Origin of the sequence: Flavobacterium maritimum (assembly GCF_040049085.1) — a bacterium.
In the GTDB taxonomy this organism is placed as follows: Bacteria; Bacteroidota; Bacteroidia; order Flavobacteriales; family Flavobacteriaceae; genus Flavobacterium; species Flavobacterium maritimum.
Genome location: NZ_JBDLZY010000009.1, coordinates 1 through 84,232, shown reverse-complemented (window position 1 = coordinate 84,232; position 84,232 = coordinate 1). Strand labels below are relative to the sequence as shown.

Sequence of the window (84,232 nt, the reverse complement as noted above, 5' to 3'; positions counted from 1 at the left end):
CCCGGAGGCAAACCTTTTTCGATATCCGGTAATTTTTCCTTAATTCTTTCTATTACATCTTTTGCATTTTCTCCGTACCGCATCACTACAATTCCACCTACTTTTTCTCCTTCACCATTCTCGTCAATGATGCCTAGTCTTAATTCTCCACCCATTTGGACAGCAGCTACGTCCTTTATTCTGACGGGAACCGAGTTAATAGTTTTAAGCGGAATATTTTCAATTTCTTTTATGTTTTTGATATATCCAGATCCTTTAATGATATACCCGATGTCTGATTGCTCAAATTTTCTGCCGCCTACATCATTATTGTTTTTTTTAATTTTTTCAGCCACCTCCATTAATGGAATGTTATGATAACGAAGTTTATTAGGGTCAATTATCACTTGGTATTGTCGTTGGAAACCACCAAAAGAAGCCACTTCACTGACACCATCAACGGTCTGTAAAGCAAAACGCACGTACCAATCCTGTAAGGCGCGAAGTTCTCCCAAATCATAGCCGGGAGCATCTAAAGTGTACCAATAAACATGACCCAAACCTGTCCCGTCTGGGCCTAGTGTAGGTATAATGCCTTCTGGCAAAAGTCGTTGGGCATAATTTAATCGTTCTAAAACTCTTGTTCTTGCCCAGTAAATATCTGTATCATCGTCAAAAATCACGAAGACAAAGCTCATCCCGAACATACTATTTGCCCGTATATTTTTTACTTTGGGAATCCCCTGTAAATTGCTCACTAGAGGATAGGTAATCTGATCTTCGATGATTTGCGGATTCCGTCCCATCCATTCGGTAAAAATGATGACTTGATTCTCTGACAAATCTGGAATAGCATCAACGGGTGTGTTTTTTACAGCATAAATGCCGTAAGCAGTAACTCCTGCTGCAGTGAGCAAAACAATTATGCGGTTTTTAAGTGCCCAGGTGATGAAATAATTTATCATATTGATTACCGTTTTTAACAGATATAATGGCAATTACTTTCTGTGTTTTAGAACATTCAATCTGCTGTTTTGACAACTCTAAATATTAAATAGGATTACTATCAATTAGCCAAATACTTAATTATTTGAATTGACATAAAAAGCAAATGATTTTAAGTATAAATTTTTCTTATTTTGAATAACGATGGCTGTCAAAATCGAGATTTAGCCTGTTTTTGGTATAATCCAAATAGAATTGAAACCAGAAGAAAAGAAGGTTTCTAAGTGATGAAATTTCAGTTTTTCTAGAGAAAAACTGAAATTATTATTATGAAAATTAATGTCAATAGCATTGATTATGCTAAAATGAGTTGATGAATTAGTTGTAGAGGTAGAATGCCCGAATTTATCATGACATTCTTTTTTACAAACACTGCTCAGATGGGAACAATATTTTTTTTCTATTTCAAGACGGATTTCTTTTTTGCAACAGGATTCCTCCGTTTTAATTTTATTTTCTATGCATGCAAAACCATTACCATACATTTGAAAAATGCTGAAAGAAATGAGTAATAACATGAGAAAATTTTTCATTTTCACTCTTGATTTAATGATTAAAGTTAGTTAAATTATTACTTATATATCTCTAAATGTTTGAAAAAAAGGTTTGTAGCCTTCATTTTATTATTGATTTTATTTCAATGTAAAGAGAAGTATCCTGAATAGATGTATAGCGATGAAGAGGAGCATGAAGAAGTTAGTATTAGGGGAATAGTGTTTATTCCTAAAACAACAGAAATGGGTTGTAAAGAAGTGAAATTTATTGAGTAAATTGCTGTGATGTAAAAATAGTTGCCAAAGGTCTATTTTGCCTCTTAACAGTTATATGATGGGGACAAAGATCCCATAACTTAATTTATGAATATTAAAGAGTTAAAAATGAATAAAATATTAAAATCAATTGTCCTGTTAATAGCTATGTTTTTTATTTCAAATATTGCTTCAGCGCAAAAGACGAATCAAAAAGCAGTAATCAAAACGGTTTTAAATTGCGACCATTGTTCAGCATGCGAAACCTGTGGTTTGAAGTTTAAAACTGAAATGTTGAAAATAAGAGGTGTGAAAATGTACACCCTTGACGAAAAGGAAATGACATTTACAGTGTATTACAATCCTGTAAAAACCGATTTACAAACTATAAAAGTAGCTATTTCAAAACTGGGTTATGACGCTGATGAAGTCAAGGCAGATCAAGTAAGTTTTGAAAAGTTAGACGATTGCTGTAAAGTATAGACAGTTATGAAACATCAACATAAATATGATGAAAACGGCAAGCAACTCTGTTGCACTTTGGAGGAAAAAATAAATACGTCAGAAAGTCATTTAGACGAGGATGAGCACGATCATGATCATAATCACTCTGAAGAAAATGGTAATCTGATTAAAATGTTTGTTCCTGCAATTATCTCATTGGTTGTATTATTGTTTGCCATTGCTTTTGATAATTATTTCCCTCAAGCTTGGTTTACAGGTTGGTTAAGAATTTGTTGGTATACAATCGCTTATATACCAGTAGGTTTTCCTGTAATTAAAGAAGCGTTCGAAAGTATTAAAAAGGGTGAAATTTTTTCTGAGTTTTTATTGATGAGTATTGCCACAATTGGCGCATTTGCAGTTGGCGAATATCCCGAAGGCGTTGCAGTGATGTTGTTTTACGCGGTTGGTGAAGTATTTCAAACTTTGGCTGTAAAAAGGGCTAAAGCCAATATTAAAACTTTACTCGACCAAAGACCTGACCAAGTGACAATTTTAGAAAATAATGAGACCAAAATAGTCAAAGCTGAAGAAGTGAAAATTGGTGCAGTTATCCAATTAAGGCCTGGAGAGAAATTAGGTTTAGATGGCGAACTACTGTCAGGGACGGCTTCATTCAATACCGCAGCACTCACAGGCGAAAGTAAACCAGATACTAAAGTTAAAGGAGAAGTCATTTTAGCAGGTATGATAAATCTGAATACTGTAGCTCAGGTAAAAGTGACCACCGCATACACAGATAGTAAGCTGTCAAAAATTTTAGAATTGGTACAAAATGCCACTACTCAAAAGGCACCAACCGAGTTATTCATTAGAAAGTTTGCTAAAATATATACGCCTATTGTAGTCTTATTGGCAGTCGTTATTTGTTTTGTGCCTTATTTCTTTGTAGCCGATTATATCTTTAATCAATGGTTGTACAGAGCGTTAATATTCCTAGTTGTTTCTTGCCCCTGCGCCTTAGTTATCAGCATACCGCTAGGCTATTTTGGTGGAATTGGAGCAGCCAGTAGAAACGGTATTTTGTTCAAAGGGAGTAATTTTTTGGATAGCATTGCTGATATTCAAAATGTAGTCATGGATAAAACCGGAACAATGACTGAGGGTGTTTTTAAAGTACAGGAAGTAACAATTAATCCCGATTTTGAAACTTCGGAAATTTTGCAAATGGTCAATGCTTTAGAAAGCAAAAGTACACATCCGGTTGCAACCGCTATTCATGATTATGTGGGGAAAATTGATTCTTCAATAGAATTAAAAAATGTAGAAGAAATTTCAGGACAAGGCCTAAAAGCCAATGTGAAAAACAAAGAATTACTGGTAGGGAATTTTAAATTGATGGATCAGTTCGGAATTTCCTATGGTATAAACCCTGCTTCTATTGTGTACACGCTGATTGCGATTGCTTACGACAAAAAGTTTGTGGGTTATATAACTATTGCAGACAGCATTAAAGAAGATGCACAATCCACAATCGATAAACTAAAAATATTAGGGGTAAAAATAACCATGTTAAGTGGCGATAAAATAAATGTTGTCCAATTTGTTGCACAGAAATTGGGAATAGCAAATGCCTTTGGCGATTTACTTCCCGAAGACAAAGTAAAACTTGTAAACGAAATCAGGGCCAAGAATGAGACTGTTTGTTTTGTGGGCGATGGTGTAAACGATGCGCCAGTAATAGCTTTAAGTGATGTGGGAATTGCGATGGGCGGTTTAGGAAGCGATGCTACGATAGAAACTGCCGATGTTGTCATACAGGATGATAAGCCTAGTAAAATTCCAATAGCTATAAACATTGGTAAACAAACCAAGAAAATAGTCTGGCAAAATATTACAATGGCGTTTTTAGTAAAAGGAATTGTTTTAGTTCTTGGTGCTGGAGGACTCGCTACGATGTGGGAAGCCGTTTTTGCAGATGTTGGTGTCGCTTTGTTAGCGATTTTGAATGCCGTTAGAATACAAAGAATGAAGTTCTGATGAAATAGGTAACAACAATTTCTGTCTTCATCTTAAATATTCATTTTCTGGCTGGTCTTTCGATATTGTAATCTGGAGTTGTTCGTCCGTTCGATCTTTATTATGAAGTTTTATTCAAAAAATATTTTGCGTTCCCATTCTTTTAAAATCCCTCAAATACTCCTAATCCAAACAAAGCAAAATCATATTTGACAGGATCGTTCGGGTCTAATTCACGGAGTTTTGCGTCTAATTCGGCCAAAGCTTTTCCGTCATTTTGTTTTCGGGTTAGCAAGTCTAATTTTCTGGCCACATTTCCGGAATGAACATCCAATGGGCAAGATAAAGAAGCAGGGCTGATGTTTTTCCAAATTCCCAAATCAACTCCTTTATTATCTTGACGACACATCCATCTCAGGTACATGTTGATGCGTTTTGCTGCCGAACCATTCAATGGATCAGAAATATGTTTTTGGGTTCTGTTTTGATGTTCGATTTCGAAAAACAGTTTCTTGAATTCATGGATGCTTCCTTGTAAACTATTGTTTTTCTGATGTTTTGTAAAGACAGCTTCCAGTCCGTTATGGTTTTTGTAGATGTGTTGCAAGCTTTGTATAAAACTGGCGAAATCTTGTCCGTTAAAGGTTCTGTGCACAAAAGATTCTAATCGTTCTAAATCATTTTCCTGATGTGACATCACAAAATCATAAGGAGCGTTTCCCATCAAATCCATCATACGATGGGCGTTTTTGATAATCATTTTACGATTTCCCCAAGCAATCGTGGCGCTTAGAAAACCGGCTATTTCAATGTCTTCTTTTTGTGAAAATAAATGCGGAATTTGTACCGGATCACTTCCAATAAAATTCGGATTGTTGTATAATTCGACTTTCTCGTCTAGAAAATCTTTGAGTTCTGATTGATTCATAAAGTTGCAGCTGTTCTGCTATCTGATTGCTGAAAAGTACCACTAATTTGCCCATCTACCATCACTAATTTTCTATCGGCCATATTGGCTAATTCTTCATTATGGGTGACAATTACAAAGGTTTGTCCAAATTCATCTCGAAGTTGAAAGAATAATTGGTGCAAATTCTCTGCTGAATGGGTGTCTAAGTTTCCGGAAGGTTCATCGGCAAAAATAACATCAGGTTTGTTAATTAAAGCCCTCGCTACTGCAACACGTTGTTGTTCACCACCGGAAAGTTCGTTAGGTTTGTGGTTGATGCGGTGTGATAGTCCCAAATACGTTAACAATCGCTTAGCTTCAGTTTCAGTTTCTGAAGGTTTCTTTCCGGCGATATAAGCAGGAATACAAACATTTTCTAAAGCTGTAAATTCAGGTAAGAGCTGATGAAATTGAAATATAAATCCCAAATTAAGGTTTCTGAATTTAGACAGGGACTTATCATTCATTTTTAAAATATCTTGACCATTTATCAATAAGGTAGTATCTGTTGTTATTGAAGGCTTATCAAGTGTTCCTAAAATTTGTAAAAGAGTTGTTTTTCCTGCTCCCGAAGCACCTACTATCGAAACAATTTCGCCTTTCATAATATGTAAATCAACGCCTTTTAATACTTCAAGTTGATCGTAAAATTTATGTATGTTTTTTGCCTGTATCATTTGAAACTGTTTTTACAAAGAAACAAAGATTCTATCGATAATAAAATGGATAATCTTAGAATTTTGATAAAACTGGAATGAAATAGAATAACCAAATAAATTTTGGATAACTTTGAAATATTGAAATTCTGATACAGATGAATGCTGGTTTCTTTTGGTAAGGAATAAAAAAAAATAATATAATTAATATAAAATGGAAGCAAAACAAGAATTAGAAAAGGCAACTTTGGCTGGAGGTTGTTTTTGGTGTACTGAAGCCATTTTTTTAGAATTGGAAGGGGTAAAGTCTGTGGTTTCCGGGTATACAGGAGGACTGACTTTAAATCCAACATATAAGGAAATTTGTAATGGCGATACAGGACATGCTGAAGCGATTGAAATTACTTTTGACCCCAATGTGATTTCTTTTGGGGATTTACTGGAAATCTTTTTTGCAACACATGATCCAACAACTCTAAATCGTCAAGGGAATGATGTTGGAACACAATACAGAAGCGAGATTTTTTATCATGACGAAAATCAGAAAGCTATTGCTTTGGATTATATTGCTCTACTGAATGAACAGAACACCTTTGGAAAGCCTGTTGTGACCAAGGTTTCTCCGGCGACTGTATTCTATCCGGCAGAGACGTATCATCATAATTATTATAATTTGAATAGTGAACAATCGTATTGCAGTTATGTTATTACACCTAAGATTGCCAAATTGAAAAAAGTGTATGCTGATAAACTAAAAAAATAATGGCATTGGTTTTGTAAGCTAAACTTAAATTTTTTAAATGTTTTCGATGAAAGAGTCAGTGCAAATAGAATCAGTAGCTGAAAAAAAGGAAGATAAAACCCGAAAGCTAATTCTGGGAATTATTTTTGATGCTATTGGAATGGTTTCCTTTACGGTTCCCATGATCGGTGAGTTTTCGGATGTCATTTGGGCGCCCTTAGCTGGATTTCTGATGACTTGGATGTATAAAGGAACAGTAGGGAAAGTTGGAGGAGTGATAGCCTTCTTGGAAGAGATTATACCGTTCACGGATTTTATACCAACGTTTACACTGACTTGGATTTATAATTATATCATTAAAAACAAAAACGCTCCGGAATAAGGGCGTTTTTTTATTCCTTGAACAGAAAACCCATTCCCATTTTTTTTAGCATCTTCTTTTCGAATGCCCAAAAGAATTTGAATTGTCCAAAAATAAATCCATTTAAGACTAACAATACTTGATATAAAGGGAAAATTAACAGTAATCGAAAAGGGGTAAACCAAAAACCCAGATCGGACTTTGTAATTCCTAACCAATAACAAACAGGTGTTGACACCCAAGCCGAAGCAGAGCCGGTAATCGCAAAAACTATAAATATGATTGTGAGTTGAAAGTTAGACTCAATTCCCCAACGCTTTTTTAATTTTTCCATCTTCATTTATGATGAATGCAAAATTAAGAATATTATCTCAGAGGAACATGGCCATAAAGTTTTTGTTTGTAGGTATTTTGAAAATAAATCATGTAGTTGTAGATTAAATAATTTACTTCATATCCGTAATTAATGGTAGGGTTATAATCAATGGTCATTTCGTAAAGAAGCGGATCATATCTTTGAGGTTGATGTACACGATTATTCCATTCGCTAATATAAAATTGGTTTTTAGTTTCTAAATAAGATTGGGAATAGTATCCTCTTGGCAGTGCTATTGAATTAAGCCAAGTGTTAAAGCCAGGGTCTATTATTATAACTTCATACTCCAAAGAATCATTAGCAATCCGTATCGTATCACTTGCCGACGTTGCCACCGGTTTAGCGGTACTGGGAACAGTCGATTTTTTAGTGGTACAAGCAATGATAGTAAAGAGTATTAATAATATGTAAATGCTATTTTTCATGGTTCAAAAATTGAATAATAAATTTACGAAATTAAATGGTTGTTTTTCAGTATTTTAACATAAAAAAAGCCATTTAAATGAATAAATGGCTTATGAAAAATGGTACTATTTAAATTATTTTCCAAAAAGTTTTCCCAAAAGTCCGCCAATGCCACTTTTGTTTTTTGTTGCAGCCATTGCATCGTTTATATCGACTTTTCCATCTGCATTTTGATCTAAACCAAACTGACCACCATATTTAGAAATCGCGTCCATAATTCCGGAGGCCTGCCCGCTATTGCCTGAAATAGCGGTAACCATATCTGAAATTTCGAAACTTTTATCATTCGGGTCATTTGCTTTGTTTACAAGGCTTCCCAAAATTTGAGGAATCATGTTTCCTGCTACATCTGAGGCTGTTTCCTTACTTAAACCGAATTTTGTACCCAAATTTCCGGTTAATTGTTCCGTTAATTGCTTTACTGCTGGATTGCTAGTGTTTTGAGCATTATTCCCTTGAAATAACCCGGCCAATTGTTCTATGCCTCCCTCTGATGCAATTTTTTGTAAACCATTTAGAACGGATTGACCTGCTTCGTTCATTACACCTTCATTATGCTCATTTGGAATAGCATTGTTTTTTACAACCGCATCATTACCAAATTGTTGTACTAATTGTGTTAACTGTTCAAACATGGGATGAAAATTTAGATTAGATATCAAATTTAGTAAAAAAAAAAGGGAAATAATAATTTCTTACTATTTCCCTTTTGTATTATTTATGTAAAATAACTAGCCTAATAAACCGATGATTTGTTGTGCTAATTCAGTACCAATTCTATCTTGAGCTTCTGCAGTTGCAGCTCCGATATGTGGAGTCAATGAAATTTTTGAATGCATCAAAATTGCCATTTCTGGAGTTGGTTCGTTTTCAAAAACGTCTAAACCGGCAAATAATACTTTTCCGCTATCTAAAGCTTTTACTAATGCCACCTCGTCAATTACACCGCCACGAGCACAGTTAACGATACCTACACCGTCTTTCATAATAGCCAATTCTTTCTCACTGATAATGTAACCATCTTGAGCAGGAACGTGCAATGTGATGAAATCAGCTTCTTTAAACAAAGATTCCAATGATTGAGAAACGATAGTAGTTGTAATAGATTGTCCGTCAAAGAATTCCACTTTAACGTCAACTTGTGGGATAAACATATCCGCTGCAATAACTTTCATTCCTAAACCTAGAGCCATTTTTGCTGTAGCCTGACCGATACGACCAATACCTACAACTCCTAGAGTTTTTCCTCTTAATTCGATTCCGTTTGCATACGCTTTTTTCAAACCTTCAAAGTTCGTATCTCCTTCAAGAGGCATGTTTCTGTTTGAATCATGTAAAAAACGAACACCTGAAAACAAATGAGCAAAAACTAATTCTGCCACAGATTCTGATGATGAAGCTGGAGTGTTGATTACATGAATTCCTTTGCTTTTTGCATAGTCAACATCAATATTATCCATTCCTACACCACCACGACCGATGATTTTAAGTCCTGGACAAGCGTCAATGATATCTTTACGAACTTTGGTCGCACTACGTACCAAAACCACGCTTACATTATTTTCGTTTACAAAATTAGCTACTTGTTCTTGAGCTACTTTTGTAGTTATAACTTCAAATCCACCTTTTTCTAAAGCTAGAATTCCACTTTTAGAAATTCCGTCGTTTGCTAATACTTTCATTTTATGTTTATTTGTTGATTTGTTTATTCATTTACTTGTTGATTCGATATACAAATCAACAAATAAACGATTAAACTATATTTTATTTTTTAGGAGCTATTTCCCGCTTTCCACTGCAATCTTTTATGTTTTTAAAGAAAAAACATAAAAGGATTTCCATTTCAATCGGGGCTAGGTGTCCAGAATTCTATTTTGTGAAACTGAAAAGTGCGACTGAAAACTAAACTTTAGCTTCCAATGCTTTCATTACATCTACCAATACTTGAACGCTTTCCAATGGTAATGCGTTGTACATAGAGGCTCTGTAACCACCTACAGAACGATGTCCAGGTAATCCTGAGATTCCTGCTTCTTTCCACATTGCGTCAAAAATTGGAGCGTGGGCTTCGTCGTTTAACAAGAAAGTAGCGTTCATGTTTGAACGGTCTTCAATAACAGCAGCTCCTTTGAATAATGGGTTTCTGTCTATTTCTGCGTAAAGCAAGGCTGCCTTTGCATTGTTTATTTTTTCGATTGCAGGAATTCCGCCTAGATTTTTCAACCACTGTAATGTCAATAAAGAAGCGTACACTGGGAAAACAGGTGGCGTATTGTACATACTTTCTGCTTTAATATGTTTAGAGTAATCTAACATACTAGGAATAACACGTCCGTTTTTACCAAGAATTTCTTCTTTTACAACGACCAAAGTTGTTCCTGCAGGTCCCATATTTTTTTGTGCTCCTGCATAGATGATGTCAAATTTTGAGAAATCCAATTGACGTGAAAAGATATCTGAACTCATATCACATACCACTGGAACGTCAACTGAAGGAAATTCTTTCATTTGAGTACCAAAAATAGTATTGTTGCTTGTACAATGGAAATAATCAGCGTCTGAAGGTACAGTGTATCCTTTTGGTACGTGATTGTAGTTTTGATCTTTAGAAGAAGCAACTATAACAGTTTCTCCAAAGTATTTTGACTCTTTTATAGCAGCAGATGCCCAAGTTCCTGAATCTAGATAAGCGGCTTTCCCGTTTTCTTTCATCAAGTTGTAAGGAACCATTAAAAATTCTAAACTAGCTCCGCCGGCTAGGAAAAGTGCTTGATATCCTTTGCCTTCTAATCCTAATAATTCAATAACTAATGCTCTCGCTTCGTCCATAACTGCAACAAAGTCTTTACTTCGGTGAGATATTTCCAAAATCGATAAGCCGGAATTATTGAAATTCAATATAGCTTGAGCTGATTTTTCAAAAACTTCTTGTGGTAAAATACAAGGTCCTGCGCTGTAGTTGTGTTTTTTCATGGTGTAGTTTATGTCCAAAATTTAAAGATGCAAATTTCGGTAATAGGACTTTAAAAAGCGTTAAATTATTCGAAATAATTAAACATTTTTATACTTTGTTGTTAACAAAAACGAAATAGTATCCACGTTATCTGCATAATTCCATAATTTAGGACTTTGTGTTTGTCCAAATTCGATGCTATTTTCAACCAGATTATTACTCACAATGCATTGAATTTGCTCGCTTTCTGATTGTAATCGTTTCTGTAAATCAGTAAGATCATCGTAAAATTCGTAAAAAACGCTTGAAATAGGAGAGGCGTGACTGCTGTCTTCTTTTATAGTTAGAAAGCCATTGTCCAATAATTTGAAATTACTCATTAAGAAAACCGCTTTATTATAATCATAGTTGTTGGCGTACTTCTCATAATGAATCACGTCCTGATATTCGAAAATAGCCTCAAAAAAAGCATCAAAAGAATAGCCTTTTGGAACAAAAAGTTTGGAAACATTGCGGCATCCTAAACCAAAGTACCTGAAAATATCCTCGCCAAGCGCCACTAATTGCTCTTTGGTTTCTTGTCCGTTTAATACAGCAATCGAATTTCTGCTTTTTCGGATGATAGAAGGTTTGTCTTTAAAATAATATTCAAAATAACGGGCAGTGTTGTTACTTCCTGTGGCAATTACAGCATCAAAATTTTCTAATTTTCCTTCTACGAAAGTAATTCTATCAGTAAATTCAGGTTCAATTGCTGTAATGTATTTTGCCAAAAAAGGTAATAAATGTTGGTCATTTGAAGATGTTTTTACCAACACCTTATTGTCGCTGATCAGGACAGATAAAAAATCATGAAAACCTACCAGCGGAATATTTCCGGCTAAAATTAGGGCGACGTTTTTTGGTTCATTTACAGTAAAGTCATAAGCTGAAAGCCATTGATTCAGGTTTTCTTCTGTCAGGGCTTCTGCCCAGGATTTAACAGCAAAATACACCTGCTCAGGAGTATACCATCCATTATGGGATTGTGATAATTGTATTAACGCGACAAAATCATCAAAAAATAAATCGTTATATAAAACGGCAGAATTCTTAATAGTATTGCCTTCAGAAAACTGACTTAAGAATTTTCCTAATTCAACAAAAACACTTTTTTTTGTTTCTAATGTCATAATGTTTGCTTATGAATAGTTTTGATTGTAATTTTGCACAAAAATAAGCTATAATAAGTTATAAGTCAAAGGAGAAAATAGTATTAACGATTTTTGCCTGTAACGCATAACTTCCTAACTCGTAATCAATAAAAAGATGGCAATAATTATAACAGATGAATGTATCAATTGTGGAGCTTGTGAACCAGAGTGTCCAAATACTGCAATATATGAAGGAGCTGATGACTGGAGATATAAAGATGGAACAAAATTAACTGGGAAAGTAATTTTGCCTGATGGTACTGAAGTGGATGCTGATGCAGCACAAACACCAATTTCAGACGAGATTTATTATATTGTACCAGGTAAATGTACAGAGTGTAAAGGGTTTCATGATGAGCCACAATGTGCCGCTGTATGTCCTGTTGACTGTTGTATCCCTGATGATAATCACGTAGAAAGCGAAGAAACCTTGTTGAATAGACAAGCTTTTTTACATAACGAATAAAAGGTCTTCTTTAAATTAATCAAAAATCTCTTCAGTTTGAAGGGATTTTTTTTTGATCTTTTTATTATTATACAGTCACTTATTTTTTGTATTCATGTTTTTGTTAGTTTTGCTCGAAAACCTACACATACATGAGAAAGTTCCTTGTATTCCTTTTTTTTATTTTTATTTCTGCTATTTCAGCTCAAAATATTGAGAAATCAATTATACTGAAAGATATTGATAGCAATCTTCCAATTGAAGATGCCACTGTTTTGATTTTAAAAACAAAGCAAGTTTTGATAAGTAATTCGGAAGGAACTGTAACTTATGTTTTAAAAGGTGGATCAAACATTCAAGTTTCTCATTCGTCTTATTTGGGTGTAGTTGTAAGGGCTGCAACATTAAAAGATAATCCAACTGTTATTTATTTAAAGAGTAGCTTGCGTAATCTTGACGAAATTATAGTATCACGACAACATCCTCAAAAAATTCTTAAATCCTTAGTTGAAAATTCTAAAAAAAAATTAACGGTTCCTGCTCGTCTAAAAGTATATTCAAGAGAGTTTTTTAAGCTTAATGGTGTCTACAGCTATTATAATGATGGATTGTTGAATTTTTTAATAGACAATAAAACAAAAATATTTAAAACCAATATATTAGTAGAGCAAAATCGAAGTTATGGTTTGGTGAATGCAGAAAATAGTTCAGATCTTTTAGGTTATAATTTGAATAATATAATGGAAAACTATTATAATTTCAAGTACCTAAATTCTCTTTTAACACCCGAAGCAAAAAAGAAATATGATTTTTTAATCAAAGCCTATTCGGTTAATGAACAATATTATGCGATGACCATCAGTCCTATTGAAGATGGAACTGATTTAAAAGATGATTTTACCATAATTTATGATAAAAGTAAAAAAATAATCATTGAAGTAAGTTCGGTTGTGTCCCCAAGCACGTTTGCAAGAACCAAAGAGAAAATTGCGGTAGGTTCCAAAAATATTAACAAGTCGTTATTTAAGGCAATTTACAGGTCTGATGAGGCTGGTTATTATTTAGTTAGTTCAAGAGAAGAAATTGGTTTTGAAAGAATTGATAAAAATAAATCAACTGAAATAGAAGTGAGAAATTACTTTGTTACAACAAACTTTAATAAACAAAGTTTTAGTTATAAGGATTATGAACTCTTTAAAGACAAAACACTTATTAATAAAAAAAATAGCATACTCACAAATTATTGGGATTTATCCGGTTTAACAACAACTCAGGAAGAAGAAGAAATAATTAATAAAATTGAAGTAACTAACTGATGTTCAACGTGCTGGCAAAAAACGGTGTTTAGAGAACTCTTTTTAAAATAAAATAGCAATCGTCAGCTAAAAATGATAACAAACAAAAAATCCTGAGCATTAACTCAGGATTTTTTGTTTTGTACTATATGGATTAGAAATTAAATCCTAGCCTTGCATAGTAGTATGCTCCGCCGAATCCCATTTGAACAGCATCCCAATATCCACCGGCTTCAACCCAGTCATCCTGTTGGTCAGGATAAATATTGAAAATGTTATTTCCTCCAACGCTTAGTTTAAGCGATTTTGAAAGTTTGAATCCTAAAGTCAAATCAGTTACCATTTTAGAACTGTAAGTATCAGTCGCTGCTGTAATTTGGTCAGCAAAACTTCCGTAATCAGCTACATCTTCATACATTTGGTAGTCTAGTAATTTTACTTCACTGAAATGTGTGAATGATAAACCTGCATTAAACCATTTTCTGTCATAAGTCAGGTTTAAACCAAATTTACTTTCAGGGGCAGAAGCTAATAAGAAAGCTTTTTCTCTTTCTCCAAAGAAAATTTCTTTGTCCAAATCACCATTTTTTACTTCTGCTATTTCCATGTTATTGATGTTACCTACTAAGGTAGCACTGAATGAATTGTCATCAAATTTCTTTTTCCAAGACAAAACAACATCAAGACCTGTAGTTTCTGTATCTACGCCATTTACGAAAAATTGCGCTTCATCTACTCCTAAATTAAATGAGGATGCGTCAAAATAACCGGTTAATACAATTCTGTCTTTAACATTAATCATGTATCCGTCAATTGTAGCGGTAAAATCGCCAAAAGTAGCAGTCATACCTAATGATCCATTTACTGCTTTTTCTTCATTCAATTGTTCTATTCCGAACGCTTGAGTTACAGGGCTGTTGTTTGGAGATAGTAAAATTTCAGATGCTCCGCTTGATGAGAAATTGGTAAATCTTAAATTGTAATAGATTTGTGCCAATGAAGGAGCTCTAAATCCAGTACTTACAGAACCTCTGAAGTTGATGTTTTTAGTAGCTTTCAATCTTGCAGATAATTTTCCGTTAAGAGTACTTCCAAAATCGCTATAATTTTCAAAACGGGCAGCAGCACTTACTAAGAAGCTATCTGTGATGTCAAATTCAGCATCAGTATATAAAGACAAGTTTGAACGACTTTGGTCTACTTCATTAGCTGGGCTATATCCAGGGAAACCTTGAGATCCTCCAGGGCGAGCCTCTCCTGAAATTGGGTCGATAGGGGCAAATTGAGTTGTTGGGTCTGTAATAGGTCTTCCGTTTGTGTCGTAAGTAGCGTAAGAACCTATTTCACCAGCAAAAATATTGAATTTTTCAGTTCTGAATTCCGCTCCAAAAGCTAAGTTCATTCCACTTAAGACTGAGCTATAATTTTTTGAAAAATCAAAATTAGTTGTGTTTTGGCTTAAGCTATGTCCTCCTGCATCAAACTCTTTAGGAGATGCTTCTTCCAATGAGGCGTTGATAGTTCCTTTGGTATAATAATGGAAAAGGTTTTTTCCAAATGTATTACTGATATCAATTTTCCAACCACTGGCAGTTTCAGTTCTAAAACCTGCCGCAAGAGAGTTGTCAATGATATTTGAAGTAATTCTTGGAGTGTATCCTCCAGGGTAAACAGACTCAACTACTCTTTCTCCGTCGTTTCTTGTAAAAGCGTAGGCATCAGTGTCTCTATAGTTTCTTCCTCCAAAAGCATAAAACTCTGTTTTGTCAGATACAGGAACTGCCATGTTTCCAAAGAAGTTGAAACCTTCTATTTCAGCTTCTCCAAATCCTTTTCTGAAATCAAATCCAGGACGTAGGGTTTTGTTTTTGCTTAAATACTCGGTAGTGAAATTAGCATATCCGCCTTTCTCTCCAATACCTACACCATAGTTAGCAGCTATTTTTACAGAACCACCATCAAAATCCTGATCTTTTCCATAAGTATTTCCGTTGCCATTTTGATCTAATCTGAAACCATCTGTATTAGCAGTTCCGAGAGGAAAATCTCCTTTTGCGTTTGTGTTATAAGCACCATAAGTGATAGAACCGTTTAGTTCATCTATATTGTCATTTAATGCAATGTTGATAACACCTGCGATTGCATCTGAACCATATTGTGCAGCGGCACCATCTCTCAAAATTTCAATTCTCTTAATAGAAGAAGCAGGGATAGCATTTAAATCTGTACCTGTATTTCCTCTACCTCTGGTTCCAAAAAGGTTAATAAGGGAGGATTGATGTCTTCTTTTTCCATTGATTAAAACAAGGGTCTGGTCTGGTCCTAAACCTCTTAAAGAGGCTGGGTCGACGTGATCAGCACCATCCGAACCAGATTGTTTGTTCGCATTAAATGAAGGGGCAACGTATTGCAGCAGTTCATTAATTTCTAATTTACCACTTTGTGTTGTTACATCTTTTACGCTAATAATATCAATTGGAACAGCCGAATTAACAACAGTTCTTTTAGTGTTTCTTGAACCAACGATTTGTACTTCTTGTAATACTTGTTCTCCTTCTGCAGATAATTGAATATCAATTTTGGCTTCAGTAGCTGCCTTTGATACAGATTTGTAGCCAATATAGCTAAAAACCAAAGTTGCTCCTTCTTTGACGCTAATTTTATACGTCCCATCAATGTCTGTTGAAACGCCGTTGTTCGTTCCTTTTTCGATAACATTTACACCGGGTAGGCTTGCACCGGTATTATCTTTTACTACTCCAGTGATTTCTTTTTGAGCAAAAAGAAAACTGACATTTAGTAAAAAAAATAGTAATGTGATTTTTTTCATAATGAGTTTGTTTTTGGTTTGTGTTTGTTATTCGGTCAAATATAATATTTATTTGGTATATTTATATATTATTTGTTTTTATTTTATTAAAATAAAGTCAAAAATGCATTTTAGGAAAAGTTGAAACATATTTTTAGAGTATTTGTTTTTATTTTAATGGAATAAAGTCAAAAATGCATTTAAGGAAAAGTTTGAACGTATTTATAGGACATTTGTTTAATCAACATGTATTAAATCTTATATTTGCAAAATTTTAAAGTAAATACCAGTAAATTTTAGCGGGAAACTGCTATCGGTAAACAAAAACATCGTGAAATTGCCCTGATTCCATTATCAAGAGAATTAAAAGGAATGGCAGTCTCAAAATTATAAAATAAATAGCTACACATGAAAGCAGGAATTGTAGGGTTACCAAATGTTGGAAAATCAACATTATTCAATTGTTTATCTAATGCGAAAGCGCAAAGTGCTAACTTTCCTTTTTGTACCATCGAACCTAATATAGGAGTGGTAAATGTACCGGATCCGAGAATTGAAAAATTAGAGCAATTGGTAAAACCGGAACGTGTGCAAATGGCAACTGTTGATATAGTTGACATCGCGGGATTGGTAAAAGGCGCCAGTAAAGGGGAAGGTTTAGGAAATCAATTCCTTGGAAACATTAGAGAGTGTAATGCTATTATTCACGTTTTACGTTGTTTTGAGAATGATAATATTGTTCACGTTGATGGTAATGTAAACCCAATTCGTGACAAAGAAACCATTGATATTGAATTACAATTGAAAGATCTTGAAAACGTTGAAAAACGTTTAGAAAAGGTGAATCGTGCTGCCAAAACAGGAAATAAAGAAGCACAAACTGAAAAGGCGCTTTTGGATAGAATCAGAGAAACACTTTTACAGGCCAAATCGGCCAGAACAGTTGTTCCGCAAAGCAATGACGAAGAAGTATTGATGGAAGGTTTTCAATTGATTACGGCTAAACCGGTATTGTATGTTTGTAATGTAGATGAGAATTCAGCTGTTAGCGGAAATAAATATGTGGATGAGGTTCGTGAGTTAGTAAAAGATGAAGATGCAGAAGTAATTATACTTTCTGTTGGTGCTGAGGCTGATATCACAGAATTGGAAAGCTACGAAGAGCGTCAGGTTTTCTTAGAAGATATGGGATTAACTGAGCCAGGAGCTTCTGTTTTAATTCGTGCTGCCTACAAATTATTGAAACAACAAACGTATTTTACAGCAGGTGTTAAAGAAGTTCGTGCCTGGACCATCAATATTGGAGCGACAGCACCTCAAGCTGCTGGAGTTATTCATACTGATTTTGAAAAAGGATTCATCCGTGCTGAAGTAATTTCGTTTGAAGATTTCGTTCAGTATGGTTCTGAAGCAAAATGTAAAGAAGCTGGAAAATTCAAAGTGGAAGGAAAAGAATATATCGTTAAAGATGGTGATGTAATGCACTTTAGATTTAATGTATAAATAAGTTAATAGAAAAGAGACTTATAAAGTTTGAAAACCTGCAAGAGTAATTTTGCAGGTTTTTTTGTTTAGAGATTTTTAGTTTTTATCTGAAGTCTTTGCAAATTACCTATTTATGCGATAAAGTTGAGGTTACCATTGATTCCTCTTTAAAAACTGGACAGTCTTTTTTCTTGGATGAGTTGTTTTAGATTCGTTTCTTTAAGTGCAGTTCTATTTCGAATGCAATAGTCCGTGTGATAAAAATGTGCTTGAAGAAATTTAATTTGCATATCATTCCATTCTTCCAAGTGAAGATTTGGGCTATAATGTTTAAGTTCCTGATATAGTTTATTGGTAACATGTTCAAAATTAGTAGTTCCCAGATAGTCAAGATCAGCATCAGCAACGATGCACTCCAATTTAGTTTTTGGTTGTTGAGGATAAATGGTAGCTCTTATCATGCCAGAAATTATTTCGATATCGTTTTGGCTATAACCAAATTTTGGTAATTTTTTTTCTGCTATCCGGATGCCTTCTTCTTCATGACCCTCATTAATTTTATTGATGAATCCGATATCATGAAGCAATGCGGCTGTTTTAATAAGCAGAATTTCCTTTTCAGTTAAATTCTCTTGACGAGCAATATATTCAGACATTTCTAATACGTGCTGGGTGTGTTTCCAATTATGATAGATAAGAAAAGGAGATAATCTTGTTTTAAGGCAATCCATAACATTTGTATATAATAAATCCCAGTTTTTCATATATTAATGTTTGTTTAAATTTCTTAAAATTCCACCATTGGCTTCTTTAATATATTGTGTAAACATAAATGCCTTTGGATCTAGTTTATTAATTTCGTCTTTGATTCTGAGTAATTCCAGTCGGGTTACTATAGTTACGATAATGTCACAGTCTGATTTTACTTCGAAAGTTTGGGGTAAATATCCCCTTTCTCCTTTAATTACAGTGATTCCTTTACCAAATTTTTTTACAATCAATGATTTAATCAATTCACTTTTGGAAGAAATAATATGCAAGGAAGTGTATTGTTCTAATCCATGCGTAATGTAGTCGAGCGATTTAATAGCCGAAAAATAAGTGACTATAGAATACATTGCCGTACCAATGCCAAAGGACCAGGCCGCAGTTAGAAATAAAAGGGTGTTTATCCCAAAAATAACTTCTGATACTTTGAGTCCGATTTTACGCGTAGTTAAGAGGGCAAGTATTTCAATACCGTCAGCTGCAGAGCCGCTCCGGATGCACATTCCCATTCCGATACCAATAAGGCAACCGCCAAACAAAGCAATTAAAAGCGGATCTGAGGTAACGGCATCTATGTGAAAAAAAGTCATGAGGGCAGCGATTAATAAAAAAGTCAAGAGGCTTTGTAAAGCAAACGTTTTACCGAGTAAATATTTTCCTAAGAATAGGAAAGGGATGTTTAAGACTAATACTAAAATGCCAAAGGGCCAATGGGTGATTTCATGAACTAGTATCGAAATTCCAATAATACCACCGTCCAGAAATTTATTTGGTATCATAAAGCCCTTTAGTGCCAAAGTAATTAAGGCTACTCCAAATAAATTTAAAATGAAATTTTTTAGATGAAATATTTCTTTCCAGTTGATTGAATTGTGGTCCGTATTCATAAGGAAATATTTTATTTACTATTCTTCAGTGTGTGTTAAGAATCTACTAATTTAGTGAATAAACTTTAATTAATTACTTGATTAGTAGTTGCTTATATTGATAAAATTACTTTTTGTTATCTTTTACTGCTTTTTTTGTGTTAAAAAAATATTTGCAGCTAGTTAAAAATTCTTTTTCTCATAGGAATTTTATTTCATTTCATCGTTCTGGGCCTGAAAATTGTTTTTCAAGCGCAATTTATCTTAAAATAACGATTTATAATGTACTTAAAAAACACTATATTTGATATATTAATTTGTTATTTACTTCAATATCAATACTTTGGTGGCCCCTGCCGAATTAAATTAATGGTCTTTATAAATAAGAATTTATTAACCTTTAAATACAGTAATCATGGGCAAAAAAGTAGAAATCACATTAAATGTTCAGGCTAGTAGTCTTTACGCTATGAATAATCCATCGCAAAGTGATGTCGATGGAAAATGTTCGTTATCCGATGATAATTCCGGAAGATCTTCAAACGGGACTCTTGAGGATTTTTTATCCAACGTATACATCAACCAAGATGTAAAGTGGAAGGGTCTTACAGTCGATCAAGGATATTCAGTAGCAATCGACAGTATTGTTTACGAGCGTCAATCGAATGATGTGAATTTTTTTGATACCACAACTATTGGTGGTACCGGTGGAAGGTCAGGGAATGTAACAGCTAAAGTCAAAAATGACCCCGGTCTGGTCAATCAGATTGATAATTATACCATTAATTTTAGTGTTTATGACGATGGAAATTCATCTAAGTCTTTTAGTATCGATCCAAAATTAGCGGCAAATCCATGATGGTATTGAGGGTTTTTGAATATTTAGGAAAAGTCTCTTTTTTTTTATTTTTTACATACTCAACTACTTTTGCGCAAGATCAAAAAGTGGCAGACAGTCTTGTGAAAATTTATCAGAAAGGTAATTTTAGAAATTCTGAAAAACTAGAATTACTTAGGAATTTATCTTTTAATGAAACAAATAACCTTCAATTGTCATTAAAATATGCTGAGCAGCTCATTGCGCTGGCGAAGTCAGAAAAAAACTATTTATACCTTCATAGAGGCTATTATCAAAAAGGTAATAAATACAGAGTTATTGGGGATTTGAATAAGTCTTTAGAGGCCTTTTTCAAGAGTGGGGAAGCTGCTGTTAAGGCAAAATTTATCTCAGGGGAAGGGGCCTCTTATATGTCTGTTGCTGATGTATATTCTGTAATGGGCAACGCCAATAATGCCGAAATTTATTATAATAAAGCAATCAAGTTATTGAGGAAGAGTGATGATTCTGTTTCGTTAGCGAGTGCTTTATTAAATGCAGGTGATGAATATTCAAAAAATAAGAAATTCGATTCTGCCTTAAGATATTTTGAAGAGGCAGGTGTTATTTTCAAGAAGGTCAATTATTTGATTGGTACTGCGTATACCTTGGGTAATATTGGGATGGTATATGCTGAACAGGGGAAAAATGAGTTGGCAAAAGAGCAAATAAGTGACGCCATAAAAATTCTGGAAGAGTTGAAAGATTATTATGCCATTTCAGAATACCTGACCTATATGTCAGATATTTATCTGAAACAGAATGATTGGAATCGGTCACTCAGCTATGCAAAACGAAGCCTTGAACTGGCACAAAAATACGGATTGAAGGATCAGGTAAGCAATTCGAATCTTAAACTTTCAGAGCTGTATCAAAAAGCTGGAAATCTCGGGGAATCCCTTAAGTATTATAAAAATCACATTGTTTATAGGGATAGTGTCACCAATCTTAAATCGGTTCAGCAAATGGCCGATTTGAGAACAAATTATGAAGTTTCCCAAAAACAAATAGAAGTGGATCTGCTCGAGAAAGATTCGGAAATTCAGAAATTAAAAGAAAAAAGGCAAAAAAATATCATTTACGCCACAGTAATCAGCTTGTTTCTTATTTTTCTACTGGCGTTAGGATTGTACAGGCGGTATCAATTTATCAAGAAAACGAATCGTATTATTGAAGAAGAGAAAAATCGGTCTGATAGCTTACTGCTAAATATTCTTCCGGAGGAAACAGCGCATGAATTAAAACAAAGCGGTAAGGTTCAGGCTAAGAAATTTGAATCAGTGACCGTATTGTTTACCGATTTTGAAGGATTTACGCAATATGCTGAAAAATTATCCCCGGAAAAATTAGTGGAAAGTGTGGATTTCTATTTTTCGAAATTCGATGCAATTATTGAAAAGTATGGCTTAGAAAAAATAAAAACGGTTGGCGATGCTTACATGTGTGCCGGTGGTTTACCTTTCCCTACAAGTGATCATGCGAACAAAATGGTACTCGCGGCCTTTGAAATTGTAGAATTTGTTACGGAATCTAAAAAATGGAATGCGCATAATCAAACTCGCTTCGAAATTCGTATCGGGATTAGTACAGGTCCTGTTGTGGCCGGAGTCGTTGGAACTAAGAAATTTGCTTATGACATCTGGGGCGATACGGTCAATATTGCTTCACGGATGGAATCGAATTCGGTACCGGGAAAAATTAATATATCTGAGTCAACTTATGATATTGTTAAAGGTTTCTTTGCTTGTGAATATAGAGGTGAAATTGAAGTTAAAAATAAAGGCATGATGAAAATGTATTTTGTTAATAATGGGGTCAGTTAGTTTTTTTTCTTCCATTCATTTTTGATTCTTTTTCTTTTGTCATTAGCAGGAAGCTTGAATTTCTTCATCGCAAATCAGTTTGTTGGTGTTCTAAATTTTACTACTTTAGTCAAAGTAAAAATAAAATATCATGAAAATCATAGCCTTTGGCGGAAGCCCCAGTAAAAATTCCATCAATAAAAAATTAGCAACTTATGCCGCAAGTTTATTTGAAAATGCCGAAGTTGAGGTGTTGGATTTGAATGATTTTCAAATGCCTTTGTTTAGTGTTGATATTGAAAAAGAAATAGGGCAACATCCTTTAGCACAAGCCTTTTTAGACAAAATTGCCTCTGCTGATCTTTTGGTCGTTTCGCTGGCTGAAAATAACGCAAATTATTCAGCGGCATTCAAAAATGTTTTTGACTGGTGTTCCAGAATTAATGGCAAAGTTTTTCAAGATAAAACAATGCTTCTGATGGCAACTTCGCCAGGAGGAAGAGGTGGAGCAAACGTATTGGAGATAGCAAAAAATGCATTGCCACGTTACGGAGCCAATATAAAAGCAACTTTTTCCCTGCCTAGTTTTGATGCTAATTTTGATGTTGTAAATGGTAAAATTTCCAATCCGGAATTAGATAAACAATTGAAAGATATTGTTAAGACTTTTTAATTCTTACAATCTCTGAATCTTTGAATCTTTCAATATTCATTGTCGATATCATTTTTAATAACTTTGATTTCCTTCTCTTTTAAATTTTGTCAAATTACACTACATTAGCACAAAATCCACAAAATTTAAAATGTCCGATCAAAATCAATACAACGAAGATAATATTCGTTCGCTCGACTGGAAAGAACACATCCGTATGCGTCCCGGCATGTATATTGGGAAATTAGGCGATGGTTCTTCACCGGATGATGGTATTTATATTCTGCTAAAAGAGGTGCTCGATAACTGTATCGACGAGTTTGTTATGGGTGCCGGAAAAACCATTGAGGTAACTATCAAAGACAAAACAGTTTCGGTACGCGATTACGGTCGTGGAATTCCCCTTGGTAAACTGATTGATGTGGTTTCTAAAATGAATACGGGAGGGAAATATGACTCTCTTGCATTTAAGAAATCGGTGGGTTTGAATGGTGTGGGTACAAAAGCAGTAAACGCATTGTCGAATTATTTCCGTGTGGAATCCGTTCGTGACGAAAAACAAAAAGCAGCGGAATTTTCGGGTGGAAATTTGGTTCTTGAAGAAGATATCATAGAAACGACCAAACGTAAAGGAACCAAAGTAACTTTTACACCAGATGAAGCCATTTTTAAAAATTATAAATTCAGAAATGAATATATAATCAAAATGCTCAAGAATTATTGTTACCTGAACACAGGTTTAACCATAATTTACAATGGCGAAAAATTTTATTCAGATAATGGATTAAAAGATTTATTGGATGAAAACATTTCTGAAGAAGATATGGTTTATCCAATTATCCACCTCAAAGGAGATGATATTGAGGTGGCAATGACACACAGTAAATCGCAATACAGCGAGGAATATCATTCTTTTGTAAATGGACAAAATACCACTCAGGGAGGAACACATTTAGTTGCTTTCCGTGAGGCGGTTGTAAGAACCATTCGTGAATTTTACAATAAAGGTTTTGATCCTTCCGATATTCGAAAATCGATTGTAAGTGCCGTCAGTATTAAGGTGATGGAACCCGTTTTTGAATCGCAGACCAAAACCAAATTAGGTTCTACCGACATGGGCTCTGAACCGGGAATGCCATCCGTGAGAACTTTTGTCAATGATTTTGTCAAAAATAAATTAGACAACTATTTACATAAAAATCCGGAAGCAGCTGATTTGTTGCTTCGAAAAATACTTCAGGCAGAGAGAGAACGAAAAGAGCTTTCCGGAATTCGAAAATTAGCCAAAGACAGAGCTAAGAAATCCAGTCTGCACAATAAAAAATTACGTGATTGCAGGGTTCATTTACCGGACATTAAAAATCCACGTTATTTAGAAAGTACCCTTTTTATTACCGAGGGAGATTCGGCTTCCGGTTCTATTACCAAATCCCGCGATGTGAATACCCAAGCGGTTTTCAGTTTGCGTGGTAAGCCTTTGAACTCCTACGGAATGAGCAAAAAGATTGTGTATGAAAATGAGGAATTCAATTTGCTGCAAGCGGCTTTGAATATCGAAGAAGACATGGGGGATTTGCGTTACAACAATATTGTAATTGCAACCGATGCCGATGTCGACGGAATGCACATCCGATTATTATTGATTACGTTTTTCCTTCAGTTTTTCCCGGAGCTAATCAAAGAAGGCCATTTGTATATTTTGCAAACACCACTTTTCAGGGTCAGAAACAAGAAAGAAACCATTTACTGTTATTCAGAAGAAGAACGAAAAGCGGCGATAGAGAAATTAAAGCCCAAACCGGAAATCACCCGATTTAAAGGATTAGGAGAGATTTCTCCGGATGAGTTTAAAAATTTCATTGGAGAAACAATTCGTTTGGATCCTATTATGATGGACAAAAATACTTCTATTGAGCAATTATTGTCATTCTACATGGGAAAAAATACACCAGACCGACAAGATTTCATTATTAAGAATCTGAAGGTGGAATTGGATGTTTTGGAAGAAGCGAAATAAGAATTAATTATAAAATCGAATTTTAATTTCGGAATTAAAATAAATGAAAGACGAAGAAGACGACAACATAATTCCAGCAAACGAAGACAATAATTCGGAAGATCATTCTGCGGATGAAAATCAAGATGAAAATCAAGATGAAAATGATTCCGATGACATTATTGAAGTAGATGCCAAATCTTTTGAAGGCCAGCATTTTTACGATAATCAGGAAGAAGACAGTCATGATACCATTACCAAAGTTACTGGAATGTACAAAGATTGGTTCTTGGATTATGCATCTTATGTAATTCTGGAGCGTGCCGTTCCTGCCATTGAGGACGGGTTTAAACCGGTACAACGCCGAATTATGCATTCCCTAAAGGAATTGGATGACGGCCGATACAATAAAGTAGCCAATGTGGTAGGACACACTATGCAATATCATCCGCACGGAGATCAGAGTATTGGTGATGCCATGGTACAGATTGGGCAGAAAGAATTGCTTATTGACTGTCAAGGGAACTGGGGGAATATCCTGACTGGTGACGGTGCCGCGGCTTCCCGTTACATTGAAGCCCGTTTGTCTAAATTTGCTTTGGAAGTTTTATACAGTCCAAAAATTACAGATTGGGGTGTTTCTTATGATGGAAGAAGAGCAGAACCGAATAATCTTCCGGTAAAATTCCCATTGCTTTTGGCACAAGGAGCCGAAGGTATTGCGGTTGGACTTTCCACGAAAGTGTTGCCTCATAATTTCAATGAGTTAATCGACTCTTCCATAAAAATATTAAAAGGAAAACCGTTTACGATTTATCCTGATTTCATGACGCAGGGAATTGCGGATGTATCCAATTATAATGATGGGATGCGTGGCGGTCGTGTACGTGTACGTGCAAAAATTTCGCAGTTGGATAAGAATACCTTGGTGATTACCCAAATTCCGTTTTCTACCAATACCTCAAGTCTGATTGACAGTATTTTGAAAGCCAATGAAAAAGGTAAAATCAAAATCAAGAAAATTGAGGACAATACTGCTGCTGAGGTTGAAATTCTGATTCACCTTTTCCCGGGCGTTTCACCAGATAAAACTATTGATGCTTTATTTGCTTTTACTGCTTGCGAAACTTCTGTGGCGCCGTTAGGCTGTGTAATTGAGGATAACAAACCTTTGTTTATTGGTGTTTCGGATATGTTGAAAATTTCGACCAACAGAACCGTGAGCTTGCTGAAAAGCGAACTCGAAATTCAGTTGGCCGAGTTGGAAGAACAATGGCATTTCCTTTCTTTGGAACGTATTTTCATTGAAAATAAAATCTATCGTGATATTGAAGAAGAAACCAGTAGAGAAGGTGTAATTAATGCTGTTGATGAAGGTTTGAAACCGCATATTACCCATTTGAAACGTGCTGTTACTGAAGAAGATATTTTGAGGCTATTGGATATTCGAATTATGCGTATTTCGAAATTCGACAGTAATAAAGCACAAGATAAAATCGAAGCACTGGAAGGCGATATTGAAAAAGTAAAATACGATTTGGAACACCTTATCGATTTTGCGATTGCCTATTTTACCAAACTAAAAGAGAAATACGGAAAAGGGCGTGAGCGTCAAACAGAACTCCGCATATTTGATGATATTGAAGCGACTAAAGTTGTACTTCGAAACACCAAATTATACGTAAACCGAGAAGAAGGTTTCGTAGGGACCAGTTTGAAAAAAGACGAATACGTTACCGATTGTTCCGATATTGATGATGTTATTGTTTTTCTGCGTGATGGAAAAATGATGATTACCAAAGTAGATGCGAAAACCTTTGTAGGGAAAGACATTATTCATGTTGCTATTTTTGACAAGAGTGATAAACGTACGATTTACAACATGATTTATCGTGATGGAAAATCGGGACCTTCTTATATCAAGCGTTTTAATGTTTCGGGGGTTACACGTGATAAAGCCTATGATTTGACCAATGAAACTGCGGGTTCACAAGTACTATATTTCTCTTGTAATCCAAATGGGGAAGCGGAGGTTATTACTATAATTTTACGTCAGGTAGGTAGTGTCAAAAAACTGAAATTTGATATTGATTTTGCTAATTTGGCGATAAAAGGCCGTGCTTCCAAAGGAAACTTGGTGACCAAATACCCAATCAAGAAAATCGAGCTGAAAGAAAAAGGAATTTCGACTTTATTACCAAGAAAAGTTTGGTACGATGAAACCGTTCAGAGATTAAATGTTGATGCAAGAGGAGAATTGTTGGGCGAATTCAGACCAAGTGATAAAATTCTGGTTATCTGCCAATCGGGAAAAGCAAAAGTAATTACTCCAGAATTATCGACGCATTTTGATGAAGACATGGTGGTGTTAGAGAAATGGATTCCTAAAAAACCGATTTCAGCTATTTATTTTGATGGTGAAAAAGAGCGGTATTATATTAAGCGCTTTTTGGTGGAAACCGAAAATAAAGAAGAGAGTTTTATTACCGAAAACCCTAAATCCCAACTGGAAATAGTGTCAACGGATTATCGTCCTGTTGCCGAGTTGGTTTTTGCGAAAGTAAAAGGCGTTCAAAAAGAAAATATGGTGGTTGATATTGAGTCATTTATTGCCGTAAAAGGTTTTAAAGCACTCGGAAATCAATTAACTGCAGACAAGTTGAAACAAGTCAATTTATTGGAACCCTTGCCTTTTGAAGCTCCAGAGGAAGTTATTCCGGAAGAACTGGAAGTTCAAGGTGAAACAGATGTCGATGAGGCCGACGTTCAATTAGAGGATGATGGCCAGATAACCTTAAGTTTAGAATAATAAAAAGCTCCTCAAAAGGGAGCTTTTTTTATGAAGTTTTACAAGAAGATTTCTATTAACGATTTTGTATTCCCCCTTTATTTGAATAACTGTTTTAGGGTAATTTCTTTTTCTTCTTTCAATTTGCTCAAAATTTTCAAAAAAGCAATTGCTGTAATATAGGCATCACCGATTGCTGTATGTCGGTCTTTTTTAGAGATATCAAATTTATCGGCAAGTTCATCTAAACTATAAGTGTCTTTGCGTTCCAGTAAATTCGATTTTATGAGTGTTTTTTTATATAATACCGCAGTATCCAAAGTCTTGTTTTTTAATTTGGGCAATTCGTTTCTCTCCAAAGCATTATTAATCATCGTGATATCAAAGATCGTGTGGTGGGCAATGATGATAGAATCACCTAAAAATACCAGAAATTGCTGTAAGGCTTCTAATTCAGAGGGACGACGTACGACCCATTCTTTCAAAATTCCATGAATTTTTGCAGTTGTTTTATCGTAATGGTCTTGTTCTATAAAAACTTCAAAACTTTCATGGACTGGAATCGTATTATTTTGGAGGACAATGGCTCCTATACAAAGGATACGGTCATTTGTATAATCAAAACCTGTGGTCTCCGTATCCAAAACAACAAAACGGACATTGTCAATGTCATCTTGAAGACTTTCATCTTCTGATTCTTCGGTTTTGCCCAAAAAATTAAATACAAAGGTTTTAATTCTATTTAAGAAGTTAGTCATTATAATATGTTTGAAATATTAAATCGGATTGTAATAAGGTCCTGAAGTTCTTTAATGGTTTTGAAAGTTCGCTTCAGCTTTATTTTTTCTAATTTTGAAAGATCCTTTAGGGTAATAAACTGTCCTGAATCATTATGTAAAAGACCTTGTTTGGTTCTAAATTTTAGTAATGCTTTATAGGAATAGGAACAGGCTAAATACAGTTCTCTATTGTTGGGTTCTAATTCTGCTAATTTTTCAAAACGTTCTGGAGTATTACTGATTGATTTGACAGAATGAGAGATAATTAATACTCTGGCGGCATCTGCCAATGGCATCAGCGCCCGTCTTTTGATATCGAAGAAATCTTTATGGGCACCGTCCTGTTCTAATAAAAACTGCCTGAAAAATCCGGTGGGAGATGGGCTTTTTAGTGCCCCACTTACTAGGTGTACATAAAATATCGGATTGGCTTTTACATTTTCAAAAATAAAATCAGATAAATTGTTTACAAGATCACGATCTCCATAAGACAGGCTGTAATCAAAAAATATAAAGGACAATAATACGCCATCTTTCCCTGGATTAGTAATCCAGCCATAGACTGTATTTTTCCATTCTGAAAGACTCAGACACCATTTTGGATTGGAAGCCATCATTTCGGCAGGACAATAATCATATCCAATTTCGAAAAGACCTCTATTGGCATAAGTAGATAATTCTATGAAATATTTCTTGGTCTCTGCTTTTAGTTCTTCCGGAACATCTTCATAAACTAAGGCATTGTCTTGATCGGTATGCAGTAACTGTTCGCTTCTTCCCTGACTTCCTAAAGCCAGCCAGGCAAATTTTACTGGTGGCGGCGTTTTCATCTTTTTTAGCGCTATTTCTATGACTTGTTGAATACAGGCATCATTTAATTCTGTAATTATTTTAGATGTCAGGGTCATAGGGATATTTTGATCTAAATATCCTTGTAATAAGTGCATGATACTGGTTCGTATCGGTTTTATATTTTTGAATTTTTTAGCTCTTTTTATCGCTTTAATCAAGACAGCTGGATTATTACCCAGTGAAACCATCACATCATGTTTGGAAAGAATTCCGACAGCTTTTGTATTTGTCGTGCCATCCTTAGTAAGGCATAAATGACTGATGTTACTTTTCATCATTGCCATTTGTGCCTGAGTGACGGTCATTTTCTTCGGATAAGTAACAACAGGAGTAGTCATGATTGTGCCTGCGGTTGTGGTGATTGGAAATTTTCCCGTCACTATTTTGTTCCTCAAGTCTTTATCGGTAATAATACCAATCGGGAGTGTGTTTTCTACAACCAGAATAGCACCCACGTTTTTCTTGGTCATGATTTCAGCAACAGTTTTTACTGTTGTTTCAGAAGAACAGGTGATCAGTTTTTTAGAATATTTTACAGGCTGTAAATCCAATAACTTTTTGTCAGTGTCTATGAGAACGTCGCTTCCTATTGTTTCACCATACAATTTTCCTCTGTGACTTTTGGAGTAGGGATTACGTGTATTAGAGGCAAAGCTTTCTATTAAAAAGTTTCCTACCGCTTTATTCTCTAAAGCATACGGTTTAAAAACGGCTATCGGAATCGCATAAAGAATACTCTCTTCATGGGTTCTTGCTTCCATTTTATAGTTTTCATTAGCTATAAGTGGTCTCAGCCCAAAAATATCTCCTTCATCACACATATCCAAGATATCGTTTTTCATTCCTTTTCTGAGCGCTACAGCTCCTTTATGAACCACATAAAAGGAGGAATGGGTTTCTTCGTTCTCGGCAAAGACAACACTGTCCTTTTCTTTATAAATAATAGATATCTGTTCCGAAAGGGTTTCTATATCTTTTTGCTGTAAGAAGTTAAAAGGAGGGAAGTTTTTTAAAAAGTCCGCTACTCTATGGGAGATCGTATTTTTCATGAGGCTTATTTGCACCTAAGTTAATTTATAAAACAATATATAAAAAAAACACAGTTACTTTTTGGGTAACTGTGTTTTGTATTTTAAGCTTTTTCAAATGATTTGGATGCTATTGTCGAAGAATATAATGACACACAGAACGGAGTGACGTAGGTCAAAATAATCTTGATGACATTTCTGACGGTGAAATTACCTTCCCAAATGACATCATAACTGTTGATTGTGTTTAGTAAACTTCCAACCAAAGCGGCTATAACAAGAGCATTTTTTATATTTTTTGAAAGCATATTTATTAGTTATGTTTTTTCTTTCTCATTTTCATATTGATGAATTCAACCGCCAAAGAGAACGTGATGGCAAAATACAAATACGCTTTTGGTACAGCACCAACTTCTTTTCCTACCAACATCGCTTCAGATAAGTGCATACTCTCTGTAATCAACATAAAGCCAATCAGAATTAAGAAAGCCAGACCTAGAATTTGGATCGATGGATTGGCGTTTACAAAGTTTCCAACCGGAACTGCAAACAGCATCATAACCCCCACAGAAATTATTACCGCAGTAACCATAATGTATAAAGCGCCTTCAAGTCCGTTAGTCATACCAACTGCTGTAAGAATACTGTCTACAGAGAAAATAAGGTCAATTAACAGAATTTGAAAAATAACATTTCCAAAAGTTTTTGCCGCTGACGTTTTTAATTCTTTTTCTTCTTCTCCTTTATGGTCTACCTTTTCATTGATTTCTTTGGTGCTTTTATAAATTAAGAAGATGCCCCCAGCCAACAATATTAATGCCTGACCGTTGAAATGAGCAGTAAACCAGCCCCAATCAATACTGAACAAAGGCTCTTTCATTCTAATTAACAATGTAATTCCAAACAATAAAGCAATACGCATGAACATAGCTAAAAACAAACCTACCTGAGTTGCTTTTTTACGTTTTTCAGCAGGCAATTTTCCAGTAACAATAGAGATAAAAATAATATTATCGATACCCAGAATAATTTCCAAAAAAGTTAATGTTAACAAGGCAATCCAAGCATCGGGGTTTAAAAATACTTCCATTTTTATTTAATTATTTAGGTTTAAATTATTAATTGTCTGAAATCTTTATTACTGTTCCTCTTTGCTTTGTGTCCGATCCGACCATTCCAAATTCAAAGGTATAGGAATTTTTTGAGGTTGTCAAAATTTTCATGCCAATAGGTGCTTTCTCAGCCATGTTTTTTGGATGTAATTTCTGCAAAACGTATTCGCAATCGCTGATCCATCGTACGGATGCGGTATCGGTCTTACCTTCAAAAGTTTCAATTTCTAAACTGTCTGTTCGTTCAAAAAGGGTTGTTTTCTTAACACCATCGACTTCAAATTCAAATTTGAATTTCCCTGTTTTAAAATCTTTACAATTGTGTTCTACATTATAACATGACATTAGTAGCAGAAGTGGGAGGACGAGAATTATTTTTTTCATAGTTTTTTAGGAGCTGTATCCTGCTTTTCGCTGTATCTTTTTTACTTGTTCTCGGTACTCGCTTTGCAAGCGAACTCGAACTGACGTAAAAAAGGATGCCGCTGCAATCAGGGCTAGGGATTAGTTTGTTAAATACGGTTTTTGATTATTCAATGACTACTGGATTTTTATATCATATTTATCCAAAAGTCCTGCGATTCCCTGTATAGAAAATTTTGCTTTTTTCATTGGATTGAATTCAGGATCAATTTTATAATTGTAAGCCGTTGTAAAATCAACTCCCGCAAGTTGACAGTCATTAAAAATTGCATTATCCAAATTGCAATTTTCAAAAGCCGAACCGGTTAAATTAGTTCCAATAAAAGTGGTTTCTTTCATAGAACAGGAATTGAATTTTGTTTTAGGCATTTTTTTATTAGAAAAAGTAGCGTAATCCAAGATGCAATCCTGAAAATGGACACTAAACATAAAATCAGCGCAAGCATTGAAAGGAATTCCCAGTAATTTACAATTCTTAAAACCAACCGTTTTTAGACTGGTTCCGGATACATCCATCATGGATAAATTACAATCAATGAACTCGCAATCCATAAACGTATTGTTCGTGAAATCACTGTTGGAGAAATCGCAGTTTTTGAAAACGCAATCTTCAAATTCTCTATGATTGATTTTTTTGTTGGCGTAAACAACTTTTTCAAATGTTTTTTGAATGTGAATTAGGTTTTCCATTAGTCGTTAAATAAGCTTTTCATCATTATTTTTAAACCACGAAAAGCAAGATACACAGCAACGAGACAAATGCTAATCCCTATTGCCAAAACGAGATAATGCCATACATTTTGTTTGTTCATGAACGCATTATGAATTACTGCCGGACCAATAAAAAGCAAAGGCAATGCGCCCGTTAAATATTTGATGCCTTTGGCCAATAGTTCTTTGTTGGTTGCCATTATTTTGCTTAAAGTTTAAGGTTTAAAGTTTCTCGATATTCTGAAAAAAAAATCTGCAATCTGTTTACTGCGACTGATTACTGTGCTTTATAATTATCAACGGCCTTTCTTACGCTACCGTGTTTTTTCAATAACTCAGATGCTTCATCATAGGAAACCGGAATTTCTGCCATGATCATTTTTACACCACGATCCACCAGTTTGCTGTTGCTCAATTGCATATCGACCATTTTGTTACCTTTTACTTTTCCCAACTGAATCATGGCTGCAGTAGAGATCATGTTGAGCACTAATTTTTGGGCGGTTCCGGCTTTCATTCGGGAGCTTCCCGTTACGAATTCTGGACCAACGACAACATCAACAGGTAATTTTGCGGTTTGCGAAAGCGGACTTCCGGCGTTACAGGAAATACTTCCCGTAGTAATATTGTTTTCATTGCAAGCTTTCAATCCACCAATGACATAAGGCGTTGTTCCCGAAGCTGCAATTCCTATAACCACATCATTTTCGCTAATGTTTTGCTCTTGTAAATCGATCCAGGCTTGAGCTGCATCGTCTTCTGCATTTTCTACGGCTCGTCGTATGGCGGTGTCACCACCGGCAATGATTCCGTTCACTAAATCAAAAGAAACACCAAAAGTTGGCGGACATTCTGAGGCGTCAACCACTCCCAGACGCCCTGAAGTTCCTGCGCCAATGTAAAATAAGCGACCGCCCAATTTCATTTTGGCAACAACAACATCAACAAGGGTTTCTATTTGCGGCAAGGCTTTTTCTACTGCAAAAGGCACTGTTTTGTCTTCCTGATTGATATTGGAAAGCAAATCATGAACTGACATTTTTTCTAAATGCTCGTATTTTGACGATTGTTCGGTGGTTTTGATAAAGTTCATTTTTCTTTAGATTCAAATTTTTAGATAAAGGGACAACTTGCACGTTGTTATTAAAAAGTAGGGAAAACTCGTGAGTTGTCACTACTGCCAATTATAAATTATATAAAATACGCCAAGGCTATTCCAAGAATAATCATCGAAACTTTGGCGATATTGAATTTATGTCCTTCAGTGGTTTCAAAAATAATTGTGGATGAAATATGGAATAATATTCCAATAACCACAGCTGTAATTTCAGTATGATACGTGCTCAATATTGGCAAATAATCAGACAAAAGAGTTCCCAACGGTGTCATAACCGCAAAGGTAATCATGAAGAAAAAAATGGCCTTTTTGTTCAGACTGGCATTGATGAAAAAAGTAGTCAATATGATTGCAATAGGTAAATGATGTATTGCGATTCCTATGGCTAAATCATGATGGTGACTTACCGGAAATCCTTCTAAAAACGCATGAATACAAAGACTGATGAAAAGTAACCAAGGAATATGGCTTATTATTTCGTGCCCGTGAACGTGTCCGTGTTCAGCGCCTTTTGAGAAAAACTCCAATATGATTTGAAACAAGATTCCGATCATGATGAAGATTCCAATGTTGTGGTCATGACTTTCATACACTTCCGGCAATAAGTGCATCACCGTTAAGGAAAGTAAAAAAGAACCACTAAAGGCTAAGAGTAATTTTAGGTTGGTCTTTTTTTTCGGTTTGATGACCAAAGCTAAAATATATCCTATGAGTACGGAAAGTAAAGGTAAAAGGTAATTCATGTTTTTTACTGAATCGTTTGTTTAGTAGTTTAACTGTTTAATCGTTTAACTGTTTAATTGTTTTTTCGATTAACCGATTTAACAAAATACTTTATTTAAAAATCATTATTAATCGTTCACTTTCTGTTTTATGGAATTTTTTCAATTTGTAATCACCAAAAACATCCAATAGGAAAATCCCTGCTTCTTCCATCAATGCTTCAAAATCTTTTAGCGTGAGGGCTTTTACTTTTTCGGTGAAATGGAATTTTTGACCTTTGTCTTCAAAGTCTATTTCTTTGAAAATATGACCGTCTTTTACGTATCTTTTAATATGAAAATCGATTCCGTCCACCGTTTTTGTTTCATCAGGTACCAAAGTGTCGATCACTTGGGTAACATTCATGAAATCAATCACTGCGAACCCGTATTCGGTTAAACTGGCTTTGATGGCTTTCAAGGTGGTTAAATTGTCTTCGTCATTTTCGAAATAACCAAAACTGGTGAACAAATTAAAAATTGCATCAAACTTGTCTTCAAAAACTTCGCGCATGTCATGAACCTGAAAATGCAGGGTTTCATTACTGTTTTTGCTGGCTTCTGCAATGCTGTTTTCGGATAAATCTGCACCAATAACATTAAAGCCTAATTGGTTCAAATAGATAGAATGACGCCCTTTTCCACAAGCTAAATCCAACACCTTTGCTTTTTCAGGAAGATTCAGATAATGAGTCAAATTGTCCATGAAAATCTGGGCTTCCCTGTAATTTCGTTCTTTATAAAGGATGTGATAATAGGGGGTGTCAAACCAAGAAGAGAACCAAGTATTAGTATCTGCTTTGGGGTTTTCGATTTCGTGTTTTTCGGAATTCGGCATTTATTCGTTTTCAATTAATTCAAGTACCGCAAATTTAGTGTATTTTTGCATCGAATACTTGATTTTACAATGGAAAATAATTATAAAATGATTGCCAAAACCTTTTTTGGTTTTGAGGAAATACTAGCAAAAGAATTGCAGATGTTGGGCGCACAAGAGGTGGAGCAAGGCGTGAGAATGGTGAGTTTTAAAGGGGACAAAGGATTTATGTATAAAGCTAATTTGGCTTTGCGTTCGGCTTTGAAAATCTTAAAACCCATTTATGCTTTTAGAGCCAACAATGAAAAGGCTTTGTACAAAGGAGTTTCTGGTGTGAACTGGTCTAAATACATTAATGCCAATCAGACTTTTGTGATAGATGCCACCGTGCATTCAGAGTATTTTAATCATTCGGAATTTGTTTCCCAAAAATGTAAAGATGCCATTGTTGACCAATTCAGGGAAAGAACGGGCCAACGTCCAAGTATTGATAAGGTTCATCCTGATTTGAGAATCAATGTGCATATAGACAAAGACCAGGTTTCGATTGCCCTAGACACTTCCGGTAATTCACTGAACCAAAGAGGGTACAGAACAGCGACCAATATAGCTCCGATAAACGAGGTGCTTGCAGCAGGAATTTTATTGCTTTCCGGTTGGGAAGGACAAGGTGATTTCTTGGATCCTATGTGCGGTTCCGGAACATTTCTAGCCGAAGCAGCGATGATTGCCTGCAACATTCCGGCAAACATCAACAGAAAAGAATTTGCTTTCGAAAAATGGAATGATTGGGATAATGATTTATTTGACCAGATTGTAAACAGTTTGATGAAAAAAGTAAAAGAGTTTCATTACACTATAAAAGGCTATGACAAAGCACCGAGTGCGGTTCAAAAAGCCAAAGACAATATCAGAAATGCTAACCTTGATGATTATGTTACAATCGAGGAAAAGAACTTTTTTGATACCGAAAAAACTTCTCAAGGAAAATTACACATGGTTTTCAATCCGCCGTATGATGAGCGATTGGATATTCACATGGAAGAATTCTACAAAAATATCGGTGATACCCTAAAGAAAAACTATCCAGGAACTAATGCCTGGTTTATCACGGCTAACTTAGATGCTTTGAAGTTTGTGGGACTAAAACCTTCCCGAAAAATAAAACTTTTCAATGCCGGTCTTGAAGCGAGATTAGTGAAATACGAAATGTACGAAGGCAGTAAGAGAACTAAATTTCAGGCTGTGAGCGGAGATCAGGATCAGTAGGGATATTAAATAAAAAAAACATTATTCATAACACAAAACTCATAATTTATTATGACTAAATTACAAGTACGCGCATTTTTATATCAATTGGGATGCTTTTCGATTTTATTTCTTTCTTTTCGTTATTTGGTAGCCAGTTACACTAATTTGACTGGATTTTATATTCCTTTAACTGCTTTTGTGGTAGGAACTCTTTTGTCACCAAAATTTCAGGCCGTAAAAACCAAAGACGGTGAAAAACTATTTATGAAATGGATTTTCGTTAAGGGAATCAAGGAGATAGGGTAGATTTATCGAATTAGAAATTACGAATTACGAATTGAGAATTACGAATTTGTAATTACGACAAGTGATGAGTAATAAAACCCGGCTTTTATGAAAGAGAATGTTATCCAAATTAAAAGCTATGCTTTTGCAGTTCGAATTGTAAAAGTATATCAATATTTGTGCGAGGAAAAAAAGGAGTATGTTTTGAGTAAACAATTATTACGCTCAGGAACTTCGATAGGTGCCAACATTGAAGAAGCTATTGGTGGACAAAGTGATAAAGATTTTTTCGCTAAACTGACCATAGCCTACAAAGAAGCCAGAGAAACTCATTATTGGATTCGATTATTGACAGATACCAATTACATCTCCAAAAAAGAAAATGAAAGTTTACTTTATGATATAAACGAGTTGCTGAGAATTATTGGTTCCATTCAGAAAACGTTACGTTCCAAAAATCAATAACACATAATTACAAATTCGTAATTCTCAATTCGTAATTTCTAATTATTTTTCCTCAGCAGCAACAACTTTTTTCTTGTAAAGAGGAATGAAATAGGAGACCGTGTAATTAAAACCTGCTCCAAAATCTCCATCGTAGGTTCTGTTGAATCCCGGGATGTAAAGATTATCGAACGTTTCCGGTTTTTTATTGGTGACCAACATCTTTAATTGTAGGCTGAATCCCATAAATACATTTGGAAGGACTTGCGCTTTTACTCCTGCAATTACTTCTGCCCAACTGGCTGTTAATCCGCTGAATTTTTCATTGGCAGTAATTTCCGGAACTTCTCCCCAATACGGATTTGGATTGTAAATTTTATAACTGTTTAATTCCTGGCTAAAGGTACTTGCCCCATAACGCATTCCTATGGTAATTAAATTTTCCATGTCCAACCAGTTTTCATAGATGTTATAATCGAAACCGGCTTTTATATAAGAACCTTTGGCTGTTGAATTTAAACGGTCGTCATCGGTGGTTTTATCTTCGCTTCCTATTTCGGCAGCCAGATAATATTTTTTACTCAAGCGGAAATCCCCCGTCACTTCGATTCCTTTGTAATCGTCGTCATATAAACCTCGTGTCAATTTATATAGATCAACACCCACACGCAACCCATATCGGTCTTTTTTTACTGCGGTAGTATCGGTTTTTTTTGCTTCAAGAGTTTTTTTAGTGGCTGGTTTTGGAGCTTTAGGAATAGTTTCCTCTACGGGAGCGGTTTTATTAACTTGAGGCTTTGTTGCAGTTGTTTCTTGCGCTTGTCCTAAAAACAACGACAATAGAAGGCAAAAACTAAAAGAATATTTTAAGGTGTGTTTCATTTTCGTTTTCTATGTTAGTTTTTTCAACCGATATATATTGCATCCATGTTTCAGCAGTGCTTGGCTCAGCAGTATGTACTATTGCATCCGTCGGGCTTAAAGTAAAAAGGGTCTTGTAGCCACAGGCTCTGGATACATAAACTTCATTATGGGAATAATTAATGGTGACCTTGTCCACAAAGATCAATGCCGGATTTGCATTTCCTGAATTGTATATGAAACTATAGGTGGTTGTATTGGCGTCTGTTTTTAACGGAATAGAAACCGTATTTCCGCTTGTCAGATATTGTGCCTCGCCGGTTGCATCCGGATTAAAAACAATACCTTCTTCCATTCCTTCACCTACGACTTTTAATTTGTTTACGTTTTGTAAAACACTCGGATTGTTGATGTCATAAAAACTTAAGACCAATCGAGGGGTAGTAGGTGTATTGGCATCACAAATATCATCCTTCTCACAACTCGAGAAAGAAAAGGCAACCGCCAATAATAATAAGACTATTTTTTTCATGTATTATTTATTTTGTAATTCCGGGCAACTTTTGGGATTAATGTCTTTCAATATCAATGACAATTTCAATTTTTTAATCTGATTACTGTCACTGAACACTGAAATCTGCGACTAATCACTGAACCCTATCTTCTCTCCAAAAGTACTACATTTTCCACATGATGCGTTTGCGGAAACATATCCACCGGACGTACACGGGTTACTTTGTATTTTTCGTCCATTAAAGCCAAATCACGTGCTTGTGTAGCCGAATTACAACTTACATAAACCACTTTTTCAGGAGCAATTTTCATGATTTGTTCAATCACGTCTTTGTGCATTCCGTCTCTTGGCGGATCGGTGATGATGACATCAGGATGACCGTGTTGTGCAATGAAACTATCGTTAAAAACGACTTTCATGTCACCTACAAAGAACTCACAGTTTGTGATTTCATTGCGTTCAGCATTCAGTTTAGCATCTTTAATCGCTTCAGGAACACTTTCTACACCAATCACTTTTTTGGCATTTTTCGAAACAAACTGCGCAATTGTACCTGTTCCGGTGTATAAATCGTATACGGTTTCATTTCCGGTCAATCCGGCGAAATCGCGTGTGATTTTGTATAATTCATAAGCTTGATCCGAATTCGTCTGATAAAACGATTTGGCATTAATGCTAAATTTCAAACCTTCCATTTCTTCCAAAATGTAATCGCGGCCTTTGTATAATTTAATATCAGTATCGTATAAAGTATCGTTGGCTTTATTGTTTACCACATATTGCAAAGATGTAATTTGAGGGAAAGTAGCATACACATGATCCAAAAGCAATTCTCTGCTGGTTTTGTCATTTTCGAAAAACTGAACCAAAACCATAATTTCTCCGGTTGAAGCGGTACGAATCATCAGGGTTCTAAGCAATCCTTCATGAGCCCTCGGATTAAAGAAAGACAGATTATTTGCGTTGGCAAAAGCACGAATTTCATTTCGGATCGCATTTGATGGGTCTTCCTGTAAGTGACATTTGTTGATGTCCAGGATTTTGTCCCACATTTTAGGGATATGAAAACCAAGCGCATTTCTATTGCCCAAATCTTCGGTACTGCTAATTTCGTCATCGGTTAACCAACGGCTGTTCGAAAACGAAAATTCCATTTTGTTTCTGTAAAAAAACTGTTTTTCGGAACCTAGAATTGGTTCAAACTCGGGAAGTTCTATTTTTCCTATGCGTTGCAAATGATTTTTAACCTCATTTTGTTTGTAGTACAATTGTTGGCTGTATTTCATATTCTGCCATTTACAACCGCCACAAACACCAAAATGTTCGCAAATAGGTTCTACTCGGTGTTCTGAGAATTCATGGAATTTCACTGCTTTTCCTTCATAATATGCTTTACGCTTTTTGAAGGTTTGTACATCAACCACATCACCCGGAACCACATTCGGTATAAACACTACTTTACCATCCGGAGCTTTTGCTACCGATACGCCTTTTGCACCTGCATCAAGGACTTTTATTTGATGAAAGACAACTTTGTCTGTATTTTTCTTTGCCATAGCGCAAAAATAAGTGTTTGAATGGTTTTATAAATTCAATTTGGGAAATATTTTATGAAATATGTTGAATTTATAAATTTAATATAAACTAAAAAAACTAATTTCATTACTCCTGCATCTGTATTACGCTGTATTTATTAGAATTGGCCACCAACAATACGTATTTATGAAGTTATATAGACAATTATCCCAAATACGTTTTCTTAAAAGCAGTTATGCATTCAAATTCCTTTTTGTTGCCTTTGTCGGAATCCATATCCCATTAATAGGGACGTTGTTTTATGTTTTATATGGCAACCAATCAGGTAGGACGTGGGATTCATTCAAATTGGTAGCCGGTTAAATGATTAAGATTTTTAATCGCAGACATACTTTGTGATTGTGCCTCAATAAAACCTTAAAACCAAGATCTAATTGTATACGAATAACAAATTTCAATACGGTCAATTGCCTTTCTTTTTAATATTCGATTAAGAGTAGATTGTTGCATGCTTTGATAAATTTTGCGAAACATTGCCGAACAGCTTGTTAATTCATGTTTTTTGTAACTAATTGATAATTAATAAAGTATTCTGTTTTTTGTTTAGTAATTTTGAATTAATGTAAATTGGCAAGATATGTTTAGCGATATTTCTTTATCGATCCACATGAGTTATCTAAGTATTTTTATTTGGTTTCTCATTCTGGACCAACTAACCCCTATTCCTGAAGAAGTAACTTTGTTATCTATCGGATATATTTCAGGGCATCATTTGATTAATCCCTATTTTGCTGGTTTGGCTGCATTTTTTGGACTCACCATTATTGATTCTGTTTATTATTGGTTGGCATTTTCGGGGAATAAATTAGTCAATCATTTAAAAAATAATATTAGCGAAAAGTTGATGGAAAAATACCTGAAAGGTCTCAAAGAGCATAGAATCAGGACATTATTACTGTTGAGTTTTATACCTAAGATTCGGTTTTTTAGTCCTGTTTTTGCAGGAGTTTTTCGGGTCAAATGGCGTTCTTTTTTTTTAGTAAACGGAATAGGAACCATTATTTTTATCATAATTTATATAGGGATGGGAATGTTATTTCACAATAGTCTCGAATACTTGTTAAAGGAAATTGAAACAGTTAGACACTCCGTTTTTATTGGATTTATGATAGTGACAACGGTTTGGATGTTTTTTAAATTTAAAAGAAAAGCAAAAGAATAAAATACAGCTTTTAAGCTAATTTGAGTATTAAGTATAGATAGGGTATCTTCTAATTCCTGAACTATTGTCTGATTTTTTTCTCTTTGCGATTCGTAAAATCATTATTTTCTAATTTTCAAATTTCCCAGATTCCTGGAGATTTTTTTCAAAAGTAAATCACAAGTAAAATATGTTTGATAGAATCAAAGTAATTTATTTAACAATATGCGTTAACAGATTCGAAAAGTAATGCAGAGTTTTTCAAGATATTTTTTTAAAATACAGTTTTATTAAAATATTTGAAAGCGTATTTTTATAAAAAAGACCTAAATTTGAGTAAACTAAAAAACACAATTATGAAAAGAAATGCTACTGCAGTCTGGACTGGTTCACTTAAAGAAGGAGCCGGGGTATTAACAACCCAAAGTAAAACATTAGATAATGTTCAATATTCTTTCAAATCCCGTTTTGATGAAGGAATAGGAACCAATCCTGAGGAACTCGTTGCTGCGGCACATTCCGGCTGTTTTACCATGCAGCTGTCCGCCTATGTTACTGAAGCGGGTTTTGAAATAGAAAGTATCGAAACTAAAGGCGTTATTGATTTAGTCGAAGGAACAATCCTTAGTTCCCAATTGACCGTGAGTGCCAAAATAAAAGGAATTCCTAATGAAACCTTTCAGGAATTAGTAACCAAAGCAAAGAACAATTGCCCGATTTCTAAATTGCTAAACGCAGAAATTACCGCAGTAGCCAGCTTAGTGTAAATATATAAGCGGGTAGTCAACATAAAAAAATGCAACTGTTTTATAAGGCAGTTGCATTTTTTATTTTCATTAAAAAGGTTTCTCTTTATAGACTACGATTGTCTTTTCTTAATCAACTCGTAGTTGACGATGGCCAGAAAATAGAAAAAAGAATCGGCTGTGATTTTTCCTAATATGATTCCGGCAAAATAATTTCCGGTTAGTATCGGCATCCAATACATACAAAACGGACGAATGACAACGAAATCTAAAATAGCAGGATAACCAAATTCCAATATTAAATTTCTAACCAAAAGTCCGATTTCATTTAGAGGCGTTTTTCTGTTTAACTGCTGATTTTTTTCAACAATCTTTTTATACGCAATAAATAAAATGACGCCGTAAAAGGCGATATATTCAGTGAAAGTGATTAAATAGGCAGTCGTAACTCCATCAAAGATTCTGCTGAATTGCGAACCGGACAAGGCAGCACAGGTTGCAGATAATTCGGCATATTTATACCGATCAAACCATTCTTTAAAATTAGCTTTATTAAACATGTACAGTTTTTAATTTTTTTGCAAAAGTATTCTTTTAAATACGATTTAAAAAATTAATCAAAAATATAAAATACCGTTACTCAATCGAATACCAAAGTGGCCTTCCCTTCAACGCAACTTACACCTGTCGGAGGAATTGCCATTTCACAGGTCGAAGGGATTCCCCATTTGATGTTAAATTCTTTTTGGGCTTTGGTGTAATTTTCTACTTTTTTAAGAAATGCAGCAGTGTCTATTTTCAAAGAATAAGCAATATAACCGGTTGGCCCGCCACAGGATTTGTGACCAATAGCTGTAAAAGCCCAGTCATCTGAATTGGTACAGCTTTCAGTTGTGACTAATGAAAGAGCGATAATCTCCTGATACATTTGATCAAGGTTCTGGGATTCCTGTTCCTTTGTTTCGTCATTGTCTTTACTGCAACCCATAACCGTAAAGACAATTACCATAAATAGTACGGATATTCTTTTCATATATCTAAAATTTATTTGTCAGCAGTCATACAGCGTATGCGCCGCCAGTTCCGGTCGCCTTTTTATTTACTAGCAAACTTGTTGTTAAAAGGTGATTTCTTAATAAATGGTTTATTTATCAGATGAGACTATTGCAAAAGGGTTGCGTTGAAAATACTGTGTCTACGAGTAGAGACTACCATAATTGATGTACTTCCGGTTTGATGTATCGCTCATAAATAGCATTCATGGCGGCAATTTTTTCAGGTGTCAATTGGGGTAAATCATAAACCGATAAATTAGACAATACATGACTTTCTTTTGAAGCTCCTGGAATAATACAACTGATTTCGTTGAAGCTCAAAATCCATTGCAGGGCAAGAGGTGCCAGGTTTGTGGCTTCTGGGAACAAAGCTTTCAATTCGGCTACTGCTTTTAATCCCAATTCATAATTGATTCCGGAGAAGGTTTCGCCTTTATCAAAAGCAGCTCCGTCACGGTTAAAGTTTCTATGATCTTCTTTTCCAAAAGTTGTTTCGGCATTGAATAAACCCGTTAGCAATCCACTGGCCAAAGGAACTCTCGCGATGATTCCGATATCTTTTTTCTTAGCTTCTTTGAAAAACAATTCAGATGGTCGTTGACGGAAAAGGTTGAAAATAATCTGAACAGTAGTTACATTTGAATATTCAATCGCTTTTAAACCTTCTTCCACTTTTTCTACGCTAACGCCGAGATTAAGAATTTTTCCCTGTTCTTTTAAACGGTCAAACAATTCAAAGATTTCCGGACGGTAGTAGACTTCGGTCGGCGGGCAATGCAATTGTATTAAATCCAATGCTTCCAAACCGGTTCTTCGAAGACTGTCTTCAACAAATTTTTGTAATACTTTAGGCTGGTAACCTTCATTCACATGCGGATTAATTTGTCGTCCACATTTGGTTGCCACATAAATGCGTTCAGAACGGGAACGAACCACACGACCTACGGCAGTTTCACTCAGACCGTTTTCGTAAACATCGGCAGTATCAATAAAATTAACACCCTTATCAATAGCAGTATTGATTAATTCATCAGCAGTTTTATTATTAAAAGGAGAGCCCCATTTTCCGCCTACTTGCCAAGTGCCAAGTGATATTTCGGAGATATTAAATCCTGTTTTTCCTAGTTTACGATAGTTCATTTTATATGTTTTTAGAAAGATGATTTATTTTTTTGACAAAACTTGATTGATTGCCTTTTCAACCAGAGGTCCCATGACTTGGTATCCCAATTGATTTGGATGTACTCCGTCATCGGAATAGGCCGACTGTAATCCTTTTTGTTCATTTACCATGGCCGAATAATAATCTACATATGCAATGTTATTAGCATTAGCATAGGCTTTTATTATTTTGTTTAAGGCTGCCATTTTCTCAGCCGGATTTTGGTTGGGATTCCATGGGAAATCAGCAGCTGGTAAAACCGAACAAAGAATCACTTCCATCTGATTTGCTTTGGCCAGTTCCGCCATCGAAATAATATTATTGATAATCATTTCCAATGTTGCCTGTCCGGTATTACCGGCAATATCATTCCCGCCGGCTAAAATGACTACCACAGCCGGTTGTAAAGCAATAACGTCAGCTCTGAAACGAACCAACATTTGCGGTGTCGTTTGTCCGCTGATTCCTCTATTAATATAAGGTTTCCCCGAAAAAAAATCAGGATCATTGGTTGACCAGAATTCGGTTATGGAATCTCCCATGAACACAATTCTCTTTTGGCCAAGTTCCGGAGCATCCAATTTTGCGTTTTCGTTTTTGTACTTATTTAAATAGGGCCAATCCTGAGCTTTTAATTTTTCTGCCATATTTTTGCGTCACAGATTTAGTTACAATTGGTGTAAATCCGTTTCAGCGGACTCATCTTTGTACCAATTTTATTTACTGAAAGTCTTTTAAAAGACAGCAGCTTAAATAGGCTTCTTTTTTAATCAAACAAATCCGAAGATAAATAACGATCGCCTCGGTCACAGATAATCGCCACAATTACACCGGATTCCAGTTGATCGGCAATTTTTAAAGCTGCAGCAACAGAACCTCCGCTGCTCATTCCGGCAAAAACACCTTCTTCCAGAGCCAGTCTTTTGGTCATGATACGGGCTTCTTCTTCGCTTACTTCGATAACGGTATCTACTTTTGAGGCATCAAAAATTTTAGGCAAATACTCTTGAGGCCATTTTCTGATTCCCGGAATTTGAGAACCGTCACTTGGTTGTGCACCTACAATTTGTATGTTTGGATTTTGTTCTTTCAAATAGGAAGAAGTCCCAATGATTGTTCCGGTAGTTCCCATGGCAGACACAAAGTGTGTTACGGTTCCTTCGGTATCATTCCATATTTCAGGACCTGTGGTTTTGTAATGGGCTTTCCAGTTGTCGTCATTCGCAAATTGATTGAGCATGATGTAACCACCTTCAGCCACTTTTTTATCGGCATAATCTCTGGAACCAATAATTCCGGTACTGGCAGGTGTCAGAATTACCGTTGCGCCATAAGCACGCATAGTTTGGGTACGTTCAGCAGTCGAATCTTCGGGGAGTATCAGCTCAATTTCAATATTGAATAATTGGGCAATCATAGCCAAAGCGATTCCGGTGTTACCACTGGTGGCTTCAATCAATTTATCTCCTTTTTTGATATCTCCTCTTTCTAATGCTGATGCAATCATATTGTAAGCAGCACGGTCTTTTACACTACCTCCGGGATTATTCCCTTCCAGTTTTAATAAAAGTTTTACGTTTGGATTTTTAATTAAATTGGTGGTTTCAACTAATGGAGTATTCCCGATTAATTCTAGTAATTTTTTGGGTTTCATGCTATCTTAACTCTTTTACTTTTACTTCTGTAGTGGTCGTGTTGGTTACAATTGAATTTTCAGGAATGGATTTGGTAACCCATGAATTCCCACCAACAATACTGTTTCTTCCAATGGTGGTTGTTCCACCCAAAATAGTGGCATTGGCATAAAGGCACACATTTTCTTCAACTGTAGGATGCCTTTTAGAATTTTTCATATCCTTGGTAATACTCAACGCACCCAAAGTAACTCCTTGGTAAATTTTTACGTATTTTTTGATTACAGTAGTTTCTCCAATTACAATTCCGGTGGCATGGTCAATAAAGAAAGGTGAAGCAATAGAGGCACCCGCATGAATATCTGTACCTGTAATGCGATGTGCGTATTCGCTCATTAATCGGGAAAAAAGTAATTGATCCAGTAAATATAATTCATGACTCAATCGGTAAATGGCAATGGCGTAAAAACCAGGATAAGCAAGATATACTTCTTCGAGACTATTTGAAGCAGGGTCATTTGCTAAAAAATAGTCCGCATCATCATTAAGGTTTTCGAGAACGGATGGCAGTTTTTCAAGGAATTGATGCCAAACAGAATCACAGGAGGCATACGTTTTTTCACAGGTTATTGAAATAATCTCTTTAAAAAGTATTTCAAGTTCATCGATATTTTCGTTCAAAGGAGCGTTAGCATCGAAGAGCATGTAGAATAATTTTTCAGTAAAATCCTCCGTTTTGGTTTTAATACTGTAATTGATAGAGAAATGTTTCTTTAAAGAATCAATATTCTTGATAATCTGATCTTTCATCATGATTATGGATTGAATTAATACTAAATGCAAGCAGTAAAAGTAAGGTGTTTTTAAACAAAGGACAAACGCAGGAATGAAAAATAGTTGCTTTTTGCCCAGTATTGGATGAATTAAACAAATTCTATTTAATCTTTTAAAAAAATGCGTATGGATTAATTTTTCAATTTTATTTATGAGTCTAATTTACTCATTTATAGGTAATTTAACAAAAATATGGTTGAAATTTTTTACATGCCGTTAATTGGTTATTCTCATTTTTAAAATGCGTAAATTAGCCTTGTAAATTGGTTTTATGTGAAAACTTATGCGACTTTTAGGACTGTCATTGCAGATCGTGCATTTGTGACAAGTTGAAGATTTCCCGAACATCTTAAAAACGCTGTTAAAGCTTTATAATATATTTAAACATTGGTAAATTAACTTAAAATCAGAATGTTATGAAAAAATTGAAATTATTTACAGTAGTAGGATTAGGAATGGTTGTGTTGTTTTTCAGTTGTGGAAAAGCATCAAAAGAACACGCTGATGAGGCTGCAGAAAAAATAAAAGAAGCCGGTACAGAAATTAAAGAGGCAGCAAAAGAGGCTTCAGAAGAAGTAAAAACAAAAGCAACAGCAGACTGGAAAAAATTCAAAGAAGAATCCGAAAAAGAGATTGCCAAATTAGAACAGCAAGCGAAAGAATTAAAGCTTAAAATTGAAAAACAAAGTGGTAAAGAGAAAACAAAATTAAATGAAGAATATAAAGACCTAAACGAGGAAATTATTGAGCAAAAAGAAAAACTGGCTCAAGAAAGTATAAAATTTGAATCAGAAATTTCAAAAATGAATGACACTATTGCCGCTAAAAATGAAGAATTTAAACGTGAATTTAAACACGATACAGAAGAACTTTCAAATTCCATAAGCAATTTTTTTAAGGATAATGTAAAAGACTAAATTTTTACGAGTTACTATTTTAAATACCTAAATTAGTAGTTACAGCAGGTTGGATAATAAAAGAAAAATAACAGTCTTTTTTGATTTATTAATAGAAAAAAATTGGGATGAGCACTAATGTAAAAATTAAAAATAAGTTTAACCGATTTTGGAAACTTCTTGGTCCAGGACTCATAACTGGCGCAAGTGATGATGATCCATCAGGAATTGCCACCTACTCTCAGGCCGGAGCTTCTTTTGGTCTTTCCACTTTATGGACTGCTCTTATTGCATTTCCTCTGATGGCTTCTATTCAGCAAATGTGTGCTAAGATTGGTTTGGTTACCTCAATGGGTTTGACAGGAACACTGAAAAAAAATTATCCCAGACCTGTTTTATATGTCATGTTGTTATTTAGTTTCCCCGCTATAATTATGAATATCGGGGCAGATATTGCCGGTATGGGTGCAGTGGGAAATTTATTGTTTCCGTCTATTGATGCTACTTATTTTAGCGTAGTTTTTACAATAGTGCTTTTAGGGTTGATCATTTATTTGCCTTATCAAAAAATTGCAGCTTCTTTAAAATACCTCTGTGTTGTACTTTTGGTTTATTTGGTGGTGCCTTTTTTATACAATCAGGATTGGCTAGCTGTATTGAAAGCTACTGTTATTCCGACTATTGAGTTGAATAAGGAATTCATAAGCATAATTGTCGGGATTCTCGGAACCACCATTTCGCCCTATCTTTTCTTTTGGCAGGCAACAATGGAGGTGGAAGAAATGAAACACAAGAAAACACATTTGTTGGTCAACGGAAAAATAATTAACGAAATGAAGCAAGATGTCGATTTTGGTATGTCCTTTTCGGGACTTGTGATGTATTTTATTATTCTTACCACAGGTACTGTTTTATTTAGTGGAGGAATCCATCAGATCGATACTGTCGAGCAAGCGGCTATGGCATTAAAACCTTTAGCAGGGAATTTAGCGTATTTGCTTTTTGCAATTGGAGTTATTGGTACAGGACTATTAGCGATTCCTGTTCTTAGTGGCGCTCTTTCTTACATTATTACAGAGACTTTTGGATGGGAGCAGGGTCTTGATAAAAAATTCCATGAAGCAAAAGCATTTTATTCCGTCATTGCGGTTTCATTAATTCTCGGTCTGTCTTTAAATTATATTGGTATTTCTCCTATCAAAGCTTTGATATATACGGCAATTCTTTATGGTTTGACCGCCCCTGTGTTGATTGGTATCATTCTTCATATTTGCAATAATAAAAAAGTGATGGGAAGTTTTACCAATAGTTGGAAATCGAATCTTATGGGTTTTTTGGCATTAATCATCATGTCAGCAGCAGCAATAATTTTGATTTTTCTGCAATTTACGGGAGATTAAATTTTAATCGATCAGAAGTGTTTGTAATAATAGCCTCCCACCATAAAAAGTCCGTTGAGTATAGTCATACCAATTAATAGTTTTCGGTAATTTCTACTTTTGTCGAAAAAATGTAAGCCTATAGTTCCGAAAAATAAAAGACAGGTGTAAATAGCCGGATACATTTGAAATGCCATTGCAAAGTTGCCTTTAAGAAGCAGGAGCAAGGACCGCTGAAAGCCACATCCTAAACACTCTATTCCAAAGAGTGTTTTGCTTAAGCAGGGAATCATGTATTTTTCTAAATCCAATGGTTTTTGTTTTTACAATTTTACAAAAAAATAAGAAACGGTTGAGATAATAAATAAAGGCTGTTTTAAATTCCTTACTTTTGAAAACTGAAATAGAATGAAATGAAAAAGTTTATAATTCCAATAATGGTTATTGCCATATTAGTTGCCTTTTATGAGCAAAAAAGTGAAGAAAAGAATGTCTATGTAATGGTAATTGCAATTGCCGTTTTTATGTATGGAATGATGCGATTGAGTGCCAAAACACCAAGTAAAAATCAAGATAAAGAAGAAGACGATGTTTAACAAAGGAGATAAGGTTTCAGTTCTTGATGAGGCCGTAAATGGAGTGGTGTTATCTGTGAAAGACCAACAGATAACCATAGAAACAGAAGATGGGTTTACCATGAATTTTTCTGCGAATGAGTTAATTAAGTTGGGTGATTCCAATAATTTAATGGATTCAATCAGAAGGATTAATGTGGATGAAATCAGCAAAGAAAAAGAAATTCCAAAACCAAGAAGTTTTGTCAAAGAACGTAAAGATAAAAACGAAGTTGCTGCGCCGGAGTTTGATTTGCATATTGAAAAATTAGTTCCTAATAAACGCGGGATGTCGAATTACGATATCTTGACTTTACAATCTGAAACAGCCAAAAGACACATCGAATTTGCGATTCGCAATCGCATTCCGAAGATTGTTTTTATTCATGGAGTTGGCGAAGGAATCCTCAAAGCAGAACTCGATTTTTTATTGGGCCGTTATGATAATATTGATTTTCAAGATGCGAATTATCAAAAATACGGATTGGGAGCCACAGAGGTTTATTTTAAACAAAACACGAAATAGTATTTTTTTTCTTTCGATTGAGATCAAAAAAAACGTCAGTAATTATACTGACGTTTTTTTTTTATGGTTGTAAAAAGGATTAGTTTGTAGTGGTTAAATCTCCATAAATATAGCTGTCACCTAAGGTGAAGTTACTGTTCCCCTTAACGAAAGTTACTTTTTTAAGTACAATGTGATGGGTGTAAGTGTCCAATACATTGGTGGTGGTCACTTCGATAATTCCGCTCACATCAGTTACGCCTTCCTCGGCAATCCACTCTTCATCTATGGAAGGAAGAACTGGAATTTCTGTATTACAAAAATACTCAGGAGTCAATACTCCATTCGAAAACAAACGATAGACAAGCTTGTTTACAGAAGTTCCTATTAGTCCTGTTCTAGGGGTATTTAATGGTGTGATCTCGTTTTTAATCAAATTAGGATCGATACCATCCAATGTCAGCGATTCGCTGCTGGTATAATTATAGATTTGTTTTGAAGTACTACATTGTTGCACCACTTCATCAAAACCGAAAGGTAAATTATTTGCAGTAGTTACATAATCTCCAAAAGCAAATGTTTCATATACTTGGGTACCATTTTGTTTCTGAAAAGTAATATTCTTAAAAATGATATTATGGTTATACCCAGTGATTTTTGTTCTGCCCGTTGTGGCATCTGTTGTTTTTACAGTAGTGGTGATAATTTGGATTTGACCATCTGTAGCCGTCCATTGATCAGTTACAGCAGGTAGAGCGGGAGGAATCGTTTCACAGATATTGTCAGTGCTAACTGTTCCGTTATAAAAACGGTATACCACACGATTCGCATCGTTAATGTCTAGGATAATTGGTTCGCCCTCTGGAGTTGGTTCACTGGGAAAGGTAAAGGTGCTTTCAGTGATTTCAAGAAGTAAGGATTCCTTATCTTTCAGTTTAAAGATGACTTTGTTTGTACCGCAACTTTGTGCTGTTACATCTTCAAAATTAATATCTTCTTGGATTAAATCACCGTCATCACAACCGTTTAACAATAGTAATAAAACCAACAGGCTCGCAACTCTTTTCATTTTTCTAAAATTTGAAACAAAAATAGAATTTTTAATTTGTTCCAAATACATTCCGATTCAAAAACATCGAATTTAATACCGAATTTGTTTCCGTCACTTTTAGCAAAGATTTAGGGAAAGCTAAAAACTTACGCATAATGGAAGTTCCGAGTTTAATTCAAAGCCAATAGAAATCCTTATCTTTGCCGGAATTTAATACTGGACATGAGACTTAACAAATACTACCTCTCTGCATTTTTGGCTTTTTTTATCTGGGGATTTTTTAGTTTAGCATTAAAACCGTTACACAATTATCCTTCTTTAGACATTTTATTTTATCGCGTTTTTTTCAGTGTTATTTTAATGGTGTTTATTAATCTCGCTTTTCGACGAAATGTATTGCGACAAAATTGGGATCATTTCAAGAAGATGAGCCCAAAACAGAAACAAAGTGTTGTCAGGCTGACTTTAGGTGGTGGCATATTTTTAGCTTCAAACTGGTTTGTTTTTATCTATGTGATGAATCATGTTAGTGTCAAAGCAGCTTCTTTGGCTTATTTAGTATGCCCTATTCTGACCACCGTTTTTGCCTTTTTTTTATTGAAAGAAAAACTGAGCCAATGGCAATGGATTGCAGTCGTAATAAGCGTATTTAGCTGTGTTTTATTATCACTGAATCATTTTGAAGATATTTTTTACAGCCTTATTACGGCGGCGACTTATGCGATATATTTAGTAAGTCAGCGAAAGAATAGCGAATTAGATAAATTCATAGTGTTAGCTATACAATTGTTGTTTACCGCCATAATTTTACTTCCATTTTATCCAAAGTATAGTGGAGCAATCCCAACGGAGCCTTTGTTTTACGGATGTTTATTAGTCATTGTGGTATTTTTTACTATTATTCCGTTGTTTTTAAATTTGTATGCACTTAAGGGAATAAATTCTTCTGCAGTAGGAATTATGATCTATATCAATCCGATTATTAATTTTTTATTGGCGATTTTCTATTACAAAGAAGCCGTGAGTACTTTACAGTTGTTTTCTTATTTTCTTATTTTGGTTTCAATAATTGTTTTTAATGAGAAACTGCTCTTTTCAGGTAAAATGAAAGTAGTGCCATCAAAAAACTAAGTTTTAAAATAATTTTTAAAAGATGAAAAAAATATATCTCGATAATGCTTCTACAACAGCCATTCGTCCGGAAGTTATTCAGGAAATGACCAAGGTATTGGCAGAAGATTATGGAAATCCTTCGTCAACACACAGTTTTGGGCGAAATGCAAAAAGTGTATTAGAGCTTTCGAGAAAATCCATTGCAAAGCATTTGAATGCGGCAGCGCAAGAGATTATTTTTACTTCTTGTGGTACTGAGGCCAACAATTGGATACTTCGTTCTGCCGTTAAAGATTTGAAGGTAAAACGAATTGTCACAAGTAAAATTGAGCATCATGCAGTTTTATATACTGTATTGGCCTTGCAAGAAGAATATGGTATTCAGGTAGATTATGTGGCAATTAAGCCCAATGGGGAAATTGATACAACTGATTTAGTAGAATTGCTTTCGCAGGAGACTAAAACATTGGTCAGCCTGATGCATGTTAATAACGAAATCGGAACTATTTTAAATTTAGATCGAATAGGTATTATATGTAAACAGCATAACGCACTATTCCATTCGGATACAGTTCAATCTGTTGGAAAAACAGAAATCGATTTACAAAAATTGTCGGTTGATTTTATTGTAGCCAGTGCCCATAAATTTCACGGTCCAAAAGGTGTCGGTTTTGCTTTTGTTCGAAAAAACTCAGGATTACAACCCTTGTTTTTTGGAGGAGAACAAGAAAAAGGATTGCGCGCCGGTACCGAAGCTGTTCACCAAATTGCCGGAATGGCAAAGGCTTTGGAACTTTCCTATGCTAATTTGGAATCAGAAAAAATATATATTTCTGAACTGAAAAGTTATTTAATCCACCAGCTTGAAATCGAATTTCCCACTTTTTCGATTAATGGGAACCCGGAAGGATTTTATAATATTTTGAATGTTTTATTACCTCTTTCGGAAGATAAAACCGCTATGATTTTATTCCATTTAGACATGAAAGGGATTGCTGTTTCCCGCGGAAGTGCCTGTCAAAGCGGAAGTATAAAAGCATCACATGTTTTAGCCGAATTTCTCTCATCTGAAGATTTGAAAAAACCAAGTTTGAGAATTTCGATAAGCCATTACAATACAAAAGAAGATATTGATGTATTGGTTCAGGCGCTGAAAACTATTTAAACCTAAGTTGAATAATAAGGGAGCAGGATGAAGGATAACTTTAGAAGTCGGTTGCATAAAGAAATTATGTTTCTGTTTGAATTAAAAAAAACAGAGAGGCTTTGGCATATTCCGGTTTTGGCATCCTTATGCGTTGGTCTGCCCTTGTTGATTGGTTATTATTTTGATAAGCTTGATTATGGGATTTTGTCCTGTATGGCAGGATTGGTGATTCTGTATTTGCCATCGACGACATTAGCCCGCCGAATGATTACTTTATTGGCCTGTTCTTTTGGTTTTATGATTTCCTTTGCTATTGGAATTTCCTTTAGTTTTAATCCCATTTTCTCTTCAATAGTACTGGGCTTATTTGCAGGAGCTGTGTATTTGGTTGTCAATTACTTTGGAATGAAACCGCCCGGAAGTTTCTTTTTTATCATGATTGCTTCTATTGCCAGTTGCATGCCTTTTGACTTAATGACCATTCCAACGCGTGTGGGATTAATTGGAATGGGAGCGATGTTAGCCTGTTTTTTAGCGTTTTTTTATAGTTTGTATATAACTAAAAAGAGTCCCCAAAAAAGCGAATTGATTGTGGTCAAAAGAAAATATTATGCCACTTTATTTGAAGCGCTGATTGTTGGTTTTTTTATCTTTTTGTCACTGCTTGCAGGACATTTACTTCAGTTAGAAAATCCGTATTGGTTGCCGATATCCTGTGCCGCCGTCATGCAGGGAGCGAGTTTTCAGCATATATGGCAAAGGAGTTTTCAACGGATTTTAGGAACTTTTATAGGTTTGGGACTTGCTTGGTTGTTGTTATTGCTAAAAATGACTCCTTTAACAATCTGTATCAGTATTATGGTGCTGCAGTTTATAATTGAAATGCTGATTGGGAGACATTATGGGCTGGCGGTCATTTTTATTACCCCATTAACTTTGTTTTTAGCCGAAGCTGGCAGCGCTATGACTGTTGATCCTACGACTTTAATTTCGGTTCGTTTTATGGATATTCTTTTGGGAAGTGTTATAGGAGCTATAGGAGGATGGTTTTTGCATCACGAACAATTTCGCCATAAAGCCGAAAGACAAATTCGTAAAACCAGAGTGCATGTTTTAAGAAAGTAAAGTCAAAAATTAGCTCTTTCCGGAGGTTTCTTATCTTAGACTTGGACTCATTGGATACCGATAAAACACCATCATTTTTGGCCATATTTTTCCATGAGTAATCGTGCTTTAAAGAAACACAAGGTAGATTCAGCTCCTTGATTAATGTTAATTTGTTTGTCTTCAAGGCCGTCGTAAGAGGCGCCGTTTTCAGGATTATACATGATTTGTTTGAGATGATTATTTCCCAGAAACCAAATAAAAGCCATTCTGAGTTGGTCTTTGTATTTCCTGTTTTTAGTGACTTCGTAAAAAAGATCAAGAGCGATAATTGTTGTCGCTACCTCGATGGGTTGTTCTCCGTAAAATTTTCTTTCGTTTTCTTTTTTGAACCAACCTCTGTTTGAAATAACTTTTAGTTGTCCTTTCATAAAATAATGGGACAACAGGAAGTCAAAAGTGGTTATCGCAATTTTTTTGTATTTCAGTTTTCCCGTGGCCAAATAACTGCACATCAATGCCTCAGGTAAAATATTATTGGCGTAAGTCATGTAGTCTTCATACCAGCACCAGTTTTCGTCAGAATTGATATGATAATGATGTAAAAGTTTATCAGCGAGTCGTTCTATCGTTTTTTTGATAGTGTCTTCCTGATGAGCGGAATAATAACTATAAAGCCCTTTCAGACAGTAAGCGATAGCTCTTGGGGAAACAATGTCATCTACTCTTGTGAATGCTTTATCCCAACATTTCTGTGCCCGATTTACAAAATCTTCAGGCAGGGAATCTTTATAGCCAATTACAGTACCCAAACTCCATAATGCCCTTCCGTTCGCATCTTCAAGATTTACTTCCTCATTTTGCGCTGTCAATTGGTGCTCAAAATTTTTATAATTATTAAACCAACCGTTGTCGAGTTGAATCCCTTCAACGTACGTCAAATAGATGTCTGCGAGTTTCAGAACGGAGTCATCAGGTCTAAATTTGTTATACAATACCATGTTTATTAATGCCCTTGCATTATCGTCTAAAGTATAACCTGATTCGGGATCCGGTTCGCTGAATTTAGAAAACTGCAGTATCCCAAAGTCGGTAGTCAGTTTTTTAATGTGATCCAGTTTTATAGGAGGAAAATTGAATTTCAAATCTTCCTCTCGATTGGTCAGCTGATCGAAAAGTAATCGGTATTGGATCGCAATATTTTCCCAGTTTGTTGCTTGCGCCAATGAGAAAGCATTTTTTCCCATTGCAGTTCGCTGTTCTTTATTTTCGATGAGCTGAAGAATGGCTTTTTGAAATTCTTTGGAATTGCCAAACTCTTTTAATAGTATTCCGTTGCCATCATTAAGAGATTCAATTGCATGGGGGATAGGGGTAGAAATCACGGCACAGCCGCAACTCATGGCGTAAGAAAAGGTACCACTGACTGCTTGGTTGGGATCCTTGGAAGAAAACAAATAAATTTCTGAGACAGTCAAATATTCCAGTAGTTCTTTTAATTCGAGATATTCATCAATAAAAATAACATTGTTTTCCAGCTGAAGTTCCTGTACGATGTCTATAAGTTTGTTACGGTATCTTTCTCCTTCATTTTTGACGACTTCGGGATGAGTTTTTCCAATTACCAGATAAATTACTTCGGGGTGTTTAGTAACAATTTCGGGTAATGCCTGCAATATTGTTTCGATGTTTTTGTTTTCGCTTATTAAGCCAAAAGTAGTCATCACTATTTTATTCGATAAATCATATTTGTTTTTTAAATTTTCTTTTAGCCCCCAAAGGATGGTATGTGTGCCATGTGGAATTAATATTGTTTTTGATTCCTCACAATCATAATAATTTGTCAAAAGTGTTCTTGAATTTTTGGTCAGAACGATAATGCGATCAGAAAGATCAACAATAGCATGAACCACTTTTTTTCTCTTTTCATCAGGATTTGGCAATACTGTATGAAAGGCAGTTACAATTGGTTTATTTAAGGCCAGTATAAAAGAAAGAATATAATCACCGTATTCTCCACCAAAAAGCCCAAATTCATGTTGGATACAAACCAAACCAATATCTTTTCGTTCATTTATTTTCTCGGCAACCAGCCGATAATCATCTAAAGAAGATGCCAATAAGGTATATTTTACTTCATCACCATAAGTGAATTGATCTTTACTGTTTTCTAATGCGCAGACTTCAACAGGAAGAGTTTCGCCAAATACCTTATTAGCTGCATTGACAATGTCATTTGAAAAAGTCGCTATTCCGCATGCTCGAGGCGGATAAGAACTAACAATTAGCATTTTTATTCCCTTTTCAAAAACCATGACAGTGTATTTTAGGGTTGTTTTCTCAGTTCCAAAAGCAATTCGTTGATATCTAATTTGGCGACGGCAATGTGTTTATCTGCAACGCCATAATAGATGTATAGGTCAGTTCCAAACAATGCATGTCCCGTTGGAAACACAACATCGCTTACTTCGCCTTCTTTTTCCCACTGTTTAACAGGAGAGAATAAAGGATAAGGCAATCGTGCTAATTCGATATGAGGTTTGTCTAGTTGTAATAATGCAGCTCCAGCGTGATATATTTTTCCTGTTGTAGTTTCCTCTACACCATGATATATCAGTAGCCAACCAAATTCAGTTTCAATCGGAGGACCACCGGATCCAATGTATTTTACTTCGAATAGATTTCTAGGATCCATTACAATATGGTTGACAAGTTCTTTAAGATATTCTTTCCAGAAAGACTGTGTTAAATCTTTCCAGTCATCGAATTGAACAATTTGGATTCCTGGCCAGATACGATGTAAGAGAACAAATTTTCCGTTTATTTTTCTTGGAAACAGGACGACATCTTTATCCCGCAGTAAACGGGTTTCGTCTCCAGCCAGTCCTATTTGTTCAAATAAGTTGTAATATTGATGGTATTTTGGATTTAGGTTTTCACCTTCATTATCTGTCACATAATTTTCATATTCCTGATAGTTTACCTGAGGGGTGATGATCCCATGCTTTTCAAAATGAATCAAATCCTTTGAAGTAGCAAGCGCACCCATTGCATTGACACCATCATAGACAGTATAGGTTATATAAAAAGTATCTTCAATTTTTACAATTCTTGGATCTTCCACACCGTGTTTTTCGTAATCGAAATCACGGCTAATTAAGGGCTGTTCTTTTCTTTCTATTACTTTGAGCGGTCCTTCTGTTTTCGCGTACCCAATGGAGGAATAATTTCCGTTCTCTACCGCGCGATACAAGATATGGATCGTATTGCCTTCCTGATAAATTCCAGGGTTAAATACTCCCGTACTTTCAAAATTTTTGTCAGTGGGACTTAGGATTATGCCAAGCTTCTCTATTGCGACCATGATGTGATATTCTTATGACTCAGTACATTTCTTCTTTCTCTTTCTTTTTTTGTTCTTTCTTTTTGGCTTTCTCCTGTTTTTTAAAATATCCTTTCAATAAAAAGCTATGTTTCATAGCTTCCAAATCTTCATTCAAAAGGATGGTGGCTTTATTAATATTAGTGACAGTAGAGTCTATTTTTATGACTAAATTAGGATCGTTTGAAAGATAATTGATAGCTCCTTTGCCTTCTTTTATATTCAAAACAGTTTCGTTGAGGTTCTTAACTACTTTGTTTATTTCTTCAGTCGACTGATCTAAATTCTGAACTATCATTTTGATATTATTGGCTACAGCCGGATCTTTCAAAGCACCAATTACATTGTCTTTGTTATCAAGCGAAGCAATAAGTTTATTGAGTCTTTCTACCGATTCTGAGGTTCCTTTTGTGGTTATTTTCAAATAATGCATGGTTTCTGATAAATCTTTTGCCATAATAGTATCTTTGAGTAGCTTGCCCACAGTTCCTTTTCCCCGATTGATTTCATTGGTGATTTTAAGTAACTCTTCTGTAAGTTGAGCAGCATTTTTATTAGTTACACCCAGCGTATTAAGCATGTCATCTGTCCTTATACGATTTAGGGAATGAATCTCATCTCCCGGTTCAACAAAACCTTGAGTTCCTTTTCCCGGTAAAATATTTATAATCATATTACCTACCAGTCCATCTGAACTGATGGTGGCAACAGCATCTTTTTTGATATGGGCAAAAATAGTTTTATCAATAATCATATCTACCTGTATGACACTGTCGTTGATCATTTCAATTCCTCGGACAGTTCCCACGTTTATTCCGGAATAGCGAACATTGTTGCCTAATTGCAATCCGTTCACGTTATTAAAAACGGCAAAAAGATGATTTGTTTTTCCAAACATTTTTTGTTTATCGCCAATAAAATATACGGCCACAACAAACACCATTAAACCGATTAATACAAATAGTCCAAGTTGTATTTTTTGTGATGCAGTTTTTTCCATAGCTATATTTATTTAAAGAAAGCTTGTATTTTTGGGTCTGTTGAAGTAGATAAATCTTCGAATGTACCTTCGGCATAATTGAGGCCATCTACTAATAAAATCATTCTGTTTGAAATCATTCTGGCACAATCCACATCATGTGTAATAATAATGGCAGAAGTATTGTATTTTTTTTGAATCGAGATCATTAACAGCAAAATTTCCTTTGCAGTTATTGGGTCTAATCCAGTTGTAGGTTCGTCGTAAAGAATAATACGGGGCTGCAGAATTAATGTTCTGGCTAAGGCGACTCTTCGTTTCATTCCGCCGGAAAGTTCCTCTGGCATCAGATTAATAGTATGTGCCAAGCCAACATTTTCTAGGGCTTCCATAACCAAGGGAGTAGTGTCTTCAATCTCCCCAAATTTTTTTGTGTGGCGTCGTAATGGGAATTCCAAATTTTCGCGAACCGTCATGGAATCATAAAGGGCACTTCCCTGAAATAAAAAACCAACTTCGGTCCGAAGCTCGTCTAATTCATCGCGATTCAATTTACTGATATCTTTTCCCATTACTATAATGGATCCACTATCCGGTTCTTCCAATCCAATCAGACACTTTATCATTACTGATTTTCCGGAACCTGATTTTCCCATGATAACTAAATTTTCCCCTTCATTTAAAACCATATTAAAACCGGCCAATACATGATTGTCGCCATAACTTTTTTTTAAGTCGGTGATTTCTATAATGGGTTTTTTATTAGGTGTACTGGTATTCATAATTATTTTTATAAATCATAAAAAATGTCTGTGACAAAAACGGCAACAAAGTCAATAATGAAAAGTAGCATCGAGGTATAAACGACCGCAGAATTTGCTGCTAATCCTACACCGGCAGTTCCCTTTTTGCAATAATATCCCTTAAAGCAGCCCACTAGTCCAATGGCAAATCCAAAAAAGAATGTTTTTATGGTAGAGGGAATCAAGTCGCCAAACTCCAAAGCGTCAAAGACCTGATTAAAATATAATAAAAAGGATACATTTCCTTTTAAATTTTCTACCAGAAAAGAACCAAAAAGCGCAATAGCATCTCCAAATAACACTAAGATAGGGAGCATAAAGGTTGTTGCCATTATACGGGTAACCACTAGGTATTTAAAAGGGTTGGTGCCCGAGACTTCCATAGCATCTATTTGTTCTGTCACGCGCATAGAGCCTAATTCCGCACCAATTCCGGAGCCAATCCTACCTGCGCAAATCAAAGCGGTAATAATGGGGCCTATTTCTCGAATAATGGATATGCTTACCATGGAAGGCATCCAGGAAACGGCACCAAATTCCTGAAGTGTGGGACGTGATTGTAAATCAAAAACCAGCCCGATTATAAAACCCGTAACCGCTACAAGAAGTAAAGAGCGGTTTCCCATGTAATAACATTGACGAATAAATTCTTTAAATTCATAAGGAGGCTTAAACGACTCTTTAAAAAATCGACCTGCAAAATAGGATAATTCACCTATTTCCAGTAAGAATTTTTTTAGTATTTCGATTATTTTAAAAATATTATCCATATCGACAATGAATTAATTTCAGTATAAAAGCCTTCTCAAATATAGTGATATTGTAGTGATTTTCAGATGTTTTGCTTGAGTTTTTTAATATTTCCCAATGAGGTAACTGTTTAATAAATTTAGTTAAATACTGCTTGATGTAGAAATTTTTTTATGCTTTTTCTGCAACGTCAAAGTATTTAGAAATGACTTTGATTATTTGTTTAGGTTTTTAATCCATTTTTCAATTTCGACTGCCCAAAATACAATACTCGACAGGGCTATGGTTGCTGTCAATTCGTATAAATTTAGCGGTTGTGTTTTGAAAATTTGGTTAAAAAATGGAGTGTAAACAATCATCAATTGTAATCCTATGGTAATGAATAGGGCTAATAGCATCGGTTTATTCGAAAAAACACCAATTTTGAATATGGATTCACAGTCCGATCGAATGGCCATAACATGTCCCAATTGGCTGAAACAGAGCACGGTGAAAGCCATTGTCTGCCAATGTGAGTTTAGGGAATGTATCGCCCATGCCTGGACCGCAAGGGTTACTGCCCCCATCAGAAAACCCACCCATAAAATGTGATAGGCCATCCCGTCTGCAAAAATATTTTTTTTAGGTTCTCTGGGTGGTCGTTTCATTATACCACTTTCTGCAGGTTCTGAGGCGAGTGCCAATCCGGGTAAACCATCCGTTATTAAGTTGATCCAGAGAATATGTATGGCCAAAAGCGGGATTGGTAAACCAAAAAAAGGAGCTAGAAAAATCACCCATATTTCACCTGAATTTCCAGTCATGATGTACTTGATGAATTTCAGGATATTGTCGAATATTTTTCTGCCGTGTTTGACGGCAACAACGATCGTGGCAAAATTATCATCTAGTAAAATCATGTGTGAGGCTTCTTTGGATACTTCTGTTCCGTTAATTCCCATGGCGATGCCAATGTCAGCATTTTTCAATGCGGGAGCGTCATTAACACCGTCACCAGTCATGGCTACAAAATGATTTTTAGATTGTAATGCGGTAATGATTTTTAATTTTTGCTCTGGATTTACACGGGCATAGACCCGCACTTTGTCTACAATTTCTGTAAATTCATCTTGCGTTAATTTGGCAAGTTCATAACCTGTCAAAACGAGGTCTTCCTTGTTGGAAATTATTCCCAATTCTTTTGCAATTGCCTGACCGGTAAGTTTATGATCTCCTGTAATCATGATAGGAACAATTCCGGCTTGCTTACATTCCAAAACCGCCTGTTTGGCTTCTTCTCTGGGCGGATCAATCATTCCGGCAAAACCTATCAATGTTAATTCGGTCTCGATTTCAGTGGGGTTTATTTGTGCCGGCAGTTCAGTAAGCGTTCGTATCGCATAACCCAATACCCGATATCCTTTTTCTGACATTTGGTTTACCGCGATTTCAAATTCCGGAATCAGTGATTGTTGACTTTCTGTCAATTTATTCAATAATACATCCACAGCACCTTTGGTAATCATAACGATACCTCTTTCAGATTGATGAAAGGTGGTCATGAATTTTCTATCGGAATCAAAAGGTAATTCGGCGATTCTTGGGTATAAAATTTCTAAATCATCTTTGTGAATGTTTTTGGTCGAAGCATATTGGAATAATGCTATTTCTGTTGAACTTCCTAAATGTTTACCGTCTTTATCTTTTGAAACATCATTACTTAACGCCATCGCATGAAGCAATGTGTTGTTATCGTTGAATATAAGATTAGCTGTTTGATCTGAAGTTTCATAAATGGCTTCCACGGTCATTTTATTCAAAGTAAGCGTGCCGGTTTTATCTGTGCATATATGGGTTACCGATCCCAGCGTCTCTACTGCAGGTAGTTTGCGGATGAGTACATTGTTTTTTACTAGTCGCTTGGCGCCAAAGGCTAATGCAATTGTTACCATCGCCGGTAAGGCTTCGGGTATGGCAGCGACCGCCAGTGAAATAGCCGTGATCAACATGGTGAGCGCTGATTCGCCGCGCACTAAGCCAATTAAAAAAATCGCCGCGCAAATAAAAAGGATTACAACAGACAACCGTTTTCCGAAAGCACTTAATCTCTTTTGTAAAGGGGTTATGGTTTCATTGGTTTGAATCATTTTAGCGATGTGTCCCAACTCAGTATTCATTCCTGTGGAGACTACATAGGCAAGCGCCCGACCCGCAGTTATAAAGGTTCCTTTAAATCCCATATTGGTTAGGTCGCCAATAGAATATGCTGCTTCAGGAAGCGTTTCTGTATTTTTTTCGACATTGTATGATTCTCCTGTTAAGGCTGATTCATCCACCCTTAATTGATGGGTTTCAAAAAAACGAACATCAGCAGGAATGCTTTTTCCTCCTTCGAGCATCACAACATCGCCTGGTACTAAATTTGAAGCTGGGATATCAATTATTTTCCCTTCACGTATAACACGGGCGTATTGAGCTACCATACTCTTTAAAGCTTCCATCGCTTTTTCGGTACGGTATTCTTGTATGACACCAACCATGGCGTTAATAACAACAATAGTAAGAATAACTACGGAATCAGTGATATCTCCCAGTAAGCTGGAAATAATGGCAGCAATAATAAGAATGAGAATCATAAAATCAGCTAACTGATGCAGTAGCATCTGCAAAACAGTTTTCTTTTTTTTATCCTCAATTTGGTTTTTTCCGCATTCTTCAAGGAGCTTTGAGGCAGTTACAGAATCAATGCCGGATGGTGTTGTATTCAACAACTGGGCTATTTCCGAAATAGGGATTAAATGCCAGTTCATGTTGTTGTTTTTTACTTTTTATACTATGGCAGAGCGGTATTATGATGGTCTGATTTTAACTTTCATACAAACGCAATCTGTTTTTTACTGCAGTCAATTCGTTTTGTAAGTCCTCTATTTTTTCCAATAGATTTAAGACAACATCTATTCCTTCGATATTAACCTCTAGTTCTTGGTGCATCCGTATCATTTTTTCAATTTCATAGATAGCATCAGGATGGATATATTGGGTGTCTTCGATGATTTGAATTTCTATCAGTCCCATTTCATTGAGATGGCCAAAGAATGGCATTTCCACTTTGTAATGGGCAGATAATGTAGCTACAGGGATGAGGTTCTCTATATTCATGAGGTTCTTAACTTAGCAAGTTCTTCAAATAATTCTTTTTCTTTTTCAGTAAGCTGTTTTGGGATTTCTACCTGATAGGTAATGTATAAATCGCCAAATTCCCCTTCTTTTTTATAAACAGGAAAACCTTTTCCTTTTAATTTTACTTTGGTGCCGTTTTGGGTTCCCGGTGCTACTTTTAGTTTTACTTTTCCGTCAAAAGTTTCCACCATTACTTCTCCGCCCAGAATAGCACTATATAAATCAATATTCGCGGTGCTGTATAAATTGCTTTTATCTCTTTTAAAATGGGTATGATTTTCAATGGTGAAGGTAATGTATAAATCTCCTTTTGGGCCACCATTTATTCCTTCGCTACCCTGTCCGCTGATTTTTATCTGTTGACCATTTTCAACTCCTGCCGGAATTGTGAGGCGAATGTTTTTGCCATTTACGTTTAAAGTGCGTTTGTGGGTAGTGTACACGTCTTTTAGATCAAGATGTAATTCGGCATTAAAATCTTCTCCCTTGTACGCGGCAGTGCGACGACCGCCACCTCTGGATGCCCGACCTCCAAACATAGATTCAAAAAAATCCGAATAATCTCCGCCGCCACTGAAACCACCACCGCCAAAACCACCAAAATCGGCACCTTGACCACTTCTTTGGTATTGCTGTTGTTGCTGTTTGGCTTTTTCATATTGTTCCGCATGCTGCCAGTTTTCACCATATTCATCGTATTTTTTTCGATTTTCGGCATGGCTCAATACTTCATTCGCCTCATTGATTTCCTTGAATTTTTTTTCAGCTTCCTTGTCATTTGGATTCAAATCGGGATGGTACTTTCTGGCCAGTTTACGGTACGCTTTTTTTATCTCGGCTTCAGTTGCGTTTTTATTTACTTCCAATATTTTGTAATAGTCTATAAATGCCATTTTTATATTGTTTTTCTGATTTCTGTCGGTAACATTTTTATTAATTCAAGAAATCCATTGAAACCATTGTAGTATAAAATTACACGCAATGAATTTATTAGGATTGATATTATTGTTTCTGAATTTTTAGAAAGCACTTTGCTTTTCGTTTAAAGCTTCCTTGACCAGAAAAATTTCTAGTTTTAAATCGGTACCATTAGAAAAATATTATTGCTTTATAAATTCGCAATCGGCTTTAATCATTACTTCATCGCTGATCATAGGGGCGGGAAATTTGGGTCCGATATTAAAATCGGATCGTTTTAAAACTGCAGTAAATTGAAATCCAGACGTAATTGCTTTGTTTTGTGGGTTTTCTATTGTGCCTCTATACCACATTTTTACCGTTACGGGCTTTGTAATTCCATGGAGAGTGAGTTGGCCCATAAGATTGTATTTATTTTCCCCTGTTTTTTGTATCGATGTACTTTCGAAAGTCATTTTTGGATACTGTTTTACATCAAAGAATTCATCGCTTCGCAAATGATTGTCACGCATTTCTACTTCAGTATCGATGGAGGTTACCTCTGTTGACAGCTTAAAGGTTGCATCGCTGAAATCAGATTGCTTGCTTGTGGCGGTGATTTCAAAAATTTTGAATAATCCTGCGATATCAGAGATACCCTGATGGACTGTGCTAAACGTTAATTTTGAATGCATCGGGTCAGCCTTCCATGTTGTTTGTGCCAATAGTAAGTTGGTGAATAATAGTGCCGTAATAAGTATTGCTGTTTTTTTCATGATATAAAATTTAAAAATTAACGGATGAAATCTAAATTTTTTCTTTTCCTTCTTGTTTGCTTTTATTATAAAAATACCGAAGTGCACCAGAAGGACATTTCATAACTTGTTCTATTATTTTTTCTGACGGAGCACCATTTGCGTCAATCCATTTTTTTATTTTAGGATTAAAAACTTCTGGAAGTTGCGTCCAGCATCTTAAAGAATGTTGACAAAATTCCGGTTTCCATACGACTGTAATTTCGTCATTACTATAATTTATTTTTTTTGTTTCAGTGTCTTTAAAAACAAAAGTTCGGACTTTAATATTGTTTTCCAAGAGTCTCGAAATGGGACAGTGTTTTGCAATTTCCTGTAATTTAATTTTTTGCTGCTCATCAACAGAATTGGGAAATACTAAATCGCAGTCGATTATAGTTGCTATGGCTCCGTCTTTTGTTTCCTGATATAAATTGGCATTTACCGAAATTTCAGGAATATTCCAACCCTTGCGGTCAATATACATTCGCAAGGTTATCAATGTACAAGATGTTAATGAGGATAGCAATAAAGTGAATGGGTCAGGTCCTGAATCATTGCCATTTGAACTCACAGGTTCGTCAGCAATAAATTCTCCGTTCCGCCACTTAATAGTGCATTGGTATTTAGCCGTACCTATAAGGCCTTGTATAGGTTTGTCAAATTTGTATTGCATGTCTTTATACTTTTATTTTATTGAATCAAACCGATTTGTTTCATAATTACCAGATTATCTAGAGAGAACTATCGACAGCGGATAAACAGTGTGAACTATTTTTTTAGTATTATCATTTACAGGTTATTTGTAAAGATTGAAAAGTACTTTTTTGATGGTAGCATCTATCTGAATGAATAGGATTCTCTAGTACAAATGATGATGATTAATCAGTTTTTTATCTATCAAATTTAATGATTTTTTAATTTAGATTATTATATAAGATGTTTTATTTCAGTGTTTTATGAATGTTAAAAAAGCTCCTGTAAGGAGCTTTTAAGGAGTGGTATTTTCTAAGGATTAATATAAATCGTTGTTTTTGATATTAATATGGAGTCCGGTTTTTTTAATTTCAAATCCAGTTTCTTTTTTAGTTCGATGAGATAGGATTTGTATTCTATAAATTCAGTGTCTTTTGGGTTTATTTGTAGTACAAAATTTATTCTGCCCAGTAAGTGCTGCAAGTAATTGGCCTGATTAATTTCCTTATACTCACGATGCTCATCGATACCAAATTTTTTGATGTAATACATAGCCTGTCTTAAAGCATTTCGTTTATGAAATACTACCTGAGGTCTTTCATTCACTACAATACCAGTAACAACTTGCCGAGTGTTGGGCGTCATGAGTCTTGTTTTTTCGGTATTAATTTTAAAATGTAGTTTCTCAATAGTTTCGGTTACTTTATCTAGTAGTTCTTTTTCGTTGAAATCGCCGGAAAAGCTTAAATCATCGGCATAACGTGTATATCTTATTTTTCGCTCTCTGCAAAAATTAGCAATTAATTCATCGGAGGCTTTAAACAAGAGATTAGAAAGATAGGGACTTGTAGGTGCCCCTTGCGGTAAAGCCCCGTCCCGAGTGCATAATCTGGAAAGCATTTTTGAGACTAATCTGGAATAGCCTAATTCCGTAAAAATTTTTTCAATCGCATTTATTTTAATGGATGGAAAGAAATTCTCCAAATCAACCGTGAGTACTTTAGGTTGTTTTTTGTGAAATTTTAGATTTTCTATTAGTCGCGTATTTGGCTTGTACGCTTTCGCAAAAGGGCTTACAGGTACTTTATAAAGAATGTTTTTGAGTATCCAAAGCTGGATTTCCTTCAAACTGGGAAGCGGTTCTGAAATCAGCCTTTTTTTACCATTGCTCTTTTGGATTTCAAAATCACGATAAAATTTTTGAGTATAAAGCGTCGCTTTCTTGATATATTCTTTTTTATATCCTAGAAGAGCGGATAAATGCGAAGGATTGTAAATGACAGGAAGGTCTTTTGAAAACAAAACTTCGGCATAATCCAAACAGTGTTGTATATTCTGTTTTGAATATCCTAATTTTGGTGCTTCCTTGCTGAAACTTTCTTTGTATTGTGCAAAATCCATAGCTGAAAATCATTAATGGAGTAGGGACTCTTATGTCCCTCCCTCCAATTAAGAAAGCGGGTTTAAAAGGTCGGAGCTCTGCGTAGATCTTTTAAATCCCGTGCTTGAAAAAGTGTTCAAATACAGAGCAGTGACTCACGGCTCCGTTGTTAGTCGAAACTAACATTTCTTCAGGGAATGAACTAAAAGTACAATTCTTTCAGACTTGGAATAAAAAGTGTTTTTTTATTCAATTTTGGAATCTTACTTTTTAAATCCTTTTGAATCCATTCCTCTTTTTTTTTATGACTTACTTTATTAGGTCCCATTTTAGTTACAATTTAGAACTATTAAAATAATTATGATTTTGCTTATAATGTGTTTGTATTCAAATAAATAACTACATAAAGTTACAAAAAAATATTTAACACTATTATGATATATTTAATTATTTATGAACAATTGTGATTATTTAAAAATTAATTAACCTTATTTTTGACTTTTTATAATAATAAAATTTATTTTTATTCTGAAATGAACGATTCATCGATTAAACAAATGCTTTCACCGATGTTCTGTTTAAAAAAATCTATTTTTGTATTTCAAAATAAAAAAGGATTCCTATTGTTTCTGAATTAACTCCACCTTATTTTTTTTATATCCAATATTTACAGAAAACATACAGTGAACTGCAATATCCTTTTTCAGAAAAACAACACTACGTCAAAAAATGAAAAACGTTATAAATTTATTTGATTTCAAGCAAAAAGTCAATTACAGAACAGAAATCTTAGCTGGCTTTACCGTTGCGATGACCATGATTCCCGAATCACTTTCTTTTGCGATATTAGCGGGTTTTCCGCCATTAACCGGTTTGTATGCGGCCTTTATTATGGGGTTGGTGACTGCAATTTTTGGAGGAAGACCTGGCCTGGTGTCAGGAGGAGCTGGTGCAACAGTGATTGTGTTAATTGCTTTAATGAAATCGAATGGTTTAGAATATGTGTTCGCGGCTGTTGCTTTAGCTGGCGTCTTGCAAATTTTGGTCGGCGTCTTTAAACTAGGAAAATTTATCCGCTTAGTACCGCAGCCCGTAATGTTTGGTTTTGTAAACGGATTGGCCATAGTTATTTTTATGTCGCAAATAGAACAGTTTAAAACAATAGTGAATGGTCAGAGTGTTTGGCTTTCTGGAAATCCGCTGTTTATCATGTTGGGTTTGGTCGCTTTAACCATTGCAATAGTGATTCTTTTTCCTAGAATATCCAAAGCGGTTCCGGCTTCTTTAGTCGCCATTATTATTGTTTTTGCTGTGGTTTTAGGTTTTAACATCCAAACGAAGACAGTTATGGATATTGCATCCATCAGTGGTGGTTTTCCTCCGTTTCATGTTCCTGATATACCACTGAATTGGGAAACGTTCCAATTGATTTTTCCGTACGCTTTGATTATGGCTTCAGTTGGTTTAACGGAAGGCTTATTGACTTTAAACTTAGTGGATGAAATTACAGCGACCAAAGGTAATGGTAACAGGGAGTCAATCGCGCAGGGGAGTGCCAATATTCTTAATGGGTTTTTCTATGGGATGGGTGGTTGTCCTATGATTGCTCAAACCTTAGTCAATCTTTCCGCAGGCTCTAGGGCTCGTTTGTCAGGTATTGTTGCGGCATTGACAATTCTATTGATTATTTTATTCGGTGGACCTGTAATTCAGAAGTTGCCTATTGCGGCTTTGGTGGGGGTTATGATTATGGTTGCTATCGGAACTTTTGAATGGGCGAGTTTCCGAATAATTAATAAAATGCCCAAACATGATATTTTTGTTTTGGTAACTGTGGCTTTAATTACGGTTGTACTTCACAATTTGGCATTGGCAGTTTTAATTGGGGTGGTTATTTCAGCCTTGGTATTTGCTTGGGAAAGTGCGAAACGCATTCGTGCCAAAAAATATACAGACGAAAAAGGTGTCAAGCATTACGAAATTTACGGGCCTCTTTTCTTTGCTTCTACCACTGCATTTGCTGAAAAGTTTGATGTTTTAAATGATCCTGCGGAAGTGATAATTGATTTTAAAGAAAGTAAAATAGTGGATATGAGTGCTATTGACGCTGTCAATAAAATTACAGAGCGCTATGCTAAAATCAATAAAAGAGTGCATTTGCGTCATTTGAGTGCTGATTGCCGACAATTGCTTCAAAACGCAGATCAGCTTATAGATGTAAATATTTTGGAAGACCCAACTTATAAAGTAGCAATAGAGTAGTGGAACACATGGTTCGTTATTATTCGAGACATCAAATCGTTTTGTGGAAATTATATATGACTGATTTGATTGTAATTCTTTTTTATAATTAATTATTAAATCGCTTATAAGGAAGATACGTCATTATTATTTCGATGGCTCTTGTCATGTAATAAGATAGACCGTTTACCGTTTTTGAAAACATTGTATCTCTTATTTTTAAGGATTCAGGAGTTATTTTTTGACATTGCAAAATAATCTGGTTGAGATGTTCCTGATACATTTTCGAAAAACCCGCCGAATTGATGCCTACGTTCATTTCGACACTTCCATACGAACTTAAATTATTCAGGTTAAAAGATCCAATGGTGGTCCACAGGTTATCGACTACTGCAGCTTTTCCGTGTAAAACAGATTGGTTCCATTCATACAGTTCAATATTGTAACTAAGAAGTTTCGAATAAAAATAACAGGCAGCGCGTCTGGTCATCGGGAGATCCGAAACTCCAGATAAAATTAATCGGATCCGCACTTTGTTTTTGGATGCTTTTTTGAGGGCGCGGGCTAACTTTCGGCCAGGCAGAAAATAACTTCCTACAATAGTTATTTGATTATTGGCGCTGCTAATGGATTTTATATAGGCATTCGAAATTTCACTTTTACGATTCAACCAGTCATTTTGAAGAATACGTACCATTGCATCTCTTTTAGATTGGTAAACCGGATTTATTTTTTTTCTTTGAATTTCTTTGTTCTTAAAATAAATTGCTTCGCAAAGTTCTGCCAGAGGTTCTGCAATTTTACCATTTACCAGAACAGCATAGTCAAGCCAAGGTGCTTCGGTTTCGGTTCCGTGGTATTTATCTGCAATATTGATTCCTCCGATTAATGCCGTTTTAGCATCAACAACAACTACTTTTTGATGCAATCTTCTACCGAGATAAAACGAGTTTTTAGAAAATAATGGGGAAAAGTATCGAAAGTTAATTCCGTTTTGTTTCAGCTCATTTATAATTTCTGTAGGGAAAGTTAGGGAACCAAAACCATCCAGCAAAATATAGATTTTTACTTGGCGACTGGCGGCTTTTTTCAACACCTTGATAATTCTTCCTCCTGTCACATCATTTTCAAAAATATACATCTGAAGATGTATTTCAAATTGTGCCTTGCTTATCATGCTTTCCAAGCGAGAAAAATAATCTTCACCACTATGAACAAGTTCAATGTTTTCAGTAGTAGAAACAGGATTTTCAGTGATTGGCATACGTTTTTTTGGTTTTAACTTCTTTTATCAAAATAAACTCCAGAATATTTTCAGTATCTAAAGTTCCAATGACTTGATCGTTTTTCGTAACAAGTACTAAGGTTAATTTATTTTGATAAATCTGTTCAAACACATTTTCTAAAAGAGTGTCAACATCAAGATAAATCAAATTTTTGTTCATGATGGTACTAATAGTAGGGTTTTCTTCTTTTTTAGAAAGTGCCAAAATGATTTCATCCCGATTCAAGGTTCCTACTACTTTGCTGTTTTCGGTTACCACAAAACTTTTATTTTGACTATCAAGCAACAAGGCAACGGCAATTTCTAAGGTATCATTGGCATCGATGGTTTGGTATTGTGTCATTAATACATCCCTTACTTTAAAGTCTTTAAGCAGGAATTGAGCCTCAGTATGTTCCGTTTCGATTTGAGCACCAAACATAACAAACAGTCCTATAGCGATCAAAAAGGGATTTGAAAAAAAACCTAAAAGGATAAAACCCAAAGCCAGAAATTGTCCTATACGGGCCGCTATTTTGGTTGCCACATGTCTTTCAAACTTGAAAGCCAGCAAGGCTCGCAGTACTCTTCCTCCATCCATAGGAAAAGCTGGAATGAGGTTGAAAAGAGCCAGCCAAATATTGACCATGAAGAAATTTAGGAAAAAGTTATCCGCATTAACACCATTCGAAATAATGATGCTAAATTCTTCTGGAGTTTGCGGTAAAGAAATAAAAAGACCAGTTAATAATGCTAAAGCAATATTTACCATGGGTCCGGCAAAAGCAACTAATAATTCTTCAATAGGTTTTTCGGGTAGTCTTTCTAAGCGCGCTAAACCGCCTATAGGCAAAAGTGTAATGTCTTTGGTTTGGATGTTGTATTTTTTAGCCATCAGTGCATGTCCCAATTCATGTAATAGAACCGTAACAAAAACACTCAGAATAAACATGACAGACCATGCGGTTTGCAGGGCATTGTAACCGGTTCTGTAGTTCATAAATATAATGAAAATTATAAGTATCGAGAAGGTCCAATGGATGTATATTCCGATGCCTGCAATTTTTCCGAGTTTTAAAGAGCCTTTCATTACGTTTACTTTTTAATAAAGTTAATCGGTTTGTATGGTAATTCTGGGAAGCAGATGTATTGAACCTTCAATTTTATTTATAAGCAGGCTCATACATTTTACTTTTTATAAATGCTTTGATATCAGCAGGTCTTTCTACACGGGCTAATCCCGAATCAAAAATCTGTTTCGTCACTTTTATGGCAACATTTAAGGACACTTCTAAAATAGAATCTATGTTTGGGTAAATCAATCCATTCTCAAAATCTTCTTCACTGATCTGTTCGGCTACCGCTTCTGCTGCAGTGATAAACATCTCATCAGTCACTCGTGTTGCTTCGGTGGCGAAAACAGCCAGTCCCATTGCGGGAAATATGTAAACATTATTTCCTTGTCCGGGAGTAAATGTTTTTCCTTCGTAAGTGACAGGTGCAAAAGGACTTCCACTGGCAAAAATAGCTTTTCCTTTGCTCCAGTTATAAGCATTTTCAGCGGAACATTCTGAATGAGAGGTTGGATTGGAGTACGGAAAAATAATTGGTCTTTCGTTTACCAAACTCATGTTTTCAATGATCTGTTGATTGAAAGCCCCTCCAATGGTACTTACACCAATTATGGCAGTTGGTTTGATTTTTAGTATCGATTCGGCAAAGTCAGTAGATAATTCTCCTTCGTGTGCGAATGTTTTTTGATAATCGGCTAAGTCAGTTCTAGCATTGACAAGCAACCCATTAACATCAAACATCCAAATTTGGTTCAGTGCTTCCTCTTTGCTTAATCCGTCTTTTTGAAATTTATGGACCAACATATCAGCGATACCAAAAGCGGCTGCTCCTGCACCCAGAAAAAGGAATCGTTGTTCTTTAAAAGGTTTTTTTAACAGACGGCTGATGGCGATAAAACCTGCTGTGGCTATAGCTGCAGTTCCTTGCATGTCATCATTGAAAGTACTGATTTTGTCTTGATATTTATTTAAAATTCGAATCGCATCAACACCTGCAAAGTCTTCCCATTGAATGCAAATTTTAGGGAATACTTCATTTATTGCCACTACAAAAGCATCGATAAAATCATCAAATTCTTTTCCTTTGATTCTTTTTTGTTTCAAACCGGGATAAAGTGGATCATCCAAAAAATCTTCGTTGTTGGTTCCGGCATCTAAAATTATGGGCAAGGTGTGCTCAGGAGGAACACCTGCGCAACTGGTGTATAAAATCAATTTACCAATAGGTATACCCATCCCGTTTATTCCTAAATCCCCTAGACCCAGAATACGTTCACCATCAGTAACTACTGTGAAGCGGATATCATCTACAGGCCAGTTTCGGAGTATTTCTTTGATATTGTCTTTTTGATTAATGGAAATGTAAAGTCCTCTCGGGCGTCTGGCTAAATGTCCTAGTTTTTCACAGGCTTCCCCAACAGTTGGAGTGTAGACCAATGGTAAAAATTTCGAAGGTTTGCTGCTAATTGTTTTGAAAAACAGGGTCTCGTTTGTTTCCAATAAATTCATTAGATAAATGTACTTATTTATTGGACGTTGAAAATTATCAAGCTGCTCATTGACGCGTAAAATCTGGGTTTCTAATGTCTCGACTACATCGGGCAATAATCCCATTAATCCATATTTCTTTCTTTCTTCCAGAGTAAATGCACCTCCTTTATTGGTACGGGCGTTACGCATAATTGAATAACCTATATGTTCTTTCATCTTAGATTTTTTTGATATAGTTGAAAAAAGTAGTGACCAGTCTAGATTTTAATTTGCTATGAGCATCATAAGGGTAATGTGTATTGAATACGTATTAATTAAAATAGATTAAAAAGAATGAGAGTTTATTGATAAAATTTGATAATTAGAACAATAGAGATGTTTCCTTTTTTGAAGTCAATCAACTGACATTGTATCAAATATAATTAAAATATTTTGGAAAATGAAAAATTTACCTCCTGTTTTTGTCAGTAATTTCGATAGCGATGAAGGGATGCAGCGAATGTGTTTTGAAAGATAATTGCCATCGTGATTTCAGTTTTCTGTTACATGTTTTTCGATTTCATTTTATCTTGGATATAGGAAACCAAGTTTTGTAAGTTTGTCGTTTTTCCATAATCCTGTTCCGGAATTTCGATTCCTAATTTTTTGTCTAATGCTACAAGGAATTGAAGTGCATCGAAAGAATCAATATTAAGAGTCTCCTTAATATTTTCTTCGGGTTTTAATTCTGAAGGCTCTGTGTCCGGTGCAATATGTTTCAATAATTGAAAAATGGTTTGCTTAATAGTTTCTTCGGTCATAATGATTCGGGATTTTGTAAATTTTTATTTAGAACATTCAAAAACCGGCTGCCAGTCAGTCCATCCGTGGCACGATGATCACCAGCCAAAGTAACTGTTACTACAGAACGGATACCCAGCATTCCTGCTTCCGCAAAAGGCTGCTCCGAAATACTTCCAAATCCCACTATAGCTACTTGGGGAGGATAAATCACACCAAAAACCAAATCCGCACCACCATCTCCCATACTGGTAATCGTAATAGTGGAATCACTCAGCTCAGAACTTCTTAATTTCAAGGCCCTTGCTCTTGGAATAATGTCGTTTAATGCTTCCATGATTTCGTCAATGCTTTTTAAATCAGCCTGATGAATAGCAGGAACGATAATTCCACCGTTTCGCAATGATATGACAAAACCAATATTGATATCTTTTTTTTGTTGCAAACCGTTATCCCAAGTCGCATTCAAATCCGGAAATCCCTTCAGTGATTTTGCGGTTGCTTTTATAAACAAAACGACAGGAAGTAGACGAGATGCTATTTTTCGAAGGCTGTTGGCTTCCTGCAACCATTTCAATGCTTTGGTGAGGTCTATTTTTTTCTCCAGATAGTAATGCGGAATCTCCCTGTTCGATTTACTCATTGCGGCAGCAACTGCAGAACGAATCAGTACGGCGGGCTCTGTTGTTTTTTCTTTTTCAAAAGAAGTCCCTTGCGCTAGGGCATGCTCCACATCTTCTTTGGTAATAGCACCTTCGGGTCCGGTTCCTTTTATTTGCTGAAGGTCAATATGATTTTCTGCCGCTATTCTTTTCGCTAAAGGTGATGCCTTGATATGTTTGGCTTCTATTTTCTCTCGAACAATTGGTTGGGCTATTTTTTCTTCTATGGGTTGTAATGTGATTGGTTCTTCTTTTTTAGTTTCTAATGCAACAGCAGTTGGACTAATCAAAGCCATTACAGTGCCAACTGGTACTTTAGTGCCTTCCTGAATCAGCAGTTCAGCTATGGTTCCTTCGTCAAAAACTTCGATTTCAATGAGTCCTTTTTGTGTTTCTACTTCAGCAATAATATCCCCACGTTTCACCGGATCGCCTGGCTTTTTTTTCCACTCGATCAAGGTTCCGTCTTCCATATCAGCGCCTAAACTTGGCATTAGAAATTCAATCATGAGAAATCATTTTTTTTGCAGCATTTACAATGTCCTTTTTTTGAGGAACGGATGCCTCTTCTAAATGGGCAGGGTAGGGAATAGGTACTTCAACACCGCACAATCGTTCAACTGGGGCATCCAAATCATAAAATGCTTTTTCCATAATACGGGCGCTTACTTCCGAAGAAATACTGACCGAACGCCAGGCGTCTTCCACAATAAGGGCCCGATGTGTTTTGGCAACCGAATTCAGAAAAGTAGTTTCGTCCAGAGGCCTCAAAACCCGCAAGTCTATGACTTCGACATTAATGCCAATAGATGCTAATTCATCGGCTGCTTCCAAACTTTTATACACCGCTGTTCCATAAGTGATAATCGAAAGAGCTGTTCCCTCTCTTAGAACTTTTGCTTTAGTGATGTCAACTGTTTCAGGATTGGCGTTGATTTCTTTTTCTAAATTGAGCATTGAGGTATATTCGAACAATAACACAGGATCTGGACTTTGCAAAGCAGTCCGTAACATAGACCGGGCATCTTCATGAGTTCCCACTGATAAAACGATCAGTCCGGGAATATGTGCATAAAACGGTTCCCAACTATGGGAATGTTGAGCTCCCAATTGACGACCAATTCCAGAGCTCATTCGTATGACCAGAGGAACCTGCAATTGTCCGCCCGTCATGTGTTGCAATGTGGCCGCATTATTCACAATTTGATCCATCGCCAGCAAACTGAAGTTAACAGTCATAACTTCAACAATGGGTTTCATGCCAGTTATGGCAGCCCCAATTCCGGCGCCCACAAAACCGGCTTCCGAAAGCGGAACGTCCATAATTCGCTCTTCGCCAAATTCCTGTAACAATCCTTTGCTTACCGCAAAAGCGCCTCCGTACCGTCCCACATCTTCCCCCATTAGAAAAACCCGTTCATCATTTTGCAATGCTTCGCGAAGGCCCTGTTTCAAAGCATCACGATAGGTACTGTTTGTTTTTTCGATAGTGTTTTCCATGAGGTAAATACATTTGTGTTTTTAGCTTTTCCAACGTTTTAAGGCAGGCAGAATATTAATGGCTTTTTGAATGGCATAGTCATGAAGTTCCAATTTTTTCATTTGGTTTTTGACATTGTTTTGCATTTCTTCCAAGCTCATTTTTGGGTGTTTGAATTCCCCATTTTCATAACAGTACTTACAATATTCTTTGCTTTTTAAACCATTTTTTTTGGTTCCTTTTACGGCTTCTGAGTCAAGCGGCATTCCGCAACTTTGACAGATTTCTTTATTTTCCATGATGTATTTTTTGATGGTTAATAATTTAGCTATTTCTTGTCATGTGCTTCCTTAATCCATCTGATCAATTCGTTATTAATTTCATCTTCCGTAACAATATCAATATAGAACAAGTAGCGATTTGATGATAGTTGAATATATTGTTTAATTCTTTCGTTTTTTATTTCATGACTTAGAGCAAAATCAACTCTTATTTTGTTTTTGAAAATTTTTACAGCCGCAAATGTGAATGTGCTGACAAAGTGAATGCAACATTCCAGAGATTCAATTTTAAGAGAGCCAAGCATCCTTCTGACTGCCACTTCAAGTTTATCGTATAATAATTTTCCCTTGTCTTTATTCTTAAAATGTTGTTCTATAGGGAATAATTTACAGGAATGACTTTGATTTTTTTTCTCAAATTGACGTCCACATGTAGGACAAGTCCATAAATTGATTGTTTTAGGTTTTGTTTTCACTGTAAACAAATTTGGTTAAGTAGTCTATTGGTTCCCAATTTCCTGCTTCCGCAAAATCGACAGCAATCTGGATTTTATGCTGTATTTTTTCCTCCATTATCGCCAATTCATTTTCTGTAATCCATTGTTTTTGCAAAAGATATTGTTGGAATTGCGGAATAGGATCTCGTTTTTTCCATTCATCCACTTCTTTTTTGTCCCGGTATAATTCGGCATCAAACATCGAGTGGGCCCTGAAACGATAGGTATTACAAACCAATAAATAAGGATTTCCGCTAGTTCTCACTTTTTGGACAGCCATATTGGCCGCATCCATTACAGCCAGTAAATCCATTCCGTCTACGGCAACAGATTCTATTCCGTAAGCAGCACCTTTTTTTTCCAGTTCAGTCACAGCATGCGAGTATCGTATAGCGGTTCCCATGGCATACAGATTGTTTTCGCAAACAAATAAAAGGGGAACTTTCCATAGCGCTGCCAGATTCATAGCTTCATGGAATTCGCCCTCAGCAGCGGCTCCTTCACCAAAAAACACGCAGGTGATGTTAGCTTTCTTTTGTTTTTTGGATGCCAATGCCATTCCTACCGCTACAGGAAGATGGCCACATACGATAGCATTTCCTCCATAAAACTTTTTTGAGACATCAAACAAATGCATCGAACCGCCACGGCCTCGGCTGCAGCCTTCCATTTTGCCATACATTTCAGCCATGATCCTATCAGCATCAATTCCACGAGCCAATGCATGACCGTGTTCTCGATACGTGCTAAGAATATTATCATCCTCATTCAATGCCTGATTTACTCCTACAGCGACAGCTTCTTCTCCAATGTACAAATGCAGAAATCCGCGGATTTTGGCTTTGGTGTATTGTTCAGCGGCTTTCTCTTCAAACCTTCGAATGAGCAGCATTTGATACAAAAGTAAAAGTCCTTTTTTTTCGTCCATCGGTGCGGGTAATGATCCAGCGTGTAACATGATGTTTTATTTTAATTAAAAAATATATTGATAATCCAGAAATCTTCTGTAAAAAAAAATAAGTCACTGATGCAAAATCTTTGAAAATAGTGTAACAGGCTAAATCCGATTGGTATTCCTCATTTGAGTGCCGTTTTTTTACATTCCAAATGCATAATAATAAAAAGTAGAATCACCAGCGTATTTTCCTTGTAACATGATGCCGCCTTTTTGCGCTCCTACCGCCTCAATAAATGAGTTTACAGATGTTACCGGTTTATTGTTGACTGACGTAATCACAAAGCCTTCCCGTATATCTGTGTATTGTTTCAGTTTTCCTTCCGATATTTTTGTGACTTTTAGTCCGGCTTTTAATTTGTATTTTTTCTGATCTTCAGCAGTAATAGGAACTAATTGAACTCCCAAATCTTTAAGTATACTAGAGCTTGCAGTTTTAATTATAGTAGTACTTTGTTCTTGTTTTTTGAGTGTGGCAATAAGTTCTTTTTTTTCGCTTCCATTTCGGATTAGGGTGATTTTTACTTTTTCGCCCGGGCGTTTCCGCATAATAATTTCCTGTAATTTAGATGAGGTTTTTGTTTCAATATTATCAATACTGATAATAACATCTTTCGCTTTGACCCCTGCTAACTGTGCCGCACCATTTACTGATACGCTGTCGACATAAACCCCATTAGCACGGTCGCTGTTGATTTCTTTTGCAATGGTACTGTTCATATCACGGATAACAATGCCAAGAACGCCTCGCTGAACAGTTCCAAAATTCATCAGATCGTTTGCTACTTTTTTAACTATATCTACAGGGATGGCGAAAGCATAACCTGCATACACCCCCGTTGGTGTCGCTATGGCTGTATTGATTCCGATGAGTTTTCCTTCAAGTGTTACCAATGCTCCGCCGCTGTTGCCGGGATTGACTGCCGCATCAGTTTGTATGAAGGATTCGATAGCTCCCTGATCACTTAGTATATTGATATTTCGGGCTTTGGCACTGACGATTCCTGCCGTAACGGTAGAGGCCAGATTAAACGGATTTCCTACTGCAACTACCCATTCCCCAACTTCTATAGTATCACTGTCGCCATACATAATGAAGGAAAGATCCTTTTCGTTGATCTTAAGAAGAGCCAAATCTGTTTGCGGATCAGTACCAATAATTTTAGCTGGATACGAGCGTCCGTCAAACAAAGTGACATTAATTTCATCAGCATTTTTGACAACATGGTTATTGGTAATTATGTAGCCGTCGGGTGTCAGGATAACGCCGGAGGCACTCCCTACTATCGGTTGGGAATCTTGTTGTTCTGACTCGGGATTTTGGAATTCAAATTGTCTGAAAAAAGGATCGTTTTTAAAAAAATCTTTTAAGGCATCTGGAATGTCATGAAAATTATTGTCGCCATTTCCATATTGTTGTGCCTGTGATTTGAAAGTAGATTTGATGTTGACGACACCTGGAGTTGCTGTTTTGGCAGCCAATCTGAAATCGACATTACCAGTATAAAAAGTTTTATCTGGACTGGAAGCAGCACTTTTCTGAATGGCTTCAATATCCTTTTCATTTTTCTTGTCCTGTGCTTGGCATCCTTGAATTAATAAGAGGAAAATAAACCAATATATTCCCGTACTTTTCCAATTTCTTTCTTTATGTGTTATCATGACTGTGGTTGATTTTAGTGAACATTAGTTTGGATATGCTAGCATTATTTTAGGATTGTTCCAATGTGGAGAGATCTCCTTCCGGTAATCCCAGTTCTCGTGCTTTTAATAATCGGCGTAAAATTTTTCCGCTCCGGGTTTTGGGAATACTCGCGATGAATTCAATTTCTTTAGGTGCTACAGCTGGTCCCATTTCTTTTCGGGCGAAACCCATAATATCCATTTTAGTTTCTTCATTGGGCGGTTCACCAGTTTTCAATACTACAAATGCTTTTACCAATTCGCCAATGGTCGGTTCCGGTTTTCCAATCACTGCTGCTTCTGCCACGGCGGGATGTCGCATCAGGGTACTTTCTACTTCAAAAGGTCCAACCATATGCCCCGAAGTTTTGATAATATCATCAGCCCGACCAATAAACCAGTAATAGCCGTCGGCATCTTTTTTGGCCAAATCCCCGCTGAGGTACCATTTGCCTATAAAGCATTTTTTGTAACGTTCTTCTTCATGCAGATAGCCGCGAAAAAGAGATGGAAAACCCTTTTTTAGAACCAAATGCCCTTGGATATTGGGTTCTGTAATCAATTTTAACTGTTTGTCATTCACTTCGGCAATTGCAATTTCAATTCCGGGTAACGGTTTTCCCATTGAACCGGGTTTTACTTTCATAGAGGGGTAGTTGGCAATCATAATTCCTCCGGTTTCGGTTTGCCACCAATTGTCCAGAATTGGAATACCAAAATTATCCTGACCCCAAATCACAGCTTCGGCATGAAGAGGTTCCCCCACACTCAAAATCAATCTTAGATTTTCGAGATGATACGAAAGTCTTGGTTTTATATCCATTCGCATCAACCGCCTGATAGCAGTGGGAGCGGTGTACCAGATTGAAATTTTATGTTCCTCGAGAATCGAATACCATCTTGCGGCCTCAAAATCTTCTTCATCAATTATACTGGTTATTCCATGAAGTAAAGGGGCAATAATCCCATAGGAAGTTCCTGTTACCCATCCTGGATCTGCCGTGCACCAATATCTATCTCCTGCATGGAAATCCAGAACATATTTACCGGTTATGTAATGGGTAAGCACAGCCTGATGTACATGAAGGACTCCTTTTGGCATTCCGGTCGTTCCACTGGTAAAATGAAGTAGAGCCGGATCTTCAGGACTGGTTTTCGGGATAATAAAATCGGTTATGGCATCTTCCATCAGTTTAGAAAAAGACAATACTTTTTCTGAAATGTGTTCGCTTGCATCAGTGAGAATAATGTAACGAAGTACTGGAAGCCTTTCGATTAAAAGTTTTATCTTTTTTTCAAATAAAATAGAAGTGGTCACTAAAACGGTGGCATCTCCTCTGCTAAGTCTTTGGAAAACTGGCTCGGGGCCAAATACAGAAAACAGTGGACAAAAAACGGCAGTGTATTTCAAAGTGCCCAAGGCAGTAATGTATAATTCAGGAATTCGTCCGGCAAAAGAGAAAACGCGTTCTCCTTTTTGAATACCTAAATTCTGAAGAACATTGGCAAATTGCGAAGTCTGTTTTTGTAGTTCCCCATAAGTCAGATCGTGAAAGCTTCTGTCTTTTCGAATAAAACGGAAAGCGATTGTGTTTTTTATACGATCAGTATGACGTTCTATAGCTTCATAGGCAATGTTCAAACCTTTTTTATCTGGGAGACCACTTAATTCAAGGGCAATGTTTTCCCATGAAAAAGAGGTGTATGCTTTTTCATAATCAAAAGGAGGTTGCGCCGTTGTATTTTTGATCGTTATCATACTATTGTGATTAAGTAGTGCAATTCAGTTGAATCATGCTTTTAATAACTATATGGATTATTCGAATAAGTGTCCGAATCAGAATGGCTCCCCAAGGGGAATAATACTGTGCTCAGTGAATATTTCGGGTTCGAATCGGATAGGAACTTTTACAGCATTGGAAATCAGACAGGATCTTTCACTCATTTCCAAAACATGTTTTGCCCTGTCTGGTTTTTGGGAAAAGGGAATAACGATTTTGGGTTTCAGAATGATTTCGGTGACCGTGTATTTACCATTAACCAAATCCACTATGCAAGTAGATTTACTTTCAAAGCTTACAAATTCAAGTTTAGAATTTTCGGCAATGGTCAAAAAAGTGCTCAGAAGACAACCATTTATAGCCGCAATAAATAAGTGCTCCGGCGACCAGATTCCTTCCATTCCTTTTGGGAAGTCTGGCGGTGTGGCAACTTCTATACTTTGCGGTAAAACGGGAGAACTTAAAACTCCTTTTCTTTTACCTGTCCATTTTAGGTTTACTTCGTATGTCTGCATTTTTTATGAATTTAATTGTTTCTCTATTTTTTCAATTCGTACAGAAGTAATCTTATATTCTGGTGTTTGCACATATTTATCCCTGAATGGTCCTGTAATTTTGTTTGTAAATACTTCACTGTTGCTGAATGTTGTAAAACATTCTCCTTTTCGAATGTTGTTATCAGTTTTTACCTGTAAAACGGTAATGCCATATTTGCTTATAATTTTCGCCTGTTCTCCATTTTTTAGTTTTATCAGAACTGCATCATCTGGATGAATATGCAGGAAATCGGAAGAAATAATGTTTTTATTAGCAGTTCTGTAGGTCATAGTACCAGAATTAAAATGATACAATTCCCTTCCGGTAGTCAAAATAAAAGGAAACAATTCAGTGGCTTGCTCAGGTGTCGGCGTATAATCTATTTGAAAAAGATTGGCTTTATCACCAATGGGAAATTTTTTTTCGTGAAGGATTTCGGTGCCGGGATGGTTTTCGTCTGGGCAGGGCCATTGAATACCGTTTTTCTCCAGACGTTGGTAGGTAATCCCAAAAACCGTTTTCCATGCTTCCCTGATTTCATTCCAGATGTCTTCGGTTGACGAATAATTAAATAACATTTTTTTATCCATTTTTTCTGCCATGGCACATATAATTTCCGAATCGCTTTTTACTGTATCGGGAGGAGGAATCACTTTTCTTATTTTTTGAATTCTTCGTTCCGAGTTCATGAAAGTTCCTTCTTTTTCAAATGAGGAAGCAACGGGAAGAAACACATTTGCAAATCGTTTAGCCGTTTCAGTAAGAAACATATCTTGAACGATAAGTAAATCAAGGTTTTGGAATGCTTTTTCCGTATGACTCGAATCAGGCATGGTAAAATAGACATCATAACCAACAATCCACAGAGATTTGAGTTTACCCAATGCTGCAGCGTCAATCATTTCAAGTAGGTTTAGCCCTTTTTTATCTGGTAAATTGGCGTTCCAGAGTTTCTCAAACCGCGCCCTGTCTTTTTTTACAGAAGCTAGGCCGGTGTATGATCCAGGCTCGCAGCCCATTACTGCTGCACCCTGAACGTTGTTTTGTCCTCGTAAAGGGTTAATTCCGCTTCCCGGTTTACCTATATTACCTGTAATCAGTGCAAGGTTTACGAGAGCCATCACAGACTCTGTTCCTTGTGTGTGTTCGGTTAATCCAAGACCATGAAAGCACATAGAAGGAGAGGCCGTAGCATACAATCGGGCAGCCTCGCGTATCAGTTGTGCATCAATCTGACAAATATCAGCAGCTCGCTCGGGAGTCCATTCGCTGATAAATTTTTTAAATACTTCCCAACCTTCAACACGTTTGTCTAAAAATTTAGGGTCAAATAATTGTTCTTCCACAATAACATTGGCCATGGCATTAAAAAGCGGAATATTGGTACCAGCCTTTAATTGTAAATGATATTTGGCATATTTTGTAAGTTCAATTTTTCGAGGGTCAATTACAATCAGATTTGTTCCTTTCAACACTGTTTGTTTGATTCTTGCTCCAACGATAGGGTGATTTTGAGTGGCATTGGATCCGGAAATGAGAATTGTTTTTGCTTTTTCGATATCATCAAAAGAATTGGTTGCCGCTCCGGTTCCCATCATCATGCTCATGGCTTTGGCAGTTGGTTGATGGCATACCCTTGCACAATTTTCAATATTATTTGTTCCAATAACTGCTCTTGCAAATTTTTGTATCAGGTAATTTTCCTCATTTGTCGCTCGGGCAGAAGCGATGATTCCAATGCTATCCGGGCCATACTGAGCAGAAATGGATTTTAGTTTTTCAGAACAAAAATGAAGTGCTTCTTCCCAAGAAACATTTATCCATTTCCCATTTTTGCGAATCATGGGATGCTTTATCCGGTCGTCGGCATAATTATAATTCCAGGCGTAGCGCCCTTTCACGCAAAGATGCCCTTTGCTTACCGGAGATTCTATCACAGGATGAATCCCGACTATTTTGTCATTTTTGGTACCGACATTTATTTATAAGGGGTATAACCAAAAGTATATAAATACATAATATAAAAAAGGTCGAAAAAGCCAATAAAATAAAGGGATTAC

General features: G+C 35.8%; 85 protein-coding genes. 26 read left to right on the top strand and 59 right to left on the bottom strand.

Annotated features, from left to right (window positions below; translation table 11 throughout):
- Both ABEB23_RS17515 and ABEB23_RS17510 read right to left on the bottom strand, forming a co-directional pair.
- A partial coding sequence (locus ABEB23_RS17515; RefSeq protein ID WP_348814004.1) for an efflux RND transporter permease subunit occupies nucleotides 1-944 on the bottom strand: 944 nt, incomplete at its 3' end.
- Nucleotides 945-1,148: 204 nt separating this feature from the next.
- Nucleotides 1,149-1,517 (bottom strand): hypothetical protein, encoded by a 369-nt coding sequence (locus ABEB23_RS17510; protein ID WP_348814003.1) that lies wholly within the window; start codon nucleotides 1,515-1,517, stop codon nucleotides 1,149-1,151.
- Between the two features lie 345 nt (nucleotides 1,518-1,862).
- On the opposite strand from ABEB23_RS17510, the gene ABEB23_RS17505 reads away from it, so the two are divergent.
- Both ABEB23_RS17505 and ABEB23_RS17500 read left to right on the top strand, forming a co-directional pair.
- Complete coding sequence (locus ABEB23_RS17505; protein WP_348814002.1) at nucleotides 1,863-2,216, top strand: cation transporter; 354 nt, start codon at nucleotides 1,863-1,865, stop codon at nucleotides 2,214-2,216.
- Nucleotides 2,217-2,222: 6 nt separating this feature from the next.
- Entirely contained in the window at nucleotides 2,223-4,217 is a 1,995-nt protein-coding gene (locus ABEB23_RS17500) for a heavy metal translocating P-type ATPase (RefSeq protein WP_348814001.1), read from the top strand.
- 142 nt (nucleotides 4,218-4,359) lie between these two features.
- Here ABEB23_RS17500 and ABEB23_RS17495 read toward each other — a convergent pair whose 3' ends face one another.
- Together ABEB23_RS17495 and ABEB23_RS17490 are read right to left on the bottom strand one after the other, a co-directional pair.
- A complete protein-coding gene (locus ABEB23_RS17495) occupies nucleotides 4,360-5,124 on the bottom strand; it encodes a TIGR02757 family protein (RefSeq protein WP_348814000.1) in 765 nt (254 codons plus the stop codon).
- On the bottom strand, nucleotides 5,121-5,822 hold the full coding sequence (locus ABEB23_RS17490; protein WP_348813999.1) for an ABC transporter ATP-binding protein: 702 nt from the start codon (nucleotides 5,820-5,822) through the stop codon (nucleotides 5,121-5,123). The genes ABEB23_RS17495 and ABEB23_RS17490 overlap by 4 nt, the downstream gene beginning before the upstream one ends.
- Before the next feature lie 193 nt (nucleotides 5,823-6,015).
- Between ABEB23_RS17490 and msrA the strand changes: the two genes are divergently transcribed.
- Nucleotides 6,016-6,564 carry a peptide-methionine (S)-S-oxide reductase MsrA gene (gene msrA, locus ABEB23_RS17485; RefSeq protein WP_348813998.1) on the top strand — a complete coding sequence of 183 codons (549 nt, stop codon included), beginning with the start codon at nucleotides 6,016-6,018 and terminating at the stop codon, nucleotides 6,562-6,564.
- A gap of 46 nt (nucleotides 6,565-6,610) precedes the next feature.
- Nucleotides 6,611-6,925, top strand: coding sequence for a hypothetical protein (locus tag ABEB23_RS17480; protein WP_348813997.1), 315 nt, complete (start codon nucleotides 6,611-6,613; stop codon nucleotides 6,923-6,925).
- 10 nt (nucleotides 6,926-6,935) lie between these two features.
- Here ABEB23_RS17480 and ABEB23_RS17475 read toward each other — a convergent pair whose 3' ends face one another.
- The 6 genes from ABEB23_RS17475 to ABEB23_RS17450 all read right to left on the bottom strand — a co-directional run bounded on the left by ABEB23_RS17475 (nucleotide 6,936) and on the right by ABEB23_RS17450 (nucleotide 11,870).
- Nucleotides 6,936-7,238 (bottom strand): DUF6787 family protein, encoded by a 303-nt coding sequence (locus tag ABEB23_RS17475; RefSeq protein WP_348813996.1) that lies wholly within the window; start codon nucleotides 7,236-7,238, stop codon nucleotides 6,936-6,938.
- A gap of 32 nt (nucleotides 7,239-7,270) precedes the next feature.
- Nucleotides 7,271-7,705 (bottom strand): DUF6146 family protein, encoded by a 435-nt coding sequence (locus ABEB23_RS17470; protein ID WP_348813995.1) that lies wholly within the window; start codon nucleotides 7,703-7,705, stop codon nucleotides 7,271-7,273.
- Between the two features lie 114 nt (nucleotides 7,706-7,819).
- Complete coding sequence (locus ABEB23_RS17465; RefSeq protein ID WP_348813994.1) at nucleotides 7,820-8,380, bottom strand: hypothetical protein; 561 nt, start codon at nucleotides 8,378-8,380, stop codon at nucleotides 7,820-7,822.
- Nucleotides 8,381-8,476: 96 nt separating this feature from the next.
- The gene (locus ABEB23_RS17460) at nucleotides 8,477-9,427 is read right to left on the bottom strand and encodes a D-2-hydroxyacid dehydrogenase (RefSeq protein WP_348813993.1); all 951 of its coding nucleotides are present in this window, start codon (nucleotides 9,425-9,427) and stop codon (nucleotides 8,477-8,479) included.
- A 220-nt stretch (nucleotides 9,428-9,647) separates the two neighbouring features.
- Nucleotides 9,648-10,718 (bottom strand): 3-phosphoserine/phosphohydroxythreonine transaminase, encoded by a 1,071-nt coding sequence (serC, locus tag ABEB23_RS17455; protein WP_348813992.1) that lies wholly within the window; start codon nucleotides 10,716-10,718, stop codon nucleotides 9,648-9,650.
- Between the two features lie 78 nt (nucleotides 10,719-10,796).
- Nucleotides 10,797-11,870 carry an acyl-CoA reductase gene (locus tag ABEB23_RS17450; protein WP_348813991.1) on the bottom strand — a complete coding sequence of 358 codons (1,074 nt, stop codon included), beginning with the start codon at nucleotides 11,868-11,870 and terminating at the stop codon, nucleotides 10,797-10,799.
- 136 nt (nucleotides 11,871-12,006) lie between these two features.
- Here ABEB23_RS17450 and ABEB23_RS17445 point away from each other — a divergent pair, with 136 nt between their 5' ends.
- Both ABEB23_RS17445 and ABEB23_RS17440 read left to right on the top strand, forming a co-directional pair.
- Complete coding sequence (locus ABEB23_RS17445) at nucleotides 12,007-12,357, top strand: 4Fe-4S dicluster domain-containing protein (protein WP_348813990.1); 351 nt, start codon at nucleotides 12,007-12,009, stop codon at nucleotides 12,355-12,357.
- Nucleotides 12,358-12,488: 131 nt separating this feature from the next.
- Nucleotides 12,489-13,652, top strand: a complete 1,164-nt coding sequence (locus tag ABEB23_RS17440) for a hypothetical protein (protein WP_348813988.1) — start codon at nucleotides 12,489-12,491, stop codon at nucleotides 13,650-13,652.
- A 133-nt stretch (nucleotides 13,653-13,785) separates the two neighbouring features.
- On the opposite strand, the gene ABEB23_RS17435 is transcribed toward ABEB23_RS17440, so the two are convergent.
- Nucleotides 13,786-16,461 carry a TonB-dependent receptor gene (locus ABEB23_RS17435; RefSeq protein WP_348813987.1) on the bottom strand — a complete coding sequence of 892 codons (2,676 nt, stop codon included), beginning with the start codon at nucleotides 16,459-16,461 and terminating at the stop codon, nucleotides 13,786-13,788.
- Nucleotides 16,462-16,848: 387 nt separating this feature from the next.
- Between ABEB23_RS17435 and ychF the strand changes: the two genes are divergently transcribed.
- Nucleotides 16,849-17,943 (top strand): redox-regulated ATPase YchF, encoded by a 1,095-nt coding sequence (gene ychF, locus ABEB23_RS17430; RefSeq protein ID WP_348813985.1) that lies wholly within the window; start codon nucleotides 16,849-16,851, stop codon nucleotides 17,941-17,943.
- A gap of 149 nt (nucleotides 17,944-18,092) precedes the next feature.
- Here ychF and ABEB23_RS17425 read toward each other — a convergent pair whose 3' ends face one another.
- Together ABEB23_RS17425 and ABEB23_RS17420 are read right to left on the bottom strand one after the other, a co-directional pair.
- Nucleotides 18,093-18,689: an HD domain-containing protein gene (locus ABEB23_RS17425; protein ID WP_348813983.1), complete on the bottom strand. Its 597-nt coding sequence runs from the start codon at nucleotides 18,687-18,689 to the stop codon at nucleotides 18,093-18,095.
- 3 nt (nucleotides 18,690-18,692) lie between these two features.
- Nucleotides 18,693-19,580, bottom strand: coding sequence for a YitT family protein (locus ABEB23_RS17420; RefSeq protein WP_348813981.1), 888 nt, complete (start codon nucleotides 19,578-19,580; stop codon nucleotides 18,693-18,695).
- 394 nt (nucleotides 19,581-19,974) lie between these two features.
- Between ABEB23_RS17420 and ABEB23_RS17415 the strand changes: the two genes are divergently transcribed.
- The 5 genes from ABEB23_RS17415 to ABEB23_RS17395 all read left to right on the top strand — a co-directional run bounded on the left by ABEB23_RS17415 (nucleotide 19,975) and on the right by ABEB23_RS17395 (nucleotide 27,695).
- Nucleotides 19,975-20,418 (top strand): hypothetical protein, encoded by a 444-nt coding sequence (locus tag ABEB23_RS17415; RefSeq protein WP_348813980.1) that lies wholly within the window; start codon nucleotides 19,975-19,977, stop codon nucleotides 20,416-20,418.
- 86 nt (nucleotides 20,419-20,504) lie between these two features.
- Entirely contained in the window at nucleotides 20,505-22,259 is a 1,755-nt protein-coding gene (locus ABEB23_RS17410) for an adenylate/guanylate cyclase domain-containing protein (protein WP_348813978.1), read from the top strand.
- A 130-nt stretch (nucleotides 22,260-22,389) separates the two neighbouring features.
- The gene (locus ABEB23_RS17405) at nucleotides 22,390-22,911 is read left to right on the top strand and encodes an NADPH-dependent FMN reductase (protein WP_348813977.1); all 522 of its coding nucleotides are present in this window, start codon (nucleotides 22,390-22,392) and stop codon (nucleotides 22,909-22,911) included.
- A gap of 130 nt (nucleotides 22,912-23,041) precedes the next feature.
- Nucleotides 23,042-24,907: a DNA topoisomerase IV subunit B gene (locus ABEB23_RS17400; protein WP_348813976.1), complete on the top strand. Its 1,866-nt coding sequence runs from the start codon at nucleotides 23,042-23,044 to the stop codon at nucleotides 24,905-24,907.
- 43 nt (nucleotides 24,908-24,950) lie between these two features.
- Nucleotides 24,951-27,695, top strand: a complete 2,745-nt coding sequence (locus tag ABEB23_RS17395; protein ID WP_348813975.1) for a DNA gyrase/topoisomerase IV subunit A — start codon at nucleotides 24,951-24,953, stop codon at nucleotides 27,693-27,695.
- A 77-nt stretch (nucleotides 27,696-27,772) separates the two neighbouring features.
- On the opposite strand, the gene ABEB23_RS17390 is transcribed toward ABEB23_RS17395, so the two are convergent.
- The 10 genes from ABEB23_RS17390 to ABEB23_RS17345 all read right to left on the bottom strand — a co-directional run bounded on the left by ABEB23_RS17390 (nucleotide 27,773) and on the right by ABEB23_RS17345 (nucleotide 35,295).
- Entirely contained in the window at nucleotides 27,773-28,432 is a 660-nt protein-coding gene (locus ABEB23_RS17390) for a 3'-5' exonuclease (RefSeq protein ID WP_348813973.1), read from the bottom strand.
- A complete protein-coding gene (locus ABEB23_RS17385; RefSeq protein ID WP_348813971.1) occupies nucleotides 28,432-30,354 on the bottom strand; it encodes a DUF294 nucleotidyltransferase-like domain-containing protein in 1,923 nt (640 codons plus the stop codon). Before ABEB23_RS17385 ends, ABEB23_RS17390 begins: the two co-directional genes overlap by 1 nt.
- 83 nt (nucleotides 30,355-30,437) lie before the next feature.
- Nucleotides 30,438-30,641: a nitrate/nitrite transporter NrtS gene (nrtS, locus tag ABEB23_RS17380; protein ID WP_348813969.1), complete on the bottom strand. Its 204-nt coding sequence runs from the start codon at nucleotides 30,639-30,641 to the stop codon at nucleotides 30,438-30,440.
- Between the two features lie 5 nt (nucleotides 30,642-30,646).
- Entirely contained in the window at nucleotides 30,647-31,423 is a 777-nt protein-coding gene (locus tag ABEB23_RS17375; protein ID WP_348813967.1) for a TerC family protein, read from the bottom strand.
- Nucleotides 31,424-31,451: 28 nt separating this feature from the next.
- Nucleotides 31,452-31,829 (bottom strand): DNA topoisomerase IV, encoded by a 378-nt coding sequence (locus tag ABEB23_RS17370; RefSeq protein ID WP_348813965.1) that lies wholly within the window; start codon nucleotides 31,827-31,829, stop codon nucleotides 31,452-31,454.
- A gap of 156 nt (nucleotides 31,830-31,985) precedes the next feature.
- Entirely contained in the window at nucleotides 31,986-32,558 is a 573-nt protein-coding gene (locus ABEB23_RS17365) for a pentapeptide repeat-containing protein (protein ID WP_348813963.1), read from the bottom strand.
- On the bottom strand, nucleotides 32,558-32,779 hold the full coding sequence (locus tag ABEB23_RS17360; RefSeq protein WP_348813962.1) for a DUF6095 family protein: 222 nt from the start codon (nucleotides 32,777-32,779) through the stop codon (nucleotides 32,558-32,560). The genes ABEB23_RS17365 and ABEB23_RS17360 overlap by 1 nt, the downstream gene beginning before the upstream one ends.
- Nucleotides 32,780-32,856: 77 nt before the next feature.
- Nucleotides 32,857-33,672 (bottom strand): N-acetylmuramic acid 6-phosphate etherase, encoded by an 816-nt coding sequence (gene murQ / locus ABEB23_RS17355; protein WP_348813961.1) that lies wholly within the window; start codon nucleotides 33,670-33,672, stop codon nucleotides 32,857-32,859.
- Between the two features lie 98 nt (nucleotides 33,673-33,770).
- Nucleotides 33,771-34,439, bottom strand: coding sequence for a ZIP family metal transporter (locus tag ABEB23_RS17350; protein ID WP_348813959.1), 669 nt, complete (start codon nucleotides 34,437-34,439; stop codon nucleotides 33,771-33,773).
- Nucleotides 34,440-34,530: 91 nt separating this feature from the next.
- Nucleotides 34,531-35,295 (bottom strand): class I SAM-dependent methyltransferase, encoded by a 765-nt coding sequence (locus ABEB23_RS17345; protein WP_348813958.1) that lies wholly within the window; start codon nucleotides 35,293-35,295, stop codon nucleotides 34,531-34,533.
- Nucleotides 35,296-35,364: 69 nt separating this feature from the next.
- On the opposite strand from ABEB23_RS17345, the gene ABEB23_RS17340 reads away from it, so the two are divergent.
- From ABEB23_RS17340 to ABEB23_RS17330, 3 genes are all read left to right on the top strand, one after another.
- Nucleotides 35,365-36,543: a THUMP domain-containing class I SAM-dependent RNA methyltransferase gene (locus tag ABEB23_RS17340; RefSeq protein WP_348813957.1), complete on the top strand. Its 1,179-nt coding sequence runs from the start codon at nucleotides 35,365-35,367 to the stop codon at nucleotides 36,541-36,543.
- A gap of 51 nt (nucleotides 36,544-36,594) precedes the next feature.
- Complete coding sequence (locus ABEB23_RS17335; RefSeq protein ID WP_348813955.1) at nucleotides 36,595-36,831, top strand: hypothetical protein; 237 nt, start codon at nucleotides 36,595-36,597, stop codon at nucleotides 36,829-36,831.
- 87 nt (nucleotides 36,832-36,918) lie between these two features.
- Nucleotides 36,919-37,275, top strand: a complete 357-nt coding sequence (locus tag ABEB23_RS17330) for a four helix bundle protein (protein ID WP_348813953.1) — start codon at nucleotides 36,919-36,921, stop codon at nucleotides 37,273-37,275.
- Between the two features lie 42 nt (nucleotides 37,276-37,317).
- Here the strand turns inward: ABEB23_RS17330 and ABEB23_RS17325 are convergent, their stop codons facing one another.
- From ABEB23_RS17325 to rlmD, 3 genes are all read right to left on the bottom strand, one after another.
- The gene (locus ABEB23_RS17325) at nucleotides 37,318-38,136 is read right to left on the bottom strand and encodes a DUF6048 family protein (RefSeq protein ID WP_348813952.1); all 819 of its coding nucleotides are present in this window, start codon (nucleotides 38,134-38,136) and stop codon (nucleotides 37,318-37,320) included.
- On the bottom strand, nucleotides 38,108-38,647 hold the full coding sequence (locus tag ABEB23_RS17320; protein WP_348813951.1) for a DUF6452 family protein: 540 nt from the start codon (nucleotides 38,645-38,647) through the stop codon (nucleotides 38,108-38,110). Before ABEB23_RS17320 ends, ABEB23_RS17325 begins: the two co-directional genes overlap by 29 nt.
- Nucleotides 38,648-38,772: 125 nt before the next feature.
- Nucleotides 38,773-40,185, bottom strand: a complete 1,413-nt coding sequence (rlmD, locus tag ABEB23_RS17315) for a 23S rRNA (uracil(1939)-C(5))-methyltransferase RlmD (protein ID WP_348813949.1) — start codon at nucleotides 40,183-40,185, stop codon at nucleotides 38,773-38,775.
- Nucleotides 40,186-40,351: 166 nt separating this feature from the next.
- Between rlmD and ABEB23_RS17310 the strand changes: the two genes are divergently transcribed.
- The 3 genes from ABEB23_RS17310 (at nucleotide 40,352) to ABEB23_RS17300 (ending at nucleotide 42,133) form a co-directional block, all read left to right on the top strand.
- Entirely contained in the window at nucleotides 40,352-40,528 is a 177-nt protein-coding gene (locus ABEB23_RS17310) for a hypothetical protein (protein WP_348813948.1), read from the top strand.
- A 274-nt stretch (nucleotides 40,529-40,802) separates the two neighbouring features.
- Entirely contained in the window at nucleotides 40,803-41,387 is a 585-nt protein-coding gene (locus ABEB23_RS17305; RefSeq protein WP_348813946.1) for a DedA family protein, read from the top strand.
- Between the two features lie 335 nt (nucleotides 41,388-41,722).
- Complete coding sequence (locus ABEB23_RS17300; protein ID WP_348813945.1) at nucleotides 41,723-42,133, top strand: OsmC family peroxiredoxin; 411 nt, start codon at nucleotides 41,723-41,725, stop codon at nucleotides 42,131-42,133.
- 92 nt (nucleotides 42,134-42,225) lie between these two features.
- On the opposite strand, the gene ABEB23_RS17295 is transcribed toward ABEB23_RS17300, so the two are convergent.
- The 6 genes from ABEB23_RS17295 to ABEB23_RS17270 all read right to left on the bottom strand — a co-directional run bounded on the left by ABEB23_RS17295 (nucleotide 42,226) and on the right by ABEB23_RS17270 (nucleotide 46,776).
- Complete coding sequence (locus ABEB23_RS17295; RefSeq protein ID WP_348813943.1) at nucleotides 42,226-42,672, bottom strand: hypothetical protein; 447 nt, start codon at nucleotides 42,670-42,672, stop codon at nucleotides 42,226-42,228.
- A gap of 80 nt (nucleotides 42,673-42,752) precedes the next feature.
- Nucleotides 42,753-43,145 carry a hypothetical protein gene (locus ABEB23_RS17290; RefSeq protein WP_348813942.1) on the bottom strand — a complete coding sequence of 131 codons (393 nt, stop codon included), beginning with the start codon at nucleotides 43,143-43,145 and terminating at the stop codon, nucleotides 42,753-42,755.
- A gap of 175 nt (nucleotides 43,146-43,320) precedes the next feature.
- Entirely contained in the window at nucleotides 43,321-44,307 is a 987-nt protein-coding gene (locus ABEB23_RS17285; RefSeq protein WP_348813940.1) for an aldo/keto reductase, read from the bottom strand.
- Nucleotides 44,308-44,331: 24 nt separating this feature from the next.
- Complete coding sequence (locus ABEB23_RS17280) at nucleotides 44,332-44,976, bottom strand: SGNH/GDSL hydrolase family protein (RefSeq protein WP_348813938.1); 645 nt, start codon at nucleotides 44,974-44,976, stop codon at nucleotides 44,332-44,334.
- Between the two features lie 119 nt (nucleotides 44,977-45,095).
- Entirely contained in the window at nucleotides 45,096-45,983 is an 888-nt protein-coding gene (cysM, locus tag ABEB23_RS17275; RefSeq protein ID WP_348813937.1) for a cysteine synthase CysM, read from the bottom strand.
- Between the two features lies 1 nt (nucleotide 45,984).
- A complete protein-coding gene (locus ABEB23_RS17270; RefSeq protein WP_348813936.1) occupies nucleotides 45,985-46,776 on the bottom strand; it encodes a serine O-acetyltransferase in 792 nt (263 codons plus the stop codon).
- Nucleotides 46,777-47,213: 437 nt separating this feature from the next.
- Between ABEB23_RS17270 and ABEB23_RS17265 the strand changes: the two genes are divergently transcribed.
- Entirely contained in the window at nucleotides 47,214-47,714 is a 501-nt protein-coding gene (locus tag ABEB23_RS17265; RefSeq protein WP_348813934.1) for a hypothetical protein, read from the top strand.
- A gap of 107 nt (nucleotides 47,715-47,821) precedes the next feature.
- A complete protein-coding gene (locus tag ABEB23_RS17260) occupies nucleotides 47,822-49,093 on the top strand; it encodes an NRAMP family divalent metal transporter (RefSeq protein WP_348813932.1) in 1,272 nt (423 codons plus the stop codon).
- Nucleotides 49,094-49,104: 11 nt separating this feature from the next.
- On the opposite strand, the gene ABEB23_RS17255 is transcribed toward ABEB23_RS17260, so the two are convergent.
- The gene (locus tag ABEB23_RS17255) at nucleotides 49,105-49,365 is read right to left on the bottom strand and encodes a DUF2752 domain-containing protein (RefSeq protein ID WP_348814006.1); all 261 of its coding nucleotides are present in this window, start codon (nucleotides 49,363-49,365) and stop codon (nucleotides 49,105-49,107) included.
- Between the two features lie 120 nt (nucleotides 49,366-49,485).
- Here ABEB23_RS17255 and ABEB23_RS17250 point away from each other — a divergent pair, with 120 nt between their 5' ends.
- Nucleotides 49,486-49,668: a hypothetical protein gene (locus ABEB23_RS17250; protein WP_348813930.1), complete on the top strand. Its 183-nt coding sequence runs from the start codon at nucleotides 49,486-49,488 to the stop codon at nucleotides 49,666-49,668.
- Nucleotides 49,661-50,212: a DUF8465 domain-containing protein gene (locus tag ABEB23_RS17245; RefSeq protein WP_348813928.1), complete on the top strand. Its 552-nt coding sequence runs from the start codon at nucleotides 49,661-49,663 to the stop codon at nucleotides 50,210-50,212. The genes ABEB23_RS17250 and ABEB23_RS17245 overlap by 8 nt, the downstream gene beginning before the upstream one ends.
- A gap of 79 nt (nucleotides 50,213-50,291) precedes the next feature.
- Here the strand turns inward: ABEB23_RS17245 and ABEB23_RS17240 are convergent, their stop codons facing one another.
- On the bottom strand, nucleotides 50,292-51,260 hold the full coding sequence (locus tag ABEB23_RS17240) for a hypothetical protein (RefSeq protein ID WP_348813927.1): 969 nt from the start codon (nucleotides 51,258-51,260) through the stop codon (nucleotides 50,292-50,294).
- Between the two features lie 204 nt (nucleotides 51,261-51,464).
- On the opposite strand from ABEB23_RS17240, the gene ABEB23_RS17235 reads away from it, so the two are divergent.
- The 3 genes from ABEB23_RS17235 to ABEB23_RS17225 are packed head-to-tail and all read left to right on the top strand — an operon-like array spanning nucleotide 51,465 to nucleotide 54,627.
- Complete coding sequence (locus ABEB23_RS17235) at nucleotides 51,465-52,373, top strand: EamA family transporter (protein ID WP_348813925.1); 909 nt, start codon at nucleotides 51,465-51,467, stop codon at nucleotides 52,371-52,373.
- Between the two features lie 22 nt (nucleotides 52,374-52,395).
- Nucleotides 52,396-53,520 (top strand): cysteine desulfurase family protein, encoded by a 1,125-nt coding sequence (locus ABEB23_RS17230; protein WP_348813924.1) that lies wholly within the window; start codon nucleotides 52,396-52,398, stop codon nucleotides 53,518-53,520.
- 27 nt (nucleotides 53,521-53,547) lie between these two features.
- Nucleotides 53,548-54,627 carry an FUSC family protein gene (locus ABEB23_RS17225; RefSeq protein WP_348813923.1) on the top strand — a complete coding sequence of 360 codons (1,080 nt, stop codon included), beginning with the start codon at nucleotides 53,548-53,550 and terminating at the stop codon, nucleotides 54,625-54,627.
- A gap of 71 nt (nucleotides 54,628-54,698) precedes the next feature.
- On the opposite strand, the gene ABEB23_RS17220 is transcribed toward ABEB23_RS17225, so the two are convergent.
- The 12 genes from ABEB23_RS17220 to ABEB23_RS17165 all read right to left on the bottom strand — a co-directional run bounded on the left by ABEB23_RS17220 (nucleotide 54,699) and on the right by ABEB23_RS17165 (nucleotide 67,775).
- A complete protein-coding gene (locus ABEB23_RS17220; RefSeq protein ID WP_348813921.1) occupies nucleotides 54,699-56,921 on the bottom strand; it encodes a glycosyltransferase in 2,223 nt (740 codons plus the stop codon).
- 11 nt (nucleotides 56,922-56,932) lie between these two features.
- The gene (locus ABEB23_RS17215; protein WP_348813920.1) at nucleotides 56,933-57,970 is read right to left on the bottom strand and encodes a glycoside hydrolase family 130 protein; all 1,038 of its coding nucleotides are present in this window, start codon (nucleotides 57,968-57,970) and stop codon (nucleotides 56,933-56,935) included.
- Between the two features lie 19 nt (nucleotides 57,971-57,989).
- Complete coding sequence (locus ABEB23_RS17210) at nucleotides 57,990-58,988, bottom strand: MlaD family protein (RefSeq protein WP_348813919.1); 999 nt, start codon at nucleotides 58,986-58,988, stop codon at nucleotides 57,990-57,992.
- Nucleotides 58,989-58,996: 8 nt separating this feature from the next.
- Nucleotides 58,997-59,749 carry an ABC transporter ATP-binding protein gene (locus ABEB23_RS17205; protein WP_348813918.1) on the bottom strand — a complete coding sequence of 251 codons (753 nt, stop codon included), beginning with the start codon at nucleotides 59,747-59,749 and terminating at the stop codon, nucleotides 58,997-58,999.
- An 8-nt stretch (nucleotides 59,750-59,757) separates the two neighbouring features.
- Nucleotides 59,758-60,540, bottom strand: coding sequence for an MlaE family ABC transporter permease (locus ABEB23_RS17200; protein ID WP_348813917.1), 783 nt, complete (start codon nucleotides 60,538-60,540; stop codon nucleotides 59,758-59,760).
- 195 nt (nucleotides 60,541-60,735) lie between these two features.
- A complete protein-coding gene (locus ABEB23_RS17195) occupies nucleotides 60,736-63,309 on the bottom strand; it encodes a cation-translocating P-type ATPase (protein WP_348813916.1) in 2,574 nt (857 codons plus the stop codon).
- A 55-nt stretch (nucleotides 63,310-63,364) separates the two neighbouring features.
- Nucleotides 63,365-63,658, bottom strand: coding sequence for a chaperone modulator CbpM (locus ABEB23_RS17190; RefSeq protein WP_348813915.1), 294 nt, complete (start codon nucleotides 63,656-63,658; stop codon nucleotides 63,365-63,367).
- The gene (locus tag ABEB23_RS17185) at nucleotides 63,655-64,572 is read right to left on the bottom strand and encodes a DnaJ C-terminal domain-containing protein (RefSeq protein ID WP_348813914.1); all 918 of its coding nucleotides are present in this window, start codon (nucleotides 64,570-64,572) and stop codon (nucleotides 63,655-63,657) included. Before ABEB23_RS17185 ends, ABEB23_RS17190 begins: the two co-directional genes overlap by 4 nt.
- A gap of 207 nt (nucleotides 64,573-64,779) precedes the next feature.
- A complete protein-coding gene (locus tag ABEB23_RS17180) occupies nucleotides 64,780-65,352 on the bottom strand; it encodes a YceI family protein (RefSeq protein WP_348813913.1) in 573 nt (190 codons plus the stop codon).
- 31 nt (nucleotides 65,353-65,383) lie between these two features.
- A complete protein-coding gene (locus ABEB23_RS17175) occupies nucleotides 65,384-66,046 on the bottom strand; it encodes a (4Fe-4S)-binding protein (RefSeq protein WP_348813912.1) in 663 nt (220 codons plus the stop codon).
- 332 nt (nucleotides 66,047-66,378) lie between these two features.
- A complete protein-coding gene (locus ABEB23_RS17170) occupies nucleotides 66,379-67,467 on the bottom strand; it encodes a reverse transcriptase domain-containing protein (RefSeq protein WP_348813911.1) in 1,089 nt (362 codons plus the stop codon).
- A 182-nt stretch (nucleotides 67,468-67,649) separates the two neighbouring features.
- On the bottom strand, nucleotides 67,650-67,775 hold the full coding sequence (locus ABEB23_RS17165; protein ID WP_348813909.1) for a hypothetical protein: 126 nt from the start codon (nucleotides 67,773-67,775) through the stop codon (nucleotides 67,650-67,652).
- A gap of 401 nt (nucleotides 67,776-68,176) precedes the next feature.
- On the opposite strand from ABEB23_RS17165, the gene ABEB23_RS17160 reads away from it, so the two are divergent.
- A complete protein-coding gene (locus tag ABEB23_RS17160; RefSeq protein WP_348813908.1) occupies nucleotides 68,177-69,709 on the top strand; it encodes a SulP family inorganic anion transporter in 1,533 nt (510 codons plus the stop codon).
- An 88-nt stretch (nucleotides 69,710-69,797) separates the two neighbouring features.
- Here the strand turns inward: ABEB23_RS17160 and ABEB23_RS17155 are convergent, their stop codons facing one another.
- From ABEB23_RS17155 to fdhF, 13 genes are all read right to left on the bottom strand, one after another.
- Entirely contained in the window at nucleotides 69,798-70,952 is a 1,155-nt protein-coding gene (locus ABEB23_RS17155; RefSeq protein ID WP_348813907.1) for a phospholipase D-like domain-containing protein, read from the bottom strand.
- Complete coding sequence (locus ABEB23_RS17150; protein ID WP_348813906.1) at nucleotides 70,939-72,042, bottom strand: site-2 protease family protein; 1,104 nt, start codon at nucleotides 72,040-72,042, stop codon at nucleotides 70,939-70,941. The genes ABEB23_RS17155 and ABEB23_RS17150 overlap by 14 nt, the downstream gene beginning before the upstream one ends.
- Nucleotides 72,043-72,115: 73 nt before the next feature.
- Entirely contained in the window at nucleotides 72,116-73,732 is a 1,617-nt protein-coding gene (locus ABEB23_RS17145) for an NAD-dependent malic enzyme (protein WP_348813905.1), read from the bottom strand.
- 326 nt (nucleotides 73,733-74,058) lie between these two features.
- Complete coding sequence (locus tag ABEB23_RS17140; protein ID WP_348813904.1) at nucleotides 74,059-74,316, bottom strand: acyl carrier protein; 258 nt, start codon at nucleotides 74,314-74,316, stop codon at nucleotides 74,059-74,061.
- Nucleotides 74,313-75,467: a dihydrolipoamide acetyltransferase family protein gene (locus tag ABEB23_RS17135; protein WP_348813903.1), complete on the bottom strand. Its 1,155-nt coding sequence runs from the start codon at nucleotides 75,465-75,467 to the stop codon at nucleotides 74,313-74,315. Before ABEB23_RS17135 ends, ABEB23_RS17140 begins: the two co-directional genes overlap by 4 nt.
- Nucleotides 75,460-76,458, bottom strand: a complete 999-nt coding sequence (locus ABEB23_RS17130; protein WP_348813902.1) for an alpha-ketoacid dehydrogenase subunit beta — start codon at nucleotides 76,456-76,458, stop codon at nucleotides 75,460-75,462. Before ABEB23_RS17130 ends, ABEB23_RS17135 begins: the two co-directional genes overlap by 8 nt.
- 21 nt (nucleotides 76,459-76,479) lie before the next feature.
- Complete coding sequence (locus tag ABEB23_RS17125; RefSeq protein ID WP_348813901.1) at nucleotides 76,480-76,737, bottom strand: zinc ribbon domain-containing protein; 258 nt, start codon at nucleotides 76,735-76,737, stop codon at nucleotides 76,480-76,482.
- Nucleotides 76,738-76,766: 29 nt separating this feature from the next.
- Complete coding sequence (locus ABEB23_RS17120; RefSeq protein WP_348813900.1) at nucleotides 76,767-77,195, bottom strand: DUF5655 domain-containing protein; 429 nt, start codon at nucleotides 77,193-77,195, stop codon at nucleotides 76,767-76,769.
- Nucleotides 77,179-78,174: a pyruvate dehydrogenase (acetyl-transferring) E1 component subunit alpha gene (gene pdhA, locus ABEB23_RS17115; protein ID WP_348813899.1), complete on the bottom strand. Its 996-nt coding sequence runs from the start codon at nucleotides 78,172-78,174 to the stop codon at nucleotides 77,179-77,181. Before pdhA ends, ABEB23_RS17120 begins: the two co-directional genes overlap by 17 nt.
- A 138-nt stretch (nucleotides 78,175-78,312) precedes the next feature.
- A complete protein-coding gene (locus tag ABEB23_RS17110; RefSeq protein ID WP_348813898.1) occupies nucleotides 78,313-79,833 on the bottom strand; it encodes a trypsin-like peptidase domain-containing protein in 1,521 nt (506 codons plus the stop codon).
- 49 nt (nucleotides 79,834-79,882) lie between these two features.
- Nucleotides 79,883-81,613 (bottom strand): acetate--CoA ligase, encoded by a 1,731-nt coding sequence (gene acsA / locus ABEB23_RS17105; protein ID WP_348813896.1) that lies wholly within the window; start codon nucleotides 81,611-81,613, stop codon nucleotides 79,883-79,885.
- 78 nt (nucleotides 81,614-81,691) lie between these two features.
- Nucleotides 81,692-82,150 carry an OsmC family protein gene (locus ABEB23_RS17100; RefSeq protein WP_348813895.1) on the bottom strand — a complete coding sequence of 153 codons (459 nt, stop codon included), beginning with the start codon at nucleotides 82,148-82,150 and terminating at the stop codon, nucleotides 81,692-81,694.
- A gap of 3 nt (nucleotides 82,151-82,153) precedes the next feature.
- A complete protein-coding gene (gene fdhF / locus ABEB23_RS17095) occupies nucleotides 82,154-84,154 on the bottom strand; it encodes a formate dehydrogenase subunit alpha (protein WP_348814005.1) in 2,001 nt (666 codons plus the stop codon).
- Between the last annotated feature and the right edge of the window lie 78 nt (nucleotides 84,155-84,232).

Excerpts from the sequence above, each read along its gene's own strand:
- ABEB23_RS17265 (WP_348813934.1), top strand. The coding sequence starts at position 47,214 with ATGAAAAAATTGAAATTATTTACAGTAGTAGGATTAGGAATGGTTGTG.
- ABEB23_RS17140 (WP_348813904.1), bottom strand. The coding sequence starts at position 74,316 with ATGACCGAAGAAACTATTAAGCAAACCATTTTTCAATTATTGAAACAT.
- rlmD (WP_348813949.1), bottom strand. The coding sequence starts at position 40,185 with ATGGCAAAGAAAAATACAGACAAAGTTGTCTTTCATCAAATAAAAGTC.
- serC (WP_348813992.1), bottom strand. The coding sequence starts at position 10,718 with ATGAAAAAACACAACTACAGCGCAGGACCTTGTATTTTACCACAAGAA.
- pdhA (WP_348813899.1), bottom strand. The coding sequence starts at position 78,174 with ATGTTACACGCTGGATCATTACCCGCACCGATGGACGAAAAAAAAGGA.
- ABEB23_RS17490 (WP_348813999.1), bottom strand. The coding sequence starts at position 5,822 with ATGATACAGGCAAAAAACATACATAAATTTTACGATCAACTTGAAGTA.
- ABEB23_RS17295 (WP_348813943.1), bottom strand. The coding sequence starts at position 42,672 with ATGTTTAATAAAGCTAATTTTAAAGAATGGTTTGATCGGTATAAATAT.
- ABEB23_RS17210 (WP_348813919.1), bottom strand. The coding sequence starts at position 58,988 with ATGGAAAAAACTGCATCACAAAAAATACAACTTGGACTATTTGTATTA.
- msrA (WP_348813998.1), top strand. The coding sequence starts at position 6,016 with ATGGAAGCAAAACAAGAATTAGAAAAGGCAACTTTGGCTGGAGGTTGT.
- ABEB23_RS17260 (WP_348813932.1), top strand. The coding sequence starts at position 47,822 with ATGAGCACTAATGTAAAAATTAAAAATAAGTTTAACCGATTTTGGAAA.
- ABEB23_RS17280 (WP_348813938.1), bottom strand. The coding sequence starts at position 44,976 with ATGGCAGAAAAATTAAAAGCTCAGGATTGGCCCTATTTAAATAAGTAC.
- ABEB23_RS17170 (WP_348813911.1), bottom strand. The coding sequence starts at position 67,467 with ATGGATTTTGCACAATACAAAGAAAGTTTCAGCAAGGAAGCACCAAAA.
- ABEB23_RS17290 (WP_348813942.1), bottom strand. The coding sequence starts at position 43,145 with ATGAAAAGAATATCCGTACTATTTATGGTAATTGTCTTTACGGTTATG.
- ABEB23_RS17435 (WP_348813987.1), bottom strand. The coding sequence starts at position 16,461 with ATGAAAAAAATCACATTACTATTTTTTTTACTAAATGTCAGTTTTCTT.
- ABEB23_RS17475 (WP_348813996.1), bottom strand. The coding sequence starts at position 7,238 with ATGGAAAAATTAAAAAAGCGTTGGGGAATTGAGTCTAACTTTCAACTC.
- ABEB23_RS17110 (WP_348813898.1), bottom strand. The coding sequence starts at position 79,833 with ATGATAACACATAAAGAAAGAAATTGGAAAAGTACGGGAATATATTGG.
- ABEB23_RS17345 (WP_348813958.1), bottom strand. The coding sequence starts at position 35,295 with ATGCCGAATTCCGAAAAACACGAAATCGAAAACCCCAAAGCAGATACT.
- ABEB23_RS17425 (WP_348813983.1), bottom strand. The coding sequence starts at position 18,689 with ATGAAAAACTGGGATTTATTATATACAAATGTTATGGATTGCCTTAAA.
- ABEB23_RS17205 (WP_348813918.1), bottom strand. The coding sequence starts at position 59,749 with ATGAATACCAGTACACCTAATAAAAAACCCATTATAGAAATCACCGAC.
- ABEB23_RS17385 (WP_348813971.1), bottom strand. The coding sequence starts at position 30,354 with ATGAAAAATACGATCTCCCATAGAGTAGCGGACTTTTTAAAAAACTTC.
- ABEB23_RS17470 (WP_348813995.1), bottom strand. The coding sequence starts at position 7,705 with ATGAAAAATAGCATTTACATATTATTAATACTCTTTACTATCATTGCT.
- ABEB23_RS17405 (WP_348813977.1), top strand. The coding sequence starts at position 22,390 with ATGAAAATCATAGCCTTTGGCGGAAGCCCCAGTAAAAATTCCATCAAT.
- ABEB23_RS17310 (WP_348813948.1), top strand. The coding sequence starts at position 40,352 with ATGAAGTTATATAGACAATTATCCCAAATACGTTTTCTTAAAAGCAGT.
- ychF (WP_348813985.1), top strand. The coding sequence starts at position 16,849 with ATGAAAGCAGGAATTGTAGGGTTACCAAATGTTGGAAAATCAACATTA.
- ABEB23_RS17185 (WP_348813914.1), bottom strand. The coding sequence starts at position 64,572 with ATGGCATTTATAGACTATTACAAAATATTGGAAGTAAATAAAAACGCA.
- ABEB23_RS17305 (WP_348813946.1), top strand. The coding sequence starts at position 40,803 with ATGTTTAGCGATATTTCTTTATCGATCCACATGAGTTATCTAAGTATT.
- ABEB23_RS17335 (WP_348813955.1), top strand. The coding sequence starts at position 36,595 with ATGACTAAATTACAAGTACGCGCATTTTTATATCAATTGGGATGCTTT.
- ABEB23_RS17145 (WP_348813905.1), bottom strand. The coding sequence starts at position 73,732 with ATGAAAGAACATATAGGTTATTCAATTATGCGTAACGCCCGTACCAAT.
- ABEB23_RS17235 (WP_348813925.1), top strand. The coding sequence starts at position 51,465 with ATGAGACTTAACAAATACTACCTCTCTGCATTTTTGGCTTTTTTTATC.
- ABEB23_RS17230 (WP_348813924.1), top strand. The coding sequence starts at position 52,396 with ATGAAAAAAATATATCTCGATAATGCTTCTACAACAGCCATTCGTCCG.
- ABEB23_RS17130 (WP_348813902.1), bottom strand. The coding sequence starts at position 76,458 with ATGGAAAACACTATCGAAAAAACAAACAGTACCTATCGTGATGCTTTG.
- ABEB23_RS17360 (WP_348813962.1), bottom strand. The coding sequence starts at position 32,779 with ATGGCAACCAACAAAGAACTATTGGCCAAAGGCATCAAATATTTAACG.
- cysM (WP_348813937.1), bottom strand. The coding sequence starts at position 45,983 with ATGAAACCCAAAAAATTACTAGAATTAATCGGGAATACTCCATTAGTT.
- ABEB23_RS17225 (WP_348813923.1), top strand. The coding sequence starts at position 53,548 with ATGAAGGATAACTTTAGAAGTCGGTTGCATAAAGAAATTATGTTTCTG.
- ABEB23_RS17270 (WP_348813936.1), bottom strand. The coding sequence starts at position 46,776 with ATGATGAAAGATCAGATTATCAAGAATATTGATTCTTTAAAGAAACAT.
- ABEB23_RS17500 (WP_348814001.1), top strand. The coding sequence starts at position 2,223 with ATGAAACATCAACATAAATATGATGAAAACGGCAAGCAACTCTGTTGC.
- ABEB23_RS17250 (WP_348813930.1), top strand. The coding sequence starts at position 49,486 with ATGAAAAAGTTTATAATTCCAATAATGGTTATTGCCATATTAGTTGCC.
- ABEB23_RS17165 (WP_348813909.1), bottom strand. The coding sequence starts at position 67,775 with ATGGGACCTAATAAAGTAAGTCATAAAAAAAAAGAGGAATGGATTCAA.
- ABEB23_RS17200 (WP_348813917.1), bottom strand. The coding sequence starts at position 60,540 with ATGGATAATATTTTTAAAATAATCGAAATACTAAAAAAATTCTTACTG.
- ABEB23_RS17330 (WP_348813953.1), top strand. The coding sequence starts at position 36,919 with ATGAAAGAGAATGTTATCCAAATTAAAAGCTATGCTTTTGCAGTTCGA.
- ABEB23_RS17180 (WP_348813913.1), bottom strand. The coding sequence starts at position 65,352 with ATGAAAAAAACAGCAATACTTATTACGGCACTATTATTCACCAACTTA.
- ABEB23_RS17415 (WP_348813980.1), top strand. The coding sequence starts at position 19,975 with ATGGGCAAAAAAGTAGAAATCACATTAAATGTTCAGGCTAGTAGTCTT.
- ABEB23_RS17450 (WP_348813991.1), bottom strand. The coding sequence starts at position 11,870 with ATGACATTAGAAACAAAAAAAAGTGTTTTTGTTGAATTAGGAAAATTC.
- ABEB23_RS17160 (WP_348813908.1), top strand. The coding sequence starts at position 68,177 with ATGAAAAACGTTATAAATTTATTTGATTTCAAGCAAAAAGTCAATTAC.
- ABEB23_RS17285 (WP_348813940.1), bottom strand. The coding sequence starts at position 44,307 with ATGAACTATCGTAAACTAGGAAAAACAGGATTTAATATCTCCGAAATA.
- ABEB23_RS17220 (WP_348813921.1), bottom strand. The coding sequence starts at position 56,921 with ATGGTTTTTGAAAAGGGAATAAAAATGCTAATTGTTAGTTCTTATCCG.
- ABEB23_RS17480 (WP_348813997.1), top strand. The coding sequence starts at position 6,611 with ATGAAAGAGTCAGTGCAAATAGAATCAGTAGCTGAAAAAAAGGAAGAT.
- ABEB23_RS17135 (WP_348813903.1), bottom strand. The coding sequence starts at position 75,467 with ATGATTGAATTTCTAATGCCAAGTTTAGGCGCTGATATGGAAGACGGA.
- nrtS (WP_348813969.1), bottom strand. The coding sequence starts at position 30,641 with ATGCTTTCAAAAAATATAAAAAATGCTCTTGTTATAGCCGCTTTGGTT.
- ABEB23_RS17495 (WP_348814000.1), bottom strand. The coding sequence starts at position 5,124 with ATGAATCAATCAGAACTCAAAGATTTTCTAGACGAGAAAGTCGAATTA.
- ABEB23_RS17215 (WP_348813920.1), bottom strand. The coding sequence starts at position 57,970 with ATGGTCGCAATAGAGAAGCTTGGCATAATCCTAAGTCCCACTGACAAA.
- ABEB23_RS17155 (WP_348813907.1), bottom strand. The coding sequence starts at position 70,952 with ATGCCAATCACTGAAAATCCTGTTTCTACTACTGAAAACATTGAACTT.
- ABEB23_RS17465 (WP_348813994.1), bottom strand. The coding sequence starts at position 8,380 with ATGTTTGAACAGTTAACACAATTAGTACAACAATTTGGTAATGATGCG.
- ABEB23_RS17370 (WP_348813965.1), bottom strand. The coding sequence starts at position 31,829 with ATGAAAAAAATAATTCTCGTCCTCCCACTTCTGCTACTAATGTCATGT.
- ABEB23_RS17150 (WP_348813906.1), bottom strand. The coding sequence starts at position 72,042 with ATGAAAGGCTCTTTAAAACTCGGAAAAATTGCAGGCATCGGAATATAC.
- ABEB23_RS17375 (WP_348813967.1), bottom strand. The coding sequence starts at position 31,423 with ATGGAAGTATTTTTAAACCCCGATGCTTGGATTGCCTTGTTAACATTA.
- ABEB23_RS17125 (WP_348813901.1), bottom strand. The coding sequence starts at position 76,737 with ATGGAAAATAAAGAAATCTGTCAAAGTTGCGGAATGCCGCTTGACTCA.
- ABEB23_RS17420 (WP_348813981.1), bottom strand. The coding sequence starts at position 19,580 with ATGAATACGGACCACAATTCAATCAACTGGAAAGAAATATTTCATCTA.
- ABEB23_RS17390 (WP_348813973.1), bottom strand. The coding sequence starts at position 28,432 with ATGACTAACTTCTTAAATAGAATTAAAACCTTTGTATTTAATTTTTTG.
- murQ (WP_348813961.1), bottom strand. The coding sequence starts at position 33,672 with ATGAACTTTATCAAAACCACCGAACAATCGTCAAAATACGAGCATTTA.
- ABEB23_RS17445 (WP_348813990.1), top strand. The coding sequence starts at position 12,007 with ATGGCAATAATTATAACAGATGAATGTATCAATTGTGGAGCTTGTGAA.
- ABEB23_RS17245 (WP_348813928.1), top strand. The coding sequence starts at position 49,661 with ATGTTTAACAAAGGAGATAAGGTTTCAGTTCTTGATGAGGCCGTAAAT.
- ABEB23_RS17365 (WP_348813963.1), bottom strand. The coding sequence starts at position 32,558 with ATGGAAAACCTAATTCACATTCAAAAAACATTTGAAAAAGTTGTTTAC.
- acsA (WP_348813896.1), bottom strand. The coding sequence starts at position 81,613 with ATGATAACGATCAAAAATACAACGGCGCAACCTCCTTTTGATTATGAA.
- ABEB23_RS17395 (WP_348813975.1), top strand. The coding sequence starts at position 24,951 with ATGAAAGACGAAGAAGACGACAACATAATTCCAGCAAACGAAGACAAT.
- ABEB23_RS17240 (WP_348813927.1), bottom strand. The coding sequence starts at position 51,260 with ATGAAAAGAGTTGCGAGCCTGTTGGTTTTATTACTATTGTTAAACGGT.
- ABEB23_RS17510 (WP_348814003.1), bottom strand. The coding sequence starts at position 1,517 with ATGAAAAATTTTCTCATGTTATTACTCATTTCTTTCAGCATTTTTCAA.
- ABEB23_RS17175 (WP_348813912.1), bottom strand. The coding sequence starts at position 66,046 with ATGCAATACAAATTTGACAAACCTATACAAGGCCTTATAGGTACGGCT.
- ABEB23_RS17440 (WP_348813988.1), top strand. The coding sequence starts at position 12,489 with ATGAGAAAGTTCCTTGTATTCCTTTTTTTTATTTTTATTTCTGCTATT.
- ABEB23_RS17195 (WP_348813916.1), bottom strand. The coding sequence starts at position 63,309 with ATGAACTGGCATTTAATCCCTATTTCGGAAATAGCCCAGTTGTTGAAT.
- ABEB23_RS17460 (WP_348813993.1), bottom strand. The coding sequence starts at position 9,427 with ATGAAAGTATTAGCAAACGACGGAATTTCTAAAAGTGGAATTCTAGCT.
- ABEB23_RS17340 (WP_348813957.1), top strand. The coding sequence starts at position 35,365 with ATGGAAAATAATTATAAAATGATTGCCAAAACCTTTTTTGGTTTTGAG.
- ABEB23_RS17350 (WP_348813959.1), bottom strand. The coding sequence starts at position 34,439 with ATGAATTACCTTTTACCTTTACTTTCCGTACTCATAGGATATATTTTA.
- ABEB23_RS17300 (WP_348813945.1), top strand. The coding sequence starts at position 41,723 with ATGAAAAGAAATGCTACTGCAGTCTGGACTGGTTCACTTAAAGAAGGA.
- ABEB23_RS17100 (WP_348813895.1), bottom strand. The coding sequence starts at position 82,150 with ATGCAGACATACGAAGTAAACCTAAAATGGACAGGTAAAAGAAAAGGA.
- ABEB23_RS17190 (WP_348813915.1), bottom strand. The coding sequence starts at position 63,658 with ATGAATATAGAGAACCTCATCCCTGTAGCTACATTATCTGCCCATTAC.
- ABEB23_RS17400 (WP_348813976.1), top strand. The coding sequence starts at position 23,042 with ATGTCCGATCAAAATCAATACAACGAAGATAATATTCGTTCGCTCGAC.
- ABEB23_RS17325 (WP_348813952.1), bottom strand. The coding sequence starts at position 38,136 with ATGAAACACACCTTAAAATATTCTTTTAGTTTTTGCCTTCTATTGTCG.
- ABEB23_RS17505 (WP_348814002.1), top strand. The coding sequence starts at position 1,863 with ATGAATAAAATATTAAAATCAATTGTCCTGTTAATAGCTATGTTTTTT.
- ABEB23_RS17255 (WP_348814006.1), bottom strand. The coding sequence starts at position 49,365 with ATGATTCCCTGCTTAAGCAAAACACTCTTTGGAATAGAGTGTTTAGGA.
- ABEB23_RS17320 (WP_348813951.1), bottom strand. The coding sequence starts at position 38,647 with ATGAAAAAAATAGTCTTATTATTATTGGCGGTTGCCTTTTCTTTCTCG.